Origin of the sequence: Pseudomonas sp. RV120224-01b (genome assembly GCF_003208145.1) — a bacterium.
Lineage (GTDB): Bacteria > Pseudomonadota > Gammaproteobacteria > Pseudomonadales > Pseudomonadaceae > Aquipseudomonas > Aquipseudomonas monteilii.
Map to the genome: position 1 here is coordinate 1 of NZ_QKMQ01000014.1, position 113382 is coordinate 113382.

Below are 113382 nucleotides of genomic sequence, written 5' to 3' on the forward strand. Positions count from 1 at the left end.
TGTCCAAGATCAAAGTGCGCTGCTGTTTGGCGCAGCGAGAGTCGATGCTCAAGCATGTGCTTGAGTACCTGCCGTTTGAAGTCCTCAGTGTAGCGCTGGCCATGTGGGCGGGGACTGAGGCTGGCGGTGGATCGGTAACTGGCAACCCAGCGCCGAAGCAAACTGAAATCGATGCCCAAGTGTCGGGCCACTTTGCGAAAGCCGTTGCTGCCTTCCAGATAGGCCGTGATCGCCGTGAGCTTGAACTGCTCTGAGTATTTGCCCATAAATCCCCCAAGGGTTGGATTGGTGTCCAACTTCTTGGGGGCAGTCCAGGGATTTCGCTCATGCCGAATGCGGCGCAGTACCTGTGGGAGCGGGCAAGCCCGCGAAGAGGCCGGTACATCCACCTAAATACTTCTGCCATATCCAGAAATGATCAGCCACTCGGCAATGGCAGTTGAACCGCTACCGTTCAAGGAGCGTTTCAATTTCAAGGAAGATTGCGATGCCGTTAGCTGAATCCCACCGGCTCCGCCGAGGGCGCTTTTCCGAGCCAGGCAGGCTCTACATGCTGACTACGGTCACGTACCAACGACAGCCACTGTTTCATGATTTCCACCATGCTCGTCTGGTGGTCAAACACCTGCGGGTTTCACATGACATTCGGGACTGCCACTCTCTGGCCTGGGTAGTCATGCCTGACCACCTGCACTGGCTGATCGAACTGAGGGACGTGACATTGGGAACACTGATGCGCAAGTTCAAATCGCGCACAGCCATTGCATTGCGCAAAGCAGGTTTGGGGCATACACGGATATGGCAACCGGGTTACCAGGACCATGCACTGCGGCGGGAAGAGAGCCTGGTGCATGTAGCCCGGTACATTGTGGCCAATCCTTTGAGGGCTGGATTGGTCAGGAGTGTCAGGGACTATCCACACTGGGATGCGGTATGGCTTTGAATCAGTGCTGGGGCCTTCGCGGGCTTGCCCGCTCCCACAGGTACATCACAGCTTCAAGCTTGTGCTGAACCCTGTGGGAGCGGGCGAGCCCGCGAAGAGGCCAGGTCAGGCCGAAGCAGCCACCTGCGCCGAGCGCTTGACCTGAGGCTGCGAAGCATTGGCCGCCGCACCTTCTTCGATCGCCTGCTGAATCGCCTTGCGACGACGCTCTTCGGCCTGGCGGCTGAAGTACCAGACAAAGAAGGTCACCAGCGATACCGACAGCAGGATCAAGCTGGCCACGGCGTTGATCTCTGGCTTCACGCCCAGACGCACCGCCGAGAACACTTCCATCGGCAAGGTCGTCGAACCCGGGCCGGAGACGAAGCTGGCAAGCACCAGGTCATCCAGCGATAGCGCGATCATGGGGATAGTGATCTGGAGCAAGGGTGGCATTCCAATGCCTTCGACACAGGGCAGCTTCGGTACAATCCAATCATTGAGAAACTAGTATTTCTGCCAGTGGACAGGTTTTCCCCAGCAGTTACATAGTTCGTCCAGCCTGATCGCTTCGACAACAACGCCTGTAGACAGGTGTTTTTCTGACTGACGTTTAAATGCAGGAATGCTCATGGCCGCTTCGAAAACTTTGCGCCGCTTCCACCAAAACGACCGTGTTGCCACCGAACTCAGCGGGTCTGAAACACGCTCTATTTTCCAGCACAACGGTAGCCTCCTGGCGCAACGCACCTCAGGCAGCGAGGCATCGCATTCAATCATCGCAGTGAACAACACCAATACAGTCATCAGCGAGTGTGGACTTGCCGGAAAGGAGCAATTCCCTTACACCCCCTACGGCCGACGCCCTGCTCAGAGCGAATCGAATAACCCCTTGGCATTCAACGGTGAACTGCTGGACTCGGCAACAGGCTGCTATTCGTTAGGTAATGGCTATCGCCTGTTTAGCCCTACACTCAAGAGGTTCTGCGGCCCAGATAACTTAAGCCCGTTCGAGCAAGGCGGGCTGAACGCTTACGCGTACTGTGCAGGGGACCCGGTGAATAAAGTTGATCCCACGGGCCACTTTTCTCTTTTTCCCACATATGCGCAGTTGACCAATCCATTATATTTAGCTGGGATGATCACGCATGCAGCGGGAGTAATTGTGTTGACTGTAGCAGCAGTAAAGAAATCCAAAAAACTAGCATTGGTAGGGGGGGGCCTTATAGGGATAGCCTATGGGCTATTTTACTCCGCATCACGCAACAGCCCTTCACTCTTTCAAAGGTCAATGTCTTCAACGCCCTCCCGAACTCCATCAGTCTCACGGCCAACTACCCTACCTCCATCACCCCCAATGCCAACCCCCCGAGTTCCATCACTCTCAAGGCCATCATCTTTAAATTCCAACAGTCAGCTCTACTCTGATCAGCCGCGTAGTTACAATTCATTGAATATCAACAATGGTAACTCTATGCTGCCTGGTTACAAGTCAGTGCAAAATAACATTCCTCACCCCCTGCCCCCTAATCGTACCGAGAACACAGCGATGGAAGCACTCAATAGGGGAGTTCGCACTGCAGTCCGATAGACAAGGTTATTATTGAATGGCGCCAAAGAATGCTGTGGCATGCCCCAGGCATCCCACAGAGCCCAAGCCCTGCGGGATGCCTGTCAGGTCAAGCCGATGCAGCGACTTGCGCTGGCCGCTTGATTTGAGGCTGCGACACGTTCGCCGCCGCCCCTTCTTCGATGGCCTGCTGAATCGCCTTGCGACGACGCTCTTCGGCCTGGCGGCTGAAGTACCAGACAAAGAAGGTCACCAGCGACACCGACAGCAGGATCAGGCTGGCCACAGCGTTGATCTCTGGCTTCACGCCCAGTCGCACCGCCGAGAACACTTCCATCGGCAAGGTGGTCGAACCCGGGCCGGACACGAAGCTGGCCAGTACCAGGTCATCCAGCGACAGCGCGAACGACATCATGCCGCCCGCCGCCAGCGATGGCGCGATCATCGGAATGGTGATCAGGAAGAACACCTTCCACGGCTTGGCACCCAGGTCCATCGCCGCTTCTTCGATCGACAGGTCCAGCTCGCGCAGGCGTGCCGACACCACCACCGCCACATACGCCGCACAGAACGTGGTGTGGGCGATCCAGATGGTGACGATGCCGCGCTCCTGCGGCCAGCCGATCATCTGCGCCATGGCCACGAACAGCAGCAACAGCGACAGACCGGTGATCACCTCGGGCATTACCAGCGGCGCGGTGACCAGGCCACCGAACAGCGTACGGCCCTTGAAGCGGGTAACGCGGGTCAGCACAAAGGCCGCCAGGGTACCCAGCGCCACCGCGGCCACTGCCGTGTAACAGGCGATTTCCAGCGAGCGCATCACCGAACCCATCAGCTGGGTGTTGTCGAGCAGGCCGACGTACCACTTCACCGACCAGCCACCCCACACCGTCACCAGCTTGGAGGCGTTGAACGAGTAGATCACCAGGATCAGCATCGGCAGGTAGATGAACAGCAAGCCCAGCACCAGCATCAGCTTGGAGAAACTGAAGCGTTTCATGCGCGGCCCTCCATTTCTTTGGCCTGGCTGCGGTTGAACAGCAGGATCGGCACGATCAGGATCGCCAGCATCACTACCGCCAGGGCAGAAGCCACCGGCCAGTCACGGTTGTTGAAGAACTCTTGCCACAGCACCTTACCGATCATCAGGGTTTCCGGGCCGCCGAGCAGTTCAGGGATCACGAACTCGCCCACCACCGGGATGAACACCAGCATGCAACCGGCGATGATGCCGTTTTTCGACAGCGGTACGGTGATTTTCCAGAAGCTGTTGAAGGTGCTCGAACCCAGGTCCGAAGCGGCCTCCAGCAACGAAGGGTCGTGTTTCACCAGGTTGGCGAACAGCGGCAGGATCATGAACGGCAGGTACGAATAGACCACGCCGATGTACACCGCCAGGTTGGTGTTGAGGATTTGCAGCGGCTGGTCGATCAACCCGGTCCACAGCAGGAAGCCGTTGAGCAGGCCGTTGTTGCTGAGGATGCCCATCCAGGCATAGACGCGGATCAGGATCGCGGTCCAGGTCGGCATCATGATCAGCAGCAGCAGGACTGTCTGGGTTTCCTTCTTGGCATTGGCGATGGCGTAGGCCATCGGGAAACCGATCAGCAGGCACAACAGGGTGCTGAAGAAAGCCATCTTCAGCGAGCCCAGATAGGCCGAAAGGTACAGTTCATCCTCGGTCAACAAGCCGTAGTTGGCCAGGTTGAGCACCAGCTGGATCTTGTCTTCGACGTAGCTGTAGATCTCGGTATACGGTGGGATCGCCACGTCGGCTTCGGCAAAACTGATCTTCAGCACGATGAAGAACGGCAGCATGAAGAACAGGAACAGCCAGATGAACGGCACGCCGATCACCAGGTGCCGCCCCTCCGGAATGATGCGCTGGAGTGCTCGCTTGAGCTTGCGAGGTTTCATGACCGCAGTACCACGCCGCTGTCGTCTTCCCACCACACGTACACTTCATCGCCCCAGGTCGGGCGGGTGCCCTGGCGCTCGGCGTTGGCAACGAACGACTGGACGATCTTGCCGCTCGGCAGCTCTACGTAGAACACCGAATGGCCACCCAGGTAGGCGATGTCGTGCACCTTGCCGCGCGACCAGTTGTGCTCGCAGGTCGGCTGCTGGGTAGTGACCAGCATTTTTTCCGGGCGCAAGGCGTAGGTGATGTGCTTGTCTTCCACCGAGGTGGTGATGCCGTGGCCGACGTAGATCTTGCGCTCCAGCTCAGGGCTGGCAATGATCGCGTGGCCTTCGGCGTCGTCGACCACTTCGCCTTCGAACAGGTTGACGTTACCGATGAACTCGCACACCAGGCGGCTGGTGGGGGTCTCGTAGATGTCCACCGGCGAGCCGATCTGGGCAATCCAGCCCAGGTGCATGATGGCGATGCGCTGGGCCATGGTCATGGCCTCTTCCTGGTCGTGGGTCACCATCACGCAGGTCACGCCCACGCGCTCGATGATCTCTACCAGTTCCAGCTGCATCTGCGAACGCAGTTTCTTGTCCAGTGCGCCCATCGGCTCGTCGAGCAGCAGCAGCTTGGGGCGCTTGGCCAGGGAGCGGGCCAGGGCCACGCGCTGGCGCTGGCCACCGGACAGCTGGTGCGGCTTGCGCTTGGCGTACTGGGTCATGTGCACCAGCTTGAGCATCTCGGCCACACGGGCGTCGATCTCGGCCTTGGGCATCTTGTCCTGCTGCAGGCCGAAGGCGATGTTCTGCGCCACGGTCATGTGCGGGAACAGCGCGTAGGACTGGAACATCATGTTGATCGGCCGCTCGTAGGGCGGCATGTCGGTGATGTCGACGCCATCGAGGAAAATCCGCCCTTCAGTCGGGCGCTCGAAGCCGGCCAGCATGCGCAGCAAGGTGGACTTGCCCGAGCCGGAGCCGCCCAGCAGGGCGAAGATCTCGCCCTTGCGGATTTCCAGGGACACATCGTCCACGGCTACGGTTTCGTCGAATTTTTTCGTAACCCGGTCGATCTTGACCAGCACCTGCTTGGGTTGCTGGCCACCCTCGAGGGCTTTTTTATAGGCACCGGAGGCAACTGCCATGAGTGAAACTCCCAACAAGATTTTTGTGCCCGCGCGGCCTGGTCTGCAGGTGCGCTGCGGGTCTGGATAATTACTTGCCCGACTTGACCTTGGTCCAGCTACGGGTCATCAGCCGTTGCACCTTGGGTGGCAACTCTGAGTTCACGAACATCTTGTCCAGCACTTCCTGCGGTGGGTAAACCGCGGCGTCAGTCCTCACGGCCTGGTCCATCAGGTCGCCAGCCTTGGGGTTCGGGTTGGCGTAACCGACGTAATCACTGACCTGGGCGATAACCTCAGGTTTCAGCAAATAGTTGATGAAGGCATGGGCCTCTTTGACGTTCTTGGCGTCCTTGGGAATCGCCAGCACGTCGAACCAGAGGTTGCCGCCTTCTTTGGGAATGGCGTAGGCCAGGTTCACGCCCTTCTTCGCTTCTTCAGCGCGGGCCTTGGCCTGGAACACATCACCCGAGAAGCCTGCCGCGACGCAGATGTCGCCGTTGGCCAGGTCGGTGATGTACTTGGACGAGTGGAAGTAGGTCACGTACGGGCGTACGGCCAGCAGCTTCTGCTCGGCTTTTGCGTAATCCTTGGGGTCGGTGCTGTTGGGGTTGAGCCCCATGTAGTTGAGCACCGCCGGGAGCATTTCATCCGCCGAGTCGAGGAAGGCCACACCGCACTTGGAGAGCTTCTTCATGTTCTCGGGTTCGAACAAGACGGCCCAGGAGTCGATGGTGTCCACGCCCAGCGCGGCCTTCACCTTGTCGACGTTGTAACCGATGCCGTTGGTGCCCCACAGGTAAGGCACAGCGTACTGGTTACCCGGGTCGTTCTTTTCCAGGCGCTTCATCAACGCCGGGTCGAGGTTGGAATAGTTGGGCAGCAGGCTCTTGTCGAGCTTCTGGAACGCGCCCGCCTTGATCTGCTTGCCGAGGAAATGGTTGGACGGCACCACCACGTCATAGCCGGTGTTACCGGCCAGCAGCTTACCTTCCAGGGTTTCGTTGGAGTCGAACACGTCCTGCACGGGCTTGATGCCCGTGGCTTTCTCGAAGTCCGCGAGTGTGGTTGGGCCGATGTAGTCGGACCAGTTGTAGAAGTGCACCGTAGGCGCCGCTTGGACGCTGCATGCCAGCGTCAGGCCCGCACCAGCCATCAAGGCCTTGCGGAATACAGAAATAGACAAGTGGGTGCTCCTCACAATCAGTGCCTGGGTAGCGACAATGCTGCCGCACACGCAAAACCGGCGCGCAACTTACCTTCGCAGCTTCGATGCCGCAATCATCAATTGCCTTTCACTGGCTCTGGGCCGGGAAACCCCGGCCCAGAGGTGCCGCATCGGGCTTATTTGCCCGACTTGATCTTGGTCCAGCTGCGGGTGATCACACGCTGGGCAGAAGCTTCAGGCGCAGCGATTGCGTACAGCTGCTTCTTCACTTCGGCTGGCGGGTAGATGCTCGGATCGCTGGTGATGTCTTTGTCCACGAACGGAGTCGCAGCAGCGTTGCCATTCGGGAAGCGCACGGCGTTGGTGATTTCAGCCATGATTTCTGGCTGCATCAGGAAGTCCATGAACTGGTAGGCAGCGTCTTTATGCTCGGCATCTTTCGGGATGGCGACCATGTCGTAGAAGGTACCGGCACCTTCTTTCGGAATCACGTAGTCCACTTTGACCTTGTCGCCAGCTTCGTGGGCGCGGGCCTTGGACTGCTCCAGGTCACCCGAGTAACCGACGGCCACGCAGATGTTGCCGTTGGCCATATCGCCGATGTACTTGGACGAGTGGAAGTAGGTGATCGAAGGACGGATCTTGAGGAACAGGTCCTCGGCGGCCTTCAGATCTTCCTTGCTGGTGCTGTCGGTCTTCTTGCCCAGGTAGTGCAGTGCGGCTGGGATCATCTCGGTCGGGGCATCCAGGAAGCTCACGCCACAGCTCTTGAGCTTGGCGATGTTCTCAGGCTTGAACACCACGTCCCACGAGTCGATCTTGTCCACGCCCAGCGCGGCCTTGACCTTCTCCGGGTTGTAGCCGATGCCGATCGAACCCCACATGTACGGGAAGGCGTGCTTGTTGTCCTTGTCGCTGGCGTCGCCAACGGCTTTGAGCAGGTCGGTGTCGAGGTTCTTCCAGTTCGGCAGCTTGGAGCGGTCCAGTTCTTCGTACACACCGGCCTTGATCTGCTTGGCCAGGAAGTTGTTGGACGGCACCACGATGTCGTAGCCTGACTTGCCGGCCAGCAGCTTGGCTTCGAGGGTTTCGTTGCTGTCGAAGACGTCGTACTTGACCTTGATACCGGTCTGCTTCTCGAACTTGGCGATGGTGTCTGGTGCGATGTAGTCCGACCAGTTGTAGACGTTCAACACCTTGTCTTCAGCCTGTGCAGCAGTAGCCATGGCACCCATCAGGGCTGCGGCCAGCAACGTCTTGCCCATTTTATTCATGCGTCATGCTCCAGATTTTTTTGATTAGCCATCCGTTCAGCAGCCAGGTCCCGCAGTACACGCGTTTGGGCGACTGAAGCAGTCGCTAGTCTGGCAAGTTACAAGGCTCTGTTTCAAGGAAAGCAGGGCCTTGTAACGACTTAATGTCACATCGCTAGCCTAGCAAACTGTCAACGGATCGCTTCGAGCGTCAAGTCGAGGCACTTGCGGGCCTTTTCCACCAGCTCGTCGATCTCCGCGTGGCTGATCACCAGCGGCGGGGCGATGATCATGGTGTCGCCCACTGCGCGCATGATCAGGCCGTTCTCGAAGCAGAAGTTACGGCAGATCATGCCCACGCCCTTGCCTTCGTAACGGCTGCGCGTGGCCTTGTCCTTGACCAGCTCGATCGCGCCGAGCAGGCCCAGGCCGCGTACTTCGCCCACCAGCGGGTGGTCCTGCAGCTCACGCAAACGCTTTTGCAAATACGGTGCCGCTTCGGTGCGCGCCTTCTCGATAATGTGCTCGTCGCGCAGGATGCGCAGGTTTTCCAGGCCCACTGCAGCCGCTACCGGGTGGCCCGAGTAGGTGAAGCCGTGGTTGAAGTCACCCCCTTCGCTGAGTACCTGGGCAACTTTGTCACGCACGATCACACCGCCCATGGGGATGTAACCGGAGGTCAGGCCCTTGGCGATGGTCATCAGGTCGGGCTTGAGGCCGTAGTAGTCGGAGCCGAACCACTCGCCGGTGCGGCCGAAACCGCAGATGACTTCGTCGGCGACGAACAGGATGTCGTACTTGGCAAGGATCTCCTTCACCTTCGGCCAGTAGGTTTCCGGTGGGATGATCACGCCGCCGGCGCCCTGGATCGGCTCGGCAATGAAGGCGGCGACGTTGTCTTCGCCGACTTCGAGGATTTTCTTTTCCAGCTGCTCGGCTGCCCACACACCGAACTGGTCCGGGGTCATGTCGCCACCTTCACCGAACCAGTAAGGCTGCGGGATGTGCACGATGCCCGGGATCGGCAGGCCGCCCTGTTCGTGCATGCCGCTCATGCCGCCCAGGCTGGCACCGGCCACGGTGGAGCCGTGGTAACCATTGATGCGGCCGATGATGGTCTGCTTGTGCGGCTTGCCCTTCAGCGCCCAGTAGTGGCGCACCATGCGCAGCACGGTGTCGTTGCCTTCAGAGCCGGAGCCGGTGAAGAACACATGGGTCATGCCTTCGGGCGCCACGTCGGTGATCGCCTTGGCCAGCTCCAGCGCAGGCGGGTGAGCGGTCTGAAAGAACAGGTTGTAGTACGGCAGTTCGCGCATCTGCTTCTCTGCCGCCTGCACCAGTTCTTCACGGCCGTAACCGACCGCCACGCACCACAGGCCGGCCATGCCGTCGAGGATCTTGTGCCCCTCGCTGTCCCACAAATGCACACCCTGGGCCTTGGTGATGATGCGCGGCCCCTTGGCTTTCAGCTGCTTGTAGTCACTGAAAGGTGCGAGATGATGCTCCCCGCTCAGGGTTTGCCATTCACGGGTTTGCGGGTTGTTGACGCTCATGTGCTTCTCCGTAATTCGACCGCCGCGCTCCAGCGGCACCAGGGTTTATCAGACAGCGAACAGCAGGAACTCACGCTCCCAGGAACTGATGACACGCTTGAAGTTCTCGTGCTCGGCGCGCTTGGTGGCGACGTAGCCGGTGATGAACTTCTTGCCCAGGTACTGCACCAGCGCGCGGCTGTTTTCCATGCGTTCCAGGGCGTCTTCGATGGTCAGCGGCAGGCGCAGGTTGCGGCGCTCGTAGCCACGGCCCTGTACTGGCGCGCTGGCTTCGATGCCTTCGACCATGCCGATGTAGCCACACAACAGGCTGGCAGCGATGGCCAGGTAAGGGTTGGCGTCGGCGCCCGGCAAGCGGTTCTCGACCCGACGGCTTTGCGGGCCGGCATCCGGTACGCGCAGGCCGACGGTGCGGTTTTCTTCGCCCCACTCCACGTTTACCGGCGCCGAGGTGTCAGGCAGGAAGCGGCGGAACGAGTTGACGTTGGGGGCGAACAGCGGCAGCGCCTCGGGGATGAACTTCTGCAGGCCACCGATGTGGTTGAGGAACAGCGCGCTCATGCTGCCGTCTTCGTTGCTGAAGATGTTCTTGCCGGTGGCCACGTCGATCACGCTCTGGTGCAGGTGCATGGCACTGCCCGGCTCGCCGGTCATCGGCTTGGCCATGAAGGTGGCGGCCACGTTGTGCTTGAGCGCCGCTTCGCGCATGGTGCGCTTGAACACCAGGATCTGGTCGGCCAGGTGCAGCGCGTCGCCGTGACGGAAGTTGATTTCCATCTGCGCCGTGCCGTCTTCGTGAATCAGCGTGTCCAGGTCCAGCTGTTGCAGTTCGCACCAGTCGTAGACGTCTTCGAACAGCGGGTCGAATTCGTTGGCGGCTTCGATCGAGAACGACTGGCGGCCGGTTTCCGGGCGGCCCGAACGGCCAACCGGCGGCTGCAGCGGGAAGTCCGGGTCTTCGCTGCGCTTGGTCAGGTAGAACTCCATCTCGGGCGCGACGATCGGCTGCCAGCCCTTGTCGGCGTAGAGCTTGAGCACTTTCTTCAGCACGTTGCGCGGCGACAGTTCGACCGGGTTACCCTTCTTGTCGTAGGTGTCGTGGATCACCTGCGCGGTCGGCTCGATGGCCCACGGCACCAGGAACACGGCCTTCTCGTCAGGGCGGCAGATCATGTCGATGTCGGCCGGGTCGAGCAGTTCGTAATAGATGTCGTCGTCGACGTAGTCGCCGGTCACGGTCTGCAGCAGCACGCTCTCGGGCAGGCGCATGCCTTTTTCGGCGATGAATTTGTTGGTAGGCGAAATCTTGCCGCGCGTGATGCCGGTCAGGTCACTGATCATGCATTCGACTTCGGTGATCTTGTGCTCTTTCAACCAATCGGTGAGCTGGTCGAGGTTGTTACTCATAAATACCTCAGGAGGTAAGGTGGTCCACGCTCTGATTCTGGATGGAGTACATTGCTAAAGCAAAAACCCCCGCGCAGAGCCACAGTGGATACACTGAAAACAGCTGTGTCCGTAATGAGTTCGAAAGGCAGGAAGACGAAGCGAAGGGCGGCAAGCCGCTACGAGGGCGGGCCCGGGAGCGCCAAACGTCAATTATTGCGGCCAGGGCGGCCACGCCATTGACGAAGCTTGCAAAAACGGCGGAGGTACCCGACGGCACTGCGCAGGCAGTGCTTTCAGGTCGCGGCAAGCGGACCATGTGACCCTCGTATTATTGTGTTTTGGGTTGAGACCGAGCTTAGCCTTGTTCATTTTTTTACACAACACCTCCGTAAAAAATAAAACACGGCGTGTCGGAGATAGCCCTTTACGCGGGAAATAGCGGATAATGGCTTGCCCCGATATGCAGCAAATCTGCCGTAGATGTGCCATTTCAGGGCATCATGGGGTTGGCTTGACATCAGTATGGCTTTTCGATTGACTGGTCCTGCAAGCCCCCCTTGATTGATATTTTTAACAACAAAGGTGTTGCATCATGTCGGTACCCCCGCGTGCCGTTCAGCTTAACGAAGCGAACGCGTTCCTTAAGGAACATCCTGAGGTTCTCTACGTTGACCTTCTGATTGCAGATATGAATGGTGTGGTGCGTGGCAAGCGCATCGAGCGCACCAGCCTCCACAAGGTTTACGAGAAAGGCATCAACCTGCCTGCCTCCCTCTTCGCCCTGGACATCAACGGTTCCACCGTCGAAAGCACCGGGCTGGGCCTGGACATCGGCGATGCTGACCGCATCTGCTACCCGATCCCTGGCACCCTCTCCAACGAACCCTGGCAAAAACGCCCGACCGCCCAGCTGCTGATGACCATGCACGAGCTGGAAGGCGAGCCGTTCTTCGCCGACCCGCGTGAAGTGCTGCGCCAGGTGGTGAGCAAGTTCACCGAGATGGGCCTGACCATCTGTGCCGCGTTCGAGCTGGAGTTCTACCTGATCGACCAGGAGAACGTGAACGGCCGCCCGCAGCCGCCGCGCTCGCCAATTTCGGGCAAACGCCCACAGTCGACCCAGGTGTACCTGATCGACGACCTCGACGAATATGCCGACTGCCTGCAGGACATCCTCGAAGGCGCGAAAGAGCAAGGCATCCCGGCCGACGCCATCGTCAAGGAAAGCGCCCCGGCGCAGTTCGAAGTCAACCTGCACCACGTTGCCGACCCGCTCAAGGCCTGCGACTACGCGGTACTGCTCAAGCGGTTGATCAAGAACATCGCCTACGACCATGAAATGGACACCACCTTCATGGCCAAGCCCTACCCGGGCCAGGCAGGCAACGGCCTGCATGTACACATTTCCGTGCTGGACAAAGATGGCAACAACATCTTCACCAGCGAGGATCCCGAGCAGAACGCCGCGCTACGTCACGCTGTCGGCGGTGTGCTCGAGACCCTGCCAGCGTCCATGGCGTTCCTGTGCCCGAACGTGAACTCGTACCGCCGCTTTGGCGCGCAGTTCTACGTACCGAACGCGCCGAGCTGGGGCCTGGACAACCGCACCGTGGCCCTGCGCGTGCCGACCGGCTCGCCGGACGCCGTGCGCATCGAGCACCGGGTGGCCGGTGCCGACGCCAACCCGTACCTGATGATGGCTGCCGTGCTGGCCGGTGTGCACCATGGCCTGACCAACAAGATCGAGCCGGGTGAGCCGATTGAAGGCAACTCGTACGAGCAGCTGGAGCAGAGCCTGCCGAACAACCTGCGCGATGCCCTGCGCGAGCTGGACGACAGCGAGATCCTGAACAAGTACATCGATCCGAAGTACATCGACATCTTTGTCGCGTGCAAGGAGAGCGAGCTGGAGGAGTTCGAACACTCCATCTCCGACCTCGAGTACAACTGGTACCTGCATACCGTGTAAACAAAAACGCCGCCCACAAGGGCGGCGTTTTTCATTCCGGGGAGTGCATTGGCTGTACTGGCCCTATCGCCGGCAAGCCAGCTCCCACAGGGATAGCGCCAGCCTTGAAGGCTGTGCAGTCCCTGTGGGAGCTGGCTTGCCGGCGATAGGGCCAGTACAGGTTACAAGGACTTCTCGAAAATCTTCGAATTACGCTGGTAGTTGTACAGCGAAGCCCGAGCAGCCGGCAGGCGCTCAACCCCACTTGGCGCAAACCCGCGTTCGCGGAACCAGTGCGCCGTACGCGTCGTCAGCACGAACAGGGTGCTCAACCCCATCTGCCGCGCCCGGCTCTCGATACGCTCCAGCAATTCATCCCCACGCCCGCCATGGCGGTACTCCGGGTTCACCGCCAGACACGCCAGCTCCCCTGCTTCGGAGTCGGCAATCGGGTACAGCGCCGCACAGGCGATGATCATGCCCTCGCGCTCCACCACGCTGAACTGCTCGATTTCCCGCTCCAGTACCTCGCGCGAACGGCGCACCAGGATGCCCTGCTCTTCCAGCGGGCTGATCAGCTCCAACAAGCCACCCACGTCCTCGATGGTCGCCTCGCGCACCACTTCGAACTGCTCCTGCGACACCAGCGTACCGCCACCGCCACGGGTGAACAGCTCGGTCAGCAAGGCGCCGTCTTCGGCATAGCTGACGATATGGCTGCGCGCCACACCGCCTTTGCAGGCCTCGGCAGCAGCATCCAGCAGCTCGCCCTGATAATCGCTGCCCAAACGCTGAAGATGCGGGGCAACCTGCTGCGGGCGCAGCTCGCGCACCAGCTTGCCATCTGCATCCAGCAGCCCTGGCTCTGCGCCGAACAGCAGCAGCTTGTCGGCGCCCAGCTCGATGGCAGCGCGGGTAGCCACGTCTTCGCAGGCCAGGTTGAAGATCTCGCCGGTGGGCGAGTAGCCGAGCGGCGACAGCAGCACGATGGAGCGCTCGTCGAGCAGGCGGCTGATGCCCTTGCGGTCGACCCGGCGCACTTCACCGGTGTGGTGGTAGTCCACCCCTTCGAGCACGCCGATCGGCCGGGCAGTGACCAGGTTGCCGGACGCCACGCGCAGGCGCGAGCCCTGCATCGGCGAAGCAGCAATGTCCATCGACAGGCGTGCTTCGATGGCCAGGCGCAGGGCGCCGACAGCATCGATCACGCAGTCCAGGGTGGCGGCATCGGTAATGCGCAGGCCACGGTGGTAATGCGGGGTCAGCCCACGATCGGCCAAGCGGCTTTCGATCTGCGGGCGCGAGCCATGCACCAGCACCAGCCGCACGCCAAGACTGTGCAGCAGCACCAGGTCGTGGACAATGTTGCCAAAATTAGGGTGTTCCACCCCATCGCCAGGGAGCATGACCACGAAGGTGCAGTCGCGATGGGCATTGATGTACGGGGAGGCATGACGCAGCCAGTTGACGTAGTCGGGCATGACAGGGCCTGTGGATAAGTGGACGGAGAACGGCGGTACAGGGGCGTTCAGGATCATCGTCGGAACAGGCTTGCGGTCACGCGCGGTCTCCTCTAGGCAGGAACGAATCAGGTCAATGGACGTTTAGTTCAGGCAATAGTGCCGGATCAGGTCACGCAATAGACGCACGGTAGGCTCGATTCGTGACATTTCAAGGTATTCGCCGGGCTGGTGGGCACAGGCGATGTCGCCAGGGCCCAGCACGATGGTCTGGCAGCCCAGTTGCTGAAGATAAGGCGCTTCGGTGCCGAACGCCACCGCTTCGGCGCGGTGGCCGGTCAGGCGCTCCGCCACTTGCACCAGCTCGGCATCGGCGGCCTGCTCGAACGGCGGCACCTCCGGGAACAGCGGTGCGTAGTCGATGCGCACATCATGGCGCTCGGCCACCGGCACCAGCTTCTCGCGGATGGCGGCGCGCAGTTGCTCCACGTCCATGCCCGGCAATGGCCGCAGGTCGAACTCCAGGGCGCACTGGCCACAGATGCGGTTGGGGTTGTCACCCCCGTGGATACAACCGAAGTTCATGGTCGGCGTCGGCACGGTGAACTGCGGGTTGCGGTAGGTTTGCTGCCATTGCTGGCGCAGGCCCATCAGCTCGCCCATTACCGCGTGCATGGCCTCCATGGCGCTGCGGCCCAGGTTTGGGTCCGACGAATGGCCGCTGCGCCCGAGGATGTCGATGCGGTCCATGAGGATGCCCTTGTGCATGCGGATCGGCCGCAGCCCGGTCGGCTCACCGATTACCGCCGCACGCCCCAGCGGCTGGCCGGCTTCGGCCAGGGCGCGGGCGCCGGACATGGAGCTTTCTTCGTCGCACGTGGCCAGAATCAGCAATGGCTGCTTGAAGTCGTGCTCCAGCAGCGGGATGACGGCTTCGATGACCAGGGCAAAGAAGCCCTTCATGTCGCAGCTGCCCAGGCCGACCCAGCGGCCATCGACCTCGGTCAGCTTCAGCGGGTCACTGGTCCACAGTTGTTCGTCGTAAGGTACGGTGTCGCTGTGCCCGGCCAGCACCAGGCCGCCCGGGCCGCTGCCACGGCTGGCCAGCAGGTTGAACTTGCCGGGGCTGACCTGCTGGATGTCGCACTTGAAACCCAGGTCGCCCAGCCAGCCGGCCAACAGGTCGATGACCTGGCGGTTGGACTGGTCCAGCGCGGGCTGGGTGCAACTGACCGAAGGCGCAGCGATCAAGGCGGCAAACTGGTCTTTCAGCGTCGGCAACGGCATGCGCATACTCCTCGGAAGCGTTGCCCATCATAGGACTATCCGCTGTCTGGAATAAACCGTTGGCGGCGGACTGCTGTAGACTCTGCGTCAACCACGCCCCCCCTTCGAGTCTGTGATGCACAAAGAAACCGAACTGAAGCTCCGCGCCAGTCGCGAGACCCTTGCCGCCCTGCGCGAGCACCCTCTGCTGAAAAAGCGCAACAAGTCCGGCTGGCAGACCCGCGAACTGCTCAACCAGTACTTCGACACCCCCGAGCGTGAGCTGTCCGCCGCCCGTGTCGCCCTGCGCCTGCGCCGCGACGGCGACGCCGTCATCCAGACCCTCAAGTGCCGCGGCACCAGCGTGGCCGGCCTGTCCGAGCGCAACGAGTACGAGTGGAACCTGGACAAGGTCAAGCTCGACCTGAAAAAGCTGGACGCCACCTGCTGGCCCGAGCAACTGGCCAACCTGGACAAGAAAACCATCAAGCCACTGTTCACCACCGACTTCAGCCGTGAATACGCCGAAATCGCCTGGGGCCGTGGCAAGAGCAAAGTCGTGATCGAGGCTGCGTTGGACCAAGGCTTCGTGATCGCCGGCAAGCGCAAGGAAGAAATCTGCGAACTGGAGCTGGAACTGCGCGAAGGTGAACCGCAAGCCCTGCTGGAACTGGCCGCCGAGCTGGCCGCCAGCCTGCCCCTGATGCCTTGCGACATCAGCAAGGCCGAGCGTGGCTACCGCCTGCTGGAGCCGGACAGCTACGAGCTGGGCCTGCCGCACACCGAGCTGGACGCCGAAATGGCTGTGGACGATGCCTACGCCGCCCTGGCCTGGCAACTGCTGGGCAGCAGCCAGCGCCTGGCCGAGCAATACCGCCACAACGGCCACTGGCGCCTGCTGCAGGACTGGGTCGAGTGCCTGAGCGAGCTGCGCGCCATCACCGCCAGCCTGGGCCAGGCCGCGCCGCGTGCCACTACCCGCGACCTGCGCAGCAGCCTGGACGCCCTGCTGGAAGACTGGCGCCCGCTGGTGCAGGCCGGCAACGATGACGAAGACATTCGCCGCGCCGCGCCCGAGCAGTTCGCCGAAGAGCTGGAAGACGTGCGCTGGGGCCAGTTCTCGCTGGAAACTTCGCGCTGGCTGCTGGCCCGCGCCTGGACCGCCGAGCGCAAGGGCCGTGGCGAGCGTCAGGGCAAGGCGCAACTGGCCAGCTGGCTGGGGCACCTGCTGGGCGAAGAAGGCCGCGCGTTGAAGCTGCCGCTGTACACCCAGCGCCCGGAAGACCTGGCCGAGCAATTGCCACGTATCGAACAGTTGCTGGCCTGGCTGCACCATGCCCGCCATGTGCTCGAAGCGCCGCAGATGGACCGCCTGTATGGCGACCTGAAGAAGCTGCATGAGCTGGCTGAGTTGCCGATCAGCGATGAAGTGCTGGAGGCGCGTATCGAGCAGGCTCGGGCGGTAGACCAGAGCCGTGGCTGGAAGCACTTGCTCAAGGCTTAAGACCGCGTCGGATTGTTCGCGGGCATGCCCGCGAACGATTCACCGCGACAGTGGCAGGCTGGTGGTGGATTTGATCTCCGACAACGCCACAATCGAATTCACTTCCTGAATACCCGGCACGTTCGACAGCTTTTCGAAGAAGAAGCGCTCATAGGCCTCGATGTCCGATGTGACGATCCGCAGCAGAAAGTCCACCGACCCCATCAGCACATAACACTCCAGCACCTCCGGAAACCCGCGAATCGCCTCGGTGAATTCGGTGAAGTTGGAGCGCCCGTGCGCATTGAGCTTCACCTCGGCGAAAATCTGCGTGTTAAGGCCGACCTTCTTGCGGTCCAGCAAGGTCACCTGCCCACGAATCACCCCCTCCTCCTTCAACCGCTGAATGCGCCGCCAGCACGGCGATTGCGACAGCCCCACACGCTCGGCGATCTGCGCGCTGGACAGCGAAGCGTCTTCCTGTAGCAGCTCAAGAATGCGACGGTCGTAGGCATCCAGCTCGCTATGCATTGATGATTCTCCAAATAGGCAAATTTCGAATAGATCTATTCGACCAGTCCGCAAAACAGCCAAATCATAGCGAAAAAATACCGCCCCCAACGTGCAAGAATTTCTCCAACACTCGCGGAGACCAGCATGAACGCACAGCCCCGTACAGACGCCTGGGCCGCCAGCAACGCCCACAGCACCGTGCACTATCGCCTGCAAGCGGAAGCCGAGCCTGACAGCCTGTGCCGGGTGCTCAACCTGTTTGCCCTGCAGTTCCTGACCCCGCACAGCGTGCAGGTCAGCCAGCAGGATGATTGGCTGAATATTGAAGTCGGCATTGGCGGGCTTAGCTGGCACCGGGCCGAGGTGATTGCGCAGAAACTGCGTAACCTGGTGTGTGTGGGTGAAGTGAGCCTGACCAACCAGCAACGGGTGGAACTGGCGGTTGTATGAGCTTTTACCGGCCCTATCGCCGGCAAGCCAGCTCCCACAGGATCACCACAGGTTCGAACATTGCGCTGTACTTGTGGGAGCTGGCTTGCCGGCGATAGGGCCAGTACAGGCACAGCAAAATCCCGAAACGCTTCACCTCAAGTAACCTTCCGCCTCCCGGCTAGCCTTGATCAGCACTCACTCATCAGGCACGGACGCCAACCATGCACACTCCCGACAACCCGGCACTCGACCTCAAGCGCGTGCTCGAAGCCCTGATCGCCAACCAGCACCTGCACGCCAACGACACCTTGCAAGTCCTCGAATACGCAGCCGCCCACCCGGTCGGCCACCCGCTTGAGCAGATAGCCGCCTGCAGCCTGGAAAACCGCCAACACCCCGGCCAGCTTCTGGACCTGGACCGCCTCTGCCAATGGCTGGCGAACAAGGTCGGCCAGCCCTACCTGCGCATCGACCCGATGCAGCTCGACCTGCCCCAGGTCGCCGGCCTGATCTCCCCCGCCTTCGCCCAGCGCCACGGCATCCTCATTGTCGCCGCCGACGCGTCCAGCATCACCGTCGCCAGCGCCCAGCCCTACCAGGATGACTGGCAGGCAGACCTGGCCCGCAGCCTGGGCCGGCCGATCCGCCGCGTGCTGGCCAGCCCGGTGCAGATCCGCCAGTCAGGGCAGTCGTTCCAGCGCCTGGCCCAGTCGGTGAAAGGCGCGCAACACCAGCAGTCGGCCAGCCTGGGCGAGCTCGAACAGCTACTGGAGCTGGGCAAGCGTCAAGCCGAGGCCAGCGCGGACGACGCGCACATCGTGCATATCGTCGACTGGCTGCTGCAGTACGCCATCGAGCAACGCGCCAGCGATATCCACCTGGAGCCACGCCGCGAACAGGGCCAATTGCGCTACCGCATCGATGGCCTGCTGCATACCGTTTATACCTTTCCCGCCAATGTCACCCTGGCGCTGGTCAGCCGCCTGAAACACCTGAGCCGCATGGATGTCGCAGAAAAGCGCCGGCCACAGGACGGTCGCCTGCAAAGCCGGCTGCCGGGCGGCGGCGAGGTGGAGCTGCGGCTGTCTACCCTGCCGACCCCGTTCGGCGAAAAACTGGTACTGCGCCTGTTCGACCCGCATCAGCTGCACGAGGGCTTCGACCGCCTCGGCCTGGAAGGGCCGCAACTGGCCCAGTGGCAAAGCCTGCTGCGCCAGCGCCAGGGCATCATCCTGGTCACCGGCCCGACCGGCTCCGGCAAGACCAGCACGCTGTACGCCAGCCTCAAGCTGCTGGCCACGCCACAGGTCAACCTGTGCACCATCGAAGACCCGATCGAACGCCTGGAACCCGCCTTCAACCAGCTGCAGGTGCAGCCCGCGCTGGACCTGGGTTTTGCCAACGGGGTGCGGGCCATGCTGCGCCAGGACCCGGACATCATCATGATCGGCGAAATCCGCGACCGCGAAACTGCCTTGGTGGCAGTGCAGGCGGCATTGACCGGGCACCTGGTGTTGTCGACCCTGCATACCAACGATGCCTGTTCTGCAATCACCCGCCTGCAAGAGCTGGGTGTAGCCGATTACCTGATCAAGGCGACCCTGGTCGGGGTCATGGCCCAGCGCTTGGTACGTACTGTGTGCACAGACTGCCAGGCCCATGCATCAGCAACCTGCCGAACCTGCCGTGGCACTGGGTTCCACGGGCGCACAGGGTTGTTCGAACTGCTGCAACCCAGCGAAAAACTGCGCGCCCTGATTGGCCCGAACGCCGACCTGACCCTTCTACGGCGCCAGGCGCTGGTCGATGGACTGATTGACCTGCGCCGTTGTGGGGAGGCCAAAGTGGCTTGCGGGCAGACCCGCACAGAGGAAGTGCTGCGCGTCTGCAACTGACGAAAAGTCCTTTGTATTCAAGGAACTTGCCTCACCGGAAAAGATCCAACGGCGCATCTTCAACCCTCACCCTTCGAGGTGTTTCAACATGCGTCTCAAAACCGCCATCGCCGCCGCTGCCTTGCTTTCTCTGCCTATTGGCTCGGCCATGGCCGATACCTTTTGGCGTAACGTGATGACTTCCGGTGCAACCACGGCATCGAGCTACCTGACCTCGCACGATCACAAGCTGGTAGTAGCCGCACAGGATGATGCCGGCAGCTTCGTGGCCAGCGAAGGCGCCATTCGTGGGCCGTTCCTGGAGGCGGCGTTGAAGCAGGTGCGGGCGGAGAATCCAGGCATGCAGGCTTCTGATATGGAGCTGGCGAATGCCATTCTGGCCAAGAATGCGGTAGCCGAATAACCGCGTCGCCCACTCCCACAGGGATCGCGCGAGGTTTGAGCCCTGTGCAACTCCTGTGGGAGCGGGCATGCCCGCGAAGAATCCAACACCTATTTTAGCGATACGCCTCCACCGGCACACACGCACAGAACAGGTTCCTGTCCCCATACACGTTGTCGACCCGGTTCACCGCTGGCCAGTATTTGTGCTGACGCACATGAGCACTAGGCGCCACTGCCTGTGCCAGGCTATAGGGCCGATCCCACACCCCCAACACATCTTCCAGGGTATGCGGCGCATGCTTGAGCGGGTTGTCCTCCGCCGGCCAGTTGCCCTCCTGCACCTCGGCAATCTCTGCACGAATCGCCAGCATCGCCTCGACAAACCGGTCCAGCTCGGCCTTCGATTCACTCTCGGTCGGCTCCACCATCAGCGTGCCCGGCACCGGGAATGACATGGTCGGGGCATGGAAGCCATAGTCCATCAGGCGCTTGGCCACATCCTCTTCACTGATGCCGGTCTGCGCTTTCAGCGGCCGCAGGTCGAGGATGCACTCGTGTGCCACGCGCCGGTTGCGCCCGCGGTACAGCACCGGGAAGGCGCCCCCCAGCTGGCTGGCCAGGTAATTGGCCGAGAGAATGGCCACCTCGCTGGCATCAGCCAACTGCGGCCCCATCATGGCGATGTACATCCAGCTGATCGGCAGGATGCTCGCACTGCCCCAGGGGGCGGCGCTGACCGCACTGTTGTTCGGGTCCAGGCCAGGCACCGGCACCACCGGGTGGCTGGCGACAAACGGCTTGAGGTGCGCGCGAATGCCGATCGGCCCCATGCCCGGGCCACCGCCGCCGTGGGGGATGCAGAAGGTCTTGTGCAGGTTCATGTGCGAAACATCGGCCCCAATGTCCGCCGGGCGCGCCAGGCCCACCTGGGCATTGAGGTTGGCGCCGTCCATGTACACCTGGCCGCCGTGCTGATGCACCACCTCGCAGATTTCGCGAATGCCTTCTTCGTACACGCCGTGGGTGGATGGGTAAGTGATCATCAGGCACGACAAGCGCTCGCCAGCTGCGTGGGCCTTGGCTTTGAGGTCGGCCAGGTCGACGTTGCCATGGTCGTCGCAATCAACGATCACCACCTCCATGCCGGCCATCTGCGCCGAAGCCGGGTTGGTGCCGTGGGCCGATGACGGGATCAGGCACAGCGTGCGCTGTGGTTGATGTCGGCTGCGGTGATAGCGGGTAATGGCCATCAGGCCGGCGTATTCACCTTGGGCACCGGAGTTGGGCTGCATGCAGATGGCATCGAAACCGGTAATCGCGCACAACCAGCTTTCCAGCTCGTCGATCATCGCCTTGTAGCCCGTGGCCTGGCCTGCCGGGGCAAACGGGTGCAGTTGGGCAAAACCGGGCCAGGTGATGGGGATCATCTCGCTGGTGGCATTGAGCTTCATGGTGCAGGAACCCAGCGGGATCATCGACTGGTTCAGCGCCAGGTCCTTGTTCTCCAGCTGTTTGAGGTAGCGCAGCATCTCGGTTTCGCTGTGGTGCTGATTGAACACCGGGTGCACGAGGAACGGTGTACGCCGCACCAGGTTGGCAGGGATGCCTTCAGGCAGGGCCAACTGGTCGAGGGCGGCAATTTCCAGGCCGTGATCCACCCCCGCGAAAATGTCGAGCAAGCGCAGCACCGTCTGTTCGTTGCAGGTTTCGTCCAGGCTCACGCCCAAGTGCCCACGGCCGAGGATCCGCAGGTTGATCTGCGCAGCTTCAGCGCTTTCGATGATGGCCGCCTGGGCCCCACCAACATCCAGGGTAAGGGTGTCGAAAAAGTGCTGGTTGAGGCGCTTGATGCCTTTGGCCTCAAGCCCTGCCGCCAGGATAAAGGTCAGTCGATGCACACGCTGGGCGATGCGTTGAAGACCTTCCGGGCCGTGGTACACCGCATAGAAGCCGGCAATGTTGGCCAGCAGAACCTGGGCCGTGCAGATGTTGGAGTTGGCCTTCTCGCGGCGGATATGCTGCTCGCGGGTTTGCAGGGCCATGCGCAGCGCGGTGTTGCCACGGGCATCGCGCGACACGCCGATGATGCGCCCCGGCATGGCCCGCTTGTAGTCGTCGCGGCAGGCAAAGTAGGCCGCGTGGGGGCCGCCGTAGCCCATCGGCACACCAAAGCGCTGGGTCGAGCCCAGTACTACATCGGCACCCAGCTCGCCGGGCGGTGCCAGTACTACCAGGCTGAGCAGGTCAGCGGCCACGCAGGCCAGAGCCTGCTGGCCGTGCAACTGGTCGATCAGCGGGCGCAGGTCGCGCACTTCGCCGTGGGTGTCGGGGTATTGCAACAAAGCACCGAACACCGCGTGTTTGCCAAGGTTATCCACAGCGTCGACGATCAGCTCGAAGCCAAAGCCTTCAGCGCGGGTCTTCAGCACCGACAAGGTTTGCGGGTGGCAGTGCTCGTCGGCAAAGAAGGCGTTGCTCTTGTTGCGCGCCACCCGCTTGGCCAACGCCATGGCTTCGGCGGCAGCGGTGGCTTCGTCAAGCAGGGAGGCATTGGCCAGCGCCAGCCCGGTCAGGTCGATGACCATTTGCTGGAAGTTCAGCAGCGCCTCCAGGCGGCCTTGGGCGATTTCGGGTTGATACGGTGTGTAGGCGGTGTACCAGCCGGGGTTTTCCAGCACGTTGCGCAGGATGACCGTGGGGGTGATGGTGCCGTGGTAGCCCATGCCGATCAGGCTGGTCCACACCTGGTTCTGTTCGGCGTAGGCGGCGAGTTTGGCCAAGGCGGCCTGCTCGTCCAGCGCCGGAGGCAGGTCGAGGGGGCGGTTGAGGCGGATGTCGGGGGGGACGGTCTGCTCGATCAGCTCACTGCGGGTGGCAATACCCAGCGCGTTGAGCATGGCCTGCTGCTCTGCGGCATCGGGGCCCAGGTGGCGACGCAGGAAAGGGTTGAGCTCTTGCAGTTGATGCAGGGATGGCGACTGTGACATGACGACGCTCTCTTCCTAGACCGGGTCTCATGGAGACTTACAAGTCTAGGAAGGGATTGCCGATCCTGCGGGGAAACTTGTTTGCAGGCCCGACCTCTTCGCGGCTAAAGCCGCTCCTACAGGGATCGCACCGGCATCAGCAGCAGTGCAGCACCTGTGGGAGCGGCTTTAGCCGCGAAGCAGGCGACGCGGTCTTACTCACCGATGGCGGCGGCGTAACCGGCAGCATCCAGCAGCTTGTCCAGCTCGGCCGGGTTGCTTGGCTTCAGTTTGAAGATCCACGCACCGTAAGGCTCTTCGTTGAGCTGCTCCGGGCTGTCGGCCAGTTCTTCGTTGACCGCAATCACTTCGCCACCGATTGGCGCATAGATGTCCGAAGCGGCCTTCACCGACTCGACCACACCGGCTGCGTCGCCGGCAGCGAACACCTTGCCGACTTCGGCCAGTTCGACAAACACCACGTCACCCAGGGCTTGCTGGGCGTGGTCGCTGATGCCTACAGTCACAGTGCCGTCGGCTTCCAGGCGAGCCCATTCATGGCTTTCGGCAAAACGCAGATCGGCGGGGATATTGCTCATGTCTTGAATTCCTCGATTGGCTCAGCGGTACGCCCGCCGGTTAAAAAATGTTCAGATCAAAATCTTGCCGTGGCGCACGAAGGTCGGTTTGACCACCCGCACCGGGTACCACTTGCCGCGGATTTCCACCTCGGCCCGGTCACCGGTCGCCATGGGTACGCGCGCCAGAGCAATGGACTTGCTCAGCGTAGGAGAGAAACTACCACTGGTGATCTCCCCTTCGCCAATGCCCGATACACGTACCACCTGATGGGCACGCAACACGCCGCGCTCCTCCAGCACCAGGCCGACCAGTTTTTCCTGCACGCCGCTCTCGATTTCCGCCAGCAGGCCGGCGCGGCCGATGAAGTCGCGCTCAGCCGGCTCCCAGGCGATGCTCCAGCCCAGGTTGGAGGTCAGCGGGGTGTGGGTTTCATCGATATCCTGGCCGTACAGGTTCATACCGGCTTCCAGCCGCAGGGTATCGCGGGCGCCAAGGCCGCTGGGCGCGATGCCGGCGCCGACCAGGTCGTTGAAGAAGGCTACGGCCTGCTCACCCGGGAAGATGATCTCCAGGCCGTCTTCACCGGTATAGCCGGTGCGGGCAATGAACCAGTCGCCTTCGGCAACGCCTTCAAACGGGCGCAGTTCACGAATCAGGGCCGCGCGTGCAGGGCTGAGCAAAGCGGCGACCTTTTCGCGGGCATGCGGCCCCTGGATGGCGAGGATGGCAAGGTCGGGACGGGGTTGGAAGTTCACGGCGAAACCGGCCCGCTGCTGCTCTAGCCAGTCGAGCACTTTGGCTCGGGTGGCGGCATTGGTGACCAGGCGGTAGCCGTTTTCCATGCGGTAGACGAGCAAGTCGTCGATTACCCCACCCTGCTCGTGGAGCAGCGGGCTGTACAGTGCCTTGCCGACGTCGTCGAGGCGGGCCACGTCGTTGGCCAGCAAACGCTGCAGCCAAACGCAGGCATCGGTGCCATCGACGTCGATCACGGTCATGTGGGAAACATCGAAAACGCCGCAGTCACTGCGCACCTGGTGGTGCTCCTCGACCTGCGAGCCATAGTGCAGGGGCATGTCCCAGCCACCGAAATCGACCGTTTTGGCGCCTAGCGCCAGGTGCAGGTCATACAAAAGCGTGCGCTGTCCCATGGGTTTCTCCTTCCGGGCGTGGCGAAGCGGCGGCGGTCGATGACGTTGGTCGTCAGCTCTTGTTGTAAGGACCCGCCGCGCGAATGCCGCGCATTGTAGCCGCAAGGTCGCAAGCTGGCACCCTCAGTGACGGTGACCGGGTCGACGTGCCGAACGGCGGATCAGGCCGATGACCGGCAGCAGGCCCACCAGCACCAGCGTCAATGCTGGCAGCGAGGCACGCGCCCACTCGCCCTCGCTGGTCATCTCGAACACCCGAACGGCAAGGGTGTCCCAGCCGAACGGTCGCATCAGCAAGGTGGCCGGCATTTCCTTGAGCACATCGACGAACACCAACAGCGCGGCACTGAGCGCGCCCGGCACCAGCAACGGTAGATACACCTTGAAAAACAATCTCGCGCCACCGACGCCCAGGCTGCGGGACGCCTCGGGCAGTGACGGGCGGATACGCTCCAGGCTGTTCTCCAACGGTCCATAGGCCACCGCGATGAAGCGCACCAGGTAGGCCAGCAGCAACGCCGAGAGGCTCCCCAACAGCAGCGGCTTGCCTGCCCCGCCCAACCAGCTGGACAACGGGATGACCAAGTGGTTATCGAGGTAGCTGAAGGCCAACATGATCGACACCGCCAGCACCGAGCCAGGCAACGCATAGCCCAGGTTGGCCAGGCCAACCCCGGCGCGAATGCCGCCAGTCGGCGCCTGGCGCCGGGCAAAGGCCAGCACCAGCGCCACGCACACCGTGACCAGCGCCGCCATGCCACCCAGGTACAGGGTGTGTAGCACCAGGCCGACATAACGCTCGTCCAGGTCGTGTCGGCCACGCTGCCAGAACCACGCCAGCAGCTGCAGCAGCGGGATGACGAAGGCGCAGGCGAACACCAGCAGGCACCAGCCGCTGGCCAGCAGCGCCTTGACCCCGCGCAGGTGGTACAACGCCTGCCCCCGCGGCCGCTCGTTGCCGCTGCGGCTGGCACCGCGGGCACGGCGCTCGCCGTACAGCACCAACATAACGGCCAGCAACAGCAGGCTGGCCAACTGGGCAGCACTGGACAGGCTGAAGAAGCCGTACCAGGTCTTGTAGATAGCGGTGGTGAAGGTGTCGAAGTTGAACACCGCCACCGCGCCGAAGTCGGCCAACGTTTCCATCAGGGCCAGGGCGATGCCGGCACCGATGGCTGGCCGCGCCATGGGCAGGGCCACGCGCCAGAACGCTTGCACCGGTGACAGCCCCAATACCCGTGCCGCTTCCATCAGGCCCTTGCCCTGGGCCAGGAAGGCTGTCCGCGCCAGCAGGTAGACATAGGGGTAGAACACCAGCACCAGGACGATGATCACCCCGCCAGTGGAGCGCACCCGTGGCAGGCGCATGGGCCCGAATACCTCGCGCAAGGCGCTTTGCACCGGGCCGGCGAAATCCAGCAGGCCGACGAAGACGAACGCCAGCACATAGGCAGGGATGGCGAATGGCAGCATCAACGCCCAGTCCAGCCAGCGCCGGCCGGGGAACTCGCAGAGGCTGGTGAGCCAGGCGAGGCTGACGCCCAGCACGGTGACGCCGATACCGACACCCACCACCAACGTAAGGGTATTGCTGAGCAGGCGGGTCATCTGGGTGTCGAGCAGGTGCGACCAGATCTGCGTATCGATCGACTGCCAGGACAGTAGCAGGACGCTCAGGGGCAACAGCACCAGGGCGGCGATCAGGGAGACCGGGAGGTACCAGCGGCGTTGGGGGGTGTGGGGCAAGTTCAATGTCTCTGTGGCTGATTTGCGACCGCTTTGCGGTCGTTCGCGGGCAAGCCCGCTCCCACAGGGACCGCACAAGGTTTGGACTCTGTGCAGTTCCTGTGGGAGCGGGCTTGCCCGCGAAAGGGCCCTTGCGGGCCCCGAAAGGATAAGGCCTGGCGCTTAGTTGTAGCCAGCCCGGTCCATCAGGCGAATGGCTTCAGCCTGGCGCTTGCCGGCAATTTCCACCGGAATGGTATCGGCCTTGAAGCTGCCCCAGGCGGCCACTTCCTCCGATGGCTTCACCTTCGGGTTGGCCGGGAATTCCTGATTGATGTCGGCGAACAGTTTCTGCGCTTCTTCGCCGGTCATCCATTCCACCAGCTTTTTCGCGGCTTCCGGGTGCGGTGCGTGCTTGGTCAGGCCGATACCCGACAGGTTCACATGCACGCCACGGTCGCCCTGGTTGGGCCAGAAGATCTTCACCGGCAGCTTCGGGTTCTGCTTGTGCAGGCGGCCGTAGTAGTAGGTGTTGACCACGCCCACGTCGCACTGGCCGGCCTCGATGGCCTGGATCACCGCGTTATCGTCGGAGAACACGTCGGTGGACAGGTTGTTGACCCAGCCTTTGACGATTTGCTCGGTCTTGGCCTCGCCATGGGTTTCGATCAGGGTGGCGGTGAGCGACTGGTTGTACACCTTCTTCGCCGTGCGCAGGCACAGGCGGCCTTCCCACTGTTTGTCGGCCAGGGCTTCGTAGGTGCTCAGCTCTTCGGGTTTGACCCGCTCGGTGGAGTAGATGATGGTGCGCGCGCGCAGGCTCAGGCCGGTCCAGTCATGGGACGAGGCGCGGTACTGCGACGGGATGTTCTGGTCGATGATGTCGGACTTGATCGGCTGCAGAATGCCCATCTGCTCGGCCTGCCACAGGTTGCCGGCGTCGACGGTCAGCAACAGGTCGGCCACGCCGTTGTCGCCCTCGGCCTTGATGCGCTGCATCAGCGGGGCTTCCTTGTCGGTGATGAACTTGATCTTGACCCCGGTCTTGGCGGTATAGGCATCGAACACCGGCTTGATCAGCTCGTCGATGCGCGAGGAGTACACCACCACTTCGTCCGCCGCTTGGGCGGTGCCGCCGAACAGGGTCAGGGCCAGAGCGGCCAGTAGGGGCTTGCGTGGCAACATGTGAAGCACTCCTCGGATCGTTTGAGAGGTGCAAATGGTAGTGAATCCCATTTTCTGGCTCATCTACCTAGCCGTTACCGGATGTTGCAGAGGGGGCCGCTTTCCGGCCCCGACAATCTCAAGCCTTGGCCAAATCCGGCAGGTCCCCACTCAAACCCAACGCCTGGCGCACAAACACCGCCTTGGCCTCCGGCATCTTCTCCACCAGTTTCAACCCACTGTTACGCAACCAGCGCAACGGCAGCGGATCAGCCTGGAACAACCGCTCAAAACCTTCCATGGCCGCCATCAACGCCAGGTTGTGCGGCATGCGCCGCCGCTCGTAACGGCTCAACACCTTCACATCTGCCAGCCGTTCACCACGCTCGCAGGCATTGACCAGCACCTCGGCCAGCACCGCAGCATCCAGGAAGCCCAGGTTCACACCCTGCCCGGCCAGCGGGTGAATGGTGTGCGCGGCATCGCCGATCAACGCCAGGCCCTCATCCACATAGCGCTTGGCATGGCGCTGACGCAGCGGCACGCACACCCGTGGGTCGGCCTGCAACACATCACCCAGCCGCCCCTCGAACGCCCGCTCAAGGGCCTGCAAGAAGGCCAATTCATCCAGCGCCATCAACTGCTCGGCATGCTCCGGCGTGGTCGACCACACAATCGAGCACCAGTCCTGCTGGCCGTCGCGGCTCAACGGCAGGAAGGCCAATGGCCCCTCATCGGTAAAGCGCTGCCAGGCCGTAGCCTGATGCCCGGCGCTGCAACGCACGCTGGTCACGATGGCATGGTGGAGGTAATCCCACTCGCGGGTTTCGCAGCCGGCCAGGCGTCGCACGGCCGAATTGGCGCCGTCGGCCGCGATCACCAGCGGCGCACGCAGCTGGCGGCCGTCAGCCAGGGTCAGCAGCCACTCATCGCCGGAACGACGCAGCTGCTCCAGCCGGGCGTTAGGCAACAGGCCTATGTCACTGTCGTGCAGGCGCTCCAGCAGGCCGTCCTGCACCACCCGGTTCTCGACGATATGGCCGAGCACCTGTGCATGCACACTGGCGGCCGAGAAATGAATCTGCCCGGTGCCACTGCCGTCCCACACATGCATGTCGGAATACGGTGTGGCACGCCGTTGGGCAATGCCGTCCCAGGCGCCAAGGCGTTCCAGGATGCGCTGGCTGGCCGCCGAAAGCGCACTGACACGCGGCTCGAACGGGGCTTGGGCATCGAATGGCTTGACCGTGAGCGGCCCGCCATCGAGCAAGAGGATTTGCAGGCCACTGTGGCGCAATGCCAGGGCCAGGGCGCTGCCGACCATACCGGCACCGACAATCAACAGATCTGCGCGCATTTCCATGCCTTACGCCAGCCTCGCTTGCGGCTTGAGCCGCACGTATAGGGTTTTATCGACCCGCGCGACCAGTTCGCCGGCACCATCGCGGATATCGACCTGCAAACGCGGCAGGCACTTCTTGCCGGTGGCGGTCTGCTGGCGAATGTCGTCCAGCAGCGCGTCATCGACGTGGAATTCGGCATACACCGGGCCTTTGCCCGGCGAGATGAAATCAATGCTGGCGGCCTTGTCCCAGACGATGTAATCGCGGCCCAACTGCTCAATCAGCAGCAACATGTAGAACGGGTCGACCATCGAATACAGGCTGCCGCCGAACTGGGTACCGACATAGTTGCGGTTCCAGCGGGTCAGCTTCATCGCCACCTTGACGCTGCGCATGTCCGGGCTGATGTGCTGCACACGGATCCCGGCGCCCAGGTAAGGTGGATAGAGGTTCAGCAGCCAGCGCAGCATGCGCGCCCGGCGCGCCAGTTTACGAGGGTTGCTCATGCCTGGCCCCGCGGATCGGGGCGGGTACCCAGGCCCATGGCCTGGCGGGCGAACCAGCTTTTGGCCGGCGGCAGCAGGTCGAGCCCGAGAAGGCCGAGGTTACGCCCGGCGGCGAGCAACGGCTGGTTGCTGCCGAACAGGCGCGTGACCTGGTCGGAAAAGCCGATGGTCATGGCCTGGTCCAGGCGCTGACGCTGGTGATAGGCCTGCAGCGTGGTCAGGTCGCCAGGCTGCTGCGGCCCGGCCAGCAGCGCGTCGGCCAGCGACTGCACATCGCGCAGCGACAGATTGAAACCCTGGCCGGCAATGGGGTGCAGGCTGTGCGCGGCGTTACCCAGCACCACCAGGTGCGGCCGCACCTGCTCTTGAGCTTCGATCAGTGACAGCGGGTACAGGTGCCGTGCGCCAACCTGGCGCAACGCGCCCAGGCGATAGCCAAACACGCCCTGCAGCTCACGCAGGAAACTGCGCTCGTCGATGTCGGCCAGGCGCCGTGCATCCATGCCTTGGCGTGTCCACACCAGCGCGCAGCGGTTTTCCGGCAGCGGCAGCAGGGCCATGGGGCCTTCTTCGGTGAAACGCTCGAACGCCTGGCCGCCGTGGGCTTCACCCGGGGTGATGTTGGCGATCAGGGCGCTCTGCTGGTAAGGCGTGTGGCGCACGTGAATACCCAGCTGCTCGCGCAGGCCGGAACGGCCGCCGTCGGCCAGTACCGCCAGGTCGCATTCAAGCTGGGTATCGTCATTCAAGCGCAGGCGGTAACCGCCCTCGATCGCCTGCATGGAGGTGACTTCCGCCGGGCAGCGCCAGCTCACCACCTCACTGTCCAGCCCCTGCCACAGGCATTGGCCCAGCCAGGCGTTTTCCACCACGTAGCCCAACGCGGGTACGCCTTCTTCCAGGGCATCCAGGCGAGTGGCGCCAAAGCGGCCACGGTCGGACACGTGAATCTGACGGATCGGCTCTGCACGGTGGCCGATGGCCTGCCACAGGCCCAGCTGCTGGTAGATCTGCTGGGTGCCGAACGACAACGCCGAAGACCGCGCATCGTAGCTGGGCTGGAAGCTGTCGCCGGGGGCGAACGGTTCGATCAGCAGGATCTTCCAGCCACGCGCCTTGGCCCCGGCTTGCAGGGCCAGGGCCAGGCTTGCACCAACCAGCCCACCACCGATGATCGCCAGGTTTACCCGGTTCATGCCGCGTCCTTGCGGGCGGCCTGCATCAGCGCCTCGATCTCGGCAACCGTGCGCGGCACGCCCGAAGTCAGGATTTCACAACCTTGCCTGGTCACCACCACGTCGTCCTCGATCCTTACACCAATGCCGCGCCATTTTTTGGCCACGGCCTGATTGTCGGCGCCAATGTAGATGCCTGGCTCGACGGTCAGCGCCATGCCGGGCTCCAGCACCCGCCACTCGCCGCCCACCTTGTACTCGCCCACATCGTGCACATCCATGCCCAGCCAATGCCCGGCACGGTGCATGTAGAAGGCGCGGTAGGCCTCACTGTCGATCAGCGCCTGCACCTCACCGGTGAGCAGGCCCAGCTCCATCAGGCCTTCGGTAATCACCCGCACGGTCGCCTCGTGCGCGTGGTTCCAGTGTTTGCCGGGGGCAATTTCGGCAAAGGCCGCCGCCTGTGCCTTGAGCACCAGCTCGTAGATGGCCTTCTGCTCAGGCGAAAAACGCCCGCTAACCGGGAAGGTGCGCGTGATGTCACTGGCGTAGCAGTCGATTTCGCAGCCGGCGTCGATCAGCACCAGGTCGCCATCCTTGAGCGGGGCGTCGTTCTGCTGATAGTGCAGGATGCAGCCGTTGCGCCCGGCCGCGACGATCGAGCCGTAGGCCGGCATCTTCGCCCCGCCCTTGCGGAATTCGTAGTCCAGCTCGGCTTCCAGGCTGTATTCGTGCAGCCCGGCCCGGCAGGCCTGCATGGCCCGCACATGAGCCCGTGCCGAAATGTCTGCCGCTGCGCGCATCACCTTTACTTCCGCCGCCGATTTATACAGGCGCATGTCGTGCAGCAGATGATCCAGCGCAACGAACTCGTTCGGCGGCTGCGCGCCCAGGCGGGCCTTGGAGCGGATCACGTTGATCCAGTCCATCAGCCGGCGGTCGAACTCGGCATTGCTGCCCATGGCGCTGTACACCCGCTCGCGGCCTTCGATCAGGCCCGGCAGAATCTCGTCGATGTCGGTGATGGGGAAGGCATCGTCGGCGCCAAAATCGCGCACGGCGCCTTCCTGGCCGGCCCGCAGGCCGTCCCACAGCTCGCGCTCGGGGTTGCGTTCACGGCAAAACAGCACGTACTCGCCGTGCTCACGCCCGGGGATCAACGCAATCACTGCCTCCGGCTCCGGGAAGCCGCTGAGGTACTGGAAATCGCTGTCCTGGCGGTACACGTGCTCGACGTCGCGGTTGCGGATGGCAACGGCGGCGGCGGGCAGGATGGCGATGCTGTTGGGGACCATCTGCGCCATCAGCGCCTTGCGCCGACGGGCATACTCGGCCTTGGGAATGTGGCTCATGGGCAGACTACCCCCGGTTGATCAGTGCAGCGATGGCTTGGGCGCGGGTGCGGCCGGCTTGGCCAGCTCGGAGAACAGCAACAGCGGTGCCACGCGCAGGTATTCCATGACTTCCATGTAGTCGCTCTCGCCGTCTTCGGACTCTTCGAGCGCTTCCTGCACCTGGGAAATGGCCACCAGGTCCTGCAGCACTTCCTTGGCCTCGTCGGACAGGTCCTTGCCACCGGCATTCAGGCCAAAACCTGTAATGAAGCCCTGGCACCACTGGCCCAACGCGGTAGCGCGGTCGCTCAGTGCGGCGTCGTCGGAAGGCAACAGCAGGACGATGGCCATGTCGTCGCTGGTGAGCTCGCCCTTGACCATTTCCTGCAGGCCGACCAGGGCGTTGCGCACGGTATCACCGGGCTCGGTTTCCAGCAGCTGGGCGGCATCGGCCAGCCAGCTGTCGGCGTCAAAGCCGGCACCGGCGCAGCTGCGGCCGATCAGCAGGCCGTGCAGCTCGGCCGGGGTAACAGGGTGGCCATTGCTCGAAAGCAGCATGGCGAAGGCGATGTAGGGCGATTGGGTATTGGGCATGGGCAGCTAGGCGCCAGACGGCGCAATGACTAGAATGGAGACCTTGTATCCTAGCACCGGCAGGCGCGCCAAGACCATCGGCACTGGCCGTCGCCGCCCAGGGAGAGGCATCATCGCCAGGTGACTCAACGACGGAGCGAATCGAGTGCAACCCACGCAAGAGAACGACCTGCAGGCACTGATGAGCCGATTCGAGTTGCTGATCGAACGCGTCGAGCAACTAAAACGGCAAAATGCACTCCTAGTAGCGCAGGAAAAATCCTGGCGCGAAGAGCGCGCCCACCTCATCGAAAAGAACGAGATCGCCAAGCGCAAAGTCGAGTCGATGATTTTACGCCTCAAGGCTCTGGAGCAAGACTCATGAGTTCAAGCAATAGCGTCACCGTGCAGATCCTCGACAAGGAATATTCGATCATCTGCCCGCCGGAAGAGCGCAACAACCTGGTCAGCGCCGCCCGCTACCTGGACGGCAAAATGCGCGAGATCCGCAGCAGCGGCAAGGTGATTGGCGCCGACCGTATCGCGGTGATGGCGGCCTTGAACATTACCCACGAGATGCTGCACCGCCAGGAAGACCGCAATGAAGCGCCGGCCGGCGGCACCACCCGTGAACAGGTGCGCGACCTGCTGGAGCGGGTCGATCAGGCGCTGTCCGACGACACGGGTACCAAAATCGGCTGACATTGGTATACTGGCGCCACTCCCTGGGGGATGCGCCAGTCGGTTATGTCCCTGAGCCGATACGCACAACCACGGGGGTTGCACGCTGGGGCCGGTGTGCATGTCCGCCCGACGGAAAGCCTTAACGCCCCCTGCAATCTCCACCTTGAACTTTCGGGTTCAAGGGCTACACCGATAGCGGTCTTATCGGGGAGCCTGAATTTTCTTGCCCGCCCCTTCTGGCGGGCAATTCGTTTTGGCCGACAATGTCGGCCATCACTTCTGGGATCGCCTGTGCCATGACCGACACCGCGCCGCTCACCCGCCCCCAACTCCGTCGCCTGCTTCGCAACGCCCGCCGCGCCCTTACCCCTGCCCAGCAACGCCAGGCCACCCTCGGCCTGTACCGCCAACTGGCGCAACACCCGCTGTTCCGCCGCGCCCGGCACATTGCCTTGTATTTGCCCAACGACGGCGAAATCGACCCCGGCCTGCTGCTGCGCGAAGCTCAGCGCCGCGGCAAGCGCACCTACCTGCCGGTGCTGCACGCCTGGCCACGTACGCGCATGGTGTTCCAGCGTTTCGAGCAGGGCGAAAAGCTCAAGCCCAACCGTTTCCGTATTCCCGAACCGGTCACCGACCGCAAGCGCCAACGGCCGATCTGGGCGCTGGACCTGATCCTGCTGCCGCTGGTCGGCTTCGATGAAGTGGGCGGGCGCCTGGGCATGGGCGGCGGCTTTTATGATCGCAGCCTGGCCTACCAGGGGCGTCGCAAAACCTGGAAGAAGCCTTTGCTGCTGGGGCTGGCGCATGAATGCCAGAAGGTCGAGCGGCTGGCGCAGGCCAGTTGGGATGTACCGCTGCAGGGGACGGTCTCGGACCGTGGCTGGTACCTGGCGCCGCGTTGAGCGGCGCCAGCGAGGGTATCAACGTTGTTGTGGCTGGCTGGCGTCGACCGGCATCTGGTAGGCGTTGTCCAGCTTGCGCTCCCAGAACCCTTGCGCATAACCGGTAGTGACCACACCCAGGCCAAAAATGAACACCAGGATCCACAGCAGATCCGGCTTTTTACGTTGATTCATCGAAGATTGCCCCCCAGGCAAACTGTTCAGTGCGCGGCGATTTTCTGGGAATCGCCAGCGCATAGCGCTTTAAACGGGGCGCATTTTCCGACAACCTGCGTCCGCACGCAAACCTTGACGCCAACCGGCTGTCGGTTTCGTGCAACAGGTTATTTCAAACCTTTTCAGGAGCAACCTCCATGGCCTATTGGCTGATGAAATCCGAGCCCGACGAGCTCTCCATCGAAGCCCTCGGCCGCTTGGGCGAAGCGCGCTGGGACGGCGTGCGCAATTATCAGGCGCGTAATTTCCTGCGGGCCATGAGCGTGGGTGACGAATTTTTCTTCTACCACTCCAGCTGCCCGCAACCGGGCATCGCCGGTATTGCCAGGATCACCCGCGCGGCCTACCCCGACCCGACCGCACTGGACCCGCAAAGCCACTATTACGATGCCAAGGCCACGCCCGAGAAAAACCCGTGGAGCGCGGTGGATGTGGCCCATGTGCAAACCCTGCCTCGGGTGCTGGAGCTGGGCTGGCTGAAACAACAAGCCGGCCTGGCCGAGTTGCCGCTGGTGCAAAAAGGCAGCCGCCTGTCGGTGATGCCGGTAACACCCGAACAATGGGCGGTGATTGTCGCGTTGCGTTGAATGTGCAGCTAAGGTCAAGGGTTTGACCGATATCAACACGCCATACAGGGCCGCGCGCCATGATGTGGTGTGCATGACCGCAAGGATGCAGAACGATGAACCGATACGCCCCCAGAATCTTCGCCACCGCACTGATCGCCCTGCTGGCAACAGCCGGTGGGCTGGGGTACTGGAAATCGCTCCACGACCAGTTGCCCGAAGGCCTGAGCATGGGAAATGGCCGCCTGGAGGCCACCGAAGTGCAGATCGCCAGCAAAATCCCCGGTCGCCTGGCCGAAGTGCTGGCCGACGAAGGCGACAAGGTCACCCGCGGCCAGTTGCTGGCACGTATCGACACCCGCACCATGGAAGCCCAGCGCACCCAGGCCGAAGCCGAAGTGCTGCGCGCCCGGGAAAACTACGCAGCGGCCCAGGCGTCCGTACAGTTGCGCCAGAGCGAATTGCTGCTGGCCAGCCAGGAACTCAAGCGCGTGCGCGAAATTTTCCAGCGCAAGTACGCCAGCCAGCAATTGCTCGACCAACAGCAGGCGCGCTTCGACACGGCCAACTCGGCCGTGGTCGCGGCCCGCGCCCAGCTGGCAGCAATCAAGGCCGCCATCGGCGCCGCCGAAGCCCAGGTGGCCCAGCTCACCAGTGAAATCGACGACAGCAGCCTGCGTGCGCCCATCGACGGCATTATCCAGTTGCGCCTGGCCGAGCCCGGTGAAGTGCTGGGTGCTGGCGGCCGCGTGCTGATGCTGATCGACCCCAGCGACCAGTACATGAACCTGTACCTCCCGGCTTCCACCAGCGGCCGGCTGACGGTAGGCGACCAGGCGCGGATCGTGCTCGACGCCCTGCCCGAACGCGCCCTGCCGGCGAAAGTGGCGTTCGTTGCGGCCAAGGCCCAGTTCACCCCCAAACAGGTGGAAACCCGCGACGAGCGGCAGAAGCTGGTGTTCCGGGTAAAACTGCGCCTGACCGATCCGGGCACCGTGCCGCAGGCCAAACCGGGCATGCCTGGCGCCGGCTACGTGCGCACGGCTGAGGTGGACTGGCCGGCCAACCTGCAATGAACGCCCCGGCACTGCTGGCCGAGGGTATCAGCCACCGCTATGGCGACCTGACGGCCCTGCATACACTGGGTTTCAGCCTGCCTGCCGGTACCCGCTGCGCACTGATCGGCCCTGATGGCGCGGGCAAATCGACCCTGCTTGGGCTGATCGCCGGCGTGAAGCGCCTGCAACAGGGCAAGTTGCAGGTGCTGGGCGGCTCGATCCGCCAGCGCCGTCATCGGGCTGCGCTGTACCCGAAAGTGGCGTTCATGCCGCAGGGGCTTGGCAACAACCTGTACCCGGAACTGTCGATCAGCGAGAACATCCGCTTTTTCGCCACCCTGTTCGGGCTGGGTCGGCGCGAGTGCGAGCAGCGTATGGCCAACCTGCTGCAAGCCACCGACCTGCAGCGCTTTGCCGAGCGGCCGGCCGGCAAGCTGTCAGGCGGCATGAAGCAGAAGCTGGGCCTGTGCTGCGCGTTGATCCACGAACCGGACCTGCTGATCCTCGACGAGCCGACCACTGGCGTCGACCCGTTGTCGCGGCGGCGCTTCTGGGAGCTGGTCGAACAGGTGCGCGCACAACGCCCCCAACTGACACTGTTGGTGGCCACCGCCTACATGGAAGAGGCCGAACAATTCGAACATTGCCTGATGCTCGATGGCGGCCGCCTGCTGGCCGCAGGCCCCAGCCATGAGCTGGCCGCAGCCACCCCCAGTGGCAAGCTGGACGATGCCTTCACCCACTACCAGGGCGCAGGCAAGGCGCAGCATCAACCCCTGACCATCCCGCCGCGTGAGGCCAAGGACGGCCAGATCGCCATCGAGGCCCACGACCTGACCCTGCGTTTTGGCGACTTCACAGCCGTGAACAAGGTCAGCTTCGCCATCGGCCGTGGGGAGATCTTCGGCTTTCTCGGCTCCAACGGCTGCGGCAAGACCACCACCATGAAAGTGCTGACCGGCCTGATGCCGGCCAGCGAGGGCAGCGCCAGCCTGCTGGGGCGCCCGGTGGACGCCAGCGACCTGGCCACGCGCAAGCGGGTCGGTTTCATGTCGCAGAGCTTCTCGCTGTATGGCGAGCTCAGCACCCGGCAAAACCTGGCCTTGCATGCCCGCCTGTTCGACCTGCCCAAAGCCGAAAGCGCCCAGCGCATCGACGAATTGATAGAGCGCTTCGACCTTGCCGCTATCGCCGACCAACCGTCCGGCGCCCTGCCCCTTGGCCTGCGTCAGCGCCTGTCGTTGGCGGTGGCGGTGCTGCACCGCCCGGAAGTGTTGATCCTCGACGAGCCGACCTCTGGCGTCGACCCGGCCGCCCGCGACGACTTCTGGCGCCTGCTGGTAGAGCTGTCCCGCGAGCAGGGCGTGACCATTTTCCTTTCCACTCACTTCATGAACGAAGCCCAGCGCTGCGACCGCATCTCGCTGATGCATGCCGGGCGGGTACTGGCCTGCGACACACCGGATGCCTTGCAGCGCCAGTACCACGGCGACACCCTGGAAGACGCATTCGTGCGCTGCCTGGAGCAAGCCCAGGAGCTGGCACCACAAGCCACGGACAACGCTGTGCTGGAGCAGGCCGCCACGGCCGCGCCGCCGCTGCGCCAGGGCTTCAGCCTGCGCCGCCTGCTGGCGGTGGCCAGCCGCGAGGGCAAGGAGCTGCTGCGCGACAAGGTACGCCTGGCCTTCGCCCTGCTGGGTGCGCTGTTCATGATGGTGATCTTCGGCTACGGCATTTCGCTGGATGTGGAAAACCTTGCCTTTGCTGTGCACGACCAGGACCAGAGCCCGCAAAGCCGGGCGTACCTTGAGGCCTTCCGTGGCTCACGGTATTTCGCCGAGCAGGCGCCGATCCGCGACAGCCGCGAAATGCACCAGCGCCTGCAACGCTCGGAAATCAAACTGGCGCTGGAGATTCCTCCCGGTTTTGGGCGTGACCTGTATGCCGGGCGCCAGCCGGTGGTGGCCGCCTGGCTCGACGGCGGCATGCCGTTCCGGGCGGAAACCAGCCGCAACTACGTGGAAGCCGTGCACCAGGCCAACCTGGAGCAATTGGCAAGGGCCAGCCCACAGCCGCAGGCGCGGCAGGAGCTGGTGCGCCTGGAAACGCGTTTTCGCTACAACCAGGACGTGGTCAGCGTGAATGCCATCGGCCCAGGCGTGATGGCACTGATCCTGGCCTTCATCCCGGCCATGCTCACTGCGTTGGGCATCGTCCGCGAGAAAGAGCTGGGCTCCATCACCAACTTCTATGCCACCCCCCTCACGCGCCTGGAGTTCCTGCTGGGCAAGCAGATGCCCTACCTGGCCGTGAGCCTGGTCAACCTGGCGCTGCTGGTGGCGATGAACCGCTGGCTGTTCGCCGTGCCGCTCAAGGGCAGCGTGCTGGCCCTGGCCTGCGGGGGTGTGACCTACCTGCTGGCCACCACCAGCCTGGGCCTGCTGATCTCGGCGTTCACCCGCACCCAGATCGCGGCCATCCTGGGCACCATGATCATCACCAGCCTGCCAACCATCCAGTTTTCCGGGCTGATCGTGCCACGCTCGTCGCTGGACGGCGCAGCGGCGGTGATGGGCCAGCTGTTCCCGGCGGGCTATTTCCTCGACATCGCGGTCGGCACCTTCACCAAGGCACTGGGCCTGCGCGAACTGTGGCCGCAGTGCCTGATCCTGCTGGGCTTCTTTGCCGCGTTCACCGGCCTGAGCCTGGCCATGCTGAAGAAGCAGGAGGCCTGACATGTCGCGCCTGAACCACACCCTGCGCCTGGGCCTGAAAGAACTGACCAGCCTGCGCCACGACAGCGTCCTGCTGCTGTTCCTGCTGTATGCCTTCAGCGTGGCGATCTACATGCCGGCAGCCGGCTCGGTGATCGGCGTGCACAACGCCAGCGTCGCGGTGGTGGACGAAGACCACAGCCTGCTCTCACGCAAGCTCAGCGAAGCCCTGCAACCGCCCGAGTTCCAGCCCGCCGTGCCGCTGGCACCGGAGCACCTGGACCAGGCCATGGACAGTGGCCAGTACACCTTCGTGATCAATGTGCCGGTGAATTTTCAGAGCGACCTGTTGGCCGGGCGCTCGCCGGAATTGCAGATCAATGTCGATGCCACGGCCATGAGCCAGGCGTTCATGGGCGCTGGCTATATCGGCCGCATCTTCGAGCGTGAACTGCTCGACTACAGCCAACGCGGCAATGTGCAAAGCCCAGTGCTGATCAACCCCAAAGCGCTGTTCAACCCCAACCTGGAGGGTGGTTGGTTCCTGGCGGTGATCCAGATCGTCAACAACATCACCATTCTGGCGATCATCCTCACCGGCACCGCGCTGCTACGTGAGCGTGAGCACGGCACCCTCGACCACCTGCTGGTGCTGCCGCTGACGGCACTGGAAATCATGCTGGCGAAGATTGGCAGCAACGCGCTGGTGGTGGTGATCTGCACGTGGATTTCGCTGGTGGTGGTGGTGAAAGGTGCGCTGGGCGTACCGTTGTCCGGCTCGATGGGGCTGTTCCTGGGCGTGACGGCGCTGTACCTGTTCGCCAGTACCGCGCTGGGTATCTTCCTCGCCACCCTGGCGCGCTCGACACCGCAGTTCGGCCTGCTGGCGATCCCGGTGATCATCCCGATGCTGTTGCTGTCAGGCGGCAGCACACCGCTGGACAGCATGCCGCAGTGGTTGCAGTGGGTGATGCAGGGCTCGCCGTCGACGCACTTCGTCAGCCTGGGGGCTGCGATCCTGTTCCGGGATGCAGGGTGGGCGGTGGTTTGGCCGGATATCCTGGCGCTGGGCCTGATCGGCCTGGTGTTCTTCAGCGTGGCGCTGGCGCGGTTTCGTCGGAGCCTGGCGTCCTGATAACGCAGGCACCGTGGAGGCATCTGTGGGAGCGGACACGCCCGCTCCCACAATTGATTACTGCACGATCAGGTTGTTGAACAGCAAGTCTTCTACGATCGGCTTGCCCTCTTCCGCTTCCAGCACCTGCTGCACCTGCTTCAGCGCCTCCTGGCGCAGGTGTTCCTTGGCTTCGACGTTGCTCATGCTGTCCACCGTCTGCTGGGTGAACAGTGCCACCAGCTGGTTGCGAATCAGCGGTTCGTGGTGCTGCACCGCCTTGGCGGCTTCATCGCCTGTCACGCGCAGGGCCACATCGGCCTTGTACACACGCAGCCGTGGGCCGCCGTCGAGGGCATAGTTGCCGACAAAGGGCGGGCTCAGGCTGATGTAGGCGACCTTGGGCGCCCCTTCCTTGGCTTCTTCGGCCATGGCCGCAGCCGGCAGCAGCAGCGCCAATACCATCAAGATCCACGCTTTCACGAATTCGCTCCTCAATACAGTTGGCGCCAGCTTACCCAGCACACCGCTCAAACCCAAGCCCGGGCTTGTGCCGGCACTTATGCCTGCACATCAGGGCGGGCCATGCTCGTTGACCCGGCAGGTGGCCCTCCTACACTTATCGGCCACTACCCGCAAAGGAATAGCCCCGATGAAAGCTGTGTTGTGCAAAACCCTGGGCCCGGCGCGCAACCTGGTGCTGGAAGACGTGGCCAGCCCGCTGCCGAAGAAGAACGAGATCCTGCTGGATGTGCAGGCCGCCGGGGTCAACTTCCCCGACACCCTGATCATCGAAGGCAAGTACCAGTTCCAGCCGCCGCTGCCATTCTCGCCGGGTGGCGAAGCGGCGGGCGTGGTGGCTGCGGTCGGGGAAAAGGCCGGAGCGTTCAAGGTGGGTGACCGGGTCATGGCGCTGACCGGCTGGGGCGCGTTTGCCGAGCAGGTGGCGGTGCCGTTCTACAACGTACTGCCGATCCCGGCGAGCATGGATTTCACTACCGCTGCGGCATTCGGCATGACCTACGGCACCTCGATGCACGCCCTGCGCCAGCGTGGCCAACTGCAGGCAGGTGAAACCCTGCTGGTGTTGGGCGCTTCCGGCGGTGTTGGGCTGGCGGCAGTGGAAATCGGCAAGGCCATGGGTGCACGGGTGATCGCGGCGGCCAGCAGTGCCGAGAAACTGGCCGTGGCCAAGGCGGCCGGGGCGGATGAGCTGATCGACTATAGCCAGGCCAGCCTGCGCGACGAGATCAAGCGCCTGACCGGCGGCCAGGGTGTGGATGTCATCTACGACCCGGTCGGTGGCGAGTTGTTCGAGCAGGCGGTGCGCGGGCTGGCCTGGAATGGCCGACTGCTGGTGGTGGGCTTTGCCAGCGGGACCATCCCGCAGTTGGCGGCCAACTTGGTATTGCTCAAGGGCGCGGCAGTGCTTGGGGTGTTCTGGGGGGCGTTTGCACAGCGCCAGCCGGAAGATAACGCGGCCAACTTCAAGCAGCTGTTTGCATGGCATGCCGAAGGCAAGTTGAAACCGCTGGTGTCGCAGATTTATCCACTGGCTGAGGCTGGAGCTGCCATCGAGAAGTTGGGGCAGCGGCAGGCTGTGGGTAAGTTGGTGGTGTTGGCCAAGTAAGATAGTTCCGGCCCTTTCGCGGGCTTGCCCGCGAAGAGGCCGGCACAGGTTTTCACACTTCCCGCAGGTTATGGCAGCGCCGGAACCGCGCCTCCAGGTTGCGATCGGGCATCTGGTGGCTGCGCAAGGCATTCAACGTCTGTTCCACGTAGTCCCGCGTGGTGCCATAACGCCCCTTGGCACTGGCCAGAATCTGGCTGAGCAAGGTATCTGGCAAGTTCCCCGCATAGCACGGCAAATGCCGCTCCAGCACAAAGCCTAAAGCCTGCACCTTGCTACCATCGCCCAGCCGGCAGGTGAGCCAGTGCGGTCGGTATGCCGGGTACGGCATCTCGCGCTGCCACAGGGCCATCAGCGAGTCATCCAGGTTGCTTTCATCCAGCCGGTAGGCAAAGCCGCTGCAGGAACCGCCACGGTCCAGGCCAAACACCAGCCCGGGCGTTTCCGGGGTACCGCGGTGTTCGTGCGACCACAGGTACAAGCCCCGGTGATAGCCATGTACCCGCGCGCGCTGGCGTTCTACCGAATTGCACTCCGGCCGCCAGATCAACGAACCATAGGCAAACAACCACACCGGCCCACCCTGATGGCGCGACATGGTCGTCTTCATCGAGTTGAACAACTGGTCGTGAGTATGTTGCTGACCGAAGTCGAGTGCCGGAGGATATGAAACTTCCCAGGACATACTTTCAAGTGCCGACATAAGCTGCCGCCATTATCCCTGTGAACTACGGATGTAGCGAGATTCGATTACGCTGCGGCCCAAGGCCTCTATACCAAGGGCGCTTGCAGTAACCATAGGCCAGAACGGCAGGAATACTCAAGCCCTCGCGTCAGTGTTTCATGCACGGTTCCGACGACTGGGAAGTACTGTTTCAACAGCGGTGAAAGTTATTAGCCAAGGCGGTAACAATTACCGCCTTATACCCACACTTTCAAACTTCGGTTATTAACCGCGCGGTGCGTAGGCAAACACATCCGCACGCATGCGGTGTGCATCCATGCCGGCTTCGACCAGGGCGTCGAGGGTGGCGTAGATCATGTTTGGTGAACCACTGGCATACACATGTACGGTGTTGAGGTCGGCAATGTCCTCGCAAACCGCTTCGTGCAACATGCCGCAACGGCCTTCCCAGCCGCACAGGTCGCTGACAACCTGATGCAGGAACAGGTTGGGCAGGCGCTGCCATTCATCCCAGTGCTCGATCTGGTAGAAGTCTTCGGGCCTGCGCACGCCCCAGTACAGGTGCACCGGGTGCTTGAAGCCCTTGGCCCGGCAATGCTCGACCAGGCTGTGCATCTGGCCCATGCCGGTACCCGCGGCGATCAGCACCAGCGGCCCATCCGGCAGCTCGGCCAGATGAGTGTCGCCGAATGGCATTTCGATGCGCGCCAAACCGTCACGCTTGAGTTGCTCGATCAGTTGCAGCGCACTGGGCTCACGCGCCAGCACATGCAGCTCCAGCTCACGACCGCCGTGGGGCGCGGAGGCCAGCGAGAAGGCCGCCTGCTTGCCGCCCTCGCGCTCGATCATCAGGTATTGCCCGGCGTGGTAACGCGGCGGCTTGCCGGCTGGCGCGCGCAAACGCACCCGCCACACGTCGCCACCGACGTCGACGCACTCGCTGACGCTGCACGCCAGCTTGCGCACTGGCAGCTCGCCCAGGGCGAGCACACCGTCCCAGAGCAACACACAGTCCTCCAGCGGTTCGGCAATGCAGGTGAACAACTCGCCATGGTCGCGGACTTCGCCATCCTGGCGTACCCGGCCTTCGACCAACAACGCGGCGCAAACATGGCAATTGCCATTGCGGCAGCTGTTCGGGCAGTCATAGCCCAACCGCCGCGCTCCATCCAGGATCCGTTCCCCGGGTTCGAGCGCCAGCACCGCCCCGGACGGCTGCAACGTTACCTGCATCAATCTATTCCCAACTGATCCCACAGCTCATCGATACGGCGGGTGACGGCTTCGTCCTTGACGATGACACGTCCCCATTCGCGTGTAGTCTCGCCCGGCCACTTGTGCGTGGCGTCCAGGCCCATCTTCGACCCCAGCCCCGATACCGGCGACGCGAAGTCCAGGTAGTCGATCGGCGTGTTGTCGATCATCACCGTATCACGCTTGGGGTCCATGCGCGTGGTAATGGCCCAGATCACATCGTTCCAGTCACGGGCGTTGATATCGTCATCGGTCACAATAACGAACTTGGTGTACATGAACTGTCGCAGGAACGACCACACACCCAGCATCACGCGCTTGGCGTGGCCCGGGTACTGCTTCTTCATGGTCACCACCGCCATACGGTACGAGCAGCCTTCCGGCGGCAGGTAGAAGTCGGTAATTTCCGGGAACTGCTTCTGCAGGATCGGCACGAACACTTCGTTCAACGCCACACCGAGGATTGCCGGCTCATCTGGCGGCCGGCCGGTGTAGGTGCTGTGGTAGATCGGCTTTTGCCGGTGAGTGATGCGCTCGACGGTGAACACCGGGAAGCTGTCCACTTCGTTGTAGTAGCCGGTGTGGTCGCCGTACGGGCCTTCCGGGGCCATTTCGCCCGGGTGAATCACACCTTCCAGGATGATTTCGGCGGTGGCCGGCACCTGCAGGTTGCTGCCACGGCACTTGACCAGCTCGGTGCGGTTACCGCGCAGCAGGCCAGCGAAGGCGTACTCGGAGAGGGTGTCCGGCACCGGGGTCACGGCACCAAGGATGGTCGCCGGGTCAGCGCCCAGCGCCACGGCAACCGGGAACGGCTGGCCGGGGTTTTTCTCGCACCACTCGCGGTAGTCGAGGGCGCCACCACGGTGGCTGAGCCAGCGCATGATGACCTTGTTGCGGCCGATGACCTGCTGGCGGTAGATGCCCAGGTTCTGGCGGTCCTTGTTCGGGCCACGGGTAACCGTAAGGCCCCAGGTGATCAGCGGCGCCACATCGCCGGGCCAGCAGTGCTGGATCGGCAGTGCACCGAGGTCGACATCGTCACCCTCGACCACCACTTCCTGGCACACCGCGTCCTTGACCACCTTCGGCGCCATCGACACGACCTTCTTGAAGATCGGCAGCTTGGACCAGGCATCCTTCAGGCCCTTCGGCGGCTCGGGCTCCTTGAGGAACGCCAGCAACTTGCCGATCTCGCGCAGTTCGTCGACCGATTCGGCGCCCATGCCCATGGCCACGCGCTCTGGCGTACCGAACAGGTTACCGAGTACCGGGATGTCGAAGCCGGTGGGCTTTTCGAACAGCAACGCCGGGCCCTTGGCACGTAAGGTGCGGTCGCAGACCTCGGTCATTTCCAGGACGGGGGAAATCGGAACCTGGATGCGCTTGAGTTCGCCGCGCTGCTCCAGGCCACGGATGAAGTCGCGCAAGTCGCGATACTGCATGCATGAGCCTCGTGTTGGCCGTATCGGTCGGGGGTGCAGAGTGTAGCGCCGTTCGGGCTTGGTTTGGGGGCAAAATGCATTGGGGCAGGATCAGGCAGCTTACTTACGCCTCATCGATTGTGCGAGACCACCTTCGACAGCCCAATGCCAAGTGCTTGCAGCACCTTCAGCACGGTCGACAACTTTGGGTCGCCGTCCACTGCCAACGCCCGATAGAGGTTGGGGCGCGCAAGACCGGTAGCCTGAGAAAGGTTACCCATACCGCCGCGCGCTTCAGCCACGCGCCGGACTGCTGTCAGAAATCCTGCAGCCCCGCCAGGCTCATCGATTTCCTCAAGCGCCACGGCGACATAATCGATGGCAAAGGACTCGTCGTTGCGGAGCATTTCGAGAACACTCTCTTCATGAGAACGTGTGCCGGTCATAGCGTTACCTTGTGCCTGCGCCAAAGAGATCTGGCTTGTTCAATATCAGCCTGCTGCCGGTCTTTCGACCCTCCCCCGAGCAGGAAAATTATCCTACGCCCAATGGTGGCGTAATAGATGCGATAGCCTGGCCCGAAATCCAGTTTCATCTCGAACACGCCATCAGCCACTGGCTCGGTCACGCCAAAGTGGCCCTGCGCTGCCCGGTCGACCCTCGTAGTGATTCGCGCTTTCACCCTTGTGTCGCGAATGGTGTCCAACCATGCCTGGTAGATATCCAGGCCATTGGGGGATAGAACGTGATGAACTGCGTACATCCATAATGTACCTTAAAAGAGACAATTCCGTGTCGATATTTTGGCCAGCTTGCTAAGCACGCTGGTTTTGGGCGGGAGATTGAGGGAAGGACAAGGCAGCCCGCAGGCAGCAGGGTGGCCTGCATTCAGGATTCTGGCGAACGGACTTTTGTGACAAACAGCAAAAAGCCGGGTTTCCCCGGCTTTTTGTGTGCTCAGACGAAGCTTACTTGCGCTTCATCGACAAGAAGAACTCGTCGTTGGTCTTGGTCTGCTTGAGCTTGTCGACCAGGAACTCGATGGCGGCGATTTCGTCCATTGGGTGCAGCAGCTTGCGCAGGATCCACATACGCTGCAGCTCGTCGTCGGCGGTCAGCAGCTCTTCGCGGCGGGTACCGGAACGGTTGATGTTGATGGCCGGGAACACACGCTTCTCGGCGATGCGGCGGTCCAGTGGCAGCTCCATGTTGCCGGTGCCCTTGAACTCTTCGTAGATCACTTCGTCCATCTTCGAGCCGGTTTCGACCAGCGCGGTGGCGATGATGGTCAGCGAGCCGCCTTCCTCGATGTTACGCGCAGCACCAAAGAAGCGCTTCGGCTTCTCCAGGGCGTGGGCGTCGACACCACCGGTCAGCACCTTGCCGGAGCTCGGGATCACGGTGTTGTAGGCCCGCGCCAGACGGGTGATGGAGTCCAGCAGGATGACCACGTCCTTCTTGTGTTCGACCAGGCGCTTGGCCTTTTCGATCACCATTTCGGCAACCTGCACGTGGCGGGTTGGCGGCTCGTCGAAGGTGGAGGCAACCACTTCGCCGCGCACGGTGCGCTGCATTTCGGTCACTTCTTCCGGGCGCTCGTCGATCAGCAGGACGATCAGGTGGCACTCGGGGTTGTTACGGGTGATGTTCGCCGCGATGTTCTGCAGCATGATCGTCTTGCCCGCTTTTGGCGGAGCAACGATCAGGCCACGCTGGCCTTTGCCGATCGGGGCGCACAGGTCGATGACGCGACCGGTCAAGTCCTCGGTGGAGCCGTTACCGGCCTCCATCTTCAGGCGCTTGTTCGGGAACAGCGGCGTCAGGTTTTCGAACAGGATCTTGTTCTTCGCGTTTTCCGGGCGGTCGAAGTTGATGGTGTCGACCTTCAGCAGGGCGAAGTAACGCTCCCCTTCCTTCGGTGGGCGGATCTTGCCGACGATGGTGTCGCCGGTACGCAGGTTGAAACGGCGGATCTGGCTGGGCGAGACGTAGATATCGTCTGGGCCGGCCAGGTAGGACGCATCAGCCGAACGCAGGAAACCGAAACCATCCTGGAGAATCTCCAGCACGCCGTCACCCGAGATCTCTTCGCCGCTTTTCGCGTGCTTCTTCAGCAGGGCGAAAATCACGTCCTGTTTGCGCGAACGGGCCATGTTTTCGATGCCCATCTGTTCGGCCATTTCCAAAAGATCGGTAATCGGCTTTTGCTTGAGTTCAGTCAGGTTCATAAGGGGAGTGACGTAATCATGTAAGAAGGGAGAATTAAGCTTCTGGCTTAATGAGGCCGCGCCGCTAGATGGCGACAGGATCGCGTACTGATTCGAATTAGGGATGCTTCGGCGACGGCGTGTAGAGGGCACTGGAAAAGCAGTGCGAGGCCGAATGTAACACTTGCTTTTTTCTGCGTCTAGTGCTCTGAAAAAGAAAAGCCCCGCATTTGCGGGGCCTTTTCACATCACAGGTGAGCGTCGAGGAACGCGGCCAGCTGCGATTTGGACAGAGCGCCAACCTTGGTGGCTTCGACGTTGCCGTTCTTGAACAGCATCAGCGTCGGGATACCACGCACGCCGTGCTTGGCCGGGGTTTCCTGGTTCTCGTCGATGTTCAGCTTGGCGACGGTCAGTTTGCCCTCGTAGGTGGCAGCGATGTCGTCCAGAACCGGAGCGATCATCTTGCATGGGCCGCACCATTCAGCCCAGTAGTCGACCAGCACCGGGCCTTGAGCCTGCAGTACGTCGGCGTCGAAGCTGGCGTCGGTGACGTGTTTGATTTTGTCGCTCATGGAAATCTCCAAGGTCGTAAGCAATAAAAAACGTTGCCCATCATAGCCGCCCCTGCCGTCTACAGGAAGCTGCGGACGATTGAGTGTAACTATAGTTGTGCAAGACGCCGCGAATCGAAACTGTCATACAGCCGTCATAGAATCGAATGGCACATTGCCTTGCATCAAGGCCAGCACACCGGCTGCGTGTCACGCGTTGGCGACAGCCTGCTATCGTGGCACGATTGCCGGGTTAACGACCGAGAACAACCAGATCATGCCGCATACCATCGCGAAGAACCTGTCCCTGATCGCTGCCATCGACCTTGGCTCCAACAGTTTCCATATGGTCGTGGCCAAGGCCCACCATACCGAAATCCGCATTCTCGAGCGGCTGGGCGAGAAGGTTCAACTGGCCGCCGGCATCGGCGAGGACCGCCTGCTTAGCGAAGAAGCCATGGAGCGGGGCCTCGAATGCCTCAAGCGCTTCGCACAGCTGATCAACGGCATGCCGGCCGGCGCCGTGCGTATCGTCGGTACCAACGCCCTGCGCGAAGCGCGCAACCGCAACGTATTCATCCAGCGCGCCGAGGCCATTCTCGGCCATCCGGTGGAGGTGATCTCCGGCCGTGAAGAAGCGCGCCTGATCTACCTGGGTGTGTCGCACACCTTGGCCGACACCCCAGGCAAGCGCCTGGTGGCCGACATTGGCGGCGGCAGTACCGAATTCATCATCGGCCAGCGCTTCGAGCCGCTGCTGCGCGAAAGCCTGCAAATGGGTTGCGTCAGCTTCACCCAGCGCTACTTCCGCGACGGCAAGATCACCCCGGCCCGCTACGCCCAGGCGTACACCGCCGCGCGCCTGGAGCTGATGAGCATCGAGCACGCCCTGCACCGCCTGACCTGGGACGAGGCCATTGGCTCGTCCGGCACCATCCGCGCCATCGGCGCCGCCATCAAGGCCGGCGGCCTGGGCAATGGCGAGGTCAACGCTGAAGGCCTGGCCTGGGTCAAACGCAAGGTGTTCAAACTGGGCGAGGTCGACAAGATCGACTTCGACGGCGTCAAACCGGACCGCCGCACCATCTTCCCGGCAGGCCTGGCGATTCTGGAGGCGATCTTCGACGCCCTGGAACTGCAGCGCATGGACCACTGCGACGGCGCACTGCGCGAAGGTGTGCTGTTCGACCTGCTCGGCCGTCACCACCATGAAGACGTGCGCGAACGCACGTTGAATTCGCTGATGGAGCGCTACCATGTGGACCAAGGCCAGGCCGCGCGCGTCGAGCGCAAGGCGCTGCACGCCTTCGACCAAGTGGCCGAAGCGTGGGACCTGAAAGACGGAAACTGGCGCGATCTGCTTGGCTGGGCGGCGAAAGTGCACGAAATCGGCCTGGATATCGCCCACTACCACTACCACAAGCACGGCGCCTACCTGATCGAGCACTCCGACCTGTCGGGCTTCTCCCGCGAGGACCAGCAGATGATGGCCTTGCTGGTGCGTGGCCACCGCCGCAACATCCCCAAGGACAAGTTCGCCGAGCTGGGTGAAGAAGGTATCAAGCTACTGCGCCTGTGCGTGCTGTTGCGCTTCGCCATCCTGTTCCACCACATCCGTGGTAACCAGCAGATGCCGAAAGTAGAACTCAAGGCTGCCGATGACAGCCTCGATGTCGCCTTCCCGGAAGGATGGCTGGAACAGAACCAGCTGACCCAGGCCGACTTCGCCAACGAGGCGGAGTGGCTGGCCCGGGTCGGCTTCGTCCTCAGCGTACGTTGAGGAGCGGGTTGCTCAGGCGCTCCAGCAGGGTCGCCTGGGCACTGCGCGGGTTCTGGTTGCCGGTTGGCGTGCTGCGCACGTAACGCCCGTCTGGCTGCAAGGTCCAGGCGTGGGTGTTGTCGGTCAGGTAGCCTTCCAGCTCCTTCTTCACCCGCAGCAACAGCTTCTTGCCTTCCACCGGGAAGCAGGTCTCCACACGCTTGTCGAGGTTGCGCTCCATCCAGTCGGCGCTGGACAGGTAGATCTGCTCTTCGCCGCCATTGAGGAAGTAGAACACCCGCGTGTGCTCCAGGAAGCGGCCGATGATCGAGCGCACCTGGATGTTGTGCGAAACCCCCGGAATGCCTGGGCGCAGGCAGCACATGCCACGCACTATCAGGTCGATCTTCACGCCCGACTGGCTGGCCTTGTACAGCGCCTTGATGACCTTGGCGTCGGTCAGTGAGTTGAACTTGGCAATGATGTGCGCCGGCTTGCCTTCGAGGGCGAACTGGGTTTCCCGCGCGATCATGTCGAGCATGCCCTTCTTCAGGGTGAACGGCGCGTGCAGCAGCTTTTTCATGCGAAGGGTCTTGCCCATGCCGATCAGCTGGCTGAACAGCTTGCCGACGTCTTCGGTGAGGGCGTCGTCAGAGGTGAGCAGGCTGTAGTCGGTGTACAGGCGGGCGTTGCCGGCGTGGTAGTTACCGGTACCCAGGTGCGCATACCGCACGATCTCACCCTGTTCGCGGCGCAGGATCAGCATCATCTTGGCGTGGGTCTTGAAGCCGACCACGCCGTAGATCACCACCGCACCGGCCGCTTGCAGGCGGCTGGCCATCTGCAGGTTGGACTCTTCGTCGAAGCGCGCACGCAATTCGATCACCGCCGTGACCTCCTTGCCGTTACGCGCCGCGTCCACCAGGGCATCGACGATTTCCGAGTTGGCCCCGGAGCGGTACAGGGTCTGGCGCACGGCCAATACGTGTGGATCCTTGGCGGCCTGGCGCAGCAGGTCGATCACCGGGGTGAAGGACTCGAACGGGTGCATCAGCAGGATGTCCTGCTTGCCGATCACGCTGAAGATGTTGTCGGCGTTCTGCAGCAGTTTGGGAATCGCCGGGGTGAATGGCGTGTATTGCAGCTCCGGGTGGCTGTCCAGGCCGGTGATGCTGAACAGGCGGGTGAGGTTGACCGGGCCATTGACCTGGTACAGCTCGCTTTCGCTGAGGCTGAACTGCTTGAGCAGGTAGTCCGACAGGTGTTTCGGGCAGGTGTCGGCCACCTCCAGGCGCACGGCGTCGCCGTATCGGCGCGAGAACAGCTCGCCGCGCAGGGCGCGCGCCAAGTCGTCGACTTCTTCGGAGTCCAGCGCCAGGTCGGCGTTACGGGTCAGGCGGAACTGGTAGCAGCCCTTCACCTTCATGCCCTGGAACAGGTCGTCGGCATGCGCATGGATCATCGACGACAGGAACACGTAGTTGGCGCCTGGGCCACCGACCTCTTCCGGCACGCGGATCACCCGCGGCAGCAGGCGCGGGGCCGGGATGATCGCCAGGCCGGAATCACGACCGAAGGCATCGACACCTTCGAGCTCGACGATGAAGTTGAGGCTCTTGTTCACCAGCAGCGGGAACGGGTGGGTCGGGTCGAGGCCGATCGGGGTGATGATCGGGGCGATTTCGTCGCGGAAATAGCGGCGCACCCAGGTCTTGAGCTTGGGCGTCCAGTAACGGCGGCGAATGAAGCGGATCTGGTGTTTTTCCAGCTCAGGCAACAGCACGTCGTTGAGGATCGCGTACTGGCGCTCTACCTCGATGTGCACCAGCTCGCTGATGCGCGCCAGCGCCTGGTGCGGCTGCAGGCCGTCGGCGCCAGCCTGTTCACGGGCGAAATTGATCTGTTTCTTCAGGCCGGCGACGCGGATCTCGAAGAACTCGTCGAGGTTGCTGGAGAAGATCAACAGGAACTTGAGGCGTTCGAGCAGCGGGTAGTTCTCGTCCAGTGCCTGTTCCAGCACGCGAATGTTGAACTGCAGCTGCGAGAGCTCGCGATGAATGTACAGGCTGCTGTCGTCCAGGCCAGGGACGGCGATTGCCGGGGCAGGCGCGGGCGCCGGGGCCACAGGCTCCGCCACCAGTTCCGCTGCGGGCTCCGGCTCGGGTGCCGGCGGCAGGTCTGGTGGGGTCTGGACCATCTCTTCCGGGAGCTCCTGAGCTTCCTTGATCACGACAGGGGTGAGCACTTCGTTATTCATCTGGCGTTCCTGAGGACGTTAACGCCCTATCATCAATTGAGCGGCAAGATAAGCGCCCATTATGACGCCTGTGTTACACACCAGGGCAAGCCATGGCGCGTGCCTTCCGGCATTGTCTGAGTAGGGATTGTTCATGTCGAGACACATTTGGACACTTTCACGAACGCGCGCGAAGGGGTAGGCTGCGCGTTCATTTCGCCAGCACCTCAGAAAATGCTTCAACAATTCCTGCAGGATTTCGGCTACTTCGCCCTTTTTCTAGGCACCTTCTTCGAAGGCGAGACCATCCTGGTGCTTGCGGGATTCCTTGCGTTCCGCGGTTACATGGACATCAACCTGGTGTGCCTGGTGGCCTTCTTCGGCAGCTACGCCGGCGACCAGCTGTGGTATTTCATGGGCCGCCGCCACGGGCGCAGGATCCTGGCGCGCAAGCCGCGTTGGCAGGCCATGGGTGACCGGGCGCTGGACCACATCCGCCGCCACCCCGATATCTGGGTGCTGAGTTTCCGCTTCGTTTATGGCCTGCGCACGGTCATGCCGGTGGCCATTGGCCTGTCGGGCTACCCGCCGCGCCGCTACCTGCTGCTGAACGGCATTGGAGCGGCCATCTGGGCAATAGCCTTGGGCGCCGCTGCCTACCACTTTGGCGCCATCCTCGAAGGCCTGCTGGGCAACGTGAAGCGTTACGAGCTATGGGTGCTCGGTGGCCTGCTGGCGCTGGGTGGCCTGCTGTGGCTGCGCCGGCGCTTCCGCACCCTGCGTGCGGAGCGCAAGGCGGCGGGCCAGGCCCAGGCCCCAGAGGCTGAGCAGGCTGTAAGCCACGAGCAGGAACCAGGCCAGCGGCGCGACCACCGTTAAGCCCAAAGCACCGGCCAGGTACAATGCCGGCGCATTCAACAGCAGCCGCGCCAGTTCCAGGCGCGCAGCCCAGCGCCGGTTTTCCAGCAACGCTCCCAATACGAACAGACCAAACGCCATCAGCGACCAGCCGAGCACCAGCGCGGCGACCGGCACGCGCTCGGCCACGTCCATCAAGTAGCTGCCCAAGGCCACATAAACCACAAACTGCGCCGCCACGTAGGCTTGTTGCGCACGGCCCAAGGCAATCTCGAACTTGCGAAACAACGCCAGGTCCTGCTTGGCCTGCGGGTAGCGTGCGGCCACATCGGCCGGGCGCCAGCCGGTGGGCATGAACCAGATGCGCAGCTTGTCCCACAGGCTTGTGGTGCGCCTGGCGTCATGCCAAAGCTGGGCATAGAACTGCAGGTTGGCCCACAGCGGGTTCCAGCTGGCCAGCGGCGTGGTCACCCCGAACACCACCGGCTCAGCCGGGTCTTCCTCCTTGAAGGTGCCGAACAGACGGTCCCAGAGAATGAACACGCCGCCGTAGTTGCGATCCAAGTAAGCAGGGTTTTGCGCATGGTGGACGCGATGGTTGGATGGCGTGATCAGCACCCACTCGAGCCAACCGAGCTTGGGAATGTGCCGGGTATGTACCCAGAACTGGTACAGCAGGTTGAGCGAGGCCACAGTGACGAACACCAGCGGTGGCACCCCCAGCAGCGCCAGCGGCAGGTAGAAGATCCACGAGAAAATGAACCCGCTACTGGTCTGACGCAGTGCGGTGGTCAGGTTGTACTCCTCGCTCTGGTGATGCACCGAGTGCGCCGCCCACAACACATTGCGTTCGTGACCCAGGCGATGCAGCCAGTAGTAGCAGAAGTCGTACAGGACGAAGGCCAGCAACCACACCCACCAGGCATCGGGCGGCAAGCGCAGCAGTGCCAGGTGCTCGAAGGCCAGGGCGTAGGTCACCAACCCCACGCCCTTGGTCAGCAACCCGGTGCTGGTCGACAGCGCGCCGGTGCTCAGGCTGTTGATCGAATCGGCCAGGGTGAAGTTGCGCTGGCCGCGCACACGGTCGGCCACCAGTTCCACGGCGATCAGCACGAAGAAGAACGGCACGGCCAGCAGTATCAGGTCCATGGGCGCGGTCTCAAGCGTTATCCCACAAGATTAGGCCGCGCCCGCAGGAAACCCTATGGCGACATCTGCCAAACTAGAGGACATTTAGCGCCTCGACTCAGGAGTAGTGAACATGACAAAAAAAGTAGCGGTGATTCTTTCCGGCTGTGGCGTGTATGACGGCGCCGAGATCCACGAAAGCGTGATCACCCTGCTGCGCCTCGACCAGCGCGGCGCTCAGGTGCAGTGCTTCGCGCCGAACATTGCGCAGATGCATGTGATCAACCACCTGACCGGCGAAGAAATGCCCGAATCACGCAATGTGCTGGTGGAATCGGCGCGCATTGCCCGCGGCGAGGTCAAGGACATCCGCGAAGCCAAGGCCGAAGACTTCGATGCGCTGATCGTGCCTGGCGGTTTTGGTGCGGCGAAAAACCTGTCCAACTTTGCCGTGGAAGGCGCCAACTGCACCGTCAACCCGGACGTGCTGGCCCTGGCCGAAGCCTTCGCCGACGCCTGCAAGCCGGTGGGCCTGATCTGCATCTCGCCGGCACTGGCGGCGAAAATCTACGGGCCGGGCGTGGTCTGCACCATCGGTACCGACGCAGGCACGGCGGCAGCCGTGACGAAAATGGGCGGCACCCATGAAGAGTGCGATGTGCACGATATTGTCGAAGATACCCAGCGCAAACTGGTGACGACACCGGCGTACATGGAGGCCAAGTCGATCAGCGAAGCGGCTGGCGGGATCTACAAGCTGGTGGACCGGGTGCTGGAGCTGACGCACGAGTAACTGCAACAAGCTTCTGAAGCTGGCGCGGTCCCTGTGGGAGCGGGTTTACCCGCGAAGAATCCAACGCGGTGCATGGCACCGGCTGCGCCGGTGTTCGCGGGTAAACCCGCTCCCACAGGTCCGCGTAACAACTAGTCCCGCGAACTGAACTCAGGATTTGGACAACCGGGCAATGATCCGGTCCAACGCATTGGCAAACGCCTGCTTGTCGCGCTCGCCATAGGCCGCCTGCCCTCCCCCCACCTGGCCCTGCTCACGCAGCTCGGTAAACAGGTTGCGCGCCGCCAGGCGGTCGCCCATGTTGCGCTCGTCGAATTCGCGCCCGCGCGGGTCCAGCGCCGCCACGCCCTTTTTCACCAGGCGGTCAGCCAACGGCACATCACTGCAGATCACCAACTCGCCCGGCACAGCGTGCTCGACCAGGTAATCGTCGGCTGCGTCCATGCCGCTTGGCACCACGATCAACCGCACGATCGAGAACGCCGGCTTGGCGACGGCCTGGCCCGCCACCATCACCACTTCGAACTTGCGCTTGAGGGCGAACTTGACGATCAGATCCTTGGCCGCCTTGGGACAGGCGTCGGCATCGATCCATACACGCATCGGACTACTCTTCATGAATTCAAGGCCCCCATCATGCCTCAAGCCCGGTGAAAACTGCAGCCGCCCGGCATGCGCTGTAAAAATGGCGCCAATATTTCAATTGCCGCTTATCCGACCCCGCCACTCAGGCTAAACTCGCCACAGCTCCACTGGCCTGCCCGAGTGCGCAATGAACCACCCTCACGAAATCCGCCCAGACCTGGACGAAGGCATCGACCGCAAGGTCCTGGCGACGTTGCGTGCGCGCTTCCTGCGGCTGAACCAAGGGCGGCTGCAACGGGCCATGGAAGGCCTGTCGACACGCCAGCAACAGGTACTGACGCTGCTGCCGCTGCTGTTCCATGTGAACCACCCGCTGTTGCCGGGTTACGTCTCGGGCAGCACTCCAGCCGGCGTATCGGGCTACGAGCCAGGCGCCGACCTGGTGGTCGAGGCCCAGCGCCTGGCCCGCTCGTTCACCTACAAGGCCCGCCATGGCAACCCGCCACGCCCGATCCACGGCCTGTTCCTGATGGGCAGCCTGGGCTCGCTGGCCCAGGCCGAGCAAAGCGACATGGACCTGTGGGTGTGCCACGCGCCCGGTTTACCTGAGCCGTTGCTGGAAGAGCTGCGCCGCAAATGCCAATTGCTGGAGGACTGGGCCGCAAGCCTGGGCGCCGAGGCGCACTTCTTCCTGATCGACACGCAAGGCTTTGCCCGGGGCCAGCGCGAGGGCCAGCTAGGCTCCGACGACTGCGGCACCACCCAGCACTACCTGCTGCTGGACGAGTTCTACCGCACCACCCTCTGGCTGGCCGGGCGCACACCGCTGTGGTGGCTGGTACCTGTCTACCAGGAACACAACTACCACGCCTACACCCAGACCCTGCTGACCAAGCGTTTCATCCGCAGCCAGGACGCACTCGACCTCGGCAACCTGGCGCACATACCGCCAGGGGAGTTCGTCGGCGCCGGCCTGTGGCAGTTGTTCAAGGGTATCGATTCACCCTACAAGTCGCTGCTCAAGCTGCTGCTGACCGAAACCTACGCCAGCGAACACCCCGCTGTGCGCTGCCTGAGCCTGGATTACAAGCAAGCCGTATTCGCCAACCAGCTCGACCTCGACGAGCTGGACCCGTATGTGATGGTCTACCGCCGCATCGAACGCTACCTGCTGCAACGTGGCGAGCCTGCGCGCCTGGAACTGGTACGGCGCAGCCTGTACCTGAAGGTGAACAAGAAACTCAGCGACCAAGGCCGCAATCAGGGCTGGCAGCGCCGCCTGTTACAGCGCCTGGCCGACGAGTGGGGCTGGGACGAACGTCAGTTGGCCCTGCTGGACAGCCGCAGCCAATGGAAAGTGCAGCAGGTGGCAGCCGAACGCCGCGAACTGGTGGCCGAGCTGAACCATAGCTATCGCTTCCTCAGCGAGTTTGCGCGCACCCAGAACGCAAGCAGCCGCGCCGACCAGCGCGACCTCAACGTGCTGGGCCGGCGTTTGTATGCAGCCTTCGAGCGCCGTGCGGGCAAGGTCGAAGTGATCAACCCCGGCATCGCCCCGGACCTTGCCGAAGGCACCCTGACCCTGGTCCAGGCACCCAACCGCAGGGAGCCCGGCAGCTACCACTGGGAGCTGTACACCGGCAACCTGAATACCCATGAAGTTGAACACTTCAGCCCGATCAAACGCTGCCGTGAGCTGCTTGAACTGCTGGCCTGGGCACACCGCAACGGCGTGATCGACAGCAGCACGCGCCTGGCACTGCACCCGGGCATCAGCGACCTCACCGAGTACGAGCTGTTCAACCTGGTGGGCTGCCTGCAGCAGAGTATCCCTCTGCCCTTGCCGATCGTCAGCGAAGTGCGCCTGCTGCAACCCAGTGTTGCCGACGAGGTGCTATTGCTGGTCAACGTCGCCGTCGACCCGCTGCGCCATCACCGCGACCTGAACATCCTGATGACCACCGAGCGTACCGACGCCTTGAGCTATGCCGGCGTGCGCGAGAACCTGGTGCTGACCCTGGACCAGGTCACCCTGAACAGCTGGAACGAAGTGCTGGTGCAGCGCTACGAAGGCGAACACGCGCTGGTACGCTGCCTGCGCGACTTCCTCAACAGCCCGGTGCTGCGCGGGCACCGGCCACGGGTGCGGGTGCGTTGCTTCTGCCAGAGCCGCGCCCAGGCCATCGGCCAGCGCGTGGAGGAAATATTCGACACCGTGCAGCTATTGCTGGACCAAGGCCTGAACCACCGCTATCTGCTTCAGGTAGCCCAGCACACCCATGTACTGGAGCTGTTACCCGGGCATGTCAGCCTGGCCACCCTGGCCGGGCACGATGCGCTGCTCGGCCACCTGGGCGAAGAGCGCAGTGCCTACAGCCCGCTGTACCTGGATGCCAACGCCCTGCTGGACCACGATCTGCGCCTGGTGCTGGAACAAGGCCGGCCGGCGTGCATCCAGGTGTTCTACCGTCTGCAAGATGGCTGGGCCGACCTGTATGTGCTGGATGAATACAATGCCCTGTGGCAGCAACGCCTGCCCCTGCATGACGAAGCGCACCTGCTGCTACCGCTACAGCGCTTCCTGCGTTCGGTGGTGATGCGCCGCGATGCCCGCTTGCCGCTGGACAGCCAGCGCGCGGCCTCGCTGGACATCCACTACGCACAACTGTTGCCTGCCGGCCCAGGCAAGGCGCGCAGCATCGAGCCATGCCCGGCCCCGGTCGAGGGTAGCGCTCAGCCTTACTACGAGGTGCAGGCCATCATCCAGGCCGGTGTGGCGGGTACGGCACATGTGACGCTGTACTGCGACCAGCAAGAGTTTTCCGAGCTGGAGCATGGTGACCAACTGTATGCGGTGGTGGCCCGGCAGATCATCGGGCAGCGGCGTGGCGCGGGGCGGTACCGGTGCTACATCACCGACCTGGATTTGTCCGAGCTGCTGGATGACCGGCTGGGGGCGACGCAGGTGTACCTGAGCTACAAGCGGGTGCTGGAGCAGGCGTTGAATGAGGGGTTGGAGCAGGTGTTGGCGGAAGGCGCCTGAAATGCCGGGGCCGCTTTGCGGCCCCTTGACCCTTACAGGTCGAAATCGCCCGCCGCTTCCGGCTGGTATTCCACTTCCAGTAGCTTCAGCTTGAGGGTTTTGCCGCCCGGTGCCGGCCAGTCGATCTGCTCGCCCACCGACAGCCCCAGCAGCGCACAGCCAATCGGCGCCAGGATCGAAACCTTGCCTTCCGGCCCGGCATCCTTCGGGTACACCAGGGTCAGGTGGTAGTCCTTGCCACTGGCTTCCTCACGGCAGTGCACGCGGGAATTCATGGTCACCACGCCTGCCGGCACTTCCTCGTGACCGACCACCTGCTCGGCGCGGTCCAGCTCGTCCTGCAGGGCGAGCACACCCGGCGTACTCTCGTCGAGGCTGTCGATCAGACGCTCCAGACGCTGTACGTCCAATCGGGTGAGGATGAGGGAAGGTTTGGTGCTCATGATCCAGTCAGACTCCTTTGAACAGGCAGTTTTCAATGTGCAGATAAAGCAAAACCCCGCCCAAGGGCGGGGTTTGAGAAGGCTTTGGCGTCACCGACGCAGAACCCGACACTACCACAGCCGGGTAAATACTCAAGCCCCTGCGTTCAGTGTGCCTTAGCCTGCTCGCGCAAGACCTGGGCTTCGCGGCAGATCTGCCTGCGCCGTTCATCATCGGCCGAGCGCCATTCGCGAATGTGCTCGACATGCCGGTGGCAACCGGTGCACACCCGCTGTTCATCCAGCCGGCATACGCTGATGCACGGCGATGGCACCGCCGGGCTGACGTTGCTATAGAGCGGCTTGGGCGGCCGGGCCAGGGCACTGCTCATGTCAGATCTCGTCGAAGTCCAGCTTCTCGCCGGCCCGCTCCCAGACAATGCGCTCGAGCATTTCGCCCAACAGCTCTTCGCTCTTCTCGCACACCCACTTCTTGCTCTCTTCGTCGTAGTCGAAGTGGAAGCCACCGGAACGGTCGGCCAGCCACAGCTGACGCAGTGGCTCCTGGCGGCTGAAGATCAGCTGGGCGCCGCCTTCGAACTTGACGGTGAGGACACCGGCGGAGTTCTCCATGTCCAGGTCCAGGCCGCTCTCGTCGAACAGGTCTTCCAGGGCCTGTTGGGTCGCGTCGACCAGATCATGGAAACGCGCTTCACTCAAACTCATTGCAGGAACCTCGAAATTGGCTGCGTTACAGGCAAGCCGGGCAAGATACGGGCGCTTGGCGCCGAATGCAAAGTTTAGCCATTGAAGGCGCCAAGAATAGCCCGCCCGGCGGACCAGCCCTTGCATAGGCAAGCCGCCGGTCGCTCGGTATACTCGGGCGCAATACTGCATTTTTCTAAGGATTTCACCCATGAAGCGCCTGATTTCCTCCTTCGCGGCGCTGGTCGCTGTTGCCTGCCTCGTTTCTGCCTGCGGCCAGAAGGGCCCACTGTATCTGCCTGAAGACGGCGATAACGGCAAAGCGCACAAGGCACATCAGCACCAGCCAAAAGCCAAGCCGGCCCCGGTACAAGAACAGCAGCCCGAGCTGCAGTCCGAGCCCGAGCAGTCGCCTGCGCAGTAAGGAAACCAGATGAACGCTTTCAACTACCGCGACGGTGAGCTGTTCGCGGAGGGGGTGGCCCTGTCGGCCATCGCCGAACAGTTCGGCACCCCGACCTACGTGTACTCGCGCGCCCACATCGAGGCCCAGTACCGCAGCTACACCGACGCCCTGCAAGGCGCCGAGCACCTGGTGTGCTTCGCGGTCAAGGCCAACTCCAACCTGGGCGTGCTGAACGTACTGGCGCGCCTGGGCGCAGGCTTCGACATCGTCTCCGGCGGTGAGCTGGAGCGCGTGCTGGCCGCTGGCGGGCGCGCTGATCGCGTGGTGTTTTCCGGCGTTGGCAAAACCCGCGAAGACATGCGCCGCGCCCTGGAAGTGGGCGTGCACTGCTTCAACGTCGAATCCACCGACGAGCTGGAGCGCCTGCAAGTGGTGGCCGCCGAGATGGGCAAGGTGGCCCCGGTGTCGCTGCGGGTCAACCCGGACGTCGACGCCGGTACCCACCCGTACATTTCCACCGGTCTTAAAGAAAACAAGTTCGGCATCGCCATTGCCGACGCCGAGGCCATCTACGTGCGCGCCGCGCAGTTGCCGAACCTGGAAGTGGTCGGTGTCGACTGCCACATCGGCTCGCAGCTGACCACCGTAGAGCCGTTCCTCGACGCCCTCGACCGCCTGCTGGTGCTGGTCGACCGCCTGGCCGAATGCGGCATCCACCTGCGCCACCTGGACCTGGGCGGCGGTGTGGGCGTGCGCTACCGCGATGAACAACCGCCGCTGGTGGCCGACTACATCAAGGCCATCCGCGAACGCGTAGGCACGCGCGACCTGGCCCTGGTGTTCGAGCCGGGCCGCTACATCGTGGCCAATGCTGGCGTGCTGCTGACCCGCGTGGAATACCTCAAGCACACCGAGCACAAAGATTTCGCCATCATCGATGCGGCCATGAACGACCTGATCCGCCCGGCCCTGTACCAGGCCTGGATGGGTGTCAGCGCGGTCAAGCCACGCGCCGGTGAAGGCCGTGCCTACGACCTGGTCGGCCCGATCTGCGAGACCGGCGACTTCCTGGGCAAGGACCGTGTACTGAACCTGGCCGAAGGTGACCTGCTGGCCGTACAGTCCGCGGGCGCCTATGGTTTTGTCATGAGCTCCAACTACAACACCCGTGGCCGTTGCGCTGAAATCCTGGTCGACGGCGACCAGGCGTTCGAAGTACGCCGCCGCGAGACCATCGCCGAACTGTACGCTGGCGAAAGCCTGCTGCCGGAGTAAGCCCATGCTGCTGCGTTTTACCAAGATGCATGGGCTGGGCAACGACTTCATGGTCCTCGACCTGGTCAGCCAGCACGCGCACATCCAGCCCAAGCACGCCAAGCAATGGGGTGACCGCCACACCGGCATCGGCTTCGATCAGTTGCTGATCGTCGAGGCGCCGAACAACCCGGAAGTGGACTTCCGCTACCGCATCTTCAACGCCGACGGCTCCGAGGTCGAGCAGTGCGGCAATGGTGCCCGTTGCTTCGCCCGCTTCGTGCTGGACAAGCGCCTGACCGCGAAAAAGCGCATTCGGGTGGAAACCAAGAGCGGCATCATCGTGCTGGACGTGCAGAACGACGGCCAGGTGAGTGTCGACATGGGCCCTCCGCGCTTCATCCCTGCCGAAATCCCCTTCATCGCTGACGAGCAGGCGCTGAACTACCCACTGGAAGTCGATGGCCAGCTGCATTCGATTGCCGCCGTGTCCATGGGTAACCCGCATGCGGTGCTGCGCGTCGACGATGTGCAGACTGCCCCCGTGCATGAGCTGGGCCCGAAGATCGAAAACCACCCACGCTTCCCGCAGCGGGTGAATGCCGGCTTCATCCAGGTCATCGACCGCCACCGCGCCAACCTGCGCGTGTGGGAGCGCGGCGCGGGCGAAACCCAGGCCTGCGGCACCGGCGCCTGCGCCGCAGCCGTGGCGGCAATCAGCCAAGGCTGGATGGACTCCCCGGTGTCCCTCGACCTGCCCGGCGGCCGCCTGCACATCGAATGGGCCGGCCCCGGCAAGCCCGTGCTGATGACCGGCCCGGCCGTACGCGTCTACGAAGGACAGGTTCGTCTCTAAGCGAGTAAACGCCATGACCGATCAGCCCAAGGTTGTACCCACGCAGTCCGTCGAGCTCGATGCAGAAGCGGTGGTCGCCTACCTGCGCGCCCACCCCACCTTCTTCGCCGAGCACGACGAGCTGCTGATCGAGCAGCGCATCCCGCACCAGCGTGGCGACAGCGTTTCGCTGGTGGAGCGCCAACTGAAGCTGCTGCGTGACCGCAACATCGAGATGCGCCATCGCCTGTCGCAACTGATGGACGTGGCACGCGACAACGACCGGCTGTTCGACAAGACCCGCCGGCTGATCCTGGACCTGCTCGATGCCGGCAGCCTGGAAGAAGTGGTGATGGCCGTCGAGGACAGCCTGCGCCAGGAGTTCCAGGTGCCCTTCGTCAGCCTGATCCTGTTCGGCGACAACGTCGCGCCGGTCGGGCGCTGGGTCAGCAACACCGAGGCGCAACAGGCCATCGGTGCCCTGCTGGGCGGCGGCAAGACGGTCAGTGGCAACCTGCGCGAGCACGAGCTGGCCTTCCTGTTCGGTGAGGAACAGCGCCGGGAAGTGGGCTCCAGCGCCGTCGCTACCCTTGAGTACCAAGGGCTGCATGGGGTGCTGGCAATCGGCAGCCGCGACCCGCAACACTACAAGAGCAGCGTCGGTACCCTGTTCCTCGGCTACATTGCCGAGGTGCTCGGCCGCGTTGTGCCACGCGTGACCCAAACCCTGCGCCCGGTACGCTGATGGAGCGCCAACTGGAGGCTTATTGCGCACACCTGCGCAACGAGCGCCAGGTGTCGGAGCACACCCTGCTGGGCTACCGTCGCGACCTGAACAAGGTCATGGCCTACTGCGAGGAGCACGGCATTGCCGACTGGCAAACGCTGCAGATCCAGCCGTTGCGCCAGCTGATCGCCCGCCTGCACCACCACGGCCAGTCTTCGCGCAGCCTGGCACGGCTACTTTCGGCAGTACGCGGCCTGTACCGCTACCTCATCCGCGAAGGCCTGTGCCAGCACGATCCGGCTTCCGGCCTGAGCGCGCCCAAAGGTGAGCGACGGCTACCCAAAGTGCTGGACACCGACCGTGCCCAGCAGCTGCTCGATGGCGGCGTCGACGACGACTTCTTCGCCCGCCGTGACCACGCCATCCTGGAACTGCTCTACTCGTCGGGCCTGCGCCTGTCCGAGCTGACCAACCTCGACCTCGATCACCTCGACCTGGCCGCCGGCCTGGTACAGGTGTTGGGCAAAGGCGGCAAGGCACGCGTGCTGCCGGTGGGCCGCAAGGCCCGCGAGGCGTTGCAGGCCTGGTATCGCCTGCGCGGCATCGGTAACCCGCGCGATCGCGCGGTGTTCATCACCCGCAACGGCAACCGCATCAGCCCCCGGGACGTTCGGCGAAGGGTGAAGGCAGCCGGCGAACGCGAGCTGGGCCAGCACCTGCACCCTCACATGCTTCGCCATTCCTTCGCCAGCCATATACTGGAGTCGTCTCAGGACCTGCGCGCGGTGCAAGAGCTGCTCGGCCATGCCGACATCAGCACCACCCAGATCTACACCCACCTGGACTTCCAGCACTTGGCCGCGGTGTACGACAGCGCCCACCCTCGGGCCAAACGCAGCAAAGGCACAGACTCATGAGCATCAAGCTGATCACCTTCGACCTTGACGACACCCTGTGGGACACCGCGCCGGTCATCGCCAGTGCAGAAGTCGTGCTGCGCGACTGGCTGGAAGCCAACGCCCCGATCCTGGGCGGTGTGCCGGTAGAGCACCTGTTTGCTATCCGCGAGCGCCTGGTGCAGGCCGAGCCCGGCCTCAAGCACCGCATCAGCGCCCTGCGCCGACGGGTGCTGTTCCATGCCCTGGAAGAGGTCGGCTACAGCGAAAAACATGCGCAGGAGCTGGCCAATGAAGGCTTTGAAGTGTTCCTGCATGCCCGCCACCAGGTGGAGATCTTCCCCGAGGTGCAGCCGGTGCTGGAGATCTTGCGCCATCAGTACACCCTGGGTGTGGTTACCAACGGCAACGCCGACGTAAGCCGGCTGGGGCTGGCGGACTACTTCCGCTTTGCCCTGTGCGCCGAGGACCTTGGCATCGGCAAGCCAGACCCGGCCCCGTTCCTGGAAGCCCTTCGCCGTGGCGAAGTGGACGCCAGCGCGGCTGTGCACATCGGCGACCACCCTGGCGATGACATTGCCGGCGCCCAACGCGCCGGGCTGCGAGCGGTGTGGTTCAACCCACAGGGCAAGGCCTGGGCGGGCGAGCAGGCGCCGGATGCCGAGATCCAGCGCCTGTCGCAGCTGCCCGACGTGCTTGCGCGCTGGCGCTGACAGGGGCCGCTACGCGGCCCATTCGCGGGCACGCCCGCTCCCACAGGTTCACCAACGCCCTCAGGTCCTGCGCCGTCCCTGTGGGAGCGGGCGTGCCCGCGAAGAGGCCGGCACAGGCAACCCATAACCCGCAGACACAAAAAAGCCCGCAGCGACGGCGGGCTTTTTTGCGATCAGCCACTCAGATAGGGCGGCTGCCGTACTTGTTGTCCGGCTTCTTGGGCGGGTCGGCGACCACGTTGGCCTCGACTTCCTGCACTTTGCCACCGCGAGAAAGGAATTCTTCCATCGCCTTGGCCAGGGCATCACGCTCTTTCTGCTTGGCTTCCATGCTCGGCATCTCGTCTACCGAGACCGCCGCCTTGGATTTGCCCTTGGCAGTGGGTGCCGGGCTGCTGTCGTCATCGCCAGCGTCTTCGGCGCCGTCGTCAGCTGCCGCTTCGAGGCCTTCATCACCCTCGTCTTCGTCGCCTACTTCGAGGTCGTCGTTTTCCAGATCGTCGTCGCTCATGTTCTACCTCATGACTTGCGAAAAGCAGGTTAGTTATAGACCAGTGCAGCCGTAGACCGGCAGCCACCAGTGAAAATTCAACTGGCCGTGGGTTAGGCCACTGCCCTTGGGTCGGCGCTCCTGATGGGAGGCGGCACCCAGCAGGCCCTGCTCCTGGCAGGACCTGACAAATCCATTAGCCCCTGCTGGCCACACGCTATTGGCAAGCCTAGCAAAGGCTGGAGAAGTGTGTGGACTACTCGTAAAACACCCTTCGGCGCGCATTCTAGCGCGCCCGTGGAAAAAGCAAAGCACCATAAATGCCCTACGACTTGTAAGTTTTCTACCTACGTCGCGAACGTGATGGATAAACCGTTTGCCGTGCGGGAAATGCTAAAAATCTGGCAAAAAAATGCCCGGCAAGCCGGGCAAGTTTTTACCGCGTCGCAGTTACAGGTTGTAGCCGCGTTCGTTGTGTTGAGCCAGGTCGAGACCGACCGACTCTTCTTCTTCGTTGACCCGCAGGCCCATCACCACATCCAGCACCTTGAGGATCACGTAGGTGACGATGGCGGTGTAGACCACGGTGAAGATCACGCCCTTGGCCTGGATCCAGACCTGCATGCCGATGTCGGTGACGGCGCCGAAGCCGCCCAGCGCCGGAGCTGCGAATACGCCGGTGAGAATGGCACCGATGATGCCGCCGATACCGTGCACGCCGAAGGCGTCCAGCGAGTCGTCATAACCCAGCTTGCGCTTGAGGGTGGTGGCGCAGAAGTAGCAGATCACACCCGAAGCCAGGCCGATCACCAGGGCGCCCATCGGGCCCACGGTGCCTGCAGCCGGGGTGATGGCGACCAGGCCGGCAACCACACCCGAGGCAATGCCCAGGGCGCTTGGCTTACCGTGGCCGATCCACTCGGCGAACATCCAGCCCAGTGCAGCAGCGGCAGTGGCGATCTGGGTGACCAGCATGGCCATGCCGGCGGTGCCGTTGGCGGCAGCGGCGGAGCCTGCGTTGAAGCCGAACCAGCCGATCCACAGCATGGCCGCGCCCATCAGGGTGTAGCCCAGGTTGTGCGGGGCCATCGGGGTGGTCGGGTAGCCCTTGCGCTTGCCCAGCACCAGGCAGCAGACCAGGCCTGCGATACCGGCGTTGATGTGCACCACGGTGCCGCCCGCGAAGTCCAGTACGCCCCAGTCCCACATCAGTGCACCGTCACCGCTCCACACCATGTGCGCGATCGGCGCGTACACCAAGGTGAACCAGATGCCCATGAACACCAGCATCGCGGAGAACTTCATGCGCTCGGCGAAGGCACCCACGATCAGCGCCGGGGTGATGATGGCGAAGGTCATCTGGAAGGTGATGAACACCGCCTCAGGGAACAGCGCGGTGGCCGACGTCAGGTTCTCGGGCGTGACGCCACTGAGGAAGGCCTTGGAGAAGCCGCCGACGAAGGAGTTGAAGTTGAGCACGCCCTTTTCCATACCGGTGGTATCGAAGGCCATGCTGTAGCCGTAGACGACCCAGAGAATGCTCATCAGGCCGGTGATTGCAAAACACTGCATCATCACCGACAGCACGTTCTTGGAACGCACCATACCGCCATAGAACAGGGCCAGGCCCGGAATGGTCATGAACAGCACCAGCGCCGTTGCGGTCAGCATCCAGGCGGTGTCGCCGGAGTTCAGCGCTGGGGCAGCTTCCTCTGCCAGGGCAAGCCCGGGCATTACGAGGGACAATAGGGCTCCTAGCCCTGCGATCTTACGCAGAGTCATGTTGTTTTCTCCTGGGGCTTTGGGTTTGGTGAGGCTTTGTTGCTGCTTAGATCGCGTCGGTATCGGTTTCGCCGGTACGGATACGGATCGCCTGCTCCAGATTCACCACGAAAATCTTGCCGTCACCAATCTTGCCGGTGTTGGCTGCCTTGGTGATGGCTTCGATTACCCGATCAAGGTCCTTGTCATCGATGGCGACATCGATCTTCACCTTGGGCAGGAAATCGACCACATATTCAGCACCGCGATACAGCTCGGTGTGGCCCTTCTGGCGACCGAAACCTTTGACTTCGGTAACGGTGATGCCCTGCACGCCGATTTCCGACAGCGACTCGCGCACGTCGTCCAGCTTGAACGGCTTGATGATGGCTGTGACTAGCTTCATGAAACTCTCTCCCGATTTGGTGGACTTGCCCCAGGAAAACAAACCCGTCTCAAGTCTAAGCGCAGCGGTTGGCTTTGTAACGCGTCGTCGGCATCCGGCTCCGCGTGCGCACTGCCTGGTCACAAGGAACTGCATCAGTGCATGGCTCGTACAGGTCTTTGCAGAAACCTTGCCAGTTCCGGCAAAGCACTGGAAAACAGTGGGTTATGCAAATCAGTCGGGATTGGCCAGTCGCCAGCATGGAAAACATGCACAATTTCGGTGCGCACCGGCAGGGCGCGTTGCGCGAAAAACGTGCAGGCGTGTGGCCTCAAGCCGCGTAATGGCCCGTGCTACACTGCCGGCCATTCTCAGTTTCAGTGGACAGCCCCATGCTCGCGCCAAAAGCCCTTCTCGATGCCCTGAGCGACCAGGCCGCGCGCCTGTTCAGCGGCGATACCGCCCAGCCCCGCGCAGAGCTGGAAAGCCAGTTCAAGGTGCTGATGCAAGGTGCCTTCAGCAAGCTGGACCTGGTCAGCCGCGATGAATTCGACAGCCAGATGGTCGTGCTGGCGCGCACCCGCGCACGCCTCGAGGCCCTGGAAAAACAAGTAGCCGAGCTGGAAGCACGGCTGAACCCGACCCCACAGGATGAGTGAATGCAGCCCTCCAGCGCCTACCCGGTATTGCTGTTTTCCTACGGCACCTTGCAGGACAAGGCCGTGCAACTGGCCAACTTCGGCCGTGAGCTGAACGGCCAGGCCGACCGCATGCCGGGCTACCGCCAGGACTGGGTCGAGATCACCGACCCGGCCGTACTGGCGGCCAGCGGCAAATCCCGTCACCCCATCGTTTCCCCCAGCAGCCAGGCCGATGACAGCGTGGCCGGCATGGTCTTCCAGATCAGCGAAGAAGAGCTGGCGGCGGCAGACCGCTATGAAGTCGCCGACTACAAGCGTGTCGCCGTCACCCTTGCCTCGGGCCTGACTGCCTGGGTTTATGTGCGCGCCTGAATCCCTCGGGCGCGGGTTGTTACACGGAGCGTTTCCCCATGAAAGTCAGCGCACGCAATGTTTTCGAAGGCAAAGTCACCAACGTTCAGCCCGGTGCGGTCAATGCCGAAGTCGAACTGACCCTGGGTGGCGGTGAAAAGCTGGTGGCAGTGGTCACCATGGCCAGCCTGCATAACCTCAGCATCAACGTCGGCAAAGACGCCGTAGCGCTGGTCAAGGCGCCTTGGGTGGTGCTACTGACCGACGCTGGCGGCTACAAGCTGTCGGCCCGTAACGCCCTGGAAGGTGAAGTGGTGCGGGTTGGCGATGGTGCGGTGAATGCCGAGGTGGTGCTGAAACTGGCCGGCGGTACCGAGGTGTATGCCATCGTGACCCGCGAAGCCGTGCAGGAACTGGGTTTGGCACCGGGCGTGAAGGCCACTGCGCTGATCAAGGCTTCGCACATCATTCTTGGCGCCAAACCCTGAGCTTGAAGATTAACCTGTGGGCGCGGGCATGCCCGCGAACACCGGCACAGCCGGCGCCATCCACCGCGTCGCCTGCTTCGCGGGCTTGCCCGCTCCCACAAGGATTCGAGCAAGCCTGTGCTAGCTCGCGCAGAGCTGTTTCGGCGGCAACTCGCTGGCATGCAAGGTGCCGCGAAACAGGGCCGCACCACACTGGGTAACCAAGGTTTTCACCCGGTTGTGTGAATTGAGTATCTCGGCCTGGATATCCTCGATGGCCGAATCCCCTGGCTGCAAAGCGGCCGCACGGTTGGCCCATTCGATGGCGGCAAAACGGCTCTGCTTGCGGGTGCCGCGCCCCTGCATCCAGGCCAGCCCCAGTTCGGCGCTGGCACGCCCGGCAATCCACGGGTCCGGGTGCTCGACCAGGCTCGACAGGTAGGCGACCGCTTCGGCCCGTTCCTGCGTTTCGCCAAACTGGCGCAACAGAATCCCCAGGTGCAAGCGCGCGCGTGCATTGGTTTGTGCATTGCCCAGCGCGTCGACCAGCAGGCGCCTGACGGCCAGCATGGCACTGCGCTCGTTGAGGTCCTCATCACCCTCCATGCGCAAGCAGGCCAGGTTGTACTTGGCTTGCCGGCTGCCTGTTTCCACCGCACGCAGCAGCCAGTGCTCTGCCGCCTCGTCATCCAGATAGTGCGCCGGAGTGTTGCTCAGGCCGCCGCTGTGCAGTTCGTACAGTCCCAGGGCAGCCCCCGGCAGGTTCAGCTCGGCACAGCGCTCATACAGGTAACAGGCCAGCTCATGCCGGTTGGCAGCCCACAGCAGCCGCGCCGCGCCAAGCACCTCGAGGCCCGATACCTGGCCCGCGCGCTGGAGTTTCACTGCCACCTGCGACCATACCCTTGCCTGCTCGGCCGAGCGCGGCATCCCCCAGAGACCGAAGCGATGCCCGACAGCGCGCAGTGCACTGGCGCCAGCATGCAAGCGACCGTCACACAGGCGCTCGATGGCGGTGCGCAACAGCTGTTGTTCATCTGCCATGCCATCGCGCAGTATCAGCTCGACCAGACAGCGAAACGGCACGCCCATGGCGCGGATTGCGCCGTGATCGGCGTTGCACGCAAAGCTCGCGGTAAAGTCGCGCATACCACCGACAAGGTCCTGCAAGGCACTGCTGCGCAGCGCGGCTCGCCAAGCCAACACCACAGCGCGCTCCCTGGGCCTTAGCGGGCGTTGCAACCAGGCATCAAACAGCTCCTGCCAATCCGCGACGGCCTGCAACTGGTCGCCATGGGGCAGTTTCAGCCGGTCTTCAACGGCCATCCAGCGCAACGCATTACGTAACGCTTCGCCCCACGCCTCGCACAACGGCCCATTGGCCAATAGCTCCAGCGCATCGAAGCTGGCGCCCCAACGGGGCAGCAAGTATTCGGCAAGGGCCTGGATCGCTTCGAAGCAACCCGGGCGGGCAACCAACGCATGGCGCAGCCAGTAATAGCGGGGGGCTTCGTTCTCGTGATCGACCCGCCTGCTCAGGCATGCCGGCAATGCCAGTGGCAATTCGGCCAGGGGCAGCAGCCCATGCTTCACCAGCAGTGGCGCCGCAGCCTCCTGCACTTCCACATCGGTATGGGTACTGGGCCTGTAGCGGGCGGGCTGCCCCTGGAACAGTTCGACCAACCAGCCGGGCTCGCGCAATTGCGCACAGATGCGCAGCATACCAATGGCCGCTGCCACAGGCTGGGCAGAACGGTCCATGGCGCGTAGCAAGTGCGCCGTCGCGCGTTCACAAATCTGCTCCACGGCCAGCACGCGCGCCGCGTTGCTTTGGCCGCCGCCCTGCACCTGACAGGCGCGGTGGAAACAATGCAGGCCCATTACCACCTGCGGGTGATAGGCCTTGGGGCAGGCATCGATCCAGGCTTTGAGCACCTGGCTCAGCGCCCTGTCGCCCTGGCTACTCAGGTCGACCAGCATGTGCCCCTCGAGGGCCGCCATGTAGGCGGGAAACTCGCCGGGCGGGGCTTGGTGCCATTGCGCCTCGAGGCTGTCGAAAAAGCGGGTGAGCTCTATGAATGAATTGGCCTGCACCAGTTCGCGGATAACCTGGCGCGTGCGGGCGAGCGTTTGCACGGAGCAATACCTCAAGTCCATTTGAAAGAAGCCGCAGTGCCATCCCATGGCAACGGCAGTTGCCCAACAACACTAAGCCATCGCGGGCACCTGCGCAAAGGTAATTGGATCCATTCTTGCCAATCTGCCTGAAAATACAGGGAAAGTCCCTGCCCTGAAAAACCATGACGCACACTTCTTGCGCCGCCCAGGCACGGCGCTGGCTATCCTTGGCCCAGCCGCAGGAAGCGGCCCTTTCCAGCGACAACGGAGCGTCCATGTCCCTAGCCCTCGTCCATAGCCGCGCCCAGGTGGGTGTGCAGGCACCGGCAGTCAGCGTCGAAACCCACTTGGCCAATGGCCTGCCCCATCTCACCCTGGTCGGTTTGCCGGAAACCACCGTTAAGGAAAGCAAGGACCGGGTGCGCAGCGCCATCGTCAACTCCGGGCTGAACTACCCGCAGCGGCGCATTACCCAGAACCTCGCCCCTGCCGACCTGCCCAAGGATGGCGGGCGTTACGACCTGGCCATTGCCCTGGGCATCCTGGCTGCCGACGGCCAGGTGCCGGTTGCCACCCTCGCCGAGGTCGAATGCCTGGGCGAACTGGCGCTGTCGGGCAAGCTGCGCCCGGTGCAGGGCGTGCTACCTGCGGCACTGGCGGCGCGAGAGGCAGGCCGGGCGCTGGTGGTACCACGGGAAAATGCCGAGGAAGCCAGCCTGGCGGGTGGACTGGTGGTGTATGCAGTGGGGCACCTGCTGGAGCTGGTCGCCCACCTGAATGGCCAGGTGCCGCTGCCACCGTACGCTGCCAATGGCCTGATCCTGCATCAACGCCCCTACCCGGACCTGAGCGAAGTGCAGGGCCAACTGGCAGCCAAACGGGCTTTACTACTGGCAGCGGCCGGGGCACATAACCTGTTGTTCACAGGCCCCCCGGGCACCGGCAAGACCTTGCTCGCCAGCCGCCTGCCCGGGCTGCTGCCGCCGCTGGACGAGCACGAGGCGCTGGAAGTAGCGGCCATTCAGTCGGTCAGCGGGCATGCACCGCTGAATAGCTGGCCACAACGGCCGTTTCGCCACCCTCATCACTCCGCCTCCGGCCCGGCACTGGTCGGAGGCAGCAGCCGGCCGCAACCGGGCGAAATCACCCTGGCCCACCATGGCGTGCTGTTTCTGGATGAGCTGCCAGAGTTCGAACGGCGTGTGCTGGAAGTGCTGCGCGAGCCGCTGGAATCGGGCGAAATCGTGATTGCCCGGGCCCGCGACAAGGTGCGCTTCCCGGCACGCTTTCAGCTGGTGGCTGCCATGAACCCCTGCCCTTGCGGCTACCTGGGCGACCCCACAGGCCGCTGCCGGTGCAGCACCGAGCAGATCGCACGGTATCGCAACAAGCTGTCCGGGCCGCTGCTGGACCGTATCGACCTGCACCTGACCGTGGCCCGCGAAAGCACCACGCTGAACAACCAGCCCTGCGGAGAGACCAGTGCCGATGTGGCCGTCAGGGTGGCTGAAGCACGAGAACTGCAGCACCGGCGCCAAGGGTGCGCGAATGCGTTTCTCAACCTTGAGGGGTTGCGCCGCCACTGTGAGTTGACGGCAGCAGACCAGGCCTGGCTGGAGGGTGCCTGTGAGCGATTGACCTTATCGCTGCGGGCGGCACACCGCTTGTTGAAGGTGGCACGAACATTGGCAGACCTGGAGGGTTGCGAAGCGATTGGCCGGGCTCATCTGGCCGAGGCCCTGCAGTACCGGCCGGGGAGCAGTTAGATTACCGGGGCTGCTTTGCCCCGCCAGAAATACCCGGAAACCGAATACGCTCCAGGCCCAGTCAACGCCAACCCGCCGTAAAGCACCACCAGCAACCAGGCAAATTGCCCCTGCTCCAGCGTCCAGTCCGGGTGCACCACCACCAGCGCCACCAGCAGCACTGCCAGCACAGGCAGGCAAGCCAGGCGCGCGGCAATACCCAAAAGCAGCAACAGCGGGCAGACCACCTCGGCAAAAACCGCCAGCCCCAAGGTTAGCGGTGCGCCCAACCCGAATGGGTCCTCGATACGCTGCAATTCCCCGCTCCAGTTCAGCAGCTTGGGTAACCCATGGATAAACAGCAGTAGCAAGGCGGCCATTACCCGCATGAACAGCAGGCCGGCGGCGGTCAGGATTGGGGATTGGGGGGCGAGGAAGGTTTTCAGGCGGGGCATGGCAAGAGGCTCGCTAATCGGTCAACCCGGCGAGCATTGCCCAGCAGCAAACAGATTGATTGCGCAGGTGTGCTGAGATGGATGTTAACGCTACCGGCCTCTTAGCGAGCACGCCAGCAAAGAGGCCGGTACTAACTGCACATCACTGCCTGCCAGCCAATGCCTCTTCAACCACCCTCAGCAGCACCTCTTCAGAAAAGGGCTTGCCCAGGCAGGCCAGCGCACCAAGGCTCATTGCCGCATGCACCGCGTCATCATCCCAATGCGCCGACATGCAGATCACTGGCAACCGCCACTGCTGCCGGGCCAGCTCGCGCTGCACGGCCAACCCGCTCATTCCGGGCATTTTCAGGTCGAGCAGCACACAGCCCGCCTGCCGCGCCAGCTCCGAACCCAGGAATACATCCCCGGCAGCAAACGCCAGGCTCTCGAATCCGGCCGAACGCAGCAGGTTGGCCAGGCTTTTGCGCACCGAAGCATCGTCGTCGACGATGCACACCCATCTGCTCATGCGCCGGCCAGGCCCTCTACCCGCGCCCCAATGACGTTGTGCATGGCCACCAGTTCCACCAGCGAGCGGGACTGCATCTTGTTCATGATGTTTTTCTTGTGCACCTTGGTCGTCACTTCGCTGGTGCCGATCTGCCTGGCGATCTGCTTGTGCGACAGGCCATCGACCACCAGCGAGAACACCTGGCGCTCACGCTGGGTCAGGCGTTGGTACTTTGCCTCGACCTGCCGCGCATGGTGCCATTTGCGCCCATCGACCACAGCCCGGGTGCGCACGGCCTGCAGCAGCGTCAGCAACTGGTCTTCATCAAAAGGCTTGGTCAGGAACTCCACTGCCCCCGCACGCATGGCCTGCACCGTCATCGGGATGGTGCCGAAACCGGTCATGAACACGATCGGCCAAGGCAGCCCCAGCTGGCGGAGGGCGTGCTGCACCTCAAGGCCAGTGGTATCGGGCAGGTGCATATCGAGCAGCAGGCAGGCGCAGGGGGTTTCCAGACGGGCTTCGAACAACGCCTCGGCACTGGCGAACAAATGATGCGGAATATCCTGCGAGCGCAGCAGGCGGCCCAGTGCCGTACGCACCGAGGGGTCATCGTCCACCACCAGCACCGGTACGTTCGCACTGTCTTCCAAGGGTTCAAACATGTCGGCACCGGCACCCAGCGGCAAGTGGCCCGGTGCCTGGCAAGGGACATCAAGGCTTATCTCGGCAGCAAGGCGGTAGCCCCGGCGGGGTACGGTCTGAATCAGCCCACGGTCGCCAAAGGCCTTGCGCAGCAAAGACACCTGCACCTGCAGGTTGTTGTCCTCGACCACCGTGCCGGCCCACACCTGGCTGAACAGTTCGTCCTTGCCGACCACCCGGCCCTTGGCCTTGATCAACGTGGCCAACACCTCGAATGCGCGGCCACCCAACAGGATCGGCTTGCCGTCGAGAAACACTTCTCGCCGCTCCAGCGACACTTGGGCATTGCCTATTCGGATCATGGCGTCCTCACGCGGGCATGGGCGTTTACGCAGCCCCGGGCAGGCTAGGACAGCGTACGCGTTCACACAATTATCCCGAGGGATAGGTTGCCCTCAGGACTATACAAAAGCCCGTCTGCCCGCAGGGTGCGATAACGGACAACAGCGTGCCCGTTCCTGCCAGGCAGGCTACAAGCTGCATCCTTACTGGGCCCGCTGCGTATACTCGCGCCTCAGGATGTCGCTAGCAGGGGGTGCTTTATGCTCGATGAACGCCTTGCCCACAGGCCCATCGAATACGACCAGTCGGTCGACGAGGGCTGGCTGAACCGGTGCGACATCAGCGCGCTGGGCCAGGAAGGCGAGCTTAGCTACTTTCGCCTGCGCGACCCGGCCACCCATCAGGCCTGGATCGCCGTACGCGCGCCGCTCGAGGCCTCGGCCGCCTGTCAGCGCCTGGAAAGAGACTACCGCCTGCAACTGGACCCGCAGTGGGCAGTGATCCCGTCTGCGTTCGTGCGTTCGGCCGAAGGCCCGCTGCTGGTGTACCCGGCTGGCCACTCAATCGCCGACCTGATCGCCGAAGGCCCCGCAGCCCTGACGCCATTTCTCGACATCGCGGTAAATGCGGCCAATGCCTTGGCACAGGCTCACGCACGCAATGTGCTGCATGGCGCGCTACAGCCCGAGTACGTGTGCCTGTACGCCAACCAGCGAGTGCGCCTAGGCTGTTTTCGCGCCGACCTGGCGGAACTGATTGGCGAACAAGGCGCCCCGCTCGGCAACTGGTCGTACCTGGCACCGGAACAGGTCTGCCCGCACGGCAGCAGCAGCGATCAGCGCAGTGACATCTATGCCCTGGGTGCGATCCTGTACCAGTTGCTGCTGGGTGAACTGCCGCTGGCGGGGCGCGACACTCAGCACTGGCGCCAGCTGCATGCCGGCGTGCAGCCGAGGGCGGCCTGCGAAGTGGACAGCAACGTGCCACAGCCGCTCAGCCGGGTGCTGGCCAAGGCGCTGGCCAAGGAGCCCGACGCCCGCTATCAGAGTGCGCGCGCCCTGGCGGTAGACCTGGCCCACTGCCAGCGGCAATGGGCCGCCAGCAAGACCATTCAGGGCTTCGAGCCAGGCTGCGCCGACCCCGTCACGCCTGGCCGCGAACGCCTGTATGGCCGCTGCGCCGAACAGAAGGCCATCGCCCTGCTGCTCAAGGCCCTACGCCGCGACAGCAAGCCGCAAGCCCTGCTCATCAACGGCGCCACCGGCATGGGCAAGTCGACTCTGGTCGAGGCAGCACTCAAAGCCAACGCCCAGGGTTACTGGGCCATCGGCAAGTGCAACGGCGTTGCCCAAACCGTGCCCTACGCACCCTGGGTCGACATTCTCGGAGCACTGACCACCCAGTTGCTGGCCAAGAACAGCCAGGCCCTCGACAGCCTGCGCCGCGAGATCCTGCGCCGCATCAAAGGCCATGGCCGGCTGCTCGGCAAGCTGGCACCAGACCTGCAACTGATCCTTGGCCCCTTGCCCGAGTTGCCGGCCAAGCCCACGCGCCTGGCACTGCAGAAGGAGCTACGGGCGATCGTCGAGTTCTTGCAGGTGTTCAGCCGCCCCGGTCAGCCGCTGGTGCTGTTCTTCGATGACCTGCAGTGGGCCGACGACGCCAGCCAGCAACTGTTGACGCAACTGCTGGCTCACGCACCCGGCAACCTGCTGTTGATCGTCGCCCGGCGCAATGATGCGCCAGCCAGCAGTGCCCCCCTTAGCCTACCCGCAACGGTACGCAGCACCACGCTGAACCTGCGGCCTCTGGCTGTGGACGCGGTGTCCGAGCTGATCGGCGAGCGCTACCACATCGGCCCCGAGGACGCATTGCCGGTGGCCGTGCTGGTGCACGACAAGACGGCGGGCAACCCGTTCTTCATCAATCAGATCCTCCGGGCCATGGTCGAGGACCAGCTGTTCACCTTCGACACCCAGGCCATGCGCTGGTCATGGTGCCTGCAGGCCGTGGCCCGCCACCGCTATTCCGACAATGTCGCCGACCTGATGATCCACCGCCTGGCCCGCCTGCCGATGTCGCAGCGCGACCTGCTGCGGGTGGCCAGCGCGGCGGGCAGCCGCTGCGATGAGCGCTTGCTTCAGCAGGTCCTTGCCCAGGCGCCTGGCGAACCGTTGAAAGCCTTGATTGGCGCGGGTTTCCTGCAACAGGGCCAGAACGGCCTGGGCTTTGCCCATGAGCGAGTGATGGAAGCCGCGTACGCGCTCACGCCCATACGCGAACGTACCCAACTGCATGCACGTATTGCCCTGGCCATGCGACAGGCCTGGCCACACCACCGGCACGATGCACTGTTCGAGCTCGCCAGCCAGCTGCAACGCGCCAGCCCATGCGGGTTTGCAGCAGATGGCTGCGAAGCGTTCCTGCAGCTTTTGCGCGAAGCAGCAACGCGCGCACGCGACGGTGGCGCTTTCGAGCAGAGCGCAGGCTACCTGCACACCGCCGAGCAGCTTCTGCAGCACGGCGCCACGCTGGAAAGCCGCGCCACACATGGCTTTGCCATCGCCTGCATGGCGACGGAGTGCGACATGCAACTGTCGCGAATGATCGCAGCCGAAGCCCGGATCACCGAATGCCGCCAGCGCGCACGTTCGACGCTGGACCAGGCGCGGGTGTGCCGCCTGCAGGCACTGCTGCATACCTTGCGCGGCGACTATCAGGCGGCCATCGACAGCGCCATATCCGGCCTGGACTTCCTGGGTATAAGCCCGGTACGGGGCATCGACTGGCAACAGGTCGAGGCGAGTCATGCCCATGTGCAGGCCTTGATCGAACAGAAAGGGCGGCACTGTCTGGAGTCGCTGCAGCGCACCGATTCGGAAGAAGTGACGGTTGCCATCAGCCTGCTGGCCACCCTGTCGTCATCGTTTTTCGTCAAGGACGACATCTGCTTTCTGCACCTGGCCAAGCTCATGGAGCTGTCGCTGCTGCACGGTGCTGCCCCGGGCAGCACTTATGGCATGGCCTGGTACGGGGTGATGATTGCCGAGCGTTTCGGCGCTTACCATGATGGCCACGCCTGCTGCCTGGCCGCACTCAAGCTGATTGAACGGCACGGCTTCGACGCGGACCTGACCAGCGCGCTGCTGGCCCTGGACCAGGTCAGCGCCTGGACCTCGCCCATGGAGTTCGCCCGCCGTACCGCGCTGGATGCGGTCGATTCAGGGCGCCTGAGCGGCGACTTGGCGATGAGCTGCTACGCCTGCAACCACCTGGTTTCCGACTCGCTGTTCATGGGCCGTTACCTGCCAGACGTGGTCGAGGAATTAGCGCAAGGCCTGACCACCGTACGTCGCTACGGTTACCGCGACGTCGAGCAGATCCTGCTAGCCCAGCAAGCGTTCGTCACCCGCTTGAGCGGCACGCCCTGCCCAGCCTCGGCCACAGCCTCGAAATCGCCCACGACGCGGTTCTTCCAGTACCTGTTCGCCGGCATGTGCGACTTCTACCTGGGCAATATCCCGCAGGCCATGCGCAACCTGGCACTGGCCGCAGACAACACCTGGGCAGTACCGGCGCACATCAACCTGGCCGACTTTCACCTGTTTCGCGGCCTGGCCCTGGGCAGCCCCGAGGCCGCTGGCAGCATTGCCGACAAGCTGCGCGAGCTGCAGGCCCTGCGCGAGCGCTTCGGCCGCTGGGCCGGTTTCAACCCGGCCACCTTCCGCAACAAGCTGTTGCTGATCGAAGGCGTGATCGCCAAGCTCGAAGGCGACGGCCTGAGCGCCATCCGCTGCTTCGACCAGGCGCAGATCGCCGCCGCCGCTGCCGGTTTCATCCAAGAACAGGCCCTGGCCCATGAACAGCTGGCCGAGGTGTGTATCCCCAGCGGCCTGATTTCCGGTGCCAACCTGCACCTGCGCGTTGCCCGCGACTGTTTCCATATCTGGGGGGCGACCGGCAAGGTGCATCAGCTGGAGGCACTGCACCCCTTCTTGCGCACCCAGCCGATCCAGGAAGCCTGCCACACCGACCACCAGGCCAAGCTGGACCTGGAAGCGGGCATAGAAGCGGCGCGCGCGTTGTCCGAGGAAGTACTGCTCGAAGGCCTGATCGAAACCCTGATGGGCCACCTGACCCAGCATTCAGGTGCCGACCATGGCGCACTGCTGATCGTTAGCGGTGCCGAATTCCAGATGGCTGCCCTCGCCTACATCGACGATGCCGGGCTGCACGTGAGCATGGACAACTGCCAGAAGTTCATGACCCAGGCACCGCTTTCAGTCATCAACGCCACCATGCGCACCCGCAAGCCACTGGTGCTCAACGATGCCCAAAGCGATTGCCCCGAAGCCTTCCGCCACGAGCTGCAGGCACGCAACGCCCGTTCGGTGCTGTGCCTGCCGCTGGTGATCCAGGGCGTGCTGATCGGCCTGGTGTACCTGGAAAACCGCCTGGTGCCCAACCTGTTTGGCAGCCAGCGCCTGGCCATGCTGGAAATCCTCGCGTCGCAGGCGGCGGTGTCGCTGCAAACTGCCAAGTTCTATACCCGCCTGGCCGAAGACAACCAGAGCCGCGCGCAGATGGAGGCCGAGCTGCGCCGCTCTCGTGCAGAGCTGGCCCGCAGTGCGCACCTGCAGGTGATGAACGAGCTGTCGGCGTCCATCGCCCACGAGATCAGCCAGCCGTTGCTGGGGATTGCCTCCAACGCCGCCGCCAGCCTGCGCTGGCTCAAGCGCGCCAAGCCCGACCTGGAAGAAGCGATTGCCGGCCTGGAGGACATCCGCAACGACAGCGAGCGTGCAGCCAACATCGTGCGCGCACTGCGTTCGCTGGCCAAACAATCGCCGGTGCAGCTCAAGGCCGTGAAGCTGGATGAGCTGATCCGTGAGGTCGTGCGCCTGACCTCGGCCGATGCCGCCAAGGGCACGGTGGACGTGCAGACACGCTTGCAGGCAGGGGTGAGTGTGATGGCCGACCCGGTGCAGTTGCAGCAATTGGTGTACAACCTGATCAACAACGGGCTGGAGGCGCTGGCGGGGTATCGCGGTGACGGGGTGCTGCGTATTGCTTCGGCGGTCGTCGGGGATGCGGTGGAGATTTGCGTGGACGACAATGGGCCGGGGATTGCACCTGAGGAGCGGGAGCAGGTGTTCGGGGCGTTCTACACCACCAAGCGCAGCGGGATGGGGATGGGGTTGGCCATTTGCAGTTCGGTGGTGCAGGCCCATGGTGGGCAGTTGCAGGCCTTGGTGTCGGAGTTGGGTGGGTGTCGGATTCGCTTCACCCTGCCTGTGAATCCTTTGTAGCCTGTACCGGCCTCTTCGCGGGTAAACCCGCGAAGAGGCCGGTACAGGTTTACATCAACGCGAAGTCAACGCTGCATAGCTGTTCATCAGATTTCGGTAGTTAGGAATACGCTGCGACAGCAGGTTACCCAGCCCTTCGATATCGTTGCGCCAGTCACGGTGCAGCTCACACGCCACCGAGAACCAGTTCATCATCTGCGCGCCCGCCTGGGTCATGCGTACCCACGCTGCCTGCTGCACGGTCTCGTTGAAGGTCCCCGAAGCATCGGTCACCACAAACACTTCAAAACCTTCAGCCAGCGCCGACAGGGTCGGGAACGCCACGCATACATCGGTTACCACGCCGGCGATGATCAGCTGCTTGCGGCCAGTGGCCTTGATCGCCTTGACGAAGTCTTCGTTGTCCCAGGCGTTGATCTGGCCGGGGCGGGCAATGTACGGCGCATCCGGGAACATCTCTTTCAGCTCGGGCACCAGCGGGCCGTTCGGGCCTTGCTCGAAGCTGGTGGTGAGGATGGTCGGCAGGCCGAAGAACTTGGCCAGGTCACCCAGGGCCAGCACGTTGTTCTTGAACTCGTTGGGCGAGAAGTCCTGCACCAGCGAGATCAGGCCGGTCTGGTGGTCTACCAGCAGGACCACGGCGTCGTCTTTGTTCAAGCGCTTGTAATCGGGTTGGCTCATGGGGTGACTCCTTGGGTTGGGAATACGGGCCGGTACTGTCCGCAAGGGGCTATACCGGTGGATAGATACGGCTTAAGAAATGGCCTGCGCCTGCCGCCAGGCCTTGGGCGGCTGGCCAACCAGGCGGCTGAAGGCGCGGGTGAAATGGGCCTGGTCGCAAAAGCCGCATTCCAGGCTCACATGGGTTATCGGTGCTTCGGTGGCGAGCAGGCGCTTGGCCTTTTCCATGCGTGCCAGCAGGCGCCAGGCCTGGGGCGAAAGGCCGGTGTTGACCTTGAAGGCGCGGGAGAAGTGGCTGCGGGTGAGGTTGCACACGCTGGCGATCTCGATGATCGACAGCGAGCTGCGCAGCATCAGTTCCTTGGCCTGGCGTAACCGCGCGGGCGTCAGTGCGCCGGGGGTTTGCAGCGGCTCTTGGGGCGTGCCGGGGTGCATGGCGACTCTCCTGTTGAATGCAGAAAGTCTCGCCCCCGGCACATGACAAAGTCCTGAGCCAAACCTGAATTGTTCTTAATTGTGCGCAGCGGTATACCGTAAGATGCACGTTGTATTCAGCTATCGAGCGAAGAAGCATGCAGGTAAACGCTCACCGCACCGTGGCCATGGTGCTGTTCAACGATGTGCTCTTGCTGGATGTGACCGGGCCCATGGATGCGTTCGCCATCGCCAACCGTTTTTTGCCGGCAGAGCGGCAATACCGGCTGCTCACCCTGGCCGAAGGGCAAGCAGCGGTGCGCGGCTCCTGTGGGCTGAAAGTGGTGGCCGACCTGCGCCTGGAAGACTTGCCGGACGCCGTCGACCTGTTGCTGGTGCCCGGCGGCCCTGGCGCGTATGACATTGCCGTGCCAGCGCTGGAGCGCTGGTTGCCAGGGGCGGTGCGCAGCGCCAAGCGCTTTGGTGCCATTTGTACCGGAGTGTTCCTGCTGGGCCGGGCGGGGCTGCTGGACGGCTACCGCTGCACCACCCACTGGAATTACGTGGAGCGCCTGGCGCGGGCGTTTCCTCAGGCCAAGGTCGAGACCGAGCAGATTTACGTGATCGACCGCTGCCTGATTACGTCAGGCGGGATCACTGCGGGTATCGACCTGGCGCTGGCGGTGGTGGCCGAGGACCACGGCAAGGCGCTGGCCCTGGAAGTGGCCAAGGTGCTGCTGGTCGCCCGTCATCGCCAAGGCGGGCAGACCCCGTACGGGCCGTTGCTGGCGGCGGTGCCGCGTGATGATTCGCCGATTGCCCGGGTACAGGCGCACATCGTCGACCATATCGAGCAGACGTTTACCGTGCAGAAGATGGCCGACCTGGTGGCCATGAGCAGCCGCAACTTCGCCCGCACGTTCCAGCGCGAGGTGGGGGTGACGCCGTTGCAGTACCTGCAGAATGCGCGGATCGACCGGGCGCGCAAACTGCTCGAAGGCAGCGACCTGCCATTGAAGGTGGTGGCGGCGCAGTGCGGATTTGGCAGTGACCGGCATATGCGCAAGGTGTTCTGTGAGCGCATCGGGATGACGCCGGCGCAGTATCGGGCGCAGTTTGGTGGCGTATAAGCGCGGGCCCTGTGGGAGCGGCCTTGTGTCGCGAAAGGGCTGCAAAGCAGCCCCAGAAATTTCTGCCCCACCTCAAAATCCCGGGACTGCTGCGCAGCCCTTTCGCGACACAAGGCCGCTCCCACAATTGATCGCAGCTTGCAGCAACTGTCATTTTTTCCAGGACAATCTTTCTCCCTGAAAGCAGATTGTCTACCACTCCCTCATTCCCCAGAATTGTCGGCCAAACTGTTCAAACGCTGCCCCGGCAGCTCATGGAGTACGAGCCAATGCCACACGAAGGCAGCCTTCTGCAAACCGCGGTGATCTTCCTGCTCGCCGCAGTCCTCGCCGTCCCCCTGGCCAAGCGCCTGCAGCTAGGCGCCGTACTCGGCTACCTGCTCGCAGGCGTTATCATTGGCCCGCAGGCACTGGGCCTGATCCGCGACACCGAAAGCGTGGCGCATATTTCCGAACTGGGTGTGGTGCTGCTGCTGTTCATCATCGGCCTTGAACTGTCGCCCAAGCGCCTGTGGCTGATGCGCAAATCGGTGTTCGGCGTCGGCACAGCCCAAGTGCTGCTGACCGGCGCGCTGATCGGTGCCATCGCCCTGTTCGGCTTCAGCCAGACGCTGCCGGCGGCCATCGTGCTCGGCCTGGGCCTGGCGCTGTCGTCCACCGCCCTTGGCCTGCAGAGCCTGGCCGAGAGCAAGCAATTGAACGCCCCGCACGGCCGCCTGGCCTTCGCCATCCTGCTGTTCCAGGACATCGCCGCCATCCCGCTGATTGCCCTGGTTCCGTTGCTGGCCGCCAGTGGCCCGGACACCAGCCACGGCGACAGCCTGCAACACGGTCTGAAGGTATTCGCCAGCATCGCCGTGGTCATCATCGGCGGCCGCTACCTGCTGCGCCCGGTGTTCCGCACCGTGGCCCGCACCGGCCTGCCCGAAGTGTCCACCGCCACCGCGCTGCTGGTGGTGATCGGCACTGCCTGGCTGATGGAGGAAGCCGGTGTTTCGATGGCTTTGGGTGCGTTCCTCGCCGGCTTGCTGCTGGCCGACTCGGAATACCGCCACGAGCTGGAATCGCAGATCGAACCGTTCAAGGGCCTGCTGCTGGGGCTGTTCTTCATCAGCGTCGGCATGGGCGCCAACCTGCGTCTGTTGCTGGAAATGCCGCTGGTGCTGCTGGGTTTGACCCTGCTGCTGGTGGCGGTGAAGCTGGTGCTGCTGATTGGCGTCGGCCGCCTGGCCGGTGGCCTGAACAGCGCCAGCGCCCTGCGTTTGGGCATGGTGCTGGCTGCCGGCGGCGAGTTTGCCTTCGTGGTGTTCAAGCTGGGCAAGGACCAGGGGCTGTTCGACACCCAGACTTACGACCTGTTGTTGATGACCATCACCCTGTCGATGGCCATCACCCCGCTGCTGATGCTGGGCTGCGCACGCGCCCTCAAACGCCCGCAGCCTGTGCGAGAAGTGCCTGAGCAGTACAAGCAGATCCAGACTGATACGCCACGGGTGGTGATCGTCGGCATGGGCCGCATGGGCCAGATCGTTGCGCGCATCCTGCGGGCGCAGAAAGTTCCGTTCATTGCCCTGGAAACCTCGGTGGACACCATCGAGATGACCCGCATGTTCGAACAGGTGCCGGTGTTCTACGGCGACCCGCTGCGCTCCGAAGTGCTGCATGCGGCCAAGGTGGGTGAGGCGGAGTACTTCATCATCACCATCGATGACCCGGAAGCTGCCATTCATACGGCTGAACGCGTGAAGCGCCTGTACCCGCACCTGAAAGTGCTGGCCCGGGCACGTAACCGCCAGCATGTGCACAAGTTGGTGGATGTGGGTGCAGAGCCGATTCGCGAGACGTTCTACTCCAGCCTGGAGATGACCCGCCGGGCATTGGTAGGGTTGGGCTTGAGCGATGAACAGGCGGCGGACCGGATTGCGCGGTTTACCCAGCATGACGAGGAAGTGCTGGTGGCCCAGGGGCAGGTGCGCGATGACCGGGCCAAGGTGATGCAGACGGCCAAGGAGGCGCGGGTGGAGTTGGAGCGGTTGTTTGATTCGGATGCGGATTGAATAGTCAGACGAAAACCAATCGCTCTATCTGAGGATGCTCACGGTGGGCGGCTTGCCAAAGATCGTAAGCTGCCTGTTCGGCAAGGTACTGCCGGGCAGGACCGAGGCCAGCCAGCTCAAGTCGATAAGCAAGATCGGCTGAAATGGCGGCGCGCCCGTTGAGCACAGTGGATAACTGCCCACGTGAATAGCCAAGGTGGCGAGCTAATTCAGAGACGTTCATGCCAATTGCGGGCAACACATCTTCTCGCAAAGACTCCCCAGGGTGGGGAGGATCGAACATAGGCATGACTGAAGCCCCCTAGTGGTAATCCAGATAGTCAACAAGCTCCACATCGGTACCAACGAAGCGAAATACCAAGCGCCAGTTACCCGAGACATTCACTGCCCAAAAGCTATCCAGCTTTCCATGCAGAGGATGAAGGCGGTAGCCGGGACGGTTCATGTCTGCTGCCGTTTGCGCGACCTCAAGGGAAGCAAGTAAACGCCGCAAGCGATTTACATGGTCTGCACGCACTCCAGACGAGTCTCGCTGCTGATGGAGAAGCCTCAGGCCTTTGTGCCTGAAACTTCTGATCATTGGTGATTGAGTGTAAGGTCATGCCTTACACTTTTCAAGCTAGCATTGGCGTGGCACATTGAGACACTCCTGAAGAATTTCCGGGTGCTCAGTTTGCGCTTGGCCTGCCTATTTGGCGCAGTTATGCCGTCCGCACGTTCATGTAGGAGACTTCCCAAAAAGGGTTACAGCCCATGGCTTCCACGGAGGCCGTGCTGATACGGATGTCTGTACCAGCCACAGAAAAGAGCCACTGTTTCCAGTGGCCCTATCAGATGCTTGATATTCACACGCACACCTCAAGCCAGGGTGTGGAGGTCTCACCCTACACTGATGATTCAGCCATCGATGGGGTTCCTGATCCAGTTACTGTCGCTGAATGACAACTGGCTTCGCGCTCGGGTGAAACGCTAACAACACGGCCAATACAGGTCAATGGCTGGAACAAACAGCAACAAAAAAGGCCGGCTCCCTACAGAGGGAGCCGGCCTGTGTGCGCACTGCTACTGATTAATTACTTACCCGCAGTCAGCGCGTTGTAGCTGGTCATCAGGTTGCGATAATCCGGAATGTGGTTGGAGCACAGCGCCGCCAGCCCTTCGATATCGTTACGCCAGTCGCGGTGCAGCTCACAGGCCACGCCAAACCAGGTCATCAGCTGGGCACCCGCCCGGCTCATGCGGTCATGGGCAGCATCGCGGGTCATTTCGTTGAAGGTGCCGGACGCATCGGTCACCACAAACACATCGAACTCTTCTTCCAGGGCAGCCAGCGCCGGGAAGGCTACACAAACCTCAGTTACCACACCGGCAATGATCAGCTGCTTCTTGCCAGTGGCCTTCACCGCCTTCACAAAGTCTTCGTTATCCCAGGCATTGATCTGGCCAGGGCGGGCAATGTACGGCGCATCCGGGAACAGTGCTTTCAGCTCTGGCACCAGCGGGCCGTTGGGGCCTTGCTCGAAGCTGGTGGTGAGGATGGTCGGCAGGTTGAAGAACTTGGCCAGGTCAGCCAGGGCCAGCACGTTGTTCTTGAACTTGTCCGGCTCGATGTCGCGCACCAGCGACAGCAGGCCCGCCTGGTGGTCTACCAGCAGTACGGCAGCGTCGTCTTTGTTCAGGCGGTTGTAGGTGAATTTGCTCATGGTCTGTGCTCCTAAGGTTTATGAATTTTTCAGCTATTCGGGGTGTTTCGCGTTGATGGGCACAGATTAAAATCATCACCTTTGCTGCACTAGACTGCGAAAATCGCCCTTAGCGTTCCGTTTGGAGAACGATCATTGGAAGACCTCAACTCCCTCTACTACTTCACCCAGGTAGTCGAGCACGGTGGTTTCGCCCCGGCAGGCCGAGCGCTGGACATGCCCAAGTCAAAGCTCAGCCGGCGCATCGCCGACCTTGAGGACCGCCTGGGCGTGCGCCTGCTGCACCGCACCAGCCGCCACTGCTCGCTCACCGAAATCGGCCAGGCCTATTACAACCGCTGCCTGGCCATGCGCGTGGAGGCCGAGGGCGCGGCGGAGATCATCGAGCGCAACCGCAGCGAGCCGCGCGGGCTGGTGCGTATCAGCTGCCCCACCACCCTGCTCAACTCCTGGGTCGGGCCGATGCTGACCCGCTACATGCTCAAGTACCCGCAGGTGGAGCTGTTCATCGAAAGTACCAACCGCCGCGTCGACCTGCTGCACGAGGGCTTCGACATTGCCCTGCGGGTGCGCTTTCCACCGCTGGAGAACACCGACATGGTGATGAAGGTGCTGAGCAACAGTACCCAGTGCCTGGTGGGCCAGCCGCAGTACCTGGAGCAATTGCCCAAGGGCTTCGATCCGCAGCTGCTCGGCACGCTGCCGAGCCTGCATTGGGGCAGCGCACAACGTGAGTACCAGTGGGAGCTGTTCCAGGGTGAGGACAGCAGCCGCAGCATTGTCATCCCGCATACGCCGCGCATGGTCACTGACGACCTGTTTGCCTTGCGCCATTTCGTGGTGGCAGGGGTGGGGATTGCGCATTTGCCGCGAGTGGCGGTGCGCGAAGACCTGGCTGCGGGGCGGTTGGTGGAGTTGATACCCGACTGGCATCCGCGTTGCGGCATCGTGCATGCCATTTTTCCATCGAGGCGGGGGTTGCTCCCGTCGGTGCGGGCGCTGATCGATCATCTGGCTGAAGAATTCGCCATTAGCGATATGGCTTGAGTACAGGCTAAAACAGATCCCAGCACACCCTTACAAGACCCCCGGCCTATCCTTGCTCCACAGTCCCGGATCATCCCCCGGAGCTCCCCATGATCCGCGCCACACACGGACCAGGCCGCGCCCTGCTCGCCACGCTCGCCCTCTGCCCCGCACTCAGCCAGGCCGACGAACCCGGCTGGTCGTTGCTCAGCCGCAACTACTTCCTGCACAGCGACTTCCGCTCGCCCTCCGCCAGCGGCCAGAACTACCGCCAGGAATGGGCCCAAGGCTTCATCGGCGAGGTCCGCTCGGGCTTCACTGAAGGCACGGTTGGCGTGGGCATCGACGCCCACGGTTTTCTTGGCCTGAAGCTCGACGGCGGCCGCGGGCATGCCGGTACCGGTCTGCTGCCACGCGACAGCGATGGCCGCGCCGAATCCGACTACTCCAGCGCCGGCGCCGCACTCAAGCTGCGCCTGGGCAACACCCAGTTGCGCTACGGCGAAATGAACGTGGAAACACCGGTGTTCGACACCGGCGACAAGCGCCTGCACCCGGAGTACGCCACCGGCTGGTTCGTGGAGAACACCGACCTGCCCGACTGGCGTCTGCAAGCCGGGCGTTTCACCGCCTTCAACAACCAGGACAACAGCTCCACCCACGACGACTTCAGCGGCTACGGCGCCACCACGCACAACCGGGCCATCAGCCTGGCCGGTGCCGCCTTCGCACCCGACGGGCCGTTCGGCGCGGCATTGTATGCCGGGCAGCTGGAGGACACCTGGCGCCAGGCCTACCTCAACCTGAACCTGGCCGAAGGCAACTGGCGCATTGACGGCAACCTCTACAAGACCCGCGACACGGGCAGTGCCAGCGCCGGGGCAATCGACACCCTCGCCTACAGCCTGCTGGCCAAATACAGCTTCGGCGCCCAGGCGCTGAGCCTGGCCTACCAGAAGGTCGAGGGCGACACCCCGTTCGACTTCGTCGGCGGCGACTCCATCTACCTGGCCAACTCGATCAAGTACGCCGACTTCAACGGCCCCGGCGAGCGTTCGTGGCAACTGCGCTACGACCTCAACTTCGCCACCCTCGGCGTCCCCGGCCTGAGCCTGATGGGCCGCTACGTCAGCGGCCGTGGCATCGACGGCAGCCATGCACCAGCCAGCGGCGCCTATGTTGGCCAGTACGGCGACGGCGGCAAGCACTGGGAGCGCGACATCGACCTGAAATACGTGGTGCAGTCGGGCGCCGCCAAGGACCTGAGCCTGTCGTTCTCCCATGTAAGCCACCGCGCCAATCAGGCCCAGGCCGGCGATGACATCGACCGTATCTACCTGATCATCGAATACCCACTCAAAGGCAGCTTCTGACATGAGCACATCCCCTTCAGGCGCCTGGAGCCCGTTGCGCAACACCACCTTCCGCATGCTGTGGATCGCCACCATCGCCTCCAATATCGGCACCTGGATGCACGAGGTGGGCGCCGGCTGGTTGATGACCACGCTGTCGGCCAGCCCGCTGCACGTGGCGCTGATCCAGGTGGCGGGCTCGCTGCCGATGTTCTTCCTGGCCCTGCCAGCGGGCGCGGCGGCGGATATCGTCGACAAGCGCCGCTACCTGTTGCTGGTGCAGCTGTGGATGTCTGCCGTGGCCGTGGTGCTGGCAACCCTTACCCTGCTCGGGCTGATGAACGTGACCTTGCTGCTGGTGCTGACCCTGGCACTGGGCATCGGCACGGCACTGATGATGCCGGCGTGGAGTGCACTGACGCCGGAACTGGTGGGCAAGGAAGACCTGGCCAACGCGGTGGCCATCTCCAGTGTGGGCATCAATGTGTCCCGCGCCATTGGCCCGGCCCTGGCCGGCGTGGTGGTGAGCATGGTCGGCCCATGGCTGACCTTTGCCTTCAACGCCATTTCGTTTGCCGGGGTGATCCTGGTGTTGTTCCTGTGGAAACGCGAGGTGAAGGAGCCGCTGCTGCCAGCCGAGCGCTTCGTGGGCGCCATGCGCACCGGCCTGCGCTTCGCGCGCAGTGCCAAACCCTTGCAGGCCGTGCTGTTGCGGGCTGTAGCGTTCTTCTTCTGCGCCAGCGCCGGCACCTCGCTGCTGCCGCTGATCGTGCGCGGCGAAATGCACGGCACTGCTGCCGACTTCGGCTTGCTGCTGGCGGCCATCGGCATTGGCGCGGTGGCCGGCGCCACCCTGCTGCCACGCCTGCGCGAACACATCAGCCGCGACCGCCTGGTGCTGTTCGCCAGCCTGCTGTATGCGCTGTTCCTGCTGGCGCTGGCGCTGGTGCGCAACTTCTATGTGCTGCTGCCGGCGATGCTGCTTAGCGGGGCGGCGTGGATCGCGGTGCTGTCCAACCTGCAGGTGGCGGCGCAAACCTCGGTGCCGGCCTGGGTGCGGGCGCGGGCGTTGTCGGTGTACATCCTGATCTTCTTTGGTGCCATGGCGTGTGGCGGATTGCTGTGGGGCACGCTGGCCAGCCATGCGTCGATCACCTTGAGCCTGCTGCTGGCCGCGGGTGGTCTGGCGCTGGGCACGCTTCTGACCTGTAAGGTGACCTTGCCGGAAACAGAGGCCGAAGAGCTGACGCCATCGCTGCATTGGCCCGTGCCGGTGCTGAGCGATGACCAAGACAAGGAAAGCGGGCCGGTGATGGTTACCGTGGAGTACCACATCGCCCCGGCCAAGGCCGAGGCTTTCCAGCTGGCGGCGCGGGAGCTGGAAGCCATGCGCAAGCGCAATGGGGCACTGTCCTGGGGATTGATGCGCGACAGTGCAGACCCGGCGCTTTGGCTGGAGTTTTTCTTCGAAGAGTCGTGGCTGGAGCATTTGCGGCATCACCATCGGGTGACCCGGGGTGAGCTGAAGATCGAGGCGCGGGTGCGGATGCTGCAGACGGATGGGGTTGAAGTGAAGATTCGGCATCTGCTGGCGGGGGCTGAGCACAAGGCTCACCATTGATGCTAGCCTCCCTGGCCCTATCGCCGGCAAGCCAGCTCCCACAGGACCTCCACAGGCCTTGAGGGTTGTGCAGTCCTGTGGGAGCTGGCTTGCCGGCGATAGGGCCAGAACAGGCAACATAAAAAAGGGGCCACAAACTGGCCCCTTCTTCACATCAGCTCAGCTTAGAAAGCAAAGCACGAGCAACCCAGCGCCCCCCAGAAGCCCTGGAAGTCATTGACCGGCACACTCGATTTACGCGCTTTGTCATGACTGTGCGCATGTACCCCGCACGGCCCCGAGCACTGATGCACGGCTGCCGCCAGCGACGGCGTACCCACGCGCCAGTGCCCTGGCACCTTGGCTACTGGCGACCACTCTGGCAGCACTGGCACCTGCGGTGGGCCAAGGCGATCAAATTCGCCGGCAGCGTACACCACCTTGCCATCGACAATGGTCAGTACCGACTCGATGCCCTTGATCGCCTCTTCATCAACGCTGAAGAAGTCCAGCGACAACGCCGCCAGGTCAGCCAGCTGGCCCACTTTGATCTGGCCTTTCTTGCCCTGCTCGCTGGAGAACCAGGCGCTGCCCTGGGTGAACAGTTGCAGCGCGGTGTCGCGGCTCAGGCCTTCCGGGTAAAGCTCCATGCCGCCAACAGTCTTGCCGCTGACCAGCCAGTACAGCGATGTCCATGGGTTGTAGCTGGACACGCGGGTGGCGTCGGTACCGGCACCTACCGGCACGCCCATGTCGAGCATGCGTTTGATCGGCGGGGTCTGTTCTGCCGCCTTGGCGCCGTAACGGTCGACGAAGTATTCACCCTGGAAGGCCATGCGGTCCTGAATGGCGATACCACCGCCCAGGGCACGCACGCGCTCGATGTTCTGTGGGGTGATGGTTTCGGCGTGGTCGAAGAACCACGGCAGGCCGTTGAACGGGATGTCGCGGTTGACCTTCTCGAACACGTCGAGCATGCGCGTGATCGATTCGTTGTAGGTGGCGTGCAGGCGGAACGGCCAGCGCTGCTCCACCAGGTGGCGCACCACCGGTTCCAGTTCTTCTTCCATGGTTTGCGGCAGGTCCGGGCGCGGTTCGAGGAAGTCCTCGAAGTCGGCGGCGGAGAACACCAGCATTTCGCCGGCGCCGTTATGGCGCAGGAAATCGGTACCGCTGTGCAGCTTGACGCTGGAGGTCCACTTCTTGAAGTCGTCCAGCTCTTCTTTGGGCTTCTGGGTGAACAGGTTGTAGGCGATGCGCACGGTCAGCTGGTTGTTGTCGGCCAGCTCCTGGATCACCGAGTAGTCGTCGGGGAAATTCTGGTAGCCGCCGCCAGCGTCGATGGCGCTGGTCAGGCCCAGGCGGTTGAGTTCACGCATGAACTGGCGGGTGGAGTTGACCTGGTATTCCAGCGGCAGCTTCGGCCCTTTGGCCAGGGTGGCGTAGAGGATCATCGCGTTGGGGCGGGCGATGAGCATGCCGGTCGGGTTGCCGAACTTGTCACGCTGGATCTCGCCACCCGGCGGGTTCGGGGTGCTCTTGTCGTAGCCGACTGCCTTGAGCGCTGCGCGGTTGAGCAAGGCGCGGTCGTAGAGGTGCAGCAGGAACACCGGGGTATCGGGTGCTGCCTGGTTGATTTCTTCCAGGGTGGGCATGCGTTTTTCGGCGAACTGGAATTCGTTCCAGCCACCCACCACACGCACCCACTGCGGGGTTGGCGTGCGCGCAGCCTGGTCCTTGAGCATGCGCAGGGCATCAGCCACCGACGGCACGCCTTCCCAGCGCAGTTCCAGGTTGTAGTTCAGGCCACCACGGATCAGGTGCAGGTGCGAGTCGTTCAGGCCGGGGATGACCGTGCGCTGCTTGAGGTCGACAATTTGCGTGGTGGCGCCCTTGTGGGCCATGGCCTCGGCGTCGTTACCCACGGCGATGAAGCGGCCATCCTTGATGGCGACGGCGGTCGCAGTAGGCTTTTCGCGGTCAACGGTGTGCAGTTTGCCGTTGAACAGAATCAGGTCGGCGGTCATGGAACCTCCTTGGGTGGATGCGTGAGCGGAACCGGCTTGGCCGGTGAAAGGCAATGCGGACCAGAGCGCGCCGGCGGCACCGAGCACGGTGCTGGTGGCGAGGAACTGGCGACGGGTCTTGTCGTTGCGGTCCTGGGACATGGTGTTCTCCGTCTCTGGGTTCGGCAGCGGCAGGCGCAACTGCGGAGCATGCCGGTTGACGCTGGGTCAGGGCTTGGATGGATGTGCGGTGAGCTGTAGAAGGTTAGCCCTGATCAACATCTGTGCTGCCAGGGCTGGCCTCTTCGCGGGCTCGCCCGCTCCCACAGGCACTGCACAGCATCTGAGGCCTGTGATTTCCCTGTGGGAGCGGGCAAGCCCGCGAATGCCTCCCACAGTTAGCGCTGGAGGAACGCCAGCAAATCCTCATTCAGCTGCTGTGCATGGGTCACCGCAAACCCGTGCGGCGCACCGGCATACACCTTCAGCTCAGCCCCGCGAATCAGCTCTGCCGCCTGCTTGCCGGTGGTTTCGAACGGCACGATCTGGTCGTCGTCACCATGAATCACCAGCGTCGGCACATCGACCTTGGCCATGTCCGGGCGGAAGTCGGTTTCGGAGAACGCCGTCACGCAATCCAGGGTGCCCTTGATCGAGGCCATCAGCGCGATGTTCAGGGTTTGCGTTTGCACGCCCTGGGACACCTGCTGACCATGGTTCAGGCCATAGAACGGCGTGGCAAAGTCGGCGATGAACTGGGCACGGTCGGCACGCAGGCCGGCACGGATACCCTCGAACACCGACAGGTCGACACCCTCAGGGTTGTCGTCGCGCTTGCCGAATACTGGCGTCACAGCCCCCAGCAACACCAGCCCGGCCAACCGCTCGCTGCCGTGGCGGGCGATGTAGCGGCTGACATCACCGCCACCCATCGAGAAGCCCACCAGGGTGACGTCGCGCAGGTCGAGGTGTTCGATCAGCTGGGCAATGTCATCGGCAAAGGTGTCGTAGTCGTAACCGTTCCACGGCTGGCTCGAACGGCCGAAGCCACGGCGGTCGAAGGCGATGGCGCGGTAGCCGCGACTGGCCAGGAACTCCATCTGCGAATCCCACATGTCGGCATCCAGCGGCCAGCCGTGGCTGAACAGCACGGGCTTGCCGCTGCCCCAGTCCTTGAAATAGATCGAAGTGCCATCGCGGGTAACGAAGGTGCTCATAACGGTATCTCCTTGAAAGTGTCGAGGTGAAGGCGTGGCTCAGCCGCGCAGCCAGTTGGCGCAGCGGCGGGTTACCCAAGGCATGATGTAGAACACCACGGGCAGGATGACGAACAGGTTGACGATGAGGTTGCCGGTAATCGGGCCGCCCAGCTGCGGGAAGCGTGCGAACAGCGGCGCCAGCAGTTGCGGAATGACCATGGTCATCGGGCAGATCACCAGGTAGGTCAGCAGCGCCTGCTTCCAGCGCGGCGGTTGCGCCGCCGTAGTGCTCGGCGGGGTGAACCAGAACTCTGGATCGTCGTGCACCTGGGTGTGGTCACCACCTTCGAGCAGTGGCAGTACTTCATTGACCAACGCCTGGCGCTCACCCGAATTGACCCAGGCCTGCAGCAGGCTGGCATCGGCAAAGCGCACCACGGTAGTGAAGTGCAACCCACCGTCATCGGGACGGATGACGTTGACGTCCAGGTGCCCCGGCTGGCGGCGCGCGGTGCTGACCGTGCGCTTGAGCCACGCTTCGTAATCTGCCAGTGAGGCGGCGCGGACCTTGTGCTGGATAACCAGGGTCACCACGTTGCGGTTGTCTTGGAGTGCGGTGTTCATCGGCGTTCCTTGGGATGAGCTTGCCCGCATCCACTGTGCAACGGTGAACGGGCGGAGGATTGGATGGGTGTGCTGCCCTTGGCGGGCACCGACTGGCGGTGCCCGGGGCGGTTTGGCTTACTTGCCGGCGTTGAAGGCGTTGTAGCTGGTCATCAGGTTGCGGTAGTCCGGGATGTGGTTGGAGCACAGCGCGGCCAGGCCTTCGATGTCGTTGCGCCAGTCGCGGTGCAGCTCACAGGCCACGCCGAACCAGGTCATCAGCTGGGCACCGGCCTGGCTCATGCGGTCGTGGGCGGCGTCACGGGTCATGGCGTTGAAGGTGCCGGAGGCATCGGTAACCACGAACACGTCGAACTCTTCTTCCAGGGCCGACAGGGCCGGGAAGGCTACGCACACTTCAGTCACCACGCCGGCGATGATCAGTTGCTTCTTGCCGGTGGCCTTCACGGCCTTGACGAAGTCTTCGTTGTCCCAGGCGTTGATCTGGCCTGGGCGGGCGATGTACGGGGCGTCCGGGAACAGGGCTTTCAGCTCGGGAACCAGCGGGCCGTTGGGGCCTTGTTCGAAGCTGGTGGTGAGGATGGTCGGCAGGTTGAAGAACTTGGCCAGGTCGGCCAGGGCCAGCACGTTGTTCTTGAACGCGTCCGGCTCGATGTCGCGGACCAGGGACAGCAGGCCAGCCTGGTGGTCGACCAGCAGGACAGCGGCGTCGTCTTTGTTCAGGCGGTTGTATTTGAAGTTGGTCATGGTCGTTGCTCCTAAGGGTTTTGATGTTCAGTAAGTGGGGTGTTTCGCGTTGATGGGAGAAGATTAAAACCATCACCTTTGGAGCGGTAGATAGCTGATTTTGGCTTTAGCGTTCTATTTAAGGAACGACAAATTGGCAGTGGATTTGCTGGGCTACCTGCTCTATTACTACCCACAGCCCTTCCCCCACCCTGAGACCACCATGCTGGCGTTCATCCAGTCGTCCCCGTTGTTGCTCGGTACTGCCCTGCTCCTGCTGGATCTCGTGCTCTGGCAACTCATCCCCATCCAGCGCCGCGCCTGGCGCATCGGCACGCGCTTGGTGATATTCCTGCTGTTCAGCTCGGTGCTGGTGGCCGCCGGCATGAGCCCGCTGCAACCACCACCCTGGCCCGACGATGTCTCGCGCAACCTCATGGCCACGGTATTGGCCATTGGCTGGTGGCTGTTTGGCGCACGCACGGTCACGGTGGTGTTCGGCCTGCTGCTGGTCGCCCGTGGCAGCCATGGCGGGCGGTTGTTGCAGGATGTGCTGGGGGCGTTGATCTTTCTGGCCGCGGTGGTGGCTGCCGCAGGCTATGTGATGCAACTGCCGGTGAAAGGCCTGTTGGCCACCTCCGGCGTGATGGCCATCGTCATCGGCCTGGCGCTGCAGAGCACCCTGGCCGACGTATTCAGCGGCATCGTGCTGAACACCACGCGGCCCTACCAGATTGGCGACTCGATCTCTATCGACGGCACCGAAGGCAAGGTGCTGGACATCGACTGGCGCGCCACGCGCCTGCTGACCGGCACCGGCAGCCTGGCGGTGATCCCCAACTCGGTGGCGGCCAAGGCCCGGCTGCTCAATCACAGCCGCCCGGCCGATGTGCATGGGGTATCGATCAGCGTGGTGGTGCCGGCCAAGGTGCGGCCCAAGCGGGTGTTCGATGCACTGGAAAAGGCCCTGCAGGGCGTCAGTGCCATTCTTGATACCCCAAAGCCGAAGGTGACGGTGAAGGCCTCGACACTGGAATCCGTGGAGTACGAGGCCAGCGGTTTCGTAGCCGACGCAGGCGCCAAGGGCGACGCACGCAACCAGCTGTTCGACCTTGCGCACCGCCACCTAGAGGCCAGCGGCGTGATGTGGAACGTGGACCTGGCCCTGCCGCCGCGCAGCCGCCAGCGCGAGGTACTGGACGAGGTGAGGGTGTTCCGCTCGCTAAGCGATGAAGAGCGTGATGCGCTGAGCCAGCGCATGACGGCGGTGGAGTACCTGGCGGATCAGGTGATCCTGGGCGTTGGCGAGCATTCCGATCACCTGTTGGTGATTGGCAGCGGGGTCATCTCGGCATCGGTGCGCGATGGCGACAAGTTGGTCGAAGCCGGGCGCATGGGGCCGGGTGAGGTGCTGGGGATCGAGGGCATCATCGATGAAGAGGATTCGCTGGCCGAGTTCCGCACGCTGACCAGCTGCGTGCTGTACCGGATCGACAAGGAACAGGTGAAGAGCTGCTTGCAGCAGCGTGGCGAGGTGCAGACGGCATTGAGCAAGTTGCAGCGATTCCGGCGCCAGAGCCGGGAGTCGTTGTTGCTGCAGAAGCCGGCGTTGATCAAGAAAGGTGGCTTCCTCAGCTGGTTGCACAAGTAAGCCTGTGCCGGCCTCTTCGCGGGCTCGCCCGCGAAGAGGCCTGAACTTACAACACAACTCTCAAGCATTGCCCCGCGTGGTACAGCGAGAACCCGGACTCATAGAACGCGGTGCGCAGCGCAGGCGCACTCACGCCGGTCATCGGCGAGAACGGAATCGGCAGGCTATCCGCCTCCCCCTTCAGCAGGAACTCGGCAAACGCCCGGCCAATCACGGTGCCGGTGGTGTTACCACGCCCGTTGTACCCGGTCACCGCCACCAGCCCCGGCGCCGGCTCAAACAGGCGCATCAGGTGATCGGGGGTGAAGTCGATGCAGCCCGTCCAGTGCATTTCCCACTCGACCTTGCCCAGCTCCGGGTAGTAGTGGCTCTGGATCCGGTCTGCCCAACTGCGGACGAACCACGACGGCTTGTTGTCGACCCGGCCCAGGCTGCCGAGCAGCAGACGGCCCTGGTCGTCGCGGCGGATGCTGCTGAGCACAGTGCGGGTGTCCCACGAGCCTTGACCATGCGGCAGCACCTTGTCGGCTGCTGCGCCCTGCAACGGCTTGGACGCCACCTGGTAGTAGTACCCACGGAAGAACTGCTTCTGCAGGTTGCTCCAGTCGCCTTCGGTGTAGGCACCGGTGGAAATCACCACCTTGTCGGCGCGCACCGAGCCACGTGCGGTCTTCACCCGCCAGGCATCGCCGTCACGCTCCAGGCCTTCGACCGAAGACTGCTGGAACAGCTTGCCGCCCAGACGCGCCACGGCAGCCGCCAGGCCCTGGGTGTAACCCATGGGGTTGATGGTGCCGGCGCGACGGTCGAGCAGCGCGGCGGAAATTTTGTCGGTGCCGCAGTATTCCTGGCACTGGGCGCCGGTCAGCAGCTCAACGTCGGCACCACGGCGGCGCCATTGTTCGTGGCGGGCCTCAAGGTCGGCGATGCCGGTGGCGTTGTGCGCCATGTGCAGCGTGCCTTTGTGCTGGGCCTGGCAGTCGATGCCCAGGCGCTCGATCATGGCGAACACTTCGCCTGGGGCTTCGCCCAGCACCTTGTTCAGGCGGCTGCCCTGCTTCTGGCCGAGGGTGGCCTCGACGTCGTCAGGGCGGATCCAGGTGCCGGCGTTGACCAGGCCCACGTTGCGCCCGGAGCCGCCGTGGCCGATCTTCCAGGCCTCCAGCAGGATCACCGACTTGCCCTGTTCGAGCAGGTGGATGGCCGCCGACAGGCCGGTAATGCCGCCACCGATCACGCAAACATCGGCCTTGTGCTCACCGGCCAGGGCCTGGGCGGCTACGGTCGGTTTGCTGACGAATTCCCACAAGCATTCTTGACGCAGTTCGGACATGGCCCGGCTCCAGCAATTTGTTCTTGTTTGGGGCCGCGTTAGGGCCCATTCGCGGGCAAGCCCGCTCCCACAGGAGGTGCACAGGTTTCGAAATCTGTGGGGTACCTGTGGGAGCGGGCTTGCCCGCGAACCGGGGGCTGAGCCCCCGGCCATGCAGCATCAACCCATCAGTCGAACACAATACCCTGCGCCAGCGGCAGCTCGCGCGAGTAGTTCACGGTGTTGGTCTGACGACGCATGTAGCCTTTCCAGGCATCCGAACCCGACTCACGACCACCGCCGGTTTCCTTCTCGCCACCAAACGCACCGCCGATCTCGGCGCCGCTGGTGCCGATGTTGACGTTGGCGATGCCGCAATCGCTGCCCGAAGCACTCTGGAAGCGCTCGGCTTCACGAATGTCGGTGGTGAAGATGCACGACGACAGGCCTTGTGGCACTTCGTTGTTCAGGCGCAGGGCCTCTTCGAAGTCGTCGTAGGCCAGCACGTACAGGATCGGTGCGAAGGTTTCGTGGCGCACCACGTCGCTCTGCGCCGGCATTTCGGCAATGGCAGGCGACACGTAGTAGGCGTTCGGGTACTGGTCGGCCAGCTGACGCTCGCCGCCAAACACCTGGCCGCCTTCGTCGCGGGCCTTGGCCAGCGCGCCCTGCATGGCATCAAACGACAGCTTGTCGATCAGCGGGCCGACCAGGTTGTCCTTGCGTGGGTCGCCGATGCGCACTTTGCCGTAAGCGGCTTTGACACGGGCAACCACTTCGTCCTTGATCGAGCGGTGCACGATCAGGCGGCGCAGGGTGGTGCAACGCTGGCCGGCGGTGCCGACAGCCGAGAACAGGATGCCGCGCACGGCCAGGTCCAGGTCGGCGCTCGGGGCCAGGATCATGGCGTTGTTGCCGCCCAGTTCGAGGATGCTGCGGCCGAAACGGGCAGCAACACGTGGGCCCACTTCACGGCCCATGCGGGTGCTGCCGGTGGCGCTGACCAGCGGCACGCGCGGGTCGTCGACCATGGCTTCGCCGGCTTCACGGCCGCCGATGACCAGTTGGGCCAGGCCAGCCGGAGCATCGCCGAAGGCTTTCAGGGCTTTTTCGAACAGTGCCTGGCAAGCCAGGGCGGTGAGCGGGGTTTTCTCAGAAGGCTTCCACACCACCGAGTTACCGGCCACCAGGGCCAGGGCGGTGTTCCAGGCCCAGACGGCAACCGGGAAGTTGAAGGCGCTGATCACGCCGACCACGCCCAGCGGGTGCCAGGTTTCACGCATGTGGTGGCCTGGGCGCTCGGAGGCGATGGTCAGGCCGTACAGCTGGCGCGACAGGCCAACGGCGAAGTCGCAGATGTCGATCATTTCCTGCACTTCGCCCAGGCCTTCCTGGGTGATCTTGCCGGCTTCGATCGATACCAGCTCGCCCAGGTCGGCCTTGTGCTCACGCAGCACTTCGCCGAACAGGCGCACCAGTTCGCCACGGCGCGGGGCCGGCACGGTGCGCCAGGCTTCGAAGGCGCTTTGGGCCTGGTCGATGCGGGCGATGGTCTCGGCCTTGCCGAGCAGTTTCACCGAGGCGATCTGGCTGCCGTCGATCGGCGTGTGAACAGGGTAGTCGCCCTGGGTGTAAGCCTCGGCGGCAACGCCAAGGCGCTCGAGCAATCCAGCAACCATTTGTGCTTCTCCTACATCGGGTGATGGGGTGGAAAAATGATGTGGATCAGTATTAATCCGATCACATAGGTACAACAAACGACCTTTATTCCGCATATCATTCCGTCAGGTAATGATTTGAGCCGCAGAGACCGCTATGTCCAAACGCCTGGTGCCCTCCATGACCGCCCTGCAGTGCTTTGAAGCTGCAGCCCGCCATTTGAGCTTTACCCGTGCCGCCGAAGAGCTGCACCTGACCCAAAGCGCGGTCAGCAAGCAGGTGGCGCAGCTTGAAGACATGCTGCGCCACCACCTGTTCCTGCGCATTCGCCGGCGCCTGCAGCTGACGCCGGCCGGCAGCCTGTACCTGGCCGAGGTCAACAAGATCCTCACCCAGGTGGACATGTCCAGCCGCTACGTACTCACCTACGGCGAGCAGACCGAGATATTGAAGGTAGCCACTCAACCGAGTTTTGGCGTGCGCTGGCTGATCCCGCACCTGAAGGGTTTTGGTAAGCGGCACAGCAATATTCACCTCGATATCCGCAACGAGATGGAGCCGTTTGCCCTGTTGCAGGGCTCGGCGGACGTGGTGTTTTTCTACGGCCAGGGCACTTGGCCGGGGGCCACCTGCGTGGAGCTGTTCCGCGAAGAGGTGGTGCCGGTGTGCGCGCCGGAGCTACTGGCCGGGCGCACATTGGGCGATGCCGCAGAGCTGGCCGACCTGGTGCTGTTGCAGAGCACGTCGCGGCCGGAGGCGTGGCATGAGTGGTTCCTTGAGCTGGACCTGCAGAGCGTCAGCGCTTACCACGGGCCACGCTTCGATACGTTCTATATGGCCTTGAGCGCGGCGCAGGCCGGGTGCGGGGTGGCACTGGTGCCACGCTACCTGGCGGCGAAGGAGCTGGCCGACGGAAGTTTGGTGGTGCCTTGGAACCATGCGATGCGCAGTGCCGGAGCGCATTATCTGGCGTATGCCGAGCATGCGGCGGAGGTGCCCAAGGTCAGGGCATTGGTGGAATGGATTCACGAGCAGCTTCAGGCTTGAGGGCCTCTTCGCGGGTGAACCCGCGAAAGGGCCCTGAAGGTCGATCAAAAAAGGAATGACACACTCACTTTTTTTCGCTTGTGAGCCAAGTGCATTCCCAGCTTTCATGTAAGCGTCCGAACCCAACCAGGAAGCTAGCGATGCCCGCCCACGATTTCGTCAGCCCAGACAGCATTCGCGCGCAGTTCTCTGCCGCCATGTCGCTCATGTACAAACAGGAAGTGCCCCTGTACGGCACGCTGCTGGAGCTGGTGAGCGAAATCAACCAGCAGGTCATGGCCCAGCAGCCCAAGGTTGCCGAGGCCCTGCGCTGGACCGGGGAAATCGAGCGACTGGACCAGGAACGCCATGGCGCCATCCGCGTTGGCACCGCCGAAGAGCTGGCCACCATCGCCCGCCTGTTTGCCGTCATGGGTATGGAGCCGGTCGGCTACTACGACCTGAGCTCTGCTGGCGTGCCGGTGCACTCCACCGCCTTCCGCGCCGTGCATGAACAGTCGCTGCATGTCAGCCCGTTCCGTGTGTTCACCTCGCTGCTGCGCCTGGAGCTGATCGACAACCCGCAACTGCGCGAGCTGGCACAGGGCATCCTGGCCAAGCGCCAGATCTTCACCAGCCGCGCCCTCGAACTGATCGCCCAGAGCGAGCGCGATGGCGGGCTGAACGCCGCAGATGCCGAAGCGTTCGTGCAGGAAGCGTTGCACACCTTCCGCTGGCACCATGACGCCACCGTCACCGCCGAGCAGTACCAGCAGTTGCACGACCAGCACCGCCTGATCGCCGATGTGGTGGCCTTCAAGGGCCCGCACATCAACCACCTGACCCCACGTACCCTGGACATCGATGCGATCCAGGTCGGCATGCCGGCCAAAGGCATCCCGCCGAAGGCCGTGGTCGAAGGCCCGCCTACCCGTCGTCACCCGATCCTGCTGCGCCAGACCAGCTTCAAGGCCTTGCAGGAAAAGGTCGCGTTCAGCGACCAGCAGGGCAGCGAAGGCAGCCACACCGCTCGTTTCGGCGAGATCGAACAACGCGGCGCGGCGCTGACGCCGAAGGGTCGCCAGCTGTACGACAAGCTGCTCGATGCCACCCGCGCGGCCCTGGGTGGCGCACCGGCCGAGGCCAATGCCGAGCGCTACATGGCGCTACTGAAAGACACCTTTGCCGAGTTCCCGGACGACCTGGCGCAGATGCGTGAACAGGGCCTGGCATACTTCCGCTACTTCGCGACCGAGAAAGGCCTGGCTGCGCGTGACCAGGAAGGCCGCCCGACTACCCTGCAAGGGCTGATCGACGCAGGCCATGTGCACTTCGAGGCGCTGGTGTACGAGGACTTCCTGCCGGTGAGCGCGGCGGGCATCTTCCAGTCCAACCTGGGCGACGATGCGCAGGCCGAATATGGCAGCAATGCCAACCGCGATGCGTTCGAGGCAGCGTTGGGGTTGCAGGTGCAGGATGAGCTGGCGCTGTATGCGCAAAGTGAACGCCGGTCGCTGCAGGCCTGTGCTCAGGCACTGAACCTGGGCTCTATGTAAGGCATTGCGGCCTCTTCGCGGGCTTGCCCGCTCCCACAGGTTCGGTGCATGCCTTAAAGCCAGCGCTGTACCTGTGGGAGCGGGCGAGCCCGCGAAGAGGCCAGTGCAGGGAGTCAAAGAGCTGGCAGGATTTCCACATCCGGCAAATCCATCGCTGCCACCTCTTCCTGCAGAAACCCGCTCAACCGCCGCAACCGCTCACCCCCTGGCCGGGTACGCGGCCACACCAGGTAATAATCCATTCCGCTGGGCACCGCCGTCGGCCAAGGCAGGCTCAACCGCCCCTGCGCCACATCTTCGGCCACCATCAGCAAATCGCCCATGGAAATCCCGTAGCCACGCGCAGCGGCGATCATGCCCAGCTCCAGGGTGTCAAACACCTGCCCGCCCTTGAGCGAAACCTTGTCGCTCAACCCCATGCGCTCCAGCCACTCCCGCCAGTCACGCTTGTCCACCGTGGGGTGCAGCAGCTCGATGGAGGCAAGCCGGTGCTCGTCCCACGGCCCTTTTTCCAGCAGGTCTGGCGCCCCCACGGGTATCAGCAACTCCGGGAACAGCTTGCGCACTTCCCAGTCCGGCGGGAACACCCCGTCGCTGAGCAACACCGCGCAATCGAACGGTTCCTGGTTGAAGTCCACATGGTCAACGTCCATCCAGGCACTGGTCAGCTGTACTTCATTGCCTGGCTGCAGGTGACGGAAACGGCTCAAGCACGCCAGCAACCAGCGCATGGTCAGGGTCGAGGGAGCCTTCATGCGCAGGATGTCGTCTTCACCGCGCAAGGTATCGCAGGCCCGCTCCAGCGCCGCGAAGCCTTCGCGAACGCCTGGCAGCAATACCCGTGCGGCCTCGGTCAGTTGCAGGTTGCGGCCACTGCGCACGAACAGGCGGCAGGCGAAGTGATCCTCCAGCGTGCGGATATGCCGGCTGACCGCGCTCTGAGTGATCGACAGTTCCTCACCGGCACGGGTGAAGGAACTTAGCCGTGCGGCGGCTTCGAATGCGCGAAGGGCATACAACGGAGGAAGCTGACGGGACATGAGGCACCTGCCATACGGGGCTGTGGAGCGGATCACCAAGAAGCATATATGCATGAGTCAGACTCATGCCAATGATCGCTTTTATCCTTTTGTGCAAAGTTGACCAAAGCCTCAGAATCGCCCTTCGTTCATCACCTCAGGAAGAAGGACAGCCCTCATGCACGTCGCGCCCACCACAGAACTCAAGGCTTTGCTGCGCCTGGCCGGGCCGCTGATTGCCTCGCAGTTGGCGCACATGCTCATGGTGCTGACCGACACCCTGATGATGGCCCGCATCAGCCCGCAGGCACTGGCCGGTGGCGGTCTGGGTGCGGCCAGCTACTCGTTCGTGTCGATCTTCTGCCTGGGTGTGATCGCCGCAGTCGGCACCCTGGTGGCGATTCGCAAGGGCGCCAACGATATCGAAGGTGCAACCCGACTGGCGCAGAACGGCCTGTGGCTGGCCTGGGGCCTGGCACTGTTCGCCGCGCTGGTGCTGTGGAACCTGGAGCCGGTGCTGCTACTGTTCGGGCAAAAGCCCGAGAACGTGGCCTCGGCGGCCGAATTCCTCACGCTGCTGCCACTGGCCCTGCCCGGCTACCTGACGTTCATGGCGTTGCGCGGTTTCACCAGTGCGCTGGGGCGCTCGACCCCGGTGATGGTCATCAGCCTGGTCGGCACGGTACTCAACTACCTGTTCAACGTGGCGCTGATCGAGGGTATGTTCGGCCTGCCCAAGCTGGGCCTGATGGGCATCGGCCTGGTCACCGCAGTGGTGTCGATGGGCATGGCTATCGCGCTGGCGCTGTATATCCGCTGGCACTCGGCCTATGCCGCCTACCCGCTGCGCAAGGGCCTGTCGCGCCCGTCGCTGCCAGCACTGCGCGAGCTGTGGCGGCTGGGGCTGCCAATTGGCGGTACCTACATGGTGGAAGTGGGCCTGTTCGCCTTCGCCGCGCTGTGCATGGGCGTGCTGGGCAGTACCGAACTGGCCGCGCACCAGATTGCCCTGCAGATCGTGTCCACGGCGTTCATGGTGCCGACGGGGCTGTCGTATGCGGTGACCATGCGGGTGGGCTTGTATTACGGCGCTGGCAACCTGCTGGCGGCGCGCAGCGCCGGGCGCGTGGGCATTGGCTTCGGGGCGATGATCATGTTTGCCTTCGCCGCGCTGTTCCTGCTGCTGCCCGAGGCACTGGTGGGGCTGTTTATCGACCGTAACGACCCGGCTTTTGCCGCAATTTTCCAGGTGGCCGTGCAGTTGCTGATGGTGGCGGCGTGGTTCGAGCTGTTCGATGGCATGCAGACGATTGCCATGGGCTCGATCCGCGGGCTGAAGGATGCCAAGACCACCTTCCTGATCGGGCTGGTGTGCTACTGGCTGGTGGGGGCGCCGAGTGCCTGGTTGTTCACCTTTACCTTGGGCGGTGGTGCGGTGGGAATCTGGTGGGGCTTGGCGCTGGGGCTGGCGTGTGCGGCGGTGGCACTGACCTTTGGCTTTGAATGGCGGATGAAGCGGTTGTTGAGAAAGGCGGGAGTTCGTGCTGAGGCTGCTGCTCCGGCCTGACTTCAGGGCCTCTTCGCGGGCACGCCCGCTCCCACAGGATTGTGCGGCCCCTGTGGGAGCGGGCGTGCCCGCGAAAGGGCCCTAAAGGACAGCATCCAACTGACGGCCAGGCACCTTCAGCAAAAATTCGATCAACTCCCCCACTGGCAGCGGCTTGCTGACCAAAAAGCCCTGCACCTGGTCGCAACCAAACCCACGCAACAACGCCAGTTGCTCTTCACTCTCCACCCCCTCGGCCACCACCTCCAGGTTGAGGTTGTGCGCCAGGTTGATCATGGCATGCACCAGCTTGCGGTTTTCCTCGCGCATTTCCATTTCGGCCACAAAGCTGCGGTCTACCTTGAGCAAGGTGATCGGCAGGCTGTTGAGGTGCACGAACGAAGAGAACCCGGTGCCAAAATCGTCGAGCGAGAAGCGCACACCCAGGCGGCCAAGGGCGTCCATGGTCTGGCGCACCAGCTCGTTGCGGCGCATGACTGCCGTTTCGGTCAGTTCGAACTCCAGCCAACGGGCATCCACACCATGCTCGATGATCAGGCGGCTCAAAGTGGCCAGCAGCTGGCTGTCCTGGAACTGGCGGAAGCTCAGGTTGACTGCCATGTGCAGCGGCTCCAGGCCGCGCTCGCACAGCGCCTGCATGTCATGCAGGGCACGGGAGATGACCCAGTAACCCAGCGGCACGATCAGGCCGCTCTGCTCGGCCAGGGGCACGAACTCGCTGGGCGGCAGCAGCCCGCGCTCGGCATGGCGCCAGCGCACCAGCGCTTCCAGGCCGACAATTCGGCCATCGGCCAGGTCTAGCCTCGGCTGATAGTGCAGTTCCAGCTCATCACGGCGCAGGGCGCGGCGTAGCTCGCTTTCCAGGTCGGCCAGGCTACGGGCGTTGCGGTTGATGCGCTCGTTGAACACATGGAAGGTGCAGCCTTGGCTGCCCTTGGCCTGGCGCATGGCGATGTGGGCGTGCCACATCAAAGGGTCGGCCCCCGCTTGGGCGCGGGCATGGGCCAGGCCCAGGCTGCAGCCCAGCAGCAGGCTTTCGCCGTCGATGAAGTAGGGTTCGGCCAAGGCTTCGACGATACGTTCGGCAATCCATTCGGCGCGATTGGCGTCGCGGCGGGTGTCGATCAGCAGGGCAAACTCGTCGCTGCCCAGGCGGGCCAGCTGGTCACCCGCCTCCAGCTGGTTTTGCAGCCGCGCCACCACCTGCAAAATCAGCCGGTCGCCGCTCTGGTGGCCGAGGGCATCGTTGACGTGGCGGAAGTTGTCCAGGTCCAGGTGGCCCAAGGCAACGCCACGGCCTTCGTTTTCGGCCAGGCGTGCAGTCAGCAAGGCCTGGAAACCTTGGCGGTTGGCGATGCCGGTCAGGGGGTCCTGCTCAGCCAGGCGCTGCAAGGTGGCCACCAGCACTCCACGCTCACGTACATGACGCAGCGAGCGACGCAAGGTATCGGCATTGAGCTGGCCGCGTACCAGCCAGTCGCTGACGGCCGTGGGCGCCACCTCGGGCTCGTGGTCGAGCAGCAGGATGGTCGGCAGGTCGCAGCGCCCGGGCACGGGCTGCAGGGCCGGGGTTGCCAGCACCACAGCCTGGCGATCATTGCTGAACAGGCTGTCGACGGATTCCCAGTTCGGGGCGGTGAGCAGCACGGCGCTGCCGCTCAGGGCAGGCATGCAAGCGTGCAACAAGGCGGCCCATTCCGGCTCATCAGCCAACAGCAGCAAACGCAAAGGTTCGACAGGCGTGGACAAGCGGACTCCTTAGGGCTTCACGGTGCAACGATAACTGGCGGGTATGCTACTGCATTTAATGAAAATGATTTTCACTTTTATACATGTTTTTACGGGCGTAGCATCCCGACGTATTTTGTCGTGCATCCTGCTCGAAACGAGCCAAACCGGCAAATATGATTTTTTCAGGTGCTAGGATTAGTCCCGCTAATAGTAGGGCGGACAAAAGTCTGACTCAGACGTCAGACGGTCGCGCCATAACGGCCCCATGCCTGTTAGAATGCGCGGCTATTTTCTGGCGACCCCGGTTTTTAGCATGTCCCGACTCAATCCCCGGCAGCAGGAAGCCCGTGACTACGTCGGCGGCCCTCTTTTGGTGCTCGCCGGTGCAGGTTCGGGCAAGACCAGCGTGATCACGCGCAAGATTGCCCACCTAATCCAGAACTGCGGCATCCGTGCCCAGTACATCGTGGCGATGACCTTTACCAACAAGGCCGCGCGCGAGATGAAGGAACGTGTCGGCACCTTGCTGCGTCCGGGGGAAGGCCGCGGCCTTACGGTGTGTACCTTCCACAACCTGGGCCTGAACATCATCCGCAAGGAGCACGAGCGCCTGGGCTACAAGCCGGGCTTCTCGATCTTCGACGAGTCCGACATCAAAGCGTTGCTGTCGGACATCATGCAGAAGGAATACTCCGGCGACGACGGCATCGACGAGATCAAGAACATGATCGGTGCCTGGAAGAACGACCTGATCCTGCCGCCCGAAGCCCTGGAAAAGGCGCGCAACCCGCGCGAGCAGACCGCCGCCATCGTCTACACCCACTACCAGCGCACGCTCAAGGCGTTCAACGCGGTGGACTTCGACGACCTGATCCTGCAGCCGGTCAAGCTGTTCCAGGAGCATCCTGAGGTGCTGGAGCGCTGGCAGAACCGCGTGCGCTACCTGCTGGTGGACGAATATCAGGACACCAACGCCAGCCAGTACCTGCTGGTGAAGATGCTGATCGGCATGCGCAACCAGTTCACCGTGGTGGGCGACGACGACCAGTCGATCTACGCCTGGCGGGGTGCACGGCCCGAGAACCTGATGCTGCTCAAGGAGGACTACCCCTCCCTGAAAATTGTCATGCTGGAGCAGAACTACCGCTCCACCAGCCGCATCCTGCGCTGCGCCAACGTGCTGATCGCCAACAACCCGCACGCGTTCGAGAAGCAGCTGTGGAGCGAGATGGGCGTGGGCGACGAGATCCGCGTGATCCGCTGCAAGAACGAGGAAGCCGAGGCCGAGCGCGTGGCCATGGAAATCCTCACCTTGCACCTGCGCACCAACCGCCCGTACAGCGACTTTGCCATCCTTTACCGCGGTAACTACCAGGCCAAGCTGATCGAGCTGAAGCTGCAGCACCACCAGGTGCCGTATCGCCTGTCGGGCGGCAACAGCTTCTTCGGTCGCCAGGAGGTCAAGGACCTGATGGCGTACCTGCGCCTGCTGGTGAACCCGGACGATGACAACGCCTACCTGCGCGTCATCAACGTACCGCGCCGGGAAATCGGCTCCACCACCCTGGAAAAGCTCGGCAACTATTCCACCGAGCGCGGCATTTCCATGTACGCCGCCAGCGAGGAGCTGGGCCTGGGCGAGCACCTGGATGCCCGCTACACCGAGCGTTTGCAGCGCTTCAAGCACTGGCTGGACGGGGTACGCCAAAAGGTTGCCCTGGAAGACCCGATTGCCGCGCTGCACGAGATGATCCGCGACATCGACTACGAGAACTGGATTCGCCAGCAGACCGCCAGCGACAAGGCTGCCGAGTTCCGCATCAGCAACGTCTGGTTCCTGGTCGAAGCGTTGAAGAACACCCTCGAGAAGGATGAAGAGGGTGACATGACCATCGAGGACGCCATCGGCAAGCTGGTGCTGCGCGACATGCTTGAGCGCCAGCAGGAAGAGGAAGAAAACGCCGAAGGTGTGCAGATGATGACCCTGCACGCCTCCAAGGGCCTGGAGTTCCCCTACGTGTTCATCATGGGCATGGAAGAGGAAATCCTCCCGCACCGCTCCAGCATCGAGGCCGACACCATCGAAGAGGAACGCCGCCTGGCCTACGTGGGCATCACCCGCGCACGCCAGACCCTGGCCTTCACCTTCGCTGCCAAGCGCAAGCAGTACGGTGAAATCATCGACTGCACGCCCAGCCGGTTCCTCGACGAACTGCCACCGGACGACCTGGCCTGGGAGGGCCTGGACGATGCGCCGGTCGAGGTGAAGGCCGCACGCGGCAACAACGCCCTGGCCGATATCCGGGCAATGCTCAAACGCTGATCAACCATTACTCTTAAACTTTGCCGCTATTTGCGGCCACCTTTGCTACATCGAGGAAAACAAAGTGGAAGCACTGCATCAGAAGATTCGCGAAGAAGGCATCGTGCTTTCCGACCAGGTTCTTAAAGTCGACGCGTTTCTCAACCACCAGATCGATCCGGCGCTGATGCAGCTGATCGGTGACGAGTTCGCCCGCCTGTTCGCTGACGCGGGCGTGACCAAGATCGTCACCATCGAAGCCTCGGGCATTGCCCCGGCGGTGATGACGGGCCTGAAGCTGGGCGTGCCGGTGATTTTTGCCCGCAAGCACCAGTCGCTGACCCTGACCGAGAACCTGCTGACCGCCTCGGTGTATTCCTTCACCAAGCAGACCGAAAACACCGTGGCCATCTCGCCGCGCCACCTCAACAGCAGCGACCGCGTGCTGGTGATTGACGACTTCCTGGCCAACGGCAAGGCGTCGCAGGCGCTGATCTCGATCATCAAGCAGGCCGGCGCCACCGTGGCCGGCCTGGGTATCGTGATCGAGAAGTCGTTCCAGGGCGGCCGTGCCGAGCTGGACAGCCAGGGCTACCGCGTTGAATCGCTGGCCCGGGTGAAGTCGCTGGAAGGTGGTGTGGTCAGCTTCATCGAGTAAGCCTGTACCGGCCCCATCGCCGGCAAGCCAGCTCCCACAGGGACTATACAAGGCTCGGCCTGTGTGAGATCCCTGTGGGAGCTGGCTTGCCGGCGATGGGCTGCGAAGCAGCCCCGGCTATCTTCAGGTAGCCGCCAGCCCCGCCAGCAACAACCGCTGATAAAGCTCTTCCTTCAGCCCTTGCGGCTGATCCAGTTGCATCCGCTTCAGGTGCCCTTCATACCCCTCCGGCCCCGGCGCATCCAGCGCTGCCTTGCCCAGCTCCAGTACCTCGCTCAGCTTGAACTTGCTCTTCAACCAGGTCAGCGCCCGCAGCAGGTCCCGCTCTTCGGCCGTAAAATCCGTCCCCATCGGGTACTCCGGGAACAACCGCGCATGCCGCACCCGGATCGCCTCCAGCCGCTGTGGCGTATTGTCGGTAAACCGCGCATCCAGCTGAAAATCCCCGGGCAACTTGCCGGCCTCTTTCGCCTGCTCGATCAGCCCCTGCTGGAACCGTGAATCACACACCGCCAACAACCGCGCAATCACCTCGCTGTCGGTCTGCCCACGCAGGTCGGCAATGCCGTACTCGGTCACCACGATATCGCGCAGGTGTCGGGGGATGGTGCAGTGGCCATAGGTCCAGAACAGGTTCGAGGTCACCTCCCCGCCCGACTCACGCCAGCTGCGCAGCAGCAAAATCGAGCGCCCGCCTTCCAGTGCATGGGCCTGGGCGACGAAGTTGTACTGCCCACCCACGCCGCTGAGCACACGGCCATCTTCCAGCTGATCGGCCACCCCGGCGCCGAGCAACGTCATGCCGAACGCCGTGTTGATAAAGCGGGCATCGCGCCGCTGGTAGCGCTTGAGTTCTTCCTGCCCGTACAGCTCGTTGATAAAGCTGATACGGGTCATGGCAAACCGTGCGCGCTGCTCAAGCGGCATCTCCCTCAGCCGCTGGTAAAACGCCTGAGGCCCGAGGAAAAAGCCACCATGCAACACCGGCCCCTGCTCATCGGCCGAGCGCCGTAGCAAGCCCGCTTCGGCCAGCACCAACAGGCCGTTAACGAACATTTCGCTGCAGCCGTACAGGCCTTCGGCAAAAGTCTTTAGCCCCCCTTCCCGCTCAATCAGCGCCTGCCACGGGCCGATGTCCAGCTCGTCGAGCAAGGCCCGGTAGCCCGCGTTGTCGCCCTGGCGCGCCAGCAACGCTGCAGCGACTGCATCGCCCATGGCACCGATGCCGATCTGCAAGGTGCCGCCGTCACGCACCAGCGTGCTGGCGTGCAAACCAATGCAGTGGTCCTGGGTGTTGACCGGCATGTTCGGCGTGGAGAACAACCGGCGCTGCTCGGCTTCATCGATCAACAGGTCGAACGCATCGTTGGGCAGTTCCGCATCGCCGGGCATGTACGGCAGTTCGGTATGTACCTGGCCAAGCATCAGGATGGTTTCGCCGGCCGCACGGCGCTTGGCGATCATCGGCAGCAGGTCGAGGGTGATGTCGGGGTTGCAGGCCAGGCTCAAGTGGACAGGCTTTTCCGGGGTAGCGGCAACCAGTTGCGCAATCAGGTTCAGGCCCTTGGCATTGATGTCACGGGCGGCGTGGCTGTAGTTGCTGCTGATGTAGTCCTGTTGGGCAGCCTCGCTGTGCAGCAGGCTGCCGGGCTGCATGAAGAACTGCTCCACGCGGATGTTCGGCGGCAGGTTGTCGTTGCGCAGGTCAGCGAGGTAGGTGAGGTCTTCGTAGTCGGCGAAAACGCGCTCGACGAAGGGTTCGAGAAAGCGCCGTTGCAGGCCATCACCCAGTGGCGGGCGGCCGAGGGACAACGCGGTGTAAATGGTCAGCTGTCGCTCGGGCAGTTCGCGCACCCGGGCGTAGAGGGCGTTCACGAAAGCGTTGGGTTTACCCAGGCCCAAGGGCAGGCCCATATGGATATGGGCTGGCAGCCGGGACAGGACCTGCTCGACAGCCTGGTCGATAGCGCAGAGGTGCATCGGGGCCTCCTGAGACATCCATGGGTTCAGGGGTTGGACATGGCACTGGCGGGTTGGTTGCCTGTGCTGGCCCTTTCGCGGACGCGCCCGCTCCCACAGGATAACCACAATCCTCAGGTTCTGTGGGGGACTTGTGGGAGCGGGCGTGCCCGCGAAAGGGCCGGTACAGCCACCACAAAAACAAAGCCCGCCATAAACGGCGGGCCTCGTGCAATTCAGCTGTGTTACAGCCCAGACATTTTCTTGATCGCCCCTTTCAGGTCATCATCCGAGCAATCCGCGCAGGTGCCTTTCGGCGGCATGGCGTTGATGCCGGTAATGGCCTTGGCCAGGATGCCATCCAGCCCGCCCTGGTGGTCGGCGCGTTCTTTCCACGCGGCGGTGTCGCCAATTTTCGGCGCGCCGAGCAGACCGGTGCCATGGCAGGCATTGCAGTGCTTGGCGATGATGTCATCCGGCGTTTTGGCGCCCCCGCCCCCCGCCGCTGCAGCCACTTCCATGCCTTTGCATTCCTGGCCCTGGACACACACCTGGCCTACCGGCTCCAGGCGCTTGGCAATGTCGTCGTTGGTCGCAGCGGTTGCGCTCATTGCCCAGAGGGCGAATACGGCTGCTGGTACGGCCAGCATCTTCTTGATTTGGTTCACGCGAACACCCTCATGGTGGCTAATCACGCTCGCGGCCACGGAACGGCGAGCGTTAAAAAGTATAGCGGGAACCCAGAGGCCGTGAAACGACCCTACACAGGAAAGGGGTATTGCCGAATCAATGCACTGCGCTGGATCAAAAGTTTGAAGGCGTCGCTGCACTGATCAACCGCGCTGGCTGGTCGAAGGGGTTGCGAAAACGGTGCGGGCGGGTGCTTTCGAAGTAATAGCTGTCGCCTTCTTCGAGGATGAAGATCTCGTTGCCAACCACCAGTTCCAGGCGGCCTTCCAGCAAGATGCCGGTTTCCTCGCCGTCGTGGGTGAGCATTTCGGCACCGGTGTCGGCACCCGGCGGGTACACCTCGGTGAGAAAGGCGATGGCGCGGTTGGGGTGCGATTTACCGACCAGCTTCATGGTCACCGCACCGTCCGAGATGTCGATCAGCTCGTGGGCCTTGTAAACAATCTGCGTGGGGCTTTCAGGTTCCAGCTCGACCGAAAAGAACTCGACCATGGACATGGGGATGCCGCTCAGGACCTTGCGCAGCGAGCTGATCGAGGGGCTCACACTGTTCTTCTCGATCATCGAGATGGTGCTGTTAGTCACGCCGGCACGCTTGGCGAGTTCACGCTGGGACAGGCCCTTGAGCTTGCGGATGGCTTGCAGTCGTTCGCCGACGTCCAAAGCTGGAGCCTCCTGAAACGGTGGAAAGGGGGGTGAATGTGAACGATATCATGGCAATGCCGTTCAGTATTTACAACACACCGCCCCTCAACCTGTCCGCTTCAGCGTGTCATTCGCCGATGTAGTCCCGCGGCACGCGCTTCAGGTTGCAGAAGATCTGGTACGGAATGGTGCCCGCGTGTGCGGCCACTTCACTGGCCAGCACCTGCTTGCCCCACAGTTCGACCGGGCTACCGACAGTGGCTTGCGGCACGTCGGTCAGGTCGATGCTGAGCATGTCCATCGATACACGGCCAATCAGCTGAGTGCGCTGGCCGGCGACCAGTACCGGGGTGCCGTTGGGCGCCTGGCGCGGGTAGCCGTCGGCATAGCCCATGGCAACCACGCCAACCCGGGTTGGCCGGGGGCTGACGAACTTGGCGCCATAGCCCACCGGCTCGCCGGCAGGCAGCTCACGCACGCTGATGACCCGCGATTGCAAGGTCATGACCGGTTGCAGGCGTTCGGCCTGGGCCTGGGCCACTTCGAACGGGGTGGCGCCGTACAGCATCAGGCCTGGGCGTACCCAGTCGCTGGGCGCTTGAGGCCAGCCCAGCACGCCGGGGGAGTTGCGCAGGCTGCATTCGGCGGCCAGGCCCTGGCGGGCAGCCTCGAACACGGCAATCTGCTGGGCGGTGGCGTCGGCATCCAGCTCGTCGGCGCGGGCGAAGTGGCTCATCAGCACGATACGAGAGACCTTGCCACTGGCCAGCAGGCGCTGGTAAGCCTCGTGGTAATCCTTGGGGTGCAGACCGACACGATGCATGCCACTGTCGAGCTTCAACCAGACAGTAAGCGGCTTGTGGACCTGGGTCTTTTCGATGGCTTCCAGCTGCCACAGCGAGTGCACCACACACCACAGGTCGTGCTCGGCGATCAGCGCCAGTTCGCTGGCTTCGAAAAAGCCTTCCAGCAGCAATACCGGGGCCTTGATACCGGCGGCGCGCAGTTCCAGCGCCTCTTCAATGCAGGCCACGGCAAAACCGTCGGCTTCGGCCTCCAGGGCCAGGGCGCAACGCACGGCGCCATGGCCATAGGCGTCGGCCTTGATCACGGCGAGGGCTTTGGCACCGGTCAGTTCACGGGCCAGACGGTAGTTGTGGCGCAGGGCCTGGAGGTCGATCAGGGCGCGGGCGGGACGCATGGCGGCTGCCTTATGGTGGTTCGGGTTGAAATCGGTGTTGGATTCTTCGCGGGCTCGCCCGCTCCCACAAGTACTGCACAGCTTTCAAAACCTGTGAAATACCTGTGGGAGCGGGCGAGCCCGCGAAAGGGCCGGTGCAGGCAATTACTGCTGGTGAGCCGGCGCAGTCTGCCCGTGCTTGGCCACTTCCGGGCTGTTGCCATAACGAGAAATGTCCAGGCCTTCGGCACTGATCTGCGGCTTCTTGCGCGCAATCAGGTCGGCCAGCAGACGACCGGAGCCGCACGCCATGGTCCAGCCCAAAGTACCGTGACCGGTGTTCAGGAACAGGTTGCGGAACGCGGTCGCACCCACAATCGGCGTACCGTCCGGGGTCGCCGGGCGCAGGCCGGTCCAGAAGCTGGCCTGGCTCAGGTCACCGCCGCGAGGATAAAGGTCGTTGACGATCATCTCCAGCGTTTCGCGCCGACGCGGGTTCAGCGACAGGTCAAAACCGGCGATTTCAGCCATGCCACCCACGCG

The 113382-nt window shown here is 63.2% G+C and carries 101 protein-coding genes, 1 other RNA gene and 2 pseudogenes (1 of these 104 only partly in view); 42 read left to right on the plus strand and 62 right to left on the minus strand.

Features of this window, described 5'->3' with window-relative positions:
- Positions 1-266: transposase (locus tag N436_RS19950; RefSeq protein WP_256589999.1), on the minus strand; the 266-nt coding region annotated here is incomplete at its 3' end.
- 221 nt (positions 267-487) lie between these two features.
- On the opposite strand from N436_RS19950, the gene N436_RS19955 reads away from it, so the two are divergent.
- Complete coding sequence (locus N436_RS19955) at positions 488-943, plus strand: transposase (RefSeq protein ID WP_110741796.1); 456 nt, start codon at positions 488-490, stop codon at positions 941-943.
- 105 nt (positions 944-1048) lie between these two features.
- On the opposite strand, the pseudogene N436_RS19960 reads toward N436_RS19955, so the two are convergent.
- Positions 1049-1366, minus strand: a pseudogene (locus N436_RS19960) (putrescine ABC transporter permease PotI); the annotation flags it as partial.
- Between the two features lie 187 nt (positions 1367-1553).
- Between N436_RS19960 and N436_RS19965 the strand changes: the two are divergent.
- Positions 1554-2513 (plus strand): RHS repeat-associated core domain-containing protein, encoded by a 960-nt coding sequence (locus N436_RS19965; RefSeq protein WP_110741797.1) that lies wholly within the window; start codon positions 1554-1556, stop codon positions 2511-2513.
- Between the two features lie 88 nt (positions 2514-2601).
- Here the strand turns inward: N436_RS19965 and N436_RS19970 are convergent, their stop codons facing one another.
- The 7 genes from N436_RS19970 to N436_RS20000 all read right to left on the minus strand — a co-directional run bounded on the left by N436_RS19970 (position 2602) and on the right by N436_RS20000 (position 10911).
- A complete protein-coding gene (locus N436_RS19970; RefSeq protein WP_110741798.1) occupies positions 2602-3495 on the minus strand; it encodes an ABC transporter permease subunit in 894 nt (297 codons plus the stop codon).
- Positions 3492-4373 (minus strand): ABC transporter permease subunit, encoded by an 882-nt coding sequence (locus N436_RS19975; RefSeq protein ID WP_177410288.1) that lies wholly within the window; start codon positions 4371-4373, stop codon positions 3492-3494. Before N436_RS19975 ends, N436_RS19970 begins: the two co-directional genes overlap by 4 nt.
- A 35-nt stretch (positions 4374-4408) precedes the next feature.
- Positions 4409-5551 carry a polyamine ABC transporter ATP-binding protein gene (gene potA, locus N436_RS19980; protein WP_016712588.1) on the minus strand — a complete coding sequence of 381 codons (1143 nt, stop codon included), beginning with the start codon at positions 5549-5551 and terminating at the stop codon, positions 4409-4411.
- 70 nt (positions 5552-5621) lie between these two features.
- Positions 5622-6716 (minus strand): polyamine ABC transporter substrate-binding protein, encoded by a 1095-nt coding sequence (locus N436_RS19985; RefSeq protein WP_105947229.1) that lies wholly within the window; start codon positions 6714-6716, stop codon positions 5622-5624.
- Positions 6717-6874: 158 nt separating this feature from the next.
- Positions 6875-7972, minus strand: coding sequence for a polyamine ABC transporter substrate-binding protein (locus tag N436_RS19990; protein WP_105947228.1), 1098 nt, complete (start codon positions 7970-7972; stop codon positions 6875-6877).
- Positions 7973-8142: 170 nt separating this feature from the next.
- The gene (locus N436_RS19995) at positions 8143-9504 is read right to left on the minus strand and encodes an aspartate aminotransferase family protein (protein ID WP_105947227.1); all 1362 of its coding nucleotides are present in this window, start codon (positions 9502-9504) and stop codon (positions 8143-8145) included.
- Positions 9505-9552: 48 nt separating this feature from the next.
- Complete coding sequence (locus tag N436_RS20000; protein ID WP_105947226.1) at positions 9553-10911, minus strand: glutamine synthetase family protein; 1359 nt, start codon at positions 10909-10911, stop codon at positions 9553-9555.
- 574 nt (positions 10912-11485) lie between these two features.
- Between N436_RS20000 and N436_RS20010 the strand changes: the two genes are divergently transcribed.
- A complete protein-coding gene (locus N436_RS20010; RefSeq protein WP_016712594.1) occupies positions 11486-12862 on the plus strand; it encodes a glutamine synthetase family protein in 1377 nt (458 codons plus the stop codon).
- A gap of 161 nt (positions 12863-13023) precedes the next feature.
- Here N436_RS20010 and argA read toward each other — a convergent pair whose 3' ends face one another.
- Both argA and argE read right to left on the minus strand, forming a co-directional pair.
- Positions 13024-14322, minus strand: coding sequence for an amino-acid N-acetyltransferase (argA, locus tag N436_RS20015; protein ID WP_105947224.1), 1299 nt, complete (start codon positions 14320-14322; stop codon positions 13024-13026).
- A gap of 123 nt (positions 14323-14445) precedes the next feature.
- Positions 14446-15588, minus strand: coding sequence for an acetylornithine deacetylase (gene argE / locus N436_RS20020; RefSeq protein WP_105947223.1), 1143 nt, complete (start codon positions 15586-15588; stop codon positions 14446-14448).
- Between the two features lie 115 nt (positions 15589-15703).
- On the opposite strand from argE, the gene N436_RS20025 reads away from it, so the two are divergent.
- Positions 15704-17071: a CYTH domain-containing protein gene (locus tag N436_RS20025; RefSeq protein WP_110741799.1), complete on the plus strand. Its 1368-nt coding sequence runs from the start codon at positions 15704-15706 to the stop codon at positions 17069-17071.
- A 39-nt stretch (positions 17072-17110) separates the two neighbouring features.
- On the opposite strand, the gene N436_RS20030 is transcribed toward N436_RS20025, so the two are convergent.
- The gene (locus N436_RS20030; protein WP_043198918.1) at positions 17111-17581 is read right to left on the minus strand and encodes an Lrp/AsnC family transcriptional regulator; all 471 of its coding nucleotides are present in this window, start codon (positions 17579-17581) and stop codon (positions 17111-17113) included.
- A gap of 126 nt (positions 17582-17707) precedes the next feature.
- Between N436_RS20030 and N436_RS20035 the strand changes: the two genes are divergently transcribed.
- The 3 genes from N436_RS20035 (at position 17708) to N436_RS20045 (ending at position 20293) form a co-directional block, all read left to right on the plus strand.
- Complete coding sequence (locus N436_RS20035) at positions 17708-18013, plus strand: hypothetical protein (protein ID WP_060498136.1); 306 nt, start codon at positions 17708-17710, stop codon at positions 18011-18013.
- Positions 18014-18216: 203 nt separating this feature from the next.
- On the plus strand, positions 18217-19890 hold the full coding sequence (locus N436_RS20040) for a GspE/PulE family protein (RefSeq protein WP_110741800.1): 1674 nt from the start codon (positions 18217-18219) through the stop codon (positions 19888-19890).
- Positions 19891-19978: 88 nt separating this feature from the next.
- Entirely contained in the window at positions 19979-20293 is a 315-nt protein-coding gene (locus N436_RS20045; protein ID WP_019098663.1) for a DUF2388 domain-containing protein, read from the plus strand.
- A gap of 94 nt (positions 20294-20387) precedes the next feature.
- On the opposite strand, the gene gcvP is transcribed toward N436_RS20045, so the two are convergent.
- The 10 genes from gcvP to N436_RS20095 all read right to left on the minus strand — a co-directional run bounded on the left by gcvP (position 20388) and on the right by N436_RS20095 (position 32814).
- The gene (gcvP, locus tag N436_RS20050; protein WP_110741801.1) at positions 20388-23261 is read right to left on the minus strand and encodes an aminomethyl-transferring glycine dehydrogenase; all 2874 of its coding nucleotides are present in this window, start codon (positions 23259-23261) and stop codon (positions 20388-20390) included.
- A gap of 194 nt (positions 23262-23455) precedes the next feature.
- The gene (gcvH, locus tag N436_RS20055) at positions 23456-23839 is read right to left on the minus strand and encodes a glycine cleavage system protein GcvH (RefSeq protein WP_105947219.1); all 384 of its coding nucleotides are present in this window, start codon (positions 23837-23839) and stop codon (positions 23456-23458) included.
- Between the two features lie 51 nt (positions 23840-23890).
- The gene (gene gcvT / locus N436_RS20060) at positions 23891-24973 is read right to left on the minus strand and encodes a glycine cleavage system aminomethyltransferase GcvT (protein ID WP_110741802.1); all 1083 of its coding nucleotides are present in this window, start codon (positions 24971-24973) and stop codon (positions 23891-23893) included.
- A gap of 123 nt (positions 24974-25096) precedes the next feature.
- The gene (locus tag N436_RS20065) at positions 25097-26719 is read right to left on the minus strand and encodes an iron ABC transporter permease (protein WP_110741831.1); all 1623 of its coding nucleotides are present in this window, start codon (positions 26717-26719) and stop codon (positions 25097-25099) included.
- Positions 26720-26881: 162 nt separating this feature from the next.
- Positions 26882-27883 carry an extracellular solute-binding protein gene (locus tag N436_RS20070; protein ID WP_016712606.1) on the minus strand — a complete coding sequence of 334 codons (1002 nt, stop codon included), beginning with the start codon at positions 27881-27883 and terminating at the stop codon, positions 26882-26884.
- 118 nt (positions 27884-28001) lie between these two features.
- Positions 28002-29219: a 2-octaprenyl-3-methyl-6-methoxy-1,4-benzoquinol hydroxylase gene (locus N436_RS20075; protein WP_177410284.1), complete on the minus strand. Its 1218-nt coding sequence runs from the start codon at positions 29217-29219 to the stop codon at positions 28002-28004.
- Positions 29220-29228: 9 nt separating this feature from the next.
- A complete protein-coding gene (locus N436_RS20080; protein ID WP_060498144.1) occupies positions 29229-29711 on the minus strand; it encodes a DUF4442 domain-containing protein in 483 nt (160 codons plus the stop codon).
- A complete protein-coding gene (ubiH, locus tag N436_RS20085; protein ID WP_016712609.1) occupies positions 29708-30907 on the minus strand; it encodes a 2-octaprenyl-6-methoxyphenyl hydroxylase in 1200 nt (399 codons plus the stop codon). Before ubiH ends, N436_RS20080 begins: the two co-directional genes overlap by 4 nt.
- Entirely contained in the window at positions 30904-32238 is a 1335-nt protein-coding gene (gene pepP / locus N436_RS20090) for a Xaa-Pro aminopeptidase (RefSeq protein ID WP_110741803.1), read from the minus strand. The genes ubiH and pepP overlap by 4 nt, the downstream gene beginning before the upstream one ends.
- A 21-nt stretch (positions 32239-32259) precedes the next feature.
- On the minus strand, positions 32260-32814 hold the full coding sequence (locus N436_RS20095; RefSeq protein ID WP_060498147.1) for a YecA family protein: 555 nt from the start codon (positions 32812-32814) through the stop codon (positions 32260-32262).
- Between the two features lie 181 nt (positions 32815-32995).
- Here N436_RS20095 and N436_RS20100 point away from each other — a divergent pair, with 181 nt between their 5' ends.
- The 4 genes from N436_RS20100 (at position 32996) to N436_RS20115 (ending at position 34382) form a co-directional block, all read left to right on the plus strand.
- The gene (locus tag N436_RS20100) at positions 32996-33178 is read left to right on the plus strand and encodes a TIGR02449 family protein (RefSeq protein ID WP_029886233.1); all 183 of its coding nucleotides are present in this window, start codon (positions 32996-32998) and stop codon (positions 33176-33178) included.
- Positions 33175-33495, plus strand: coding sequence for a cell division protein ZapA (locus N436_RS20105; protein WP_019098106.1), 321 nt, complete (start codon positions 33175-33177; stop codon positions 33493-33495). The genes N436_RS20100 and N436_RS20105 overlap by 4 nt, the downstream gene beginning before the upstream one ends.
- 17 nt (positions 33496-33512) lie before the next feature.
- Positions 33513-33692: non-coding RNA, 6S RNA (gene ssrS, locus N436_RS20110), on the plus strand.
- An 81-nt stretch (positions 33693-33773) separates the two neighbouring features.
- Positions 33774-34382, plus strand: coding sequence for a 5-formyltetrahydrofolate cyclo-ligase (locus tag N436_RS20115; RefSeq protein ID WP_016712613.1), 609 nt, complete (start codon positions 33774-33776; stop codon positions 34380-34382).
- An 18-nt stretch (positions 34383-34400) separates the two neighbouring features.
- On the opposite strand, the gene N436_RS28610 is transcribed toward N436_RS20115, so the two are convergent.
- Complete coding sequence (locus tag N436_RS28610) at positions 34401-34556, minus strand: hypothetical protein (RefSeq protein ID WP_164525190.1); 156 nt, start codon at positions 34554-34556, stop codon at positions 34401-34403.
- A gap of 179 nt (positions 34557-34735) precedes the next feature.
- Between N436_RS28610 and N436_RS20120 the strand changes: the two genes are divergently transcribed.
- The 4 genes from N436_RS20120 to N436_RS20135 all read left to right on the plus strand — a co-directional run bounded on the left by N436_RS20120 (position 34736) and on the right by N436_RS20135 (position 40071).
- The gene (locus tag N436_RS20120; protein WP_025752145.1) at positions 34736-35185 is read left to right on the plus strand and encodes an EVE domain-containing protein; all 450 of its coding nucleotides are present in this window, start codon (positions 34736-34738) and stop codon (positions 35183-35185) included.
- Positions 35186-35280: 95 nt separating this feature from the next.
- On the plus strand, positions 35281-36240 hold the full coding sequence (locus tag N436_RS20125) for an HlyD family secretion protein (RefSeq protein ID WP_110741804.1): 960 nt from the start codon (positions 35281-35283) through the stop codon (positions 36238-36240).
- The gene (gene rbbA, locus N436_RS20130) at positions 36237-38957 is read left to right on the plus strand and encodes a ribosome-associated ATPase/putative transporter RbbA (RefSeq protein ID WP_110741805.1); all 2721 of its coding nucleotides are present in this window, start codon (positions 36237-36239) and stop codon (positions 38955-38957) included. The genes N436_RS20125 and rbbA overlap by 4 nt, the downstream gene beginning before the upstream one ends.
- Position 38958: 1 nt before the next feature.
- Positions 38959-40071, plus strand: coding sequence for an ABC transporter permease (locus N436_RS20135; RefSeq protein WP_105947213.1), 1113 nt, complete (start codon positions 38959-38961; stop codon positions 40069-40071).
- Positions 40072-40128: 57 nt separating this feature from the next.
- On the opposite strand, the gene N436_RS20140 is transcribed toward N436_RS20135, so the two are convergent.
- A complete protein-coding gene (locus N436_RS20140) occupies positions 40129-40533 on the minus strand; it encodes a flagellar basal body-associated protein FliL (protein ID WP_016712618.1) in 405 nt (134 codons plus the stop codon).
- A 169-nt stretch (positions 40534-40702) separates the two neighbouring features.
- Between N436_RS20140 and N436_RS20145 the strand changes: the two genes are divergently transcribed.
- Positions 40703-41680: an NADPH:quinone oxidoreductase family protein gene (locus N436_RS20145; RefSeq protein WP_105947212.1), complete on the plus strand. Its 978-nt coding sequence runs from the start codon at positions 40703-40705 to the stop codon at positions 41678-41680.
- 52 nt (positions 41681-41732) lie between these two features.
- Here N436_RS20145 and N436_RS20150 read toward each other — a convergent pair whose 3' ends face one another.
- From N436_RS20150 to trxA, 7 genes are all read right to left on the minus strand, one after another.
- A complete protein-coding gene (locus N436_RS20150) occupies positions 41733-42383 on the minus strand; it encodes a gamma-glutamylcyclotransferase (RefSeq protein WP_016712620.1) in 651 nt (216 codons plus the stop codon).
- A gap of 246 nt (positions 42384-42629) precedes the next feature.
- The gene (locus tag N436_RS20155; RefSeq protein WP_060498152.1) at positions 42630-43598 is read right to left on the minus strand and encodes a CDP-6-deoxy-delta-3,4-glucoseen reductase; all 969 of its coding nucleotides are present in this window, start codon (positions 43596-43598) and stop codon (positions 42630-42632) included.
- The gene (gene ubiD / locus N436_RS20160; RefSeq protein ID WP_016489755.1) at positions 43598-45064 is read right to left on the minus strand and encodes a 4-hydroxy-3-polyprenylbenzoate decarboxylase; all 1467 of its coding nucleotides are present in this window, start codon (positions 45062-45064) and stop codon (positions 43598-43600) included. Before ubiD ends, N436_RS20155 begins: the two co-directional genes overlap by 1 nt.
- Positions 45065-45174: 110 nt before the next feature.
- Positions 45175-45489 carry an addiction module antidote protein gene (locus N436_RS20165; RefSeq protein WP_105947211.1) on the minus strand — a complete coding sequence of 105 codons (315 nt, stop codon included), beginning with the start codon at positions 45487-45489 and terminating at the stop codon, positions 45175-45177.
- Positions 45486-45806 (minus strand): type II toxin-antitoxin system RelE/ParE family toxin, encoded by a 321-nt coding sequence (locus tag N436_RS20170; protein ID WP_110741806.1) that lies wholly within the window; start codon positions 45804-45806, stop codon positions 45486-45488. The genes N436_RS20165 and N436_RS20170 overlap by 4 nt, the downstream gene beginning before the upstream one ends.
- Positions 45807-46011: 205 nt before the next feature.
- Positions 46012-47271, minus strand: coding sequence for a transcription termination factor Rho (gene rho / locus N436_RS20175; protein ID WP_003253661.1), 1260 nt, complete (start codon positions 47269-47271; stop codon positions 46012-46014).
- A 227-nt stretch (positions 47272-47498) separates the two neighbouring features.
- On the minus strand, positions 47499-47825 hold the full coding sequence (gene trxA, locus N436_RS20180; RefSeq protein ID WP_016712622.1) for a thioredoxin TrxA: 327 nt from the start codon (positions 47823-47825) through the stop codon (positions 47499-47501).
- Positions 47826-48081: 256 nt separating this feature from the next.
- Between trxA and ppx the strand changes: the two genes are divergently transcribed.
- Entirely contained in the window at positions 48082-49584 is a 1503-nt protein-coding gene (gene ppx / locus N436_RS20185) for an exopolyphosphatase (RefSeq protein ID WP_105947209.1), read from the plus strand.
- Here ppx and ppk1 read toward each other — a convergent pair.
- Positions 49571-51820 carry a polyphosphate kinase 1 gene (gene ppk1, locus N436_RS20190; protein WP_110741807.1) on the minus strand — a complete coding sequence of 750 codons (2250 nt, stop codon included), beginning with the start codon at positions 51818-51820 and terminating at the stop codon, positions 49571-49573. The genes ppx and ppk1 overlap by 14 nt on opposite strands.
- A 213-nt stretch (positions 51821-52033) precedes the next feature.
- On the opposite strand from ppk1, the gene N436_RS20195 reads away from it, so the two are divergent.
- Positions 52034-52678: a DedA family protein gene (locus tag N436_RS20195; protein WP_177410892.1), complete on the plus strand. Its 645-nt coding sequence runs from the start codon at positions 52034-52036 to the stop codon at positions 52676-52678.
- Positions 52679-53179: 501 nt separating this feature from the next.
- Here N436_RS20195 and N436_RS28800 read toward each other — a convergent pair.
- Positions 53180-53806, minus strand: a pseudogene (locus N436_RS28800) (sterol desaturase family protein); the annotation flags it as partial.
- A gap of 112 nt (positions 53807-53918) precedes the next feature.
- Between N436_RS28800 and elbB the strand changes: the two are divergent.
- The gene (gene elbB / locus N436_RS20205) at positions 53919-54578 is read left to right on the plus strand and encodes an isoprenoid biosynthesis glyoxalase ElbB (protein WP_025752119.1); all 660 of its coding nucleotides are present in this window, start codon (positions 53919-53921) and stop codon (positions 54576-54578) included.
- A 150-nt stretch (positions 54579-54728) separates the two neighbouring features.
- Here the strand turns inward: elbB and N436_RS20215 are convergent, their stop codons facing one another.
- Complete coding sequence (locus N436_RS20215) at positions 54729-55181, minus strand: YaiI/YqxD family protein (RefSeq protein WP_105947205.1); 453 nt, start codon at positions 55179-55181, stop codon at positions 54729-54731.
- A gap of 169 nt (positions 55182-55350) precedes the next feature.
- Between N436_RS20215 and N436_RS20220 the strand changes: the two genes are divergently transcribed.
- Complete coding sequence (locus N436_RS20220) at positions 55351-58206, plus strand: class I adenylate cyclase (protein ID WP_110741809.1); 2856 nt, start codon at positions 55351-55353, stop codon at positions 58204-58206.
- A 32-nt stretch (positions 58207-58238) separates the two neighbouring features.
- On the opposite strand, the gene rnk is transcribed toward N436_RS20220, so the two are convergent.
- The 3 genes from rnk to cyaY form a co-directional block, all read right to left on the minus strand.
- A complete protein-coding gene (rnk, locus tag N436_RS20225; RefSeq protein ID WP_016712630.1) occupies positions 58239-58649 on the minus strand; it encodes a nucleoside diphosphate kinase regulator in 411 nt (136 codons plus the stop codon).
- 146 nt (positions 58650-58795) lie between these two features.
- On the minus strand, positions 58796-59020 hold the full coding sequence (locus N436_RS20230; protein WP_110741810.1) for a DUF1289 domain-containing protein: 225 nt from the start codon (positions 59018-59020) through the stop codon (positions 58796-58798).
- 1 nt (position 59021) lies between these two features.
- On the minus strand, positions 59022-59354 hold the full coding sequence (cyaY, locus tag N436_RS20235) for an iron donor protein CyaY (protein WP_016712632.1): 333 nt from the start codon (positions 59352-59354) through the stop codon (positions 59022-59024).
- Between the two features lie 190 nt (positions 59355-59544).
- Between cyaY and N436_RS20245 the strand changes: the two genes are divergently transcribed.
- From N436_RS20245 to N436_RS20270, 6 genes are read left to right on the plus strand one after another with little or no spacing between them, the layout of a single operon-like run.
- Positions 59545-59757 (plus strand): lipoprotein, encoded by a 213-nt coding sequence (locus N436_RS20245; protein ID WP_016712633.1) that lies wholly within the window; start codon positions 59545-59547, stop codon positions 59755-59757.
- Between the two features lie 9 nt (positions 59758-59766).
- Positions 59767-61014 carry a diaminopimelate decarboxylase gene (gene lysA, locus N436_RS20250; protein WP_060498160.1) on the plus strand — a complete coding sequence of 416 codons (1248 nt, stop codon included), beginning with the start codon at positions 59767-59769 and terminating at the stop codon, positions 61012-61014.
- 4 nt (positions 61015-61018) lie between these two features.
- Complete coding sequence (gene dapF / locus N436_RS20255; protein WP_105947202.1) at positions 61019-61849, plus strand: diaminopimelate epimerase; 831 nt, start codon at positions 61019-61021, stop codon at positions 61847-61849.
- 13 nt (positions 61850-61862) lie between these two features.
- Positions 61863-62573 (plus strand): DUF484 family protein, encoded by a 711-nt coding sequence (locus tag N436_RS20260; protein WP_016712636.1) that lies wholly within the window; start codon positions 61863-61865, stop codon positions 62571-62573.
- On the plus strand, positions 62573-63472 hold the full coding sequence (gene xerC, locus N436_RS20265) for a tyrosine recombinase XerC (protein WP_060498162.1): 900 nt from the start codon (positions 62573-62575) through the stop codon (positions 63470-63472). Before N436_RS20260 ends, xerC begins: the two co-directional genes overlap by 1 nt.
- Positions 63469-64164, plus strand: a complete 696-nt coding sequence (locus tag N436_RS20270; RefSeq protein WP_105947200.1) for an HAD family hydrolase — start codon at positions 63469-63471, stop codon at positions 64162-64164. The genes xerC and N436_RS20270 overlap by 4 nt, the downstream gene beginning before the upstream one ends.
- Positions 64165-64345: 181 nt before the next feature.
- Here N436_RS20270 and sutA read toward each other — a convergent pair whose 3' ends face one another.
- The 3 genes from sutA to glnK form a co-directional block, all read right to left on the minus strand.
- Complete coding sequence (gene sutA, locus N436_RS20275) at positions 64346-64675, minus strand: transcriptional regulator SutA (protein ID WP_105947199.1); 330 nt, start codon at positions 64673-64675, stop codon at positions 64346-64348.
- 429 nt (positions 64676-65104) lie between these two features.
- On the minus strand, positions 65105-66436 hold the full coding sequence (locus N436_RS20280; protein ID WP_019096449.1) for an ammonium transporter: 1332 nt from the start codon (positions 66434-66436) through the stop codon (positions 65105-65107).
- A 46-nt stretch (positions 66437-66482) separates the two neighbouring features.
- Positions 66483-66821 (minus strand): P-II family nitrogen regulator, encoded by a 339-nt coding sequence (glnK, locus tag N436_RS20285; RefSeq protein WP_002555808.1) that lies wholly within the window; start codon positions 66819-66821, stop codon positions 66483-66485.
- 371 nt (positions 66822-67192) lie between these two features.
- On the opposite strand from glnK, the gene N436_RS20290 reads away from it, so the two are divergent.
- From N436_RS20290 to N436_RS20300, 3 genes are read left to right on the plus strand one after another with little or no spacing between them, the layout of a single operon-like run.
- On the plus strand, positions 67193-67459 hold the full coding sequence (locus N436_RS20290; protein ID WP_105947198.1) for an accessory factor UbiK family protein: 267 nt from the start codon (positions 67193-67195) through the stop codon (positions 67457-67459).
- A complete protein-coding gene (locus N436_RS20295; protein ID WP_060498165.1) occupies positions 67460-67813 on the plus strand; it encodes a gamma-glutamylcyclotransferase family protein in 354 nt (117 codons plus the stop codon).
- Between the two features lie 38 nt (positions 67814-67851).
- Entirely contained in the window at positions 67852-68280 is a 429-nt protein-coding gene (locus N436_RS20300) for a molybdopterin-binding protein (RefSeq protein ID WP_105947197.1), read from the plus strand.
- 120 nt (positions 68281-68400) lie between these two features.
- Here N436_RS20300 and N436_RS20305 read toward each other — a convergent pair whose 3' ends face one another.
- A complete protein-coding gene (locus N436_RS20305; protein ID WP_105947196.1) occupies positions 68401-70395 on the minus strand; it encodes a DUF4034 domain-containing protein in 1995 nt (664 codons plus the stop codon).
- 257 nt (positions 70396-70652) lie between these two features.
- Here N436_RS20305 and N436_RS20310 point away from each other — a divergent pair, with 257 nt between their 5' ends.
- Positions 70653-72143, plus strand: coding sequence for a YifB family Mg chelatase-like AAA ATPase (locus N436_RS20310; protein ID WP_105947195.1), 1491 nt, complete (start codon positions 70653-70655; stop codon positions 72141-72143).
- Here N436_RS20310 and N436_RS20315 read toward each other — a convergent pair.
- The 3 genes from N436_RS20315 to N436_RS20325 all read right to left on the minus strand — a co-directional run bounded on the left by N436_RS20315 (position 72140) and on the right by N436_RS20325 (position 74077).
- Entirely contained in the window at positions 72140-72577 is a 438-nt protein-coding gene (locus N436_RS20315) for a DoxX family protein (protein WP_105947194.1), read from the minus strand. The genes N436_RS20310 and N436_RS20315 overlap by 4 nt on opposite strands.
- 142 nt (positions 72578-72719) lie before the next feature.
- A complete protein-coding gene (locus N436_RS20320; RefSeq protein WP_177410282.1) occupies positions 72720-73088 on the minus strand; it encodes a response regulator transcription factor in 369 nt (122 codons plus the stop codon).
- On the minus strand, positions 73085-74077 hold the full coding sequence (locus N436_RS20325) for a response regulator (RefSeq protein ID WP_105947192.1): 993 nt from the start codon (positions 74075-74077) through the stop codon (positions 73085-73087). Before N436_RS20325 ends, N436_RS20320 begins: the two co-directional genes overlap by 4 nt.
- A gap of 240 nt (positions 74078-74317) precedes the next feature.
- Here N436_RS20325 and N436_RS20330 point away from each other — a divergent pair, with 240 nt between their 5' ends.
- Positions 74318-79366, plus strand: coding sequence for an ATP-binding sensor histidine kinase (locus N436_RS20330; RefSeq protein WP_110741811.1), 5049 nt, complete (start codon positions 74318-74320; stop codon positions 79364-79366).
- A 54-nt stretch (positions 79367-79420) separates the two neighbouring features.
- On the opposite strand, the gene ycaC (N436_RS20335) is transcribed toward N436_RS20330, so the two are convergent.
- Together ycaC (N436_RS20335) and N436_RS20340 are read right to left on the minus strand one after the other, a co-directional pair.
- Positions 79421-80047 carry an isochorismate family cysteine hydrolase YcaC gene (gene ycaC, locus N436_RS20335; RefSeq protein ID WP_060498171.1) on the minus strand — a complete coding sequence of 209 codons (627 nt, stop codon included), beginning with the start codon at positions 80045-80047 and terminating at the stop codon, positions 79421-79423.
- 72 nt (positions 80048-80119) lie between these two features.
- Entirely contained in the window at positions 80120-80482 is a 363-nt protein-coding gene (locus N436_RS20340) for an AraC family transcriptional regulator (RefSeq protein ID WP_105947190.1), read from the minus strand.
- 137 nt (positions 80483-80619) lie between these two features.
- Here N436_RS20340 and N436_RS20345 point away from each other — a divergent pair, with 137 nt between their 5' ends.
- Positions 80620-81591: a GlxA family transcriptional regulator gene (locus tag N436_RS20345; protein WP_110741812.1), complete on the plus strand. Its 972-nt coding sequence runs from the start codon at positions 80620-80622 to the stop codon at positions 81589-81591.
- A gap of 269 nt (positions 81592-81860) precedes the next feature.
- Positions 81861-83648 (plus strand): monovalent cation:proton antiporter-2 (CPA2) family protein, encoded by a 1788-nt coding sequence (locus tag N436_RS20350; protein ID WP_105947188.1) that lies wholly within the window; start codon positions 81861-81863, stop codon positions 83646-83648.
- Between the two features lie 4 nt (positions 83649-83652).
- Here the strand turns inward: N436_RS20350 and N436_RS20355 are convergent, their stop codons facing one another.
- The 3 genes from N436_RS20355 to ycaC (N436_RS20365) form a co-directional block, all read right to left on the minus strand.
- Positions 83653-83937 (minus strand): HigA family addiction module antitoxin, encoded by a 285-nt coding sequence (locus N436_RS20355; protein WP_105947187.1) that lies wholly within the window; start codon positions 83935-83937, stop codon positions 83653-83655.
- 12 nt (positions 83938-83949) lie between these two features.
- Positions 83950-84228, minus strand: a complete 279-nt coding sequence (locus N436_RS20360) for a type II toxin-antitoxin system RelE/ParE family toxin (protein WP_105947186.1) — start codon at positions 84226-84228, stop codon at positions 83950-83952.
- A 493-nt stretch (positions 84229-84721) separates the two neighbouring features.
- The gene (gene ycaC, locus N436_RS20365; protein ID WP_019096456.1) at positions 84722-85351 is read right to left on the minus strand and encodes an isochorismate family cysteine hydrolase YcaC; all 630 of its coding nucleotides are present in this window, start codon (positions 85349-85351) and stop codon (positions 84722-84724) included.
- Positions 85352-85486: 135 nt separating this feature from the next.
- Here ycaC (N436_RS20365) and N436_RS20370 point away from each other — a divergent pair, with 135 nt between their 5' ends.
- The 3 genes from N436_RS20370 to N436_RS20380 all read left to right on the plus strand — a co-directional run bounded on the left by N436_RS20370 (position 85487) and on the right by N436_RS20380 (position 89350).
- Positions 85487-86398 carry a LysR substrate-binding domain-containing protein gene (locus tag N436_RS20370; RefSeq protein WP_105947185.1) on the plus strand — a complete coding sequence of 304 codons (912 nt, stop codon included), beginning with the start codon at positions 85487-85489 and terminating at the stop codon, positions 86396-86398.
- An 89-nt stretch (positions 86399-86487) separates the two neighbouring features.
- Positions 86488-87750 carry an OprD family porin gene (locus tag N436_RS20375; protein ID WP_110741813.1) on the plus strand — a complete coding sequence of 421 codons (1263 nt, stop codon included), beginning with the start codon at positions 86488-86490 and terminating at the stop codon, positions 87748-87750.
- Between the two features lies 1 nt (position 87751).
- Positions 87752-89350: an MFS transporter gene (locus tag N436_RS20380; RefSeq protein ID WP_110741814.1), complete on the plus strand. Its 1599-nt coding sequence runs from the start codon at positions 87752-87754 to the stop codon at positions 89348-89350.
- A gap of 164 nt (positions 89351-89514) precedes the next feature.
- Here N436_RS20380 and N436_RS20385 read toward each other — a convergent pair whose 3' ends face one another.
- The 4 genes from N436_RS20385 to ycaC (N436_RS20400) all read right to left on the minus strand — a co-directional run bounded on the left by N436_RS20385 (position 89515) and on the right by ycaC (N436_RS20400) (position 93905).
- Positions 89515-91356: an amidohydrolase gene (locus tag N436_RS20385; protein WP_177410287.1), complete on the minus strand. Its 1842-nt coding sequence runs from the start codon at positions 91354-91356 to the stop codon at positions 89515-89517.
- Between the two features lie 377 nt (positions 91357-91733).
- Positions 91734-92552 carry an alpha/beta fold hydrolase gene (locus N436_RS20390; RefSeq protein WP_110741815.1) on the minus strand — a complete coding sequence of 273 codons (819 nt, stop codon included), beginning with the start codon at positions 92550-92552 and terminating at the stop codon, positions 91734-91736.
- A gap of 39 nt (positions 92553-92591) precedes the next feature.
- Positions 92592-93158, minus strand: coding sequence for an antibiotic biosynthesis monooxygenase (locus N436_RS20395; protein ID WP_105947180.1), 567 nt, complete (start codon positions 93156-93158; stop codon positions 92592-92594).
- Between the two features lie 117 nt (positions 93159-93275).
- Complete coding sequence (gene ycaC / locus N436_RS20400; protein ID WP_019096461.1) at positions 93276-93905, minus strand: isochorismate family cysteine hydrolase YcaC; 630 nt, start codon at positions 93903-93905, stop codon at positions 93276-93278.
- Between the two features lie 202 nt (positions 93906-94107).
- Here ycaC (N436_RS20400) and N436_RS20405 point away from each other — a divergent pair, with 202 nt between their 5' ends.
- Positions 94108-95535, plus strand: coding sequence for a mechanosensitive ion channel family protein (locus N436_RS20405; protein WP_105947260.1), 1428 nt, complete (start codon positions 94108-94110; stop codon positions 95533-95535).
- Between the two features lie 46 nt (positions 95536-95581).
- Here N436_RS20405 and N436_RS20410 read toward each other — a convergent pair whose 3' ends face one another.
- The gene (locus N436_RS20410; RefSeq protein WP_110741816.1) at positions 95582-96868 is read right to left on the minus strand and encodes an FAD-binding oxidoreductase; all 1287 of its coding nucleotides are present in this window, start codon (positions 96866-96868) and stop codon (positions 95582-95584) included.
- A 167-nt stretch (positions 96869-97035) separates the two neighbouring features.
- On the minus strand, positions 97036-98526 hold the full coding sequence (locus N436_RS20415; protein WP_016712672.1) for an aldehyde dehydrogenase family protein: 1491 nt from the start codon (positions 98524-98526) through the stop codon (positions 97036-97038).
- 136 nt (positions 98527-98662) lie between these two features.
- Between N436_RS20415 and N436_RS20420 the strand changes: the two genes are divergently transcribed.
- A complete protein-coding gene (locus N436_RS20420) occupies positions 98663-99553 on the plus strand; it encodes a LysR family transcriptional regulator (protein WP_105947177.1) in 891 nt (296 codons plus the stop codon).
- Between the two features lie 140 nt (positions 99554-99693).
- Positions 99694-101088, plus strand: a complete 1395-nt coding sequence (locus tag N436_RS20425; protein ID WP_110741817.1) for a VOC family protein — start codon at positions 99694-99696, stop codon at positions 101086-101088.
- 113 nt (positions 101089-101201) lie between these two features.
- Here N436_RS20425 and N436_RS20430 read toward each other — a convergent pair whose 3' ends face one another.
- Positions 101202-102128, minus strand: coding sequence for a LysR substrate-binding domain-containing protein (locus N436_RS20430; RefSeq protein WP_110741818.1), 927 nt, complete (start codon positions 102126-102128; stop codon positions 101202-101204).
- 157 nt (positions 102129-102285) lie between these two features.
- Here N436_RS20430 and N436_RS20435 point away from each other — a divergent pair, with 157 nt between their 5' ends.
- Positions 102286-103674 carry a NorM family multidrug efflux MATE transporter gene (locus N436_RS20435; protein WP_110741819.1) on the plus strand — a complete coding sequence of 463 codons (1389 nt, stop codon included), beginning with the start codon at positions 102286-102288 and terminating at the stop codon, positions 103672-103674.
- An 81-nt stretch (positions 103675-103755) separates the two neighbouring features.
- Here the strand turns inward: N436_RS20435 and N436_RS20440 are convergent, their stop codons facing one another.
- Positions 103756-105423, minus strand: a complete 1668-nt coding sequence (locus N436_RS20440) for a bifunctional diguanylate cyclase/phosphodiesterase (protein ID WP_110741820.1) — start codon at positions 105421-105423, stop codon at positions 103756-103758.
- 295 nt (positions 105424-105718) lie between these two features.
- Between N436_RS20440 and rep the strand changes: the two genes are divergently transcribed.
- Positions 105719-107728 (plus strand): DNA helicase Rep, encoded by a 2010-nt coding sequence (rep, locus tag N436_RS20445; RefSeq protein WP_110741832.1) that lies wholly within the window; start codon positions 105719-105721, stop codon positions 107726-107728.
- A 64-nt stretch (positions 107729-107792) separates the two neighbouring features.
- Positions 107793-108365 (plus strand): xanthine phosphoribosyltransferase, encoded by a 573-nt coding sequence (locus N436_RS20450; RefSeq protein ID WP_003253535.1) that lies wholly within the window; start codon positions 107793-107795, stop codon positions 108363-108365.
- Positions 108366-108488: 123 nt separating this feature from the next.
- On the opposite strand, the gene N436_RS20455 is transcribed toward N436_RS20450, so the two are convergent.
- From N436_RS20455 to dadA, 5 genes are all read right to left on the minus strand, one after another.
- Positions 108489-110345, minus strand: coding sequence for an acetyl-CoA hydrolase/transferase C-terminal domain-containing protein (locus N436_RS20455; RefSeq protein ID WP_110741821.1), 1857 nt, complete (start codon positions 110343-110345; stop codon positions 108489-108491).
- Positions 110346-110569: 224 nt separating this feature from the next.
- On the minus strand, positions 110570-110974 hold the full coding sequence (locus N436_RS20460; RefSeq protein WP_033693936.1) for a cytochrome c5 family protein: 405 nt from the start codon (positions 110972-110974) through the stop codon (positions 110570-110572).
- Between the two features lie 154 nt (positions 110975-111128).
- Positions 111129-111677 carry a cupin domain-containing protein gene (locus N436_RS20465; RefSeq protein WP_012274808.1) on the minus strand — a complete coding sequence of 183 codons (549 nt, stop codon included), beginning with the start codon at positions 111675-111677 and terminating at the stop codon, positions 111129-111131.
- Positions 111678-111786: 109 nt separating this feature from the next.
- Positions 111787-112860, minus strand: coding sequence for an alanine racemase (alr, locus tag N436_RS20470; RefSeq protein WP_105947171.1), 1074 nt, complete (start codon positions 112858-112860; stop codon positions 111787-111789).
- 144 nt (positions 112861-113004) lie between these two features.
- Positions 113005-113382: the 3' portion of a D-amino acid dehydrogenase gene (dadA, locus tag N436_RS20480; RefSeq protein ID WP_016712682.1), read on the minus strand. Its footprint extends 927 nt past the window's final position; 378 of the gene's 1305 nt are visible here — the last part of the coding sequence; the start codon falls outside the window, past its right edge — the gene reads right to left on this strand; the stop codon is at positions 113005-113007.

Excerpts from the sequence above, each read along its gene's own strand:
- N436_RS20165 (WP_105947211.1), bottom strand. The coding sequence starts at position 45,489 with ATGACCGGCACACGTTCTCATGAAGAGAGTGTTCTCGAAATGCTCCGC.
- N436_RS20000 (WP_105947226.1), bottom strand. The coding sequence starts at position 10,911 with ATGAGTAACAACCTCGACCAGCTCACCGATTGGTTGAAAGAGCACAAG.
- argA (WP_105947224.1), bottom strand. The coding sequence starts at position 14,322 with ATGCCCGACTACGTCAACTGGCTGCGTCATGCCTCCCCGTACATCAAT.
- ycaC (WP_019096456.1), bottom strand. The coding sequence starts at position 85,351 with ATGAGCAAATTCACCTACAACCGCCTGAACAAAGACGACGCTGCCGTA.
- ppk1 (WP_110741807.1), bottom strand. The coding sequence starts at position 51,820 with ATGAATAACGAAGTGCTCACCCCTGTCGTGATCAAGGAAGCTCAGGAG.
- N436_RS28610 (WP_164525190.1), bottom strand. The coding sequence starts at position 34,556 with ATGAATCAACGTAAAAAGCCGGATCTGCTGTGGATCCTGGTGTTCATT.
- N436_RS20350 (WP_105947188.1), top strand. The coding sequence starts at position 81,861 with ATGCCACACGAAGGCAGCCTTCTGCAAACCGCGGTGATCTTCCTGCTC.
- N436_RS20380 (WP_110741814.1), top strand. The coding sequence starts at position 87,752 with ATGAGCACATCCCCTTCAGGCGCCTGGAGCCCGTTGCGCAACACCACC.
- argE (WP_105947223.1), bottom strand. The coding sequence starts at position 15,588 with ATGCCGTTGCCGACGCTGAAAGACCAGTTTGCCGCCTTGATCGCTGCG.
- N436_RS20415 (WP_016712672.1), bottom strand. The coding sequence starts at position 98,526 with ATGGTTGCTGGATTGCTCGAGCGCCTTGGCGTTGCCGCCGAGGCTTAC.
- N436_RS20070 (WP_016712606.1), bottom strand. The coding sequence starts at position 27,883 with ATGTTGCCACGCAAGCCCCTACTGGCCGCTCTGGCCCTGACCCTGTTC.
- sutA (WP_105947199.1), bottom strand. The coding sequence starts at position 64,675 with ATGAGCGACGACGATCTGGAAAACGACGACCTCGAAGTAGGCGACGAA.
- N436_RS20385 (WP_177410287.1), bottom strand. The coding sequence starts at position 91,356 with ATGACCGCCGACCTGATTCTGTTCAACGGCAAACTGCACACCGTTGAC.
- N436_RS20390 (WP_110741815.1), bottom strand. The coding sequence starts at position 92,552 with ATGAGCACCTTCGTTACCCGCGATGGCACTTCGATCTATTTCAAGGAC.
- N436_RS20120 (WP_025752145.1), top strand. The coding sequence starts at position 34,736 with ATGGCCTATTGGCTGATGAAATCCGAGCCCGACGAGCTCTCCATCGAA.
- N436_RS20030 (WP_043198918.1), bottom strand. The coding sequence starts at position 17,581 with ATGCATAGCGAGCTGGATGCCTACGACCGTCGCATTCTTGAGCTGCTA.
- rep (WP_110741832.1), top strand. The coding sequence starts at position 105,719 with ATGTCCCGACTCAATCCCCGGCAGCAGGAAGCCCGTGACTACGTCGGC.
- N436_RS19965 (WP_110741797.1), top strand. The coding sequence starts at position 1,554 with ATGGCCGCTTCGAAAACTTTGCGCCGCTTCCACCAAAACGACCGTGTT.
- ycaC (WP_019096461.1), bottom strand. The coding sequence starts at position 93,905 with ATGACCAACTTCAAATACAACCGCCTGAACAAAGACGACGCCGCTGTC.
- N436_RS19995 (WP_105947227.1), bottom strand. The coding sequence starts at position 9,504 with ATGAGCGTCAACAACCCGCAAACCCGTGAATGGCAAACCCTGAGCGGG.
- N436_RS20430 (WP_110741818.1), bottom strand. The coding sequence starts at position 102,128 with ATGTCCCGTCAGCTTCCTCCGTTGTATGCCCTTCGCGCATTCGAAGCC.
- pepP (WP_110741803.1), bottom strand. The coding sequence starts at position 32,238 with ATGAGCCACATTCCCAAGGCCGAGTATGCCCGTCGGCGCAAGGCGCTG.
- N436_RS20330 (WP_110741811.1), top strand. The coding sequence starts at position 74,318 with ATGCTCGATGAACGCCTTGCCCACAGGCCCATCGAATACGACCAGTCG.
- N436_RS20100 (WP_029886233.1), top strand. The coding sequence starts at position 32,996 with ATGAGCCGATTCGAGTTGCTGATCGAACGCGTCGAGCAACTAAAACGG.
- N436_RS19955 (WP_110741796.1), top strand. The coding sequence starts at position 488 with ATGCCGTTAGCTGAATCCCACCGGCTCCGCCGAGGGCGCTTTTCCGAG.
- N436_RS20315 (WP_105947194.1), bottom strand. The coding sequence starts at position 72,577 with ATGCCCCGCCTGAAAACCTTCCTCGCCCCCCAATCCCCAATCCTGACC.
- N436_RS20300 (WP_105947197.1), top strand. The coding sequence starts at position 67,852 with ATGAAAGTCAGCGCACGCAATGTTTTCGAAGGCAAAGTCACCAACGTT.
- N436_RS20290 (WP_105947198.1), top strand. The coding sequence starts at position 67,193 with ATGCTCGCGCCAAAAGCCCTTCTCGATGCCCTGAGCGACCAGGCCGCG.
- N436_RS20295 (WP_060498165.1), top strand. The coding sequence starts at position 67,460 with ATGCAGCCCTCCAGCGCCTACCCGGTATTGCTGTTTTCCTACGGCACC.
- N436_RS20025 (WP_110741799.1), top strand. The coding sequence starts at position 15,704 with ATGCACAAAGAAACCGAACTGAAGCTCCGCGCCAGTCGCGAGACCCTT.
- ppx (WP_105947209.1), top strand. The coding sequence starts at position 48,082 with ATGCCGCATACCATCGCGAAGAACCTGTCCCTGATCGCTGCCATCGAC.
- N436_RS20080 (WP_060498144.1), bottom strand. The coding sequence starts at position 29,711 with ATGAGCAACCCTCGTAAACTGGCGCGCCGGGCGCGCATGCTGCGCTGG.
- N436_RS20280 (WP_019096449.1), bottom strand. The coding sequence starts at position 66,436 with ATGACTCTGCGTAAGATCGCAGGGCTAGGAGCCCTATTGTCCCTCGTA.
- rho (WP_003253661.1), bottom strand. The coding sequence starts at position 47,271 with ATGAACCTGACTGAACTCAAGCAAAAGCCGATTACCGATCTTTTGGAA.
- lysA (WP_060498160.1), top strand. The coding sequence starts at position 59,767 with ATGAACGCTTTCAACTACCGCGACGGTGAGCTGTTCGCGGAGGGGGTG.
- N436_RS20340 (WP_105947190.1), bottom strand. The coding sequence starts at position 80,482 with ATGCACCCCGGCACGCCCCAAGAGCCGCTGCAAACCCCCGGCGCACTG.
- elbB (WP_025752119.1), top strand. The coding sequence starts at position 53,919 with ATGACAAAAAAAGTAGCGGTGATTCTTTCCGGCTGTGGCGTGTATGAC.
- potA (WP_016712588.1), bottom strand. The coding sequence starts at position 5,551 with ATGGCAGTTGCCTCCGGTGCCTATAAAAAAGCCCTCGAGGGTGGCCAG.
- N436_RS20420 (WP_105947177.1), top strand. The coding sequence starts at position 98,663 with ATGTCCAAACGCCTGGTGCCCTCCATGACCGCCCTGCAGTGCTTTGAA.
- N436_RS20455 (WP_110741821.1), bottom strand. The coding sequence starts at position 110,345 with ATGCACCTCTGCGCTATCGACCAGGCTGTCGAGCAGGTCCTGTCCCGG.
- N436_RS20460 (WP_033693936.1), bottom strand. The coding sequence starts at position 110,974 with ATGCTGGCCGTACCAGCAGCCGTATTCGCCCTCTGGGCAATGAGCGCA.
- N436_RS20435 (WP_110741819.1), top strand. The coding sequence starts at position 102,286 with ATGCACGTCGCGCCCACCACAGAACTCAAGGCTTTGCTGCGCCTGGCC.
- N436_RS20215 (WP_105947205.1), bottom strand. The coding sequence starts at position 55,181 with ATGCGTGTATGGATCGATGCCGACGCCTGTCCCAAGGCGGCCAAGGAT.
- N436_RS20345 (WP_110741812.1), top strand. The coding sequence starts at position 80,620 with ATGCAGGTAAACGCTCACCGCACCGTGGCCATGGTGCTGTTCAACGAT.
- trxA (WP_016712622.1), bottom strand. The coding sequence starts at position 47,825 with ATGAGCGACAAAATCAAACACGTCACCGACGCCAGCTTCGACGCCGAC.
- alr (WP_105947171.1), bottom strand. The coding sequence starts at position 112,860 with ATGCGTCCCGCCCGCGCCCTGATCGACCTCCAGGCCCTGCGCCACAAC.
- N436_RS20040 (WP_110741800.1), top strand. The coding sequence starts at position 18,217 with ATGCACACTCCCGACAACCCGGCACTCGACCTCAAGCGCGTGCTCGAA.
- N436_RS20375 (WP_110741813.1), top strand. The coding sequence starts at position 86,488 with ATGATCCGCGCCACACACGGACCAGGCCGCGCCCTGCTCGCCACGCTC.
- N436_RS20245 (WP_016712633.1), top strand. The coding sequence starts at position 59,545 with ATGAAGCGCCTGATTTCCTCCTTCGCGGCGCTGGTCGCTGTTGCCTGC.
- rbbA (WP_110741805.1), top strand. The coding sequence starts at position 36,237 with ATGAACGCCCCGGCACTGCTGGCCGAGGGTATCAGCCACCGCTATGGC.
- N436_RS20230 (WP_110741810.1), bottom strand. The coding sequence starts at position 59,020 with ATGAGCAGTGCCCTGGCCCGGCCGCCCAAGCCGCTCTATAGCAACGTC.
- N436_RS20260 (WP_016712636.1), top strand. The coding sequence starts at position 61,863 with ATGACCGATCAGCCCAAGGTTGTACCCACGCAGTCCGTCGAGCTCGAT.
- glnK (WP_002555808.1), bottom strand. The coding sequence starts at position 66,821 with ATGAAGCTAGTCACAGCCATCATCAAGCCGTTCAAGCTGGACGACGTG.
- N436_RS20105 (WP_019098106.1), top strand. The coding sequence starts at position 33,175 with ATGAGTTCAAGCAATAGCGTCACCGTGCAGATCCTCGACAAGGAATAT.
- N436_RS20310 (WP_105947195.1), top strand. The coding sequence starts at position 70,653 with ATGTCCCTAGCCCTCGTCCATAGCCGCGCCCAGGTGGGTGTGCAGGCA.
- N436_RS20010 (WP_016712594.1), top strand. The coding sequence starts at position 11,486 with ATGTCGGTACCCCCGCGTGCCGTTCAGCTTAACGAAGCGAACGCGTTC.
- gcvH (WP_105947219.1), bottom strand. The coding sequence starts at position 23,839 with ATGAGCAATATCCCCGCCGATCTGCGTTTTGCCGAAAGCCATGAATGG.
- N436_RS19990 (WP_105947228.1), bottom strand. The coding sequence starts at position 7,972 with ATGAATAAAATGGGCAAGACGTTGCTGGCCGCAGCCCTGATGGGTGCC.
- N436_RS20410 (WP_110741816.1), bottom strand. The coding sequence starts at position 96,868 with ATGTCCGAACTGCGTCAAGAATGCTTGTGGGAATTCGTCAGCAAACCG.
- N436_RS20150 (WP_016712620.1), bottom strand. The coding sequence starts at position 42,383 with ATGTCGGCACTTGAAAGTATGTCCTGGGAAGTTTCATATCCTCCGGCA.
- gcvP (WP_110741801.1), bottom strand. The coding sequence starts at position 23,261 with ATGTCACAGTCGCCATCCCTGCATCAACTGCAAGAGCTCAACCCTTTC.
- N436_RS20425 (WP_110741817.1), top strand. The coding sequence starts at position 99,694 with ATGCCCGCCCACGATTTCGTCAGCCCAGACAGCATTCGCGCGCAGTTC.
- N436_RS20355 (WP_105947187.1), bottom strand. The coding sequence starts at position 83,937 with ATGCCTATGTTCGATCCTCCCCACCCTGGGGAGTCTTTGCGAGAAGAT.
- N436_RS20405 (WP_105947260.1), top strand. The coding sequence starts at position 94,108 with ATGCTGGCGTTCATCCAGTCGTCCCCGTTGTTGCTCGGTACTGCCCTG.
- N436_RS20095 (WP_060498147.1), bottom strand. The coding sequence starts at position 32,814 with ATGCCCAATACCCAATCGCCCTACATCGCCTTCGCCATGCTGCTTTCG.
- N436_RS20035 (WP_060498136.1), top strand. The coding sequence starts at position 17,708 with ATGAACGCACAGCCCCGTACAGACGCCTGGGCCGCCAGCAACGCCCAC.
- N436_RS20170 (WP_110741806.1), bottom strand. The coding sequence starts at position 45,806 with ATGTACGCAGTTCATCACGTTCTATCCCCCAATGGCCTGGATATCTAC.
- N436_RS20220 (WP_110741809.1), top strand. The coding sequence starts at position 55,351 with ATGAACCACCCTCACGAAATCCGCCCAGACCTGGACGAAGGCATCGAC.
- rnk (WP_016712630.1), bottom strand. The coding sequence starts at position 58,649 with ATGAGCACCAAACCTTCCCTCATCCTCACCCGATTGGACGTACAGCGT.
- N436_RS20360 (WP_105947186.1), bottom strand. The coding sequence starts at position 84,228 with ATGATCAGAAGTTTCAGGCACAAAGGCCTGAGGCTTCTCCATCAGCAG.
- xerC (WP_060498162.1), top strand. The coding sequence starts at position 62,573 with ATGGAGCGCCAACTGGAGGCTTATTGCGCACACCTGCGCAACGAGCGC.
- N436_RS20135 (WP_105947213.1), top strand. The coding sequence starts at position 38,959 with ATGTCGCGCCTGAACCACACCCTGCGCCTGGGCCTGAAAGAACTGACC.
- N436_RS20045 (WP_019098663.1), top strand. The coding sequence starts at position 19,979 with ATGCGTCTCAAAACCGCCATCGCCGCCGCTGCCTTGCTTTCTCTGCCT.
- ycaC (WP_060498171.1), bottom strand. The coding sequence starts at position 80,047 with ATGAGCCAACCCGATTACAAGCGCTTGAACAAAGACGACGCCGTGGTC.
- N436_RS20320 (WP_177410282.1), bottom strand. The coding sequence starts at position 73,088 with ATGAGCAGATGGGTGTGCATCGTCGACGACGATGCTTCGGTGCGCAAA.
- N436_RS20125 (WP_110741804.1), top strand. The coding sequence starts at position 35,281 with ATGAACCGATACGCCCCCAGAATCTTCGCCACCGCACTGATCGCCCTG.
- N436_RS20075 (WP_177410284.1), bottom strand. The coding sequence starts at position 29,219 with ATGCGCGCAGATCTGTTGATTGTCGGTGCCGGTATGGTCGGCAGCGCC.
- N436_RS19970 (WP_110741798.1), bottom strand. The coding sequence starts at position 3,495 with ATGAAACGCTTCAGTTTCTCCAAGCTGATGCTGGTGCTGGGCTTGCTG.
- dapF (WP_105947202.1), top strand. The coding sequence starts at position 61,019 with ATGCTGCTGCGTTTTACCAAGATGCATGGGCTGGGCAACGACTTCATG.
- N436_RS20195 (WP_177410892.1), top strand. The coding sequence starts at position 52,034 with ATGCTTCAACAATTCCTGCAGGATTTCGGCTACTTCGCCCTTTTTCTA.
- ubiH (WP_016712609.1), bottom strand. The coding sequence starts at position 30,907 with ATGAACCGGGTAAACCTGGCGATCATCGGTGGTGGGCTGGTTGGTGCA.
- ubiD (WP_016489755.1), bottom strand. The coding sequence starts at position 45,064 with ATGCAGTATCGCGACTTGCGCGACTTCATCCGTGGCCTGGAGCAGCGC.
- N436_RS20325 (WP_105947192.1), bottom strand. The coding sequence starts at position 74,077 with ATGATCCGAATAGGCAATGCCCAAGTGTCGCTGGAGCGGCGAGAAGTG.
- gcvT (WP_110741802.1), bottom strand. The coding sequence starts at position 24,973 with ATGGGACAGCGCACGCTTTTGTATGACCTGCACCTGGCGCTAGGCGCC.
- N436_RS20145 (WP_105947212.1), top strand. The coding sequence starts at position 40,703 with ATGAAAGCTGTGTTGTGCAAAACCCTGGGCCCGGCGCGCAACCTGGTG.
- N436_RS20395 (WP_105947180.1), bottom strand. The coding sequence starts at position 93,158 with ATGAACACCGCACTCCAAGACAACCGCAACGTGGTGACCCTGGTTATC.
- N436_RS20270 (WP_105947200.1), top strand. The coding sequence starts at position 63,469 with ATGAGCATCAAGCTGATCACCTTCGACCTTGACGACACCCTGTGGGAC.
- cyaY (WP_016712632.1), bottom strand. The coding sequence starts at position 59,354 with ATGAGTTTGAGTGAAGCGCGTTTCCATGATCTGGTCGACGCGACCCAA.
- N436_RS20115 (WP_016712613.1), top strand. The coding sequence starts at position 33,774 with ATGACCGACACCGCGCCGCTCACCCGCCCCCAACTCCGTCGCCTGCTT.
- N436_RS20155 (WP_060498152.1), bottom strand. The coding sequence starts at position 43,598 with ATGCAGGTAACGTTGCAGCCGTCCGGGGCGGTGCTGGCGCTCGAACCC.